We start from the raw sequence: 113956 nt of genomic DNA, 5'->3' as shown, positions 1-113956 counted from the left end.
CCGTTGCGGGGGCAGCGCCGGAATCGCGGCAGCACTGTGTACAAGTGCGCTCACTCACCGGCTTCCCTGTTTCACTCCGTCGACCCATGGGTCACAGAGCACCTGGAACAAGCGGCGAAGGTTAGTGGGTTGGGGGTGGAGCGTCAATTAAAGCTGGCCTTGCACTTGAACCATCACACTGCCGCCCTCCTCTACCCTTACAGGTATCAAGGAGAACACCATGCATAAAACCAGACTCGCCCTACTCATCATGGTCGCCGGCACCCTCGCCGCCTGTGGTGAAAGCTCCACCCTCCAGGTCTCCGACGGCACCGGCCCCTCGCCCAAGCTGCCGGAACCGAACAAGACGCTGATCCCCACCGTGAATATCGCGCCGGCCATCGGCTGGCCCGAAGGCGCGAAGCCCACCGCCGCCGCTGGTACCCAGGTCGCGGCCTTTGCCGACGGCCTGGACCACCCCCGCTGGCTGTATGTGCTGCCCAATGGTGACGTGCTGGTGGCGGAAACCAACGCGCCGCCCAAGCCGGATGACGCCAAAGGCATTCGTGGCTGGGTCATGGAAAAAGTCATGGGCCGCGCCGGTGCCGGTGTGCCAAGCCCGAATCGCATCACGCTGCTGCGTGACGCCGACCACGATGGCGTCGCGGAAACCCGCACGGTGTTCCTCGAAAATCTCAATTCACCGTTTGGCATGGCACTGGTCGGCAACGACCTGTACGTGGCCGACTCGGACAAGTTGCTGCGCTTTCCCTATCAACCGGGTGAAACCGCGATCAAGCAAGCCGGTACCAAGGTCGTCGACCTGCCGGGCGGCAGCATCAACCACCACTGGACCAAGAACGTGGTGGCCAGCAAGGACGGCAGCAAGCTGTACGTCAGCGTCGGCTCCAACAGCAATGTGGGGGAAAACGGCCTCGAAGCGGAACAGGGTCGGGCAGCGATCTGGGAAGTAGACCGCGCCAGCGGCGAGCACCGCATCTTCGCCTCCGGCCTGCGCAACCCCAACGGCATGGCCTGGGAACCCCAGAGCGGCAAGCTGTGGACGGCGGTGAATGAGCGTGACGAGATCGGCAGCGACCTGGTGCCGGACTACATCACCTCGGTCAAGGATGGCGCCTTCTATGGTTGGCCATTCAGCTACTACGGCCAGCATGTCGATGTGCGCGTTTCACCGCAGAATCTGGACCTGGTGGCCAAGGCAATTGCACCCGACTACGCAGTAGGCCCGCACACGGCGTCCTTGGGGCTGACGTTTGCCGAGGGCAGCAAACTCCCGGCGCAGTTCAGCAACGGCGCATTTATCGGCCAGCATGGTTCGTGGAATCGCAAGCCGCACAGTGGCTACAAGGTGATCTTTGTGCCGTTCGAGGGCGGGCAACCCAAAGGACAGCCGGTCGACGTGCTGACGGGGTTCCTCGACAAGGATGAGAAAGCCATGGGCCGGCCGGTGGGCGTGGTGATTGATCAGCAGGGGGATTTGCTGGTGGCCGATGATGTGGGGAACAAGGTGTGGCGCGTGTCGGCCGCTAAATAAACGGTAGGAGCCGGCTTGCCGGCGATGGCGGCATACAGGGCCTCATCGCCGGCAAGCCGGCTCCTACACGGCGATATGTCAGGGGTTGCGCGCCAGGTTTCCTGGCAGCACGCGCTTGGCGCTCAGGTAGGCATTCTGCCAATACGCCTTGGACAGGGTATCCAGCTTGACCGTACCGCCGGTTTGCGGCGCGTGCACGAAGCGGCCCTCGCCCACGTAGATCCCGGCGTGGCTGACCTGGGAACCACCACCTGTGGCGAAGAACAGCAGGTCGCCGGTCTGCAGGTTTTGCTCGCTGACATCCTGCGCGCGCATCACGATCAGTTCGCGGGTGGTACGCGGCAGGGAGATCCCCGCCGCATCGCGGAAGACAAAACCGATCAGGCCGCTGCAATCAAAGCCGGAGTCCGGCGTGTTGCCGCCCCAACGGTAAGGCGTGCCGACCAGGCCCAGCGCGCGGAAGAGCACATCTTCGGCCGCAGGCGAAAAATTCTGGGTGGAATAATTGAACACCGGCTTGGGTTTCACCGCTACAGGAGCGGGAGGCGGTGGACGACTTGCGCAGGCGCTGAGCAGCGCGGCGCAAACAATGAGAACAAGGCGGGCCGAGGTCGACATGTGCAGAACAATCCTGGTCTGGATGCGGCTTTCGCTGCCGAACGCTGAAAACCAGAACGCGCAAGCAAAGCTCGCGCGAACGGATTACAACAATATCCAGGGATTCTAGCGCTTACACGTCAAACTTCAAGTATCACTTTAAGTTTACTTGCTAGCGGTAACCGTAGTCGGGGCCATGGCGAGTGCGCGCTTGGCTTCGATGAAGGTTTTGCTCCAGTAGCTGTCGCCCAGGTTGTCGACTCGAACACCGCCACTGCGACGGCTGCTGGAGTGGATAAACTGGTTATCGCCCAGGTAGATACCGGCATGGCTGACGCGACCACGGCCTGCAGTACTGAAGAAAAGCAGATCACCCGGCTTGAGGTTGTTGCGCGCGACCAACGGTGCATTCACGTTGATCATTTCGCGAGTGGAGCGTGGCAGGTTCATGCCAGCTTCTTCACGAAACAGATAGCCGATGAAGCCGCTGCAGTCGAAACCGGCTTCAGAGGTACCGCCGAAACGGTAACGGGTACCGATCAGGGACATGCCGCGTTCGAGGATGCTGTCGGCCAGAACTGGAAGCTGGTAAGGCTTGCTGCCAGAGAAGTTGGCCAGCTCTTTTTCAGTTGCCACTTCTTCTTCGTAAACAGAAGCAGACTGTGCAGCAACGAATTTTGCCTGATTTTGAACCTGTGTTTTTTGCTGTTCTGCCACCTGCTGAGGGTGGGAGGCGCAACCAAACAACAGGGTAACGAGTGCGAGAGGCACGAGGGGTGCGAAGCGATTTAGCATGGGCACGACCGTGGCTGATATGTAAAGAAGTCGAGACTATGCCCACTATCACATCGATTTGCAAATTCAATCGTGATCTATGTGACTTCTTGTTTGGACTATGACATCTAAGCCCTTAACACCCTGTACCTGCCTTTTGCGTGGCCAAACCGGCTAAAACGCAGGTTTTCTGGCGCCTGGAATTTGCCGAAAGCCGCGAAAACAGTGGGCTGGCTACCAGCCGAGGGTTTCTTTCAGGAAGGGGATGGTCAGCTTGCGCTGGGCCTGCAAAGACGCCTGGTCGAGTTGTTCGAGCAAATCGAACAACGCGCTCATGCTGCGCGTGCCACGGGTGAGAATAAAATGCCCGACTTCGTCGGTGAGGTGCAGGCCGCGACGTGAGGCGCGCAGTTGCAAAGCGCGCAATTTGTCTTCGTCGGACAGCGGGCGCATCTGGAAGATCAGCGCCAGCGTTAGCCGCGACTTGAGGTCGGCCAGCTTGATCGGCAGCTCACGTGGCGAAGTCGACGCGGCAATCAGCAGGCGCCGGCCGCTGTCACGCAAGCGGTTGAACAGGTGAAACAATGCTTCTTCCCAGTCCGCCTTGCCGGCAATTGCCTGCAGGTCGTCAAGGCACACCAACTCGTATTGCTCGAGGTGGTCAAAGATGCCGATACCGCGATCCATCAATTCCGCCAACGGCAGGTATACCGCCGGTTCGCCCATCTGCTCGAAACGCAGGCACGCGGCCTGCAACAGGTGGGTACGCCCTACGCCGTGCTTGCCCCATAGATAGATCAGGCTTTCGGTCCACCCGGCGTCGGCTTCGCAAAGCCGCTCGACATAGCCGAGTGCAGCGGCATTGGCGCCTGGGTAGTAGTTGATAAAGGTGGCGTCATCACGCAGACGCACACCCAAGGGCAGCTGAATCGGTTTCATGCTGACTGAACGGCTCCAATCGAACCGTTAGTGGCCTCTGTGTAAAGTTTGCAAAGTTTATACCCGTGACGCCGGGCGCACAATGCAACAGACCCCAAGCAAAATCAAAGGTTTGCGTTAACTTGTTGGATTTGTGCAGATTGTTTGACGGCCCACCTGCACAAATGACAAACCCGGCCTGGGCCGGGTTTGTGAAGAAACGGTTACAGGTCGGGGTCTTCAACCCCCGTATACGCATCCGAATCCTTGTACAGATCATGCACGTGGCGCACCAGCACCATGATCACCGCCGCTACCGGCAGCGCCAGCAGGATACCGGTGAAGCCAAACAGCTCACCGCCCGCCAGGATCGCAAAGATCACCGCCACCGGGTGCAGGCCGATCCGATCGCCTACCAGCAACGGCGTCAGCACCATGCCTTCCAGGGCCTGGCCGACCATGAACACCGCCACAATCCCCAGCATCGGGTACAGGTCGCCGCCAAACTGGAACAGCCCCGCCACCAGCGCCGCGCCGATACCAATCACAAACCCCATGTACGGCACGATCGCTGCGAGACCGGCGATCAGGCCGATCAACAGGCCCAATTCCAGGCCGATAGCCATCAGGCCAGCAGCGTAGATGATCCCCAGAGCCAGCATCACCAGCAACTGCCCGCGCACGAATGCCCCGAGCACCTCATGGCATTCTTCAGCCAGCGAGACGATGCGCTCCTCACGGTTGCGCGGCAGCAGGCTGCGGATCTTGGCCATCATGATGTCCCAGTCGCGCAGCAGGTAGAACGCCACTACCGGGATCAGCACCAGGTTGGTCAACCAGCCGATCAGCGCCAGGCTCGACGCTGTTGCCTGGCTGAGGATCACCCCGACGATATCGGTGGTCTGGCCCATGTGTTCGCTGATGGCGGCCTTGACCTTATCGAACTTCCAGAAGCCATCTGCCAGACCCAGTTTGGCCTGGGCCCATGGCATCGCCGTGTGTTGCAACCAATCGAGCATCTGCGGCGCCAGCTCATAAAGGCGGAACAGCTGCTTGGCCAGCATCGGCACCAGCACCAACACCAAGGCCGTGATGATCAGGGTAAACAGCGCGAAGACCGCCACCACGCCCCAAGTTCGCGAAAGCCCGGCTTTCTCCAGGCGATCCACCACGGGATCGAACAGGTAGGCCAGCAGCAATGCGACCAGGAACGGCGTCAGGATCGAATGCAGCAAGAACACAAAAACGCACAGCAGGGCAATCCCGCCAAGCCACACCCAACGACGCGTATCCGCCATAAACCACTCCATTTGTCATGTGCTTCTATATAGAAAGAAACTGTTTACCAACGAAAACGCAGCTGCGCCTGAGGCTCGGGTGCCGCAGCCGGCTGGGCACCCTCTGCTACCGGTTGCTGGACCGGCGCCTCGCCCGCAGGGATTTCCTGCAGCTTGGCCAGGCTCAACTGGGTGCGCAATTGATCGGCACTGCCGTTGACGCGATACACAATCCGATTGCCATCCACTAATTGAGGCTGACCACCAAAAGGCTCCAGCAGATGACCCAGCGCGGCATAGCGCTCCAGGGTCATGCCTTGCACTTCGAGCAGTTGCTCAGTGCTCACGCCAGGCTTGACGGCAAACCGCGGGGCCAATTTCTGACTGACCGCCAGCATCACCGCATCGGCCACGGCGCCGGTATCAGCCCCTTGGGCGGTGCCCTGCTCGCTCTTGTCACCCAGCCACAGGCGCCATTTGGCTTGCCATTGGCTGCCTTCCTGGCGCGCATGCACGGCCAGCAAGGCATCGGCGCCGTAGCGCTCGGAGGCGGCGCGCAGTGGCGTGGCGTCGGCGCTTTCCAGATTCGGCGCGGTGGCCACCACCTGCTCATCCAGGTCCCCCAGCGGCAGACGCAACGGCAAGCCACGGTGTTGCGCCGCTCGACGCAGCGCCTGGGCGACGGTTTGGCCATCCCCCACCAGGCTGCTGCCTTCCGTGGAGTCGTTCAGCCACCAGCCGAGGATCGATGGGCGGTTGCTGCCCCAGATTGACAGGCCCGCTTCACGCAGCGCGCGGTCAGTACTCACCGGGTCGAAATCCACTTGCAGGCTTTCCGGCGGGCCGGCGTCGTAGCCGTATTGGCTGATGATTTGTTGCGGGTCTTTGCGCACTGCTGCCAGCCCCGGGCCGTCGGCGGCCTTGGCGTCGCCGGTCAGGCGGATCACCAGGGTCTGCACGGCTCGCTGGGTGGCCTGGTCGCGCTCTTGCGGCGATTGGCTGCTGACAGGTTCAAGTACTTGATAAAGGCCATTGAGGGTTTCGGCATGACTCGCCAGGCTGACCAACGACAAGCAGCCTACAAAGAAGAATTTACACAGACGCATGGAAGATTCCCGAACGACAAATTTAGCGGCTGGAACAGACCGCGTGAACTCGGTTTGGCAAGGCTGTGACCACAGGCACCGGCAAAACATTCACAGGGTCTTGGCAGTTTTTGTACTGTCATAACGATAGCGGGTTAAAGGCTATACCTTAATACGCGCCAAAGCCGAGTCGATTAGCATTTTTTTAACCGGCTTTTTTTGCCTATATGGCCCTGCCCGTCGGCCCGAGGATGGCCGCTGCCCCTCAAGCCTGATAAAATCGCGCGCCTTCGCAGACCGTCAACGGCTGGGGCTTTTACCAAAAGCGCCTGCCCGCTCGGTCGTTACCCCTGAATCCCCCCTAAAGGCCTGGATCATGAGCAAGCAACCCTCCCTGAGCTACAAGGACGCCGGTGTAGACATCGACGCCGGTGAAGCATTGGTCGAACGCATCAAGAGCGTCGCCAAGCGCACTGCGCGCCCCGAAGTCATGGGCGGCCTGGGCGGTTTTGGCGCCCTCTGCGAAATCCCGGCCGGCTACAAGCAGCCTGTCCTGGTGTCCGGCACCGACGGTGTAGGCACCAAGCTGCGCCTGGCACTGAACCTGAACAAGCACGACACCATCGGCATCGACCTGGTCGCCATGTGCGTCAACGACCTGGTGGTATGCGGCGCCGAGCCGTTGTTCTTCCTCGACTACTACGCTACCGGCAAGCTGAACGTGGACACCGCTGCACAAGTGGTCACCGGCATCGGCGCTGGCTGCGAACTGTCGGGTTGCTCCCTGGTCGGCGGCGAAACCGCTGAAATGCCAGGCATGTACGAGGGCGAAGACTACGACCTGGCGGGCTTCTGCGTGGGTGTGGTGGAAAAAGCCGAGATCATCGACGGTTCCAAAGTCGCTGCCGGTGACGCCCTGCTGGCCCTGCCCTCTTCCGGCCCGCACTCCAACGGTTACTCGCTGATCCGCAAGATCATCGAAGTATCCGGCGCCGAGATCGAGAACACCCAACTCGACGGCAAGCCGCTGACCGACCTGCTGATGGCCCCGACCCGCATCTACGTCAAGCCACTGCTCAAGCTGATCAAGGACACTGGCGCCGTCAAGGCCATGGCCCACATCACCGGTGGCGGCCTGCTGGACAACATCCCGCGCGTGCTGCCAAAAGGCGCCCAGGCCATCGTTGACGTGGCCAGCTGGCAGCGTCCGGCAGTATTCGACTGGCTGCAAGAGAAAGGCAACGTCGACGAAACCGAAATGCACCGCGTGCTGAACTGCGGCGTCGGCATGGTCATCTGCGTGGCTCAGGAGCATGTTGAAACCGCGCTGAACGTCCTGCGTGAAGCCGGCGAGCAGCCTTGGGTCATTGGCCAGATCGCAACCGCTCCGGAAGGCGCGGCCCAGGTTGAACTGAAGAACCTCAAGGCTCATTGATGTCTCAGACCTGTGATGTCGTGGTGCTGCTTTCCGGCACCGGCAGCAACTTGCAGGCCTTGATCGACAGCACGCGCCCCGGCGACAGCCCGGTGCGCATCGCTGCGGTGATCTCCAACCGCAGCGACGCCTACGGCCTGCAACGCGCCAGGGACGCAGGTATCGACACCCGCTCCCTGGACCACAAGGCATTCGACGGCCGCGAAGCCTTCGACAGCGCCCTGATCGAACTGATCGACGCCTTCAACCCCAAACTCGTGGTACTCGCCGGCTTCATGCGCATCCTCAGCGCTGATTTCGTGCGGCATTACGAAGGGCGCCTGCTCAACATCCACCCTTCCCTGCTGCCCAAGTACAAAGGCATGCACACGCACCAGCGTGCGCTCGACGCCGGCGACAGCGAGCATGGCTGCAGCGTGCACTTTGTCACCGAGGAACTCGATGGCGGGCCTCTGGTCGTACAGGCAGTGGTTCCGGTAGAGTCTGACGACTCGGCGCAGAGCCTTGCGCAACGGGTTCACACCCAGGAACACAGGATTTACCCGCTGGCGGTTCGCTGGTTTGCCGAGGGGCGGTTGATTCTCGGTGACCAGGGTGCATTATTGGACGGTCAGTTACTTGCGGCCAGCGGCCACTTGATTCGAACCTAGGAGATTTTATGCGTCGCGCCCTGCTCTTCGCTTTTGCGCTGTTCGCCTTGCCTGCCGTGCAAGCAGCAGACCTTCACCCTTTCTCCGTAAGCTACACCGCCGACTGGAAACAGTTGCCCATGAGTGGCTCGGCTGAACGCAGCCTGGCCAAGAATAGCGATGGCTCCTGGACCTTGAACTTCAAGGCTTCCATGATGATCGCCAGCCTGACCGAAACCAGCGTGATCCAGTTTGACAAGGACACCCTGCAACCGAAGAGCTACACCTTCGAACGCGGTGGCCTGGGCAAGGCGAAGAAGATCAACCTGGACTTCGACCAGACCGCGAAGAAAGTCACTGGCTTTGAAAACAAAGACGCCGTCAACGTGGCCCTGCAAAGCGGCATGCTCGACAAGTCGACCTACCAGTTGGCCCTGCAGCGCGACGTGGCTGCCGGTAAAAAGAGCATGAGCTACAACGTGGTCGAAGGCACCGATGTCGACACCTACGACTTCCGTGTGATCGGCCCGGAAAAAGTCCAGACCAAGGTCGGTTCCATTGATGCGATCAAGGTCGAGCGCGTGCGTGATCCGACACAAAGCAAGCGTATTACCCAGATGTGGTTTGCCAAGGACCAAGGCGGCATCCTGGTTGCCCTGCGCCAGGTGGAAACCGACGGCAAGGAATACAACATCATGTTGCAGGACGGTACGGTTGACGGTAAGGCTGTCAAAGGTAGCTGATCGGTAGATGGAATAAAGAGCCTCGCAGATGCGGGGCTTTTTTTCGTCTGGAGGTTTTGTGTTGACGCGTCTACCGCTATCGCAGGCAAGCCCATTTGGAATGCATTTCAAAATGTGGGAGCTGGCTTGCCTGCGATAGCGACGGCCCAGTCAATACGAGGCTGACGCCTTACGCCAACATGAAACTTTTGTCATAAATCTCAACCTCCTGTGCCGCAACATCACGGTTTACGCGGCCTGTAGCACTGTTGCATTTACCGCAATGAATTGTTGTGCAAAAAGTCAGTTTACTTAGCAAGCTAACAAAACATATAACAAAGGCCTGCGACGACTTGCCGCAGATCCACCAGAGATTGGAGCAAGCAGATGACTGTAAAAGTAACTGAACGCGACGACGAACATATGTCCCACGAAGCGCTGGGCCATGGGATTCACATCTGGGATGTACACCAACAAGACCTGTTGGTCGGCATGTTTCACAACGAGAGCGACGCTCATAATTATAAAAACGAGCTCGAAGCCCTTGAGATGAGACGCCAGGCGCAAGGCTCCTGAGACTCTGAAATTCGGCAGGCATCCAGCCCCACACAGCAGCTGGATTGCCTGCACACAAAAACCCCGCCTTTTGAGCGGGGTTTGTTGTTTCTACAGCCTTACCACATCAGATCATCCGGAATCTGGTAGGCCGCGTATGGATCATCCTCGTCCGGCACCTGGCTCTCCGTCAGGATATTGAGCTGCACGATACGCTCCGGTGCACGCTCCTGGATCTTCAGCGCCGCTTCACGCGGGATCACCTCGTAACCGCCACCGTGGTGCACGATCGCCAGGGAGCCGTTGCTCAGCTTGTTGCGCATCAACGTGTTGACCGACAGGCGCTTGACCTTCTTGTCATCCACGAAGTTGTAGTAGTCCTCGGTGGTCAGCTTGGGCAGGCGCGAGGTCTCGATCAATTGCTTGACCTGAGCTGTGCGGGCCTTGGCCTCGGCTTTTTCCTGCTGCTGACGGTTCAGTTCCTGGTCGCGCTTGACCTTCTCGGCCTGGGCCTCGGCCGCCAGACGGGCCTGGGTGTCATCCGCCTCGATCTGGCCTTTGTGGACCAGGCGCTGCTGCTTCTGTTTCTCTTTGCCGACCTGCTTGGCCTGCTTTTGGTTGACCAGACCTGCTTTGAGCAACTGGTCGCGAAGGGAAAGGCTCATGGTGCTTACTCACTTAGGCAACTGCTCAACCGCAGCTGGACACATTCTTTTCCTGACGCTTGGCTTCGCCCCACAGGGCGTCCAACGTTTCGAGGGTGCAATCTTCTATGGATTGGTGCGTATCGCGCAATGCCTGTTCGATAAATCGGAAACGTCGTTCGAACTTGGCATTGGCGCCACGCAACGCGGTTTCCGGGTCGACTTTGAGGTGGCGGGCCAGGTTGACCGCTGCGAACAACAGGTCGCCGATCTCGTCTGCGATGGCCGCCGAGTCGTTGTCCGCCATGGCTTCGAGCACTTCATCCAGTTCTTCGCGCACGTTGTCCACCACCGGCAAGGCAGAAGGCCAGTCGAAACCGACCTGGCTGGCGCGCTTTTGCAATTTGGCGGCTCGGGACAAGGACGGCAGCGCCGTGGGCACATCGTCCAGTAGGGAGAGCTGCTCGGGTGCGTCGGACTTTTCCGCGCGCTCCTCGGCCTTGATCTGCTCCCAACGCTCCTTGACCTGCTCTTCGCTCAACTGCGGGACATCCAGCGGTGCGTACAGCTCGCCAGTGGGGAACACATGGGGATGGCGGCGGATCAGCTTGCGCGTGATGCTGTCGACTACCCCGGCGAATTCGAAGCGCCCCTCTTCCCGCGCCATCTGGCTGTAATACACCACTTGGAACAGCAGGTCGCCCAACTCACCTTGCAGGTGATCGAAGTCGCCGCGCTCGATGGCGTCGGCGACTTCATAGGCTTCTTCCAGGGTGTGCGGGACGATGGTCGCGTAGGTTTGCTTGATGTCCCACGGGCACCCGTATTGCGGGTCCCGCAGGCGATTCATCAGGTGCAGCAGGTCTTCTAGTGAATACATCGGTCTCTTTCCGCTGAAGTGGGAACGCCAGAGATCAAATGTGGGAGCGGGCTTGCTCGCGAAAGCGGTAGGTCAGCCACTGCATCCGGCACTGACAAACCGCATTCGCGAGCAAGCCCGCTCCCACATTTTATTCCGCGTTTATCCAGCTATTCATGGGGTGCGGTTACGGCGTGTCTCGATGATATTCGGCAACTGGGAAATCCGCCCCAGCAACCGTCCCAATGCGTCCAACCCCGGAATCTCGATGGTCAGGGACATCAGCGCGGTGTTGTCCTCTTTATTCGAGCGGGTGTTGACCGCCAGCACGTTGATCCGCTCATTGAGCAGCACTTGCGACACGTCACGCAGCAAACCGGATCGATCGTACGCGCGGATGATGATGTCCACCGGGTAGGTGAGCACCGGCACCGGGCCCCAGCTGACCTGGATGATGCGCTCCGGCTCGCGCCCGCCCAGTTGCAGCACCGAGGCGCAATCCTGGCGGTGAATGCTCACGCCACGGCCCTGGGTGATGTAGCCGACAATCGCATCCCCCGGCAGTGGCTGGCAGCAGCCGGCGATTTGCGTGAGCAGGTTGCCCACGCCCTGGATCTGGATATCGCCACGCTTGCCCGGCTTGTAGCCGGTGGCCTTGCGTGGGATCAGCTCCAGTTGTTCGTTGCCGCGCTCTGGCTCCACCAGCTGTTGGGCCAGGTTGACCAGTTGCGCCAGGCGTAAATCGCCGGCACCCAGGGCGGCGAACATGTCCTCGGCGATCTTCATGTTGGCCTTTTCGGCCAGCTTGTCGAAGTCCACCTGGGGCAGGCCCAGGCGTGCCAGTTCGCGTTCGAGCAAGGTTTTGCCGGCGGCGACGTTCTGGTCGCGCGCCTGCAATTTGAACCAGTGGACGATCTTCGCCCGCGCCCGCGAGGTGGTGATGTAGCCCAGGTTCGGGTTCAGCCAGTCGCGGCTCGGCGTACCGTGCTTGCTGGTGATGATCTCGACCTGCTCACCGGTCTGCAGGCTGTAGTTGAGCGGCACGATGCGCCCGTTGATCTTGGCGCCCCGGCAGTTATGGCCGATCTCGGTGTGCACGCGGTAGGCAAAGTCCAGCGGCGTAGCGCCCTTGGGCAAGTCGATGGCGTGACCGTCAGGGGTGAAGATATAGACCCGGTCCGGCTCGATATCCACCCGCAACTGTTCGGCCAGGCCACCGATGTCGCCGAGTTCTTCGTGCCATTCCAGCACTTGGCGCAGCCAGGAGATTTTCTCTTCATACTGGTTGGACCCGGCCTTGACGTCGGTGCCCTTGTAGCGCCAGTGCGCGCAGACGCCGAGCTCGGCCTCTTCGTGCATGGCGTGGGTGCGGATCTGCACTTCCAGCACCTTGCCCTCGGGGCCGATCACCGCCGTGTGCAGCGAGCGATAGCCGTTCTCCTTGGGGTTGGCGATGTAGTCATCAAACTCCTTGGGAATGTGCCGCCACAGGGTGTGGACGATACCGAGCGCGGTGTAGCAGTCGCGCATTTCCGGCACCAGCACGCGCACGGCACGCACGTCGTAGATCTGGCTGAAGGCCAGGCCCTTGCGCTGCATTTTGCGCCAGATGGAATAAATGTGTTTGGCACGGCCGCTGATGTCGGCTTCGACACCAGTGGCCTGCAACTCGGAGCGCAGTTGGTTCATCACGTCGGCGATGAAGCGCTCACGGTCGAGCCGGCGCTCGTGCAGCAGCGTGGCAATCTGTTTGTACTGATCGGGTTCGAGGTAGCGGAAGGACAAGTCCTCCAGCTCCCACTTGATATGGCCGATGCCCAGCCGGTGTGCCAGCGGCGCGTAGATGTCAAAGACTTCTCGGGCGACGCGGTTGCGCTTCTCGTCGTCGGCGGTTTTTACCGCACGGATCGCGCAGGTGCGTTCTGCCAGCTTGATCAGGGCGACGCGTACGTCGTCGACCATCGCCACCAGCATCTTGCGCAGGTTCTCGACCTGGCCCTGGGTGCCCAGCACCATGGACTGGCGCGGGCTGAGGCTGGCGCTGATCGCAGCCATGCGCAGCACGCCATCGATCAGCTTGGCCACCACCGAGCCAAAACGCTGGCCAACGGTGGCCAACGGAATATGCCCTTCACGCACGCCGCGATAGAGCACGGCGGCGATCAGCGAATCCTGGTCCAGCTTGAGATCGGCGAGGATCTCGGCGATTTCCAACCCGGTACGAAAGCTTGAAGTGCCTTCGGCCCACAGGTTCTTGGCCGCATTGTCTTGCTGTTCAGACTCACGAGCGAACTCGCAGGCTGCTTTCAAGGCTTCACGGTCCAGTGCCGGGTCGACACTGATGGCATGATCCAGCCATGCCTCGAGATTGATACTGCCGTCGGTGTTGATCGGCTGGTGTGCTCTCACCTGTACCATCTTGCTTACCTTCCCTACGACGCACCTTGGATGCGTCAAAAATCATCGCTGACCTGCTTTACCTTAATAAAGCTTACACACGCTCCCTGGCAGGTCACGGCCTTGGAGAATGCAGGCCAGTCGGATTAAACGGGCATCCTAGCCCGCTTCAAATAACGCCATGGCCTCGACATGCGCGGTTTGCGGAAACATGTCGAGGATCCCGGCACGTTTTAGCCGGTAGCCTTGCTTGACCAACTCAACCGTGTCCCGCGCCAGCGTGGCCGGGTTGCAGGACACATACACCAGACGCTTGGCCTTGAGGGTCGCGAGCTTGCGCACAACCTCCAGGGCACCGTCACGGGGTGGGTCCAAGAGTACCGCAGAAAAGCCCTGTTTGGCCCATTCCGCGTCGGTCAAAGGCTGGGACAAATCGGCCTGAAAAAACTGCGCATTATGCAAATTGTTGCTGACGGCATTCACGGCCGCCCGGTCCACCATGGTCTGCACGCCTTCCACCGCCACCACTTCGCGCACCTGGCGAGCGAGTGGCAAGGCAAAATTGCCCAGGCCGCAAAACAGGTCCAACACCCGCTCATCGGGTTGTGGCGCCAGCCATTCCAGAGCCTGGGCGACCATCGCCGCGTTGACCCCGGCATTGACTTGCACGAAGTCCCCAGGCCGGTAAGCCAGCTCCAGACCCCACTGTTCCAATCGAAAACCCAAGACCGAATCAGCCTCGACCGGTTCCGGTTGGCCCTCGCCATGCAGCCACAATTGCGCGTCATGGAAAGCGCAGAATTCTTTCAACACGTGCAGGTCCGCCTCCGACAGCGGCGCCATATGGCGCAGCAATACGGCGATAGACGTCCCACTGAACAGCTCCACGTGCCCCAGGGCCTGAGGTTTGCTCAGGCGCCGCAGCATGTTCGGCAGGCGCTGCATGATCGGTTGCAAGGCCTGTACCAGCACCGGGCATTCGTCGATGGCGACGATGTCCTGGCTGGCCACGGCGCGGAAACCGACTTCCAGATGTTTCGCCTTGGCATCCCAGCGTACGGCCACGCGGGCGCGGCGACGGTAGCCGAACTCTGGCCCACTCAACGGTGCGGCCCACTCTTGCGGTTCGACACCGGCCACACGGGACAGTTGCTCGGCGAGCATGCGCTGTTTCAGGGCAAGTTGTTCGGCGTGGGGCAAGTGCTGCACGCTGCAGCCGCCGCAGCGACCAAAGTGCGCGCACGGCGCCGGACGGCGCAGTTCGCTGGCCTTGAACACGCGCTCGGTGCGCGCCTCGACGATCTTGCCGTGGGTGCCCAACACCCGCGCTTCGACCTCTTCGCCGGCCAGCGCGCCATTCACAAACCAGGTGCGGCCCTCAAAGAACACAATGCCACGGCCATCATTGGCCAGACGCTCGATGATCAAGCGTTGCTTCTTGCCTACAGGTATCTGCGGGGCCCGACTGCCGCCCGTCGGTTGGAAGCGCAGGCCTCTCTCGTGCTTGGCCATCAGTTGGGCGCGTCGAAGATGCCGGTCGACAAGTAACGGTCGCCTCGGTCACAGATGATCGCGACGATCACCGCGTTTTCCACTTCCTTGGACAGGCGCAACATGCCCGCCACGGCGCCACCGGAGGACACGCCGCAGAAGATGCCTTCTTCACGGGCCAGGCGGCGGGTGGTGTCTTCGGCTTCACGCTGGGCCATGTCGATGATGCGGTCCACGCGCGCGGCGTTGTAGATCTTCGGCAGATACTCTTCGGGCCAGCGCCGGATGCCCGGGATGGCCGCGCCTTCCATTGGTTGCAGGCCGACAATCTGGATCGCCGGGTTCTGCTCCTTGAGGTAGCGCGAGTTACCCATGATGGTACCGGTGGTGCCCATGGAACTGACGAAATGGGTGATGGTGCCCTGGGTCTGGCGCCAGATTTCCGGACCGGTGGTGGTGTAGTGCGCCTCGGGGTTGTCACCATTGGCGAACTGGTCCAGCACCTGGCCACGGCCTTCGGCGGCCATGCGCTCGGCGAGGTCGCGGGCACCTTCCATTCCTTCTTCCTGGGTCACCAGCACCAGCTCCGCGCCGTAGGCAGTCATCGCCGCCTTGCGCTCGGCGCTGCCGTTGTCGGGCATGATCAGCACCATCTTGTAGCCCTTGATCGCCGCGGCCATGGCCAGCGCGATCCCGGTGTTACCGGATGTGGCTTCGATCAGGGTGTCGCCGGGCTTGATCTGCCCGCGCAACTCGGCGCGGGTGATCATCGACAGCGCCGGGCGGTCCTTGACGGAGCCGGCCGGGTTGTTCCCTTCAAGCTTGAGCAACAAGGTATTGCTGGTTTCACCCGCCATGCGTTGCAAGCGGACCAGGGGTGTATTGCCGACGCAATCGGCGATTGTAGGGTACTGCAAGGTCATGGCGTATTCGCAATCCAGACTGCGGGGGCGAACATCATACCGGGAAAGCCTGGCGGGCCATATCACGCAAAGTGCGGTGCTTATGGCTTATAGGAATAAGCAGCAAATCTGTTGCCTGGGAGGACGCTATCGCGGGCAAGCCCGCTCCCACACTAGAAATGCGTGTAGGAGCTGGCTTGCCTGCGATGCCCGCGCCTCGGTCAGCCTGCTAGCCAAGCCGCCCGTCGCCATGATTTTTCTGGAAAACCTCTGCCCCCATCGCCGCAATCTGCCCTTCGATCAATGCTTCAAAGGGCTTGAGCAACGGCTCGAATGACCTAGGTGCTTCCAGCACGTGCAAGGCCTGCACGATGGCTTCAACTGTCGACAACGCCCCCGGCCCTGGCGCCTTGCGCAATCGATAGCGGGAAACAGCGCCCTCCGCCAGCGCTACCCGTGGCAACGCTGCCAGCAACGGATTGAGGTGCAGCAACTTGCGCGCCTTGCGCCAAGTGCCGTCCGGCACCACCAGCAACAACGGTTGGTCGGATGGCGCGTAGGCCCGTAACGGTTGCGCGTCGTCCGCCGGAAACAACAGCCGCGCCTGATAACCGGGCAGGTTCAACAACGTCGGCAGATCCTCGAACACTTCCCCCACCACCAGCTGCGCGTTATTCAAACCCAACGCCGCCAGCCTTGCCGTATTAAGCGCGTGGTTGACCTCGCTCGGGTGCTGCAACAGCAACACACGGGTGCGGCTCTCGAGGCTGGGGATCAGCGCGCACAGGCAATGGGTGGCAGGCCGAAGGCAGCGGGGGCATTGGGGTCTGGACATGGTGATTTCAGGCCTGGTTGAGCTGGGCTTTGAGTAGGTCGCGGAAAGTCTGGATCAGTGGTTCACGGCTGCGACCACGGCGCATGATCATCGAGAATGGCGCCTGGTAGCCGAAGGTGGCCGGCAGCAATACGCGCAGATCCCCTTTGTCAGCCCAGGCCTGGGCGTAGTGTTCGGGCAGGTAGCCGATATAGGCGCCAGAAAGCACCAGGATCAACTGCGCTTCCATACTTTCTACCGTCGCCGCGCTGTGTTTGAAACCGTGGCGCGCCAGTTCAGCCTGGCTCCAGTAGCCGCGACCGACCATGCGTTGCTGGGTGATGACTTGTTCAGGGATACGCCGCTCGTTGAACAGCGGGTGCCGGGTGCTGCAATACAGCCAGTGCTGCTCGCGGTACAGCGGCATGTAGATCAGCCCGCTCATGCGGTTGGAGAAGGCGCCGATGGCCAGGTCGAGGCGGTTGTCCTGCACACCCAGTTGCAGTTCGTAAGGGCTCATCACCGACAAATGCAGGTGCACCGCCGGGTGCTCCAGGCTGTAGGCGCCGATGACTTCGGCGAACGGCAAGGCCTTGTCGCTGACGGTGGAGTCGAGCACGCCGAGCTTGAGGGTGCCGCGCAACTCGCCTTTCAAGGCGGCAGCGTATTGCTCGAAGCCTTCCAGCTCACCCAATAGCCGCAAGGTTTCATGATGGAACAGCTCGCCCTTGCTGGTCAGGCTGAAACCGCCCCGGCCGCGATGGCACAGCACGAGGCCCAAGGCTGATTCCAGTTGGCTCATATACGTGCTGATGGCCGACGTCGACAGGTTGAGTTCGTGCTGGGCATTGGCGAACCCCTGGTGCCGCACGACGCTGACGAAGATGCGCAGGAGTTTCAGGTCGGGCAAGGCATTGGCCATGGGTTCTCCAGAGGCACATACAAAACCTGTGGGAGCTGGCTTGCCTGCGATGCGGACATCTCGGAGCAGCAGGCACACCGAGTTGAGGCCATCGCAGGCAAGCCAGCGCCTACAGATGAACCAGGTTCTAGGTAAGGAGTTTACCTCAGGCAATAGTTTAGAAAAATCTGAACTAAGTATTTGCCCCTGCCGATTCTTTCGTTTCTACGTATTTCGCAGAATCGGCCCCTAATAAACAAAACAACGATGAGGCAATCCCGTGGACAAGATTTTCCACCAACCACTGGGCGGCAACGAAATGCCGCGCTTCGCCGGCATCGCCACCATGATGCGTCTTCCCCACCTGCAAACGGCCAAGGGCCTGGATGCCGCCTTTATCGGCGTGCCTCTGGACATCGGCACCTCGCTGCGCGCCGGCACCCGTTTCGGGCCGCGTGAAATCCGCGCCGAATCCGTGATGATCCGCCCCTACAACATGGCCACCGGTGCCGCACCGTTCGACTCGCTGTCGGTCGCGGACATTGGCGACGTAGCGATCAACACCTTCAACCTGCTCGACGCCGTGCGCATCATCGAAGAAGCCTACGACGAGATTCTCGAGCACGACGTGATCCCCCTGACACTGGGCGGCGACCACACCATCACCCTGCCGATCCTGCGGGCGATCCACAAGAAACACGGCAAGGTCGGGCTGGTGCACATCGATGCCCACGCCGATGTGAACGACCACATGTTCGGCGAGAAAATCGCCCATGGCACCACCTTCCGCCGCGCAGTGGAAGAAGGCTTGCTGGACTGCGACCGGGTGGTGCAGATCGGCCTGCGCGCCCAGGGCTACACCGCCGAAGACTTCAACTGGAGCCGCAAACAGGGCTTCCGTGTGGTCCAGGCCGAAGAATGCTGGCACCACTCCCTCGCGCCGCTGATGGCCGAGGTGCGTGAAAAAGTCGGCGGCGGCCCGGTGTACCTGAGCTTTGACATCGACGGCATCGACCCCGCCTGGGCGCCGGGCACCGGCACCCCGGAAATCGGCGGGCTGACCACCATCCAGGCGATCGAGATCATCCGTGGCTGCCAGGGCCTCGACCTGATTGGTTGCGATCTGGTAGAAGTCTCGCCGCCCTACGACACCACCGGCAACACCTCGCTGCTGGGCGCCAACCTGCTGTACGAAATGCTCTGCGTACTGCCTGGCGTGGCGCACCGCTGATGAGCACCCGCGAGGTGCTGCAAGCCGCTGCCGAGCTGGTGGCGGCCTTCGCCCGCAATGACCGCGCCGCCTACTTCGGCGCGTTCACGGCCGACGCCAGCTTTGTGTTCTACACCCTCCCCCAGCCGCTGCTGAGTCGCGATGCCTACCAGGCGTTGTGGGACAGCTGGCGCCGGGACGAGGGTTTCGAGGTGCTCTCGTGCGTCTCGAGCAACGCCGTCGTCAGCCTGCAGGGTGACGTGGCGATTTTTATTCATGACGTGGCCACCGAGCTGCGCATGAACGGGGAGCAATTCAATAGCCAGGAACGCGAGACCATTGTCTTCAAACGGCAAGGGCTTGGCGCAGAACAACAAGAAGGCCTGTGGCTGGCCTGTCACGAACATTTGTCCGCTATGCCGGAAGGGCTGCCGCCCCCTTAGCCAATGTGATCGGAGCTGATCATGAATAATAAAAACAACGATAAAAGTATTCGAAAGATAGAAACCAACGGGGTCGAACAGATCCCGGACCACGAACGTACCGCCGGCCCCAAGGATCTGTTCCGACTGATCTTCGGCGGTGCCAATACCTTTGCCACCGCCGTGCTGGGCTCCTTTCCGGTGTTGTTCGGCTTGTCGTTCCAGGCCGGCGCCTGGGCGATTGTGCTGGGTGTGCTGGTGGGCGCGCTGATCCTGGCACCCATGGGCCTGTTCGGGCCGATCAATGGCACCAACAACGCGGTGTCATCCGGCGCGCACTTCGGTGTGCACGGGCGAATTGTCGGCTCGTTTCTCTCACTGCTGACCGCCATTGCCTTCTTCTCACTCTCGGTGTGGAGTTCGGGTGATGCGCTGGTGGGCGGTGCGAAACGTCTGGTCGGCCTGCCGGAAACTGATCTGACCCTGGGCCTGGCCTATGGCCTGTTCGCCCTGCTCGTCCTCACCGTATGCATTTACGGCTTTCGCTTCATGCTGTGGGTCAACCGCATTGCGGTATGGGCCGCGAGCCTGCTGTTTTTGCTGGGCATCTTCGCCTTCGCGCCGGCGTTCGACAGCCACTTCGCGGGCACTGTAGCCATGGGCCAGGCCGGCTTTTGGGCGGCCTTCATCGGCGCCGCGCTTGTGGCCATGAGCAACCCGATTTCCTTCGGTGCGTTCCTGGGTGACTGGTCGCGCTACATCCCGCGTGAGACGCCGAAAATGCGCATCATGCTGGCGGTGGTGCTGGCGCAAATCGCGACGTTGATCCCGTTTCTTTTCGGCCTGGCCACCGCGACCATCGTGGCGATCAAGGCACCGGACTACATTGCGACCAACAACTATGTGGGCGGTTTGCTGGCAGTGGCGCCGACTTGGTTCTTCCTGCCGGTGTGCCTGATCGCGGTGATCGGCGGCATGTCCACCGGCACCACCTCGCTGTATGGCACCGGGCTGGACATGTCCAGCGTGTTCCCGCGCCTGTTGTCGCGGGTCAAGGCCACGCTGCTGATCGGGGTGATGTCGATTGCCTTCATCTTCATCGGACGTTTCGCCGCCAACCTGGTGCAGAGCGTGTCGACCTTTGCCGTGCTGATCATCACCTGCACCACACCGTGGATGGTGATGATGATCATCGGCTTGATCGTGCGTCGCGGCTTCTACTGCCCGGATGACCTGCAAGTATTCACCCGGGGTGAAACCGGCGGGCGCTACTGGTTCAGCCATGGCTGGAACTGGCGCGGGCTGGGCGCGTGGATCCCGAGTGCGTTGGTGGGCCTGTGCTTCGTCAACCTGCCGGGGCAGTTTGTCGGGCCGCTGGGCAACCTGGCCGATGGGATTGATATCAGCCTGCCGGTGACGCTAGGGCTGGCGTCGGTGGTGTACCTGACGTTGCTGCGGGTCTTCCCGGAACCTGCGGCTGTCTACGGGCCGACGGATCCCCGCAGTACGCGCATGGATGCGCGCGTTAAACCGGCACTGCAACCCGCCGCCTGATCCTCATAAAAAAGATAATTGGAGACTCGCCGTCATGGCTTTGGATTTATTCGTCGTACTCATCTACGCCGCCGGCATGCTCGTGCTCGGTTATTACGGCATGCGCCGCGCCAAGACCCACGAAGACTACCTGGTAGCCGGGCGCAACCTCGGCCCGTCACTGTACATGGGCACCATGGCCGCCACGGTGTTGGGCGGCGCGTCCACCGTCGGCACCGTGCGACTGGGGTATGTGCACGGTATCTCGGGCTTCTGGCTGTGTGCCGCGCTGGGCATGGGCATCATTGCGCTCAACCTGTTCCTGGCCAAGCCGCTGCTGAAGCTGAAGATCTTCACCGTGACCCAGGTACTGGAAAAACGCTATAACCCCATGGCCCGCCAGGCCAGCGCCGTGATCATGCTGGCCTACGCACTGATGATCGGCGTGACCTCGATCCTGGCCATCGGCACCGTGCTGCAAGTGCTGTTCGGCCTGCCGTTCTGGATCTCGGTGTTGCTGGGCGGTGGCGTGGTGGTGGTGTACTCGACCATCGGCGGCATGTGGTCGCTGACCCTCACCGACATCGTACAATTCGTGATCAAGACCGTTGGCCTGATGTTCATCCTGCTGCCGATCTGCCTGTACCGCGTCGGCGGCTGGGACGAACTGGTGGCCAAGCTGCCGGCATCGAGCTTCAGCTTCACCGCGATCGGCTGGGACACGATCATCACCTACTTCATGATCTACTTCTTCGGCATCCTGATCGGCCAGGACATCTGGCAGCGCGTGTTCACCGCCCGTGACGAAAAAGTCGCCAAGTACGCAGGCACGTTCGCCGGTTTCTACTGCATCCTCTACGGCCTGGCCTGTGCACTGATCGGCATGGCGGCGCATGTCCTGATCCCGGACCTGGATAACGTCAACAATGCGTTTGCCGCTATCGTGAAAGCCTCGCTGCCCGACGGCATTCGTGGCCTGGTGATTGCCGCCGCCCTCGCAGCGATGATGTCCACCGCCAGCGCCGGCCTACTCGCCGCCTCCACCGTACTGACCGAAGACCTGCTGCCGCGCCTGCGTGGCGGCAAACAGTCGAGCCTGGCCATCAACCGCCTGTTCACGATGCTGACCGGCGTTGCCGTGCTGGGAATCGCACTGGTAGTGAGCGATGTGATCAGCGCCCTGACCCTGGCCTACAACCTGTTGGTGGGCGGCATGCTGATCCCGCTGATCGGCGCGATCTTCTGGAAACGCGCGACCACCTCGGGTGCGATTACGTCCATGACCCTAGGCTTTGTGACGGCACTGGTGTTCATGATCAAGGATGGCTTGGACGCGAACACACCGATCTACTACAGCCTGGCGGTAGGGCTGGTGAGTTTTGTGGTGGTGAGTTTGTTGTCGCGCCGGCCAGCGGGTGTGGCGGCCAACGCGGTTTGAGATACAACTGGATTTAGAGCGGTTTCTTCAGCGGGCGCGACGTCGGATGTCGTGCCCGTTTTTTTATCAGTACATTGCCGAACTTGCAGAAGCTTTTGCCTGGATGATTTCTTGGACTAAGCAGGCCCATAACAACCCTTGCGTAGTGCCCCCGGCATAGGTTGCCCCGGCCACAATTTGGTTGTAGGCAGACCAACAAACTATTGAAAGTCCATCTGAGGTGCCGGGCCGGGCACATTCGATAATGTGCAAGTCACCACTCTCGACCGCCCCGCGATAGGACTTTGGAAAGTGCCGGGAAACAGCGGCCAGACACGCCGCCAATATCTGCGCCTTGTACTCCAACGTCGAATCAGGTGGAACCTGCCCACCGGAGACAAGGATGTAATCCCCATCCAAGCGGCAATTCATGACGCCGATTGGTAAGTCGTACTGAAGCTTGAGCCCACGCATTTCGGCACCCTCATTACCGATAGCACGTAACTTGAAAAACCAGCCGATGATCGCGATTGCCTCTGGACCCTCTACGCCCATGGCAGTGACGACGAAGTGCTCTCTGCTCAACTCGGCAATTTGAACCGCACTCAGGTGGCCGGGGAGGAACTGAACCCCGGAACGCAGCAAAAGCGCCCCAACCTCCTCCATAAGATGGCTGAATTCCAGATCGTAGCCCGACACCTCAATAGCCCGCCCAATCCCAGGGACCCCATAACGTTCTTGGAATTGCAGTGGACTGATCTCAGCAAGTCCACCTCCCGGCTTGCCACTGGGCCATTGCCTGTTTTCGATATCGCGTTGCTCTTGGATCGCGAGCTCCACGCCATTGGCATCACTCCTATAGGCTCGTACGATCCGCGACTGCACAAATCGGCCCAGCGACGGGTTGTCGGCCAGAAGCTTTTCAAACAGTTCAATGCCCGCACGATTGCATTCAACGGCCAAATACTGATTACCAGGAGTCAGGTGGTCGTTTTGCAGCGGCTTTGCAGTCGTCTCCGTTGCTGACAGATGCCGCATATTTACAGGCTTATGACTAGCTCCATCGCTCGCCTGATTTCCTCCGTATACGGTGACCCGATAATTTGCCAGGCGGAACATCAAGGCTTGCAGCAGGCCGTTGATACCTCTGCCGATGATGGACACACGCGGTGCATCGGCATAAGCCTGTTGAGAGGGGATAATCAATGACTGGGCAAGTTTGCGCCTGACAATGCCGCGCAAGGCAGTCAAGCTGAGCTGAACCGAGACCGCATAGTCAAGGTCGCAATGACAGGCTTCGGTGGTTGCTGCCTGCGTAGTCAGCGTCGCGGGTTTGCGCCATGTGGCGACACCGCATCCGAGCGCTTGTGCGCGCATTCGAAACGCATCCAGTGTCCCAGGCCCATAGTCCAATACCAACTGGATATTTTCAGACGTTGCCAGCGCCCGCACAGCACCATCAGTGAAGATATCCGGCTTGGCGACACACACCAAGCGAGCGTGTGGGTGCAGGCTTTGAATCAGGGCTTGATCAATGCGATGGGCGGTTTCATCATTCATGGATACACATAGGGCAACAGCATAAGCCCCCTCCAACGCCTCGAACCAGTCCGTCACAAATGACACGCGGCTGTCAATATTGGCCGGTGAGCGGCCTTGTCGAGCCAACACCTTGACCCGAACATCCGGATCTCGATCCAGCAACAATTTGACAAGCTCTTTACCCACATTGCCGTATCCCAGTACACAGATATCAAGCGGTAAGGAGCCATCGGCCTGTTTCAGCCAATGCGCGATATAGGCAGCAACATGCGGTGCGTTGACCCCCGGTGTATTGAACACTCGAATATCGTTGGAGTCGCACAAGTCCAGCCGCACCTTATCCAGACTCGTGCCCCTGCGAACCAAAGAGAGGTCTCCAAAGGGATGGGAGGTACGCCACTGCTCAATGACGTCTGCATCAATGACTTGGTCCCCCACAATGAGCGTTGATGGACGCAGTAGTCCGATCTGCATGAGCAGAGTTTGCTTGGTCAATGTTTGAGGAAGAAACACTACGTTGCTGGGTGCGTCAGCCTTCCAGCCTCTTGATGCAGGTGCGATATGTAAAATGCTTTCGGTGGTGGCGATGAGTGACACGGCAACAGGCGGAACTGAAGAGAGCGACATAGCTGTGTCTCCAACATTTCTGAATGAGTGCCCCCTCGAAAAGAGGAACTCAATAAAGTTGGGGCGCTACGAAGAGGCGCTTGAGTTTCAAGCTATGCGTATTTCCAGAATTAGATAAGTCAGCCGATTCCGACTGACAGGCAGTCCCTTTCCGACGATGTTCAGGGTCAAGGATGAGTTAGACGGAAATACAGCCCTATGCGGAAGCAGGGAGCGGCGACAGCTGTCGCACAGCTCTTTTGCCTGATGCAAAAGAACTGTGGGAGCAGGCCTGCCAGCGAACGCGGCGTATCAGTCAACTTTTTCATCGGCTGACACACCGTTTTCGCGAGCAAGCCCGCTCCCACTTGGATTCTGAGGCGTTATAAAGACTGCAGTTTATCGCCGACGTGGACGACGTTGCTCGTCATCTGTACGAATCGGCACAGGCTGCAGTGGAGGCTCGATCAAGCCCAATGCAACACCCAGATCATGGAGCCAGTTTTGAATTTTCTCTTTCATGGTTGCCCCCTTTGAGGGTAATGCTGGTAGGCGCAAGATCTGTCGCCCTTTCCTACACTGATAGTAGCCCTAAGTCCTACGCATTGCTTGAACGAAACCACAACGAACTATTACTGAATTGATCCAAATCCTGACGGATCGTTCAAGCAATCGCACGTGTGTCTTGCAGGAACTCGGCCTTGCCCTCTTGCTGCAGGTCGATCCATGCGTTGAGGTTAGCGCCGAGCATACCCTTTCGCCACATCAGCCAGGTCGTCGCAGTGGCAAAAGGCCCTGTCAGCGGATGAACGGACACGCTGTCCTTGCCTGGCAGGCTGGCGAGCATGGATTCGGACATCAACGCCACCCCGGATCCGGCGATCACACACGCGAGCATGCCTTGGTAGGATTCGATCTCAATTGCCCGCCCCATGGCCACCCGCTCGTGGGAAAACCAGGTTTCCAGGCGCGTGCGGTAGGCGCAACTGCGGCGAAAGGTAAACACTGAGCGGCCCGCCACATCCTGCGGCCCGCGCACCGGCGGGTGATCGGCTTCGCAGATCAGCACCAGGCGTTCCTCGCACAGGGCCACCCCGTCCAGGGAGGCGATGGTGATGGGGCCGTCCACAAAGGCAGCATCCAGGCGACCGGTAATCAAACCTTCGAGCAACTCGCCGCTGGGCGCCGATTGCACCTGAAGGTTCACCATCGGGTAAGCCTTGTGATAACGCGCCAGCAGCTTCGGCAAATGCACCGCTGCCGTGCTGTACATGCTGCCCAGAACAAAATCACCCGCCGGCTGCCCGCCTTGCACGGCACCGTGGGCTTCGTCGTGCAGCGCCAGCAGACGGGTGCTGTAGTCCAACAACACTTTGCCCGCAGGAGAAAGCTGCAAACGCTGGCGCTCGCGCACGAACAACTCGACGCCGAGTTGTTCCTCCATTTGCTTGAGGCGCGTTGACAGGTTGGACGGCACCCGGTGCAAACGGTCAGCCGCTCGCGTGATGGAGCCCTCTTCCGCCACGGCTTGGAAGATGCGCAATTGACTGAACTCCATACCTTTCTCCAAAACAGAACAAGTTACTCACTATTATTCAATTTTACAGAAAGTCAATCGGCTTTAGCCTGAAGGTATTCGTTTACCCGCAGGAAACCAGACCATGTCCCCGTTGATTCGCTTACTTGCCAGCTTTGTCGCCTTGATGATGGCGATGGGCATTGGCCGCTTCGCCCTTACCCCACAAATGCCCCATCTGCTCAGTGAAGGGCAGATCGATCTCACGGGCGCCGGCCTGATTGCCGCCGCCAATTACCTGGGCTACTTCGTCGGGGCGGTGGATTCGATCTTTGCGCGCAGTCATCACCATGTGCGTGGACGCTTGTATGGCGGGTTGTGGCTGTGTGTGCTGCTGACCCTGGCGTCGTACTGGGCCCATGGGTTCTGGCCGCATCTGTTGTTGCGCTTCGGCACCGGGGTCGCGAGTGCCTGGGCACTGGTGATGATTACCAGCCTGAGCCAACCATTGGCGATTGCCGCCGGGCGTCCGCGTCTGGGCGCACTGGTATTCGCCGGGCCCGGACTGGGGATTCTGCTGACCGGATTACTGGCGCTCGGCGCCAACCTGCTGGGGCAAAACTCGGCCACCCTGTGGTTGGTGTACGGCGTGGTGGCGCTGGTGATGTTGCTGGCGATTCTGCCGTTCCTGCCCAAGCCGTCTGCCGCCGCGAGCCCCGTAGCCGGCCACTCCGACGCGGGCAGCAATGGCAACATTGCGCATTTGTGCTGGATCTACGTGTTGTACGGCCTTGGCTATATCATCCCGGCGACGTTCCTGTCGCAGATGGCCAGCGCGCAATTCAAGGGCGCCTGGCAGGCCGACCTGTTCTGGCCGTGTTTTGGCCTGGCAGCGGCGATAGGTGTGGTGGTGGCAACCCTGCGTCGCAAGGATCCAGACACCACTCGCCGGTGGCTGATGACCACCCTGTGGCTGCAAGCAGCCGGGGTGTTTGCCTGCCTGCTGGGCAATGGTTGGGGCCTGGCACTCGGGGTATTGCTGTGTGGCGGGCCGTTCCTGGCGTGCATGCAGTTGGTGATGGCACGCCTGCGGGACGTCGCCCCCCATGGCTACCAACGCAGCACCGGGCTACTGACCGCCAGCTTCGCCATCGGCCAGTTAAGTGGCCCGTTGCTGGCGTCGGTCAGCAGCCACCTGAGCGGCGGCCTGCAACCCGCGCTGGTCGTCGCCGGCGCGGGCTTATTGGTGGCAGGCTCGGTGTTGGTCAGCCGGCAACCATCGGCGCAGGCACACGCACCTGTTCACGCCGTGCCAGCACCAGGAAAAACAGCCCACCCAGGAAGCACCCGGTAAACCAGGCGAAGTTGGCCATGCCCTGCAGCGCCGGGGTGAAGGTGATCGCGACGCCCACCAGCGTCGCGGGTACCAGGGCCTTGACCGCCGTCCAGTTCACGCCGCCGTCGAAGTAGTAACGCCCGCTGGGGCTGTCGTCAAACAGTGCATCCACATCAATCTTCTGTTTTTTGATCAAGTAGAAATCCACCAGTAGGATCCCGAACAGCGGCCCGATGAAAGCTGCGAGGATATCCAGGGTGTAGTGGATCATCAGCGGGTTGTTGAACAGGTTCCACGGGGTGATGAAGACCGACGCCACGGCAGCGATCATCCCGCCCGCGCGCCAGCTGATTTTGCTCGGGGCAACGTTGGCGAAGTCAAACGCCGGCGAAACGAAGTTGGCGACAATATTGATGCCGATGGTTGCCGTGACAAAGGCAAACGCGCCCAGCAATACGGCCATGCTGTTATCGATGCGCGAAACCGTCGCGATCGGGTCATGCAGCATTTCACCGAACACCGGCAAGGTGCCCGAGACAATCACCACCGTCACCAGGGAAAACGCCAGGAAATTCACCGGCAGCCCCCAGAAATTACCGCGTCGCACATCCTGCATGCTGCGGCAGTAGCGGCTGAAGTCGCCGAAATTCAGGGTCGGTCCGGAGAAATACGACACCACCAACGCCGTGGCCACAATTACCTGGCCAAATGCTTGCCAGCCCGACAGCGACTTCTCCGCTAGGGTGAAGCTGATGTTTGACCAACCGGCCTTCCACACGATCCAGCCCGCCAGGGCGAACATCACCGCATACACCACCGGTCCCGCCCAATCGATAAAACGGCGGATGGACTCCATGCCCGCCCAGAACACTGCCGCTTGCAGCACCCACAGGCTGAGGAAACCCAACCAGCCAAGGTAGGACAGGCCTGCAAAATGTGGCTCTGCATACACCGCCATCTGTGGGAAGAAACGCAGCACCACGATGATCAACGCACTCGAGGCCAAGTACGTTTGAATCCCGTACCAGGCCACCGCGATCAAACCGCGAATCACCGCCGGAATATTCGCACCGAACACCCCAAACGCCAGCCGGCAAATCACAGGATAAGGCACCGCTGCCTGCTGGCTGGGCTTGGCCACCAGGTTGGCGATCAACTGCACGATGCAGATACCCACGAGCAAGGCGATCAACACCTGCCAGCTGGCCAGCCCGAGGGCAAACAGGCTGGCGGCAAACACATAGCCGCCAACGCTGTGAACATCACTCATCCAGAAAGCAAAGATGTTGTACCAGTTCCACTTTTGCGGCAGTGGACCCAGGTCCTGGTTATACAGGCGCGGGCTGTAGCCTTTGGGCAATTGTTCTGACATCGCTGGGCTCCTCGATATACCGGCCTGCGCTACCGTCGCAGGGTGCATACGGGAGGCGGCATGGTTTGTATACGAGATAGTCAGCAGAATGCGTGCCAATTGAGCGCAATCCCTCTGGCACGTCGCTCCAAAGGGTTGGATACAGGGTTATAGGGTGGGGCTACGCTCAGCAACGGTGCATGTACATCCTGTACACAATCAGCGGTGCACTCGTTGTGCACACAGGTAGCCCACCGTGCAGCACGCAGCGGTCAGGAACGTGCCCCAGGCCATGTCCATGACCGCAAGCTGGGCCGACCAGCCTTGCAGCGTGGCCCAGTTGCTCAGGTCGTACGTGCCGTAGGCGACCAGGCCGAGCAACGCACCCATTCGGGCCGCACGCTGCCAGCTGGCGCTGGGCAATACCACGAACACCACACAACCGATGACATAGAGGAGATAGAACAACACCGCCGGCAACAGCCGTGGTTGATCGAGCATCAACGGGCCGAGCAGCGATTTATAGGTGGGGCCCATCAAGACGCCGAGCCAGAGGCCGTCGAGGAGCAGAAACGCGAGCAAGGTACCGAGGAAGGCGAACAAGGATTTTTTCGACATGGGTGCAGCCCTTTTATAGGAGCGAGGGGGACGCCTAGCTCCTACAGAAGAGCAAATCGCACTCAGCTTAGTTCAATGCGATCCGCATGAATCACGATCTGGCCTTGCTTATACAGCGCACCGATGGCTTTCTTGAAGTTGCCCTTGCTCACGCCGAACAAGTTACTGATCACCGCCGGATCGCTTTTATCGCTGACCGGCAAGGTGCCGTTGTTTTCGCGCAACTTGGCGAGGATCTTCGAGTTCAGGCTGGAGGCTGCTTCCTGCCCAACCGGTTGCAGGCTCAGGCTGATGTTGCCGTCGGCACGGATCTCTTTGATAAAGCCTTTTTCTTCCTTGCCCGGGCGCAGGAACTTGAACACTTCGTTCTTGTGGATCAGGCCCCAGTGCTTGTTGTTGATGATCGCCTTGAAGCCCATGTCAGTGGCTTCGGCCACCAACAGGTCGACTTCCTGGCCCACCTGGTAGTTGGCGGGGGTCTTGTCCAGGTAGCGATCCAGGCGTGCGGTGGCGGTGATGCGCTTGGTGTGCTTGTCGAGGTAGACGTGCACCACACAGTATTCACCGGCGCTCAACTGGCGTTTTTCTTCCGAATACGGCAGCAGCAAGTCCTTGGGCAAACCCCAGTCGAGAAACACGCCAATACTGTTGACTTCGACCACTTTCAAACTGGCGAATTCACCCACTTGAACTTTGGGCTTCTCAGTGGTGGCGATAAGTTTGTCATCGCTGTCCAGATAAATGAAAACGTTAAGCCAGTCTTCATCTTCACTGGGAATATCTTTGGGGATATACCGATTAGGCAAGAGGATTTCACCGTCTTGCGCACCGTCTAGGTACAAACCAAAGTTAGTGTGTTTAACCACTTGCAAGCTGTTGTAGCGCCCGACTAAAGCCATGTTCAATACCCTCATTACGTGGGCGGCATTCTACCCGAGTTGCGCCTGCCACGCGCGCGCGCCTGAAAAATCGCGGCCTGGCGTGGCTTTCCAATGGCACTGCCCCGCTCGTCCGATCACTGGGCTGAATTTTCCGGCGCTGCCAACCGCCCTCCCTGCCTGTCGTTTCGAGTTAAAACAGCAAGTTAGAGGCTTATTTCAAAAATAAACTTTGGCTATTTTCGACCCCGCAACTTATTACCGGGGGATATTTACCAAGCAATTGTCAAGTATTTCCTGTACGATGCCTGGCCAAGTTAATTTTCTACAGGTTAGTGGCCGCCATGCGCGTAAAAGCATCCAACAGCAAAGCAAAGCCAGCTCCCGCCGTTGAAACCAGCGAGTCGATCAACAGCCAGATTGCGGCATTCCTCAAGTCCGGCGGCGAAATCCAGCAAATTGCCAAGGGCGTCAGTGGCCAGACATTCGGCCCGTCCAAGCAGATCAGCCTGGGTAAAAAGTAATACTGCGCAACACCCCTGGTCCCTAAGCGTCTTGCCTTCAAGGCGCTAGGACTAGAGCCCGAAATACCCTCGCCAGCCATCCCACAACCACGCTAATCGACGAACGGGCCTCATCTCCTGGCATTCGCCGGTATGCTTGCACACGTCTAGCACGGGCATCTGCCCGATTTTCCCCGTCACTGCTCCTCGCTTTTCATGGAGTGAAGCATGTTCAAATCCTGCATGTTCCTGATCGGTGCCCTGGTGGCCAGCCCACTCGCCGAAGCGCAGATTTTCCAGCGCGAATTGGGCGACTTCGACCTGAAATTGGGCACGACCCCCAGTCGCAGCATGGCCCAGGGTCTGGTCAAGCCAACCTCTCCGGGCAGCGACTCGTTCCACGGGGGTCTGGACTTGAGCCACGACAGCGGCCTGTACTTCGGCCAATTCTCACCGAACATGGGCTTGTCCTCGTCCAGCAATCTCGAAGTCGACTCCTACATGGGCTTCAAACACCCCTTCGACCAGACCCTGGGCTACGAAGTGGGCCTGATCCACTACAGCTACCCCAAGCTCAGCCCTCTGGACAGCCAGGAGTTCTACGGCGGCCTGAACCTGTTGGGCAATCGCTTCGGCGCGTCCTTCAGCAATGATCCGGATCGCCAGGACAGCACCCTGTTTGCCGACCTGGGCGGCACTCAGCCTTTTGGCATCGGTGTCAGCATGAAATACACCACTCATCAGCTGGGCACCCCGGTCTCGGTGGAAGGCGGCTCCATTCGCACCTTCAGCGACTGGTCGGTGCAATTCTCCCGAGAGTGGAAGGGCGTTGATCTGGATCTTATCTACAGCGACTCGAGCCTCAGCGGCGGGGATTGCTCAGCCTATTCCGGACACAATTCGCAATGCGATGGCCTGTTGACGCTGAAGGCGGTGCGGTCGTTTTATTAATGGGCTGAACTGTCGCACCCGGCACAGGTTCACATGCAATAACCCACATTGTGAAGGACCCGCCCATGCTGCGTCGGCTCAAACTACTGGTGGTATTACTGACCCTGAGCCTGGTGCTCGCTGGCTGTAATCGCGTAGGCCTGGCCTATCGCAACCTGGACGTGATCATTCCCTGGACCCTCAATGACTACCTGGACATGAACGCCGGGCAGAAGAGCTGGTTCAACGACAAACTCAAGGAGCACTTGGCCTGGCACTGCACCACGCAATTGCCGGGCTACCTGGATTGGCTGGACCGACTGCAACAGATGGTCGACGACAATCAGGTCACCGACGCCGCCTTGCAGACCCGCACCGCCGAAGCCAAAACGGCCATCGCCGAAGTCGCCCGCGAAATTACGCCGTCGGCCATCGAATTGTTGCAGGGGCTGGACGATCAGCAGGTCAAGGAAATGAATGAAGCCCTGGCCAAGGACCTGCGCAAACGCCAGGACGACTACCTCAAGCCACCACTGGCCAAACAGATCCAGGAACGCGCCGAGCGCATGAATAAGCGCCTGGATGCATGGATGGGTCCCCTGAGCGACAGCCAGAAAAACCGCGTGACGGCCTGGTCCATCAGCCTGGGTGAGCAAAACCAGCAATGGATCGGCAACCGCGCCCATTGGCAGGCGCAATTTATCGACGCCGTAAAACAACGCAAGAGCGCCGACTTCCCGCAGAAAATGCAGCAATTGCTGGTAGACCGGGAAAGTCTATGGACGCCTGAGTACCGCCTCGCCTATGCACAGACCGAAGCCGCAGCGCGCAGCCTGATCGTGGACCTTATGGCGGAAAGTACTGTGCAACAGCGCCTGAAACTGACGCAGAAAATCGACGGTGTACGCAGCGACTTCAAGGCACTTAAATGCCTCAAGGCCGCCGCACTGTAACGCATTGGATCAGGCAATCTGAGCCTTGGAAGACACCTCGGCAAAGGTCGCCGGATCCAGCGCATCCGCCTGCTCATCGAGCACCTGGCGCGGGTGATCATTGCCCGGAATCGAGCTGTCGATCAGCGCCAGCAACTGCGCACCCAGCGGCGTCAGGATGAAATTCTCGCCATTACCGCCCTCTTCCTCGGGGCGCGATTCAATAAAACCACGCTTGAACAACAGCGCTTCATAATCTGCCGCCGTCTTCTTGAGTGCGTCCAGGTTGCCGGTGGACTCGCCCGCCGTGGCCTTCTCGGCCGCTTCCTGCTCGGCGTATTTGCGCGGGGCGAAGCTGCCCTCGCCGTTCTGCACTTCATGCAGCAGACGTTCGATCAGATCCCAGTTGTAAGTCGTCATCCTGATTCCTCCTGCAGGCTGGTGGAAAGTAGCCCGTCAAGGTTGTGACAGGCCGCGTCAGTAGCCGTTCAGCCTAATAGACAGACGTCATTTCTCTGAACTTTCCAGACGTTCGCGGCCTCAACAGCACATAACCGCCAAGGAGGTCTACCATGAAAACCCTGATGAACCTGGCCATCGCCGCCGCGTTGTTGAGCGCGCTGCCCGCTTGGGCCTGCACGCCCGACGAGGCCACAACCAAGCGCGAGCAATTGGCCCAGGAAGTGGCCAAGCTGACTGAACAGAACCCGAACAAGGCCAAGGAGATGAACAAAGAGCTCCAGAAGATGGACCTGGATACGGAAAGCGCTGAGTTCCCCGACAAATGTCAGCTCATCGACGCCCGCCTCAAGGAACTCAAGGAAGCCGCGGCCAAAACTCAAAACTGATGGCAAAAAAAACCGGACAATCGTCCGGTTTTTTTACATCACCCGAGCCTTATTCCGCAGCAGGTGCTTCTGGCTTGCGGCGCTTGAGTGGTGCCATGCCATCCTTGCTGACGAGCGACAGGTTGTCAGTCTTCGGGCGGTTGGCGATCTTGCGCTTGGTCGGCGACTTGGCACCGGTCTTCTTCTTGTCGCCCTTGGCGTCAGTCTTTTTCTTCTTCACGCCAACGGCTTTGCCCGACGCCTTGACCTTCTTTGGCCCGGTGTAGGTGCCTTTGACTTCCTTGATGGTGCGACGCTCGAACGACTGCTTGAGGTAGCGCTCGATGCTCGACATCAGGTTCCAGTCACCGTGGCAGATCAGCGAGATGGCCAGGCCATCGTTGCCGGCACGCCCGGTACGACCGATACGGTGCACGTATTCGTCACCGCTGCGGGGCATGTCGAAGTTGATCACCAGGTCCAGGCCGTCCACGTCCAGGCCGCGCGCGGCAACGTCGGTGGCAACGAGGATCTTCACACCGCCCGCCTTGAGGCGGTCGATGGCCAGCTTGCGGTCCTTCTGGTCTTTCTCGCCGTGCAGCACGAACGCCTTGTATTCCTGGGCTACCAGACGGCCGTAGATGCGATCAGCGGCGGCGCGGGTGTTGGTGAACACGATGGCCTTCTGATAGGTCTCGTTGGCCAGCAGCCAGTTGAGGATCTGCTCTTTGTGCACATTGTGGTCAGCGGTGACGATCTGCTGGCGCGTGGTCGCGTTCAGGTCGCTGACGTTGTTGACCTGCAGGTGCTCAGGGTTGTTCAGTACCTTGGCGACCATGTCGCGCAGGGTCGAACCACCGGTGGTGGCGGAGAACAGCATGGTCTGCTGGCGGTTGACGCACTCGCCGACCAGGCGCTGCACGTCGTCGGCAAAGCCCATGTCGAGCATGCGGTCGGCTTCGTCCAGCACCAGCACTTCGACTTCCTTGAGGTCGAGGTTGCCAGCGTTGAGTTGCTCGATCATGCGACCCGGCGTGCCGATCAGGATGTCCGGGACCTTGCGCAGCATGGCGGCCTGGACCTTGAAGTCTTCACCGCCGGTGATGATGCCGGACTTGATGAAGGTGAACTGCGAGAAGCGCTCGACTTCCTTCAGGGTCTGCTGGGCCAGCTCGCGGGTCGGCAGCAGGATCAGGGTCTTGATGCTGACGCGAACCTTGGCCGGGCCGATCAGGCGGTTCAGCACAGGCAGGACGAAAGCAGCGGTCTTGCCGCTACCGGTTTGAGCCGTCACCCGCAGGTCACGCCCTTCGAGCGCGAGCGGGATGGCCGCTGCTTGCACAGGCGTAGGCTCGACAAATTTAAGCTCGGCCACGGCTTTGAGCAGGCGTTCGTGCAGGGCGAATTGGGAAAACACGGGTGCTACCTCGAAGAAATACAAAAAATCAGCTGCATAGGGTACCGGTTTCGGGCGTCCAAACCGAGTTTCTTTACGCGAACGGTGCTATTGAACCGCTTTTTTGTCAGGACATTTGTCCATGACGTCAACTTTGATGCACTTAAATGCTCTAATCGCCCCGTCTTGTCCCACAGAAGAATCGGTTTCACCCATGGATATCAAACAGCTCTGGCTCAACGCCCAGGACCTCTGGGGCGCCCTCGATGAACACCCGCTGCTGCATGCCAGCCTCGGCTTGCTGGTGTTGCTGGTGGTTGCCCTGTTGCTCGGGCGCGTGGCGCGCTACCTCATCCTCCACGCCGTCAAACTGCTCGGCCGGCAACCGGCGCTGCACTGGCTCAATGACCTGCGGCACAACAAAGTCTTCCATCGCCTGGCGCAGATGACGCCATCCCTGGTGATCCAGTTCGGCTTGTACCTGGTGCCGGACCTGAGCAAGACCGCCATCCTGTTCATCGGCAACGTGGCCCTTGCGCTGACCATTCTGTTCCTGGTGCTGGCCATGAGCGCCCTGCTCAGCGCCCTGCTCGACATCTACGCCCGTACCGAACATGCCCGCACCCGCTCGATCAAGGGCTACGTGCAGTTGGCGAAGATGGTGCTGTTCGTGTTTGGCGCGATCATCATCGTCGCCACCCTGATCGATCGCTCGCCCCTGTTGCTGCTGTCAGGCCTGGGTGCGATGTCGGCGGTGATCCTGTTGGTGTACAAGGACACCCTGCTGTCGTTCGTCGCCAGCGTGCAGTTGACCAGCAACGACATGTTGCGGGTCGGCGACTGGATCGAAATGCCCCAGGTCGGCGCCGACGGTGACGTGGTGGACATCACGCTGCACACGGTCAAGGTGCAGAACTTCGACAAGACCATTGTCTCCATCCCCACCTGGCGGCTGATGTCCGAGTCGTTCAAGAACTGGCGCGGCATGCAGGCCTCCGGCGGGCGCCGCATCAAGCGCAGCCTCTACATCGACGCCAGCGGTGTGCGCTTCCTGCGCGACGACGAAGAACTGCGCATGACCCAGGTGCACCTGCTCACCGACTACATCGGGCGCAAGCAGGCCGAGCTTAAAGCCTGGAATGAAGCCCAGGGCCACAGCGCACAGTTGTCGGCCAACCGCCGCCGCATGACCAACCTTGGCACCTTCCGCGCCTATGCCCTGGCTTATCTGAAAAGCCACCCGGACATCCAGCCAAACATGACCTGCATGGTGCGCCAGATGCAGACCACCGCCCAGGGCGTGCCGCTGGAGATCTACTGCTTTACCCGTACCACGGCGTGGGCGGATTACGAGCGGATCCAGGGGGATATTTTTGATTATCTGCTGGCGGTATTGCCGGAGTTTGGCTTGAGCTTGTATCAGCAGCCAAGTGGCAATGATTTAAGGGCTGGGATGCTACCGGCCTTGCTCGGCGCCAGTCATTTGCCGACGCAGGAAAACAAATCTGCCTGACACCAGTCCCCCTGTGGGAGTGGGCTTGTGTGGGAGCGGGCTTGCTCGCGAAAGCGGTGTTTCAGCTAGTCAATCTGGTACTGATACACCGCATTCGCGAGCAAGACCGCTCCCACAGATGGTTCAGCGCAGGATCGGCTGTTTGCGCACACCCAATCGACTGATCCACACCGCCCCCACAATCACCAACCCACCCAAGGCCAAACGGCCCAGCGGTTCATGCTGGTTCCAGATCAGCAAGTTGAGCAGCAAGCCCACCGGCACATGCAGGTTGTTCATCACCGCCAGGGTGCCGCCCTGGACCAGGCAGGCGCCCTTGTTCCACCAGTACATGCCCAGCGCCGTACTGACGAGCCCGAGGAACACCAGCACGCCCCATTGCAGCGGCGCGTCGGGCAAGTAGTTGGCTTTGCCGAACAGCAGGAACGCCGGCAACACCACCAACAACGCGCCCACATAGAAGTAACCAAAGCGCCGGTAGTGCGGCAGGTCACTGGGGTAGCGCGCCACCAGGTGCTTGTACATCACCTGCCCGGCGGCATAGGTGAAGTTGGCCAGTTGCAGCAGCAGGAAGCCCCCAAGGAAGTGCGGGGTGATCTGGTCAAAGCGGATCACCGCCGCGCCCGCCACCGCCACCAGCGCGGCGATCAGCGCCCAGGGGTTGAAGCGACGGTTGAGGGCATCTTCGATCAAGGTCACGTGCAGTGGCGTGAGGATGGTGAACAGCAGCACCTCCGGCACCGTGAGCACACGAAAGCTCAGGTACAGGCACACGTAGGTCACGCCAAACTGCAACGCGCCGATCACCAGCATGCCGCGCATGAAGGCCGGCTCCACCGAGCGCCAGCGGGTCAACGGAATGAAGACCAGCCCGGCGAGCAACACGCGCACCAGCACGGCGAAGTAGCTGTCGACGTGACCGGCGAGGTATTCGCCGATCAAGCTGAAGGAAAATGCCTGAATCAGGGTGACAACCAGTAAGTAGCCCATGCGCGCCTCGTTTTGAATGGGCGGGACATTAAAGGTTTTCGGCGGTTGAAGAAACTCGGGGCAAAAAAAACCCGACCTCGCTAAAGCGTCAGTCGGGCAGGAGCACTCAGGAGCAAAAGTGCAAAGGGAGGTCTGTTACGCGTACTTGAAGGGTTTGCGTGGGGCTAGATAAACATCGCGGGATTATCTGGCGATTAAAGGATCAGGCAACCTGTGCCAGCAACGCCTTGGCGTGGTTGATGCCCTTTTCCTGGAAGTCTGCGCTCAGGTTCACCCCTTCGGCGTGAATGAAAGTGACGTCATGAATGCCGATAAAGGCCATGACCTGACGCAGGTACGGTTCCTGGTGATCGGAGCTCGCTCCGGTATGGATACCGCCGCGCGCAGTGAGCACGATAGCGCGCTTACCGGTGAGCAAACCTTGTGGCCCGGTGGCGGTGTACTTGAAGGTCACACCGGCCCGCAACACGTGGTCCAGCCAGGCTTTGAGGGTGCTTGGGATGGCGAAGTTGTACATCGGCGCGGCCATTACCAGTACGTCGGCGGCCAGCAGTTCGTGGGTCAATTCGTCGGAGCGATCCAGGGAGACTTGCTCCTGTTCATTGCGCTGATCCGCAGGCTTCATCCAACCGCCCAGCAAGTTGGCGTCCAGGTGCGGGACCGGGTTGAGGGCGACGTCACGCACGGTGATCTGATCGGCTGGATGGGTGGCCTGCCATTGACTGATGAACTGCTGGGTCAGTTCGCGGGAAATCGAATCCTGCTGGCGGGCACTGCTTTCGATGATCAGAACATTGGACATGGCTATGTAGGCTCCATCTGTAATTGCTGTAAGTCGATGGAGTGAAGAGTAGACAGAGCCAATTCGATAAAAAAGCGCAAAAAACTGCTATAACCGATCTATAAATTTGTTTATAAGCGGAGCATGCTCCGCTGTCGGTTACTTCGGCGTGCAGGCCAGGGCGATCCGCATCTTGATAATCGCGCGGTTGAACTTGACCGTGGTGTTCGTGCTTTTGCCTGCAGGCACCGTGACCGTTCTGCGACGCGGCGATTCCGGACCGTTGGTGAAGGTTACCGAGCAGACGGCATCCTGGGTGCCGTAGTTATTCAGTTGGATCGAACTGATATCGCCGTCCACGTCGGAGGCGGTGTAATCGATGCTGACACCGTCGATCTTTTTGGTCACGTCGATGGGGTAGGCAAACGCGCTCATCGGCAGCAGCGCCAGCAACACACAACAGAATTTTCTCATTCGACAGTCTCCAATAAGGACTGTCAGCTTAGGACAAGAGGAACCCATCTTGAAAGCGCCCCGCGTTACCCTCGATCAATGGCGCACGCTGCAAGCCGTGGTCGACCATGGCGGCTTCGCCCAGGCGGCTGAAGCGCTGCACCGTTCACAGTCCTCGGTGAGCTACACCGTGGCCCGCATGCAAGACCAGCTCGGCGTGCCGCTGTTACGCATCGATGGGCGCAAGGCAGTGCTCACCGACGCCGGTGAAGTGCTGTTGCGCCGCTCCCGGCAACTGGTGAAAAACGCCAGCCAGCTGGAAGACCTCGCCCACCATATGGAACAGGGCTGGGAAGCCGAGGTGCGCCTGGTGGTGGACGCGGCCTACCCGAATGCGCGCCTGGTGCGGGCGCTTACCGCGTTCATGCCGCAAAGTCGCGGTTGCCGCGTACGCCTGCGTGAAGAGGTGTTGTCCGGCGTCGAGGAACTGTTGCTCGATGGCATGGCTGACCTGGCCATCAGCGGCTTTATCATCCCCGGCTACCTGGGTACGGAAATGAGCGATGTGGAATTCGTCGCCGTGGCCCATCCCGACCACGCGCTGCATCGTCTTAACCGCGAACTGAGCTTCCAGGACCTGGAAAGCCAGATGCAGGTGGTGATTCGCGATTCCGGCCGCCAGCAACCGCGGGATGTGGGCTGGCTCGGCGCCGAGCAGCGCTGGACTGTCGGCAGTCTCGCCACCGCCGCCACGTTCGTCAGCAGCGGCCTGGGCTTTGCCTGGTTGCCCCGCCACCTGATCGAACGCGAACTCAGGGAGGGCCTGCTCAAACAGCTCCCGCTGGAAAAAGGCGGAAGCCGTAACCCTACGTTTTACCTGTACTCGAACAAAGACAAGCCGCTGGGCCCGGCGACGCAGATCCTCGTGGAACTGCTGCGCACCTTTGACACCGCCCCGTTGGACGCGCCTTTCGCCGCCCCCCAGCAAGCCTGAAACGGAGTTCATGCATGGCCTGGTTCGACCATGAAGGATGCAGCCTGCACTACGAGGAATACGGCCACGGCACGCCGCTGGTCCTGATCCACGGCCTGGGCTCCAGTTGCCAGGACTGGGAGCTGCAGGTGCCCGTGCTGGCAAGGCATTACCGCCTGATCGTAGTGGACGTGCGTGGCCATGGCCGCTCGGACAAACCGCGCGAACGCTACAGCATCCAGGGCTTCACCTTTGATCTGCTCGCGCTGTTCGACCACCTGGCCCTGCCACCCGCCCACGTGGTGGGTTTGTCCATGGGCGGCATGATCGCCTTCCAGCTGGCGGTGGATGAACCCGCGCTCGTCAAGAGCCTGTGCATCGTCAACAGCGCCCCGCAGGTGAAAGTGCGCAGTGCCGATGATTACTGGCAATGGGCCAAACGCTGGAGCCTCGCACGCGCGCTCAGCTTGAACACCATCGGTAAGGCCTTGGGCGACCGCTTGTTCCCCAAGCCACACCAGGCCGACCTGCGCCGCAAGATGGCCGAACGCTGGGCAAAGAACGACAAACGTGCTTATCTCGCCAGCTTCGATGCGATTGTGGGCTGGGGCGTGCAGGAACGACTTTCCAGGATCACCTGTCCAACCCTGGTCATCAGCGCCGACCACGACTACACCCCCGTGGCGCAAAAAGAAAACTATGTAAAACTGCTCCCCGATGCGCGACTGGTGGTGATCGAAGATTCCCGCCATGCCACGCCCTTGGACCAACCCGAAGTCTTTAACGCAACCCTGCTCGAATTTCTAAAGACAGTCGAAACCACTACCCAGGATCACTGACCCATGCTGAAAAAAATCGCCTTCTTTGCCGGTTCTGTTTTGTTCGCTGCCAACCTGATGGCGGCTGAACCCGCCAAGGCGCCTCACGTCCTGATCACGACTACCAACGGCGACATCGAGATCGAACTGGACCCGGTCAAGGCGCCGATCAGCACCAAGAACTTCCTGGCCTATGTCGACAGCGGCTTCTACACCAATACGATTTTCCACCGCGTCATCCCAGGCTTCATGATCCAGGGCGGCGGCTTCACCCAGGCGATGACCCAAAAGCCGACCAAGGACCCGATCAAGAACGAAGCCAGCAACGGTCTGCATAACGTACGTGGCACCTTGTCCATGGCGCGTACCAACGACCCGAATTCGGCCACCAGCCAATTCTTCATCAACGTCGCCGACAATGCCTTCCTCGACCCGGGCCGCGATGCCGGTTACGCCGTGTTCGCCAAGGTGGTCAAGGGCATGGACGTGGTGGATGTGATCGTCAATTCGCAGACCACTACCAAGCAGGGCATGCAGAACGTGCCAATCGATCCTGTGTACATCAAGTCGGCCAAGCGCATCGATTGAGGTAGCAGGTAGTTCCGCGCGCAGCCCACAAGGCCGCGCGCGCATTTGAAAGGAGAGCCCGCCCCGCGGGTGTCATACCTAATGCTCTATCGTCGTTTTGAACAACTGATCGATATTTTCCGCGACGCCCCCAGCGCCGCCCCGCCCGATAAAGTCCTGCCCTTCTACCTCTACTACCTGCGCCAGGTGTGGCCGCATTTTGCTGCCTTGCTGGTGGTCGGCCTGATCGGTGCACTCATTGAAGTGGCGCTGTTCAGCTACCTGAGCCGCATCATCGACCTGGCCCAGGGCACGCCGCCCGCGAATTTCTTCCAGTTGCACAGCACCGAGCTGATCTGGATGGCCGTGGTCGCCCTGCTGTTGCGCCCGATCTTCGGCGCCCTGCATGACCTGCTGGTGCATCAGACCATCAGCCCCGGCATGACCAGCCTGATCCGTTGGCAGAACCACAGCTACGTGCTCAAGCAGAGCCTGAATTTCTTCCAGAATGACTTCGCCGGGCGTATCGCCCAGCGCATCATGCAAACCGGCAACTCTCTGCGCGACTCGGCGGTGGCCGCAGTGGATGCAATCTGGCACGTGGCGATCTACGCCATCAGTTCCCTGGTGCTGTTTGCCGAGGCCGACTGGCGCCTGATGATCCCGCTGGTGACCTGGATCATCAGCTACAGCCTGGCACTGCGCTATTTCGTGCCACGGGTGAAGGAGCGCTCGGTGATCTCTTCCGAGGCACGCTCCAAGCTGATGGGCCGTATCGTCGACGGCTACACCAACATCACCACCTTGAAGCTGTTCGCCCATACCCAGTACGAGCAGGAATACGCCAAGGAAGCGATTATCGAGCAGACCGAAAAAACCCAGCTGGCCAGCCGTGTGGTCACCAGCATGGACATCGTGATCACCACCATGAACGGCCTGCTGATCGTCACCACCACCGGCCTGGCCCTGTGGCTATGGACGCAGTCGCTGATCTCGGTGGGTGCGATTGCCCTGGCCACCGGCCTGGTGATCCGTATCGTCAACATGTCCGGCTGGATCATGTGGGTGGTCAACGGTATTTTCGAAAACATCGGCCAGGTGCAGGACGGCCTGAAAACCATCGCCCAGCCGCTGGCGGTGATCGACCGCGACAATGCCCCGCGCCTGAGCGTGCCCCACGGTGAAGTACGCTTCGAGCAGGTGGATTTCCACTATGGCAAGAAGAGCGGGATCATTGGCGGCCTGAACCTTGAGATCAAGGCCGGTGAGAAGATCGGCCTGATCGGTCCGTCCGGTGCGGGCAAGTCGACCCTGGTCAACCTGCTGCTGCGACTCTATGACCTGCAAGGCGGGCGCATCCTGATCGACGGCCAGAACATCGCCGAGGTCGTCCAGGAAACCCTGCGCGAACAGATCGGCATGATCACCCAGGACACGTCCCTGCTGCACCGCTCGATCCGCGACAACCTGCTGTACGGCAAGCCCGACGCCACTGACGCAGAGCTTTGGGCCGCGGTGCACAAGGCGCGTGCCGATGAGTTCATCCCATTGCTGTCGGACGCTGAAGGCCGCACCGGGCTGGACGCACACGTGGGTGAGCGCGGGGTGAAACTCTCAGGCGGGCAGCGTCAACGTATCGCCATCGCCCGCGTGCTGCTCAAGGACGCGCCGATCCTGATCATGGACGAAGCCACCTCCGCGCTGGACTCGGAAGTGGAAGCGGCGATCCAGGAAAGCCTGGAAACCCTGATGCAGGGCAAGACGGTGATCGCGATTGCGCACCGGTTGTCGACCATTGCGCGGATGGACCGCTTGGTGGTGCTGGAGAAAGGTCAGATTGCCGAGAGCGGCAGCCACGCCGAGTTGCTGGCCCATGGCGGGCTGTACGCGCGGTTGTGGCAGCATCAGACCGGAGGCTTTGTCGGCATCGATTGAAACAATACCGCTGCTACAGGTTAAAACGGCGCCAGCCCTCTATTTCAAAGGGCTGGCGCTTTTTTTTGCGCCTGGATTTGTGCCACAACCCTGCTGTAATCAGTGCAGTGCCCAGACGGGCGCTGAAGTAAATCTGCAGGGAGCATCACTGATTTACTGATTGGGTAGAGCGATCTATCAAGGACGGGTTGCATGTCTTTGTTCAAGCGTTCAATCACAGAGGGTTTAGGTACGTTTTGGCTGGTGTTGGGCGGGTGCGGGAGTGCGGTGTTGGCCGCAGCGTTTCCCGCAGTCGGGATCGGGTTGCTGGGCGTGGCCCTGGCGTTCGGGCTCACGGTGCTGACCATGGCGTTCGCCATCGGGCATATCAGCGGATGTCACCTCAACCCGGCGGTATCGGTGGGGCTGGTGGTGGGCGGAAGGTTTCCGGCCCGGGAGTTACCGGCGTACATCGTGGCGCAGGTGATCGGTGGCACCGTGGCCGCTGCGCTGTTGTATTTCATTGCCAGCGGCAAACCGGGGTTCGAACTGGCGTCGGGCCTTGCGTCCAACGGCTATGGCGAGCATTCCCCCGGCGGTTATTCAATGGCGGCGGGGTTTGTGAGTGAGTTGGTAATGACCGCCATGTTCGTGGTGATCATCCTCGGCGCCACCGACCGCCGTGCCCCAGCGGGCCTTGCGCCCATCGCCATCGGCCTGGCGCTGACACTTATCCACCTGATCTCCATCCCCGTCACCAACACGTCGGTCAACCCGGCCCGCAGCACGGGCCCGGCCTTGATCGTCGGCGGGTGGGCGATCCAGCAATTGTGGCTCTTCTGGCTCGCGCCAATCCTCGGCGCGGTAATCGGCGGTGTGACCTACCGCTGGCTGGGCAAGGAGGAGCCGGGCTGACGCAACAGGGGTTCAGCCCTGCCGATAAGGCAGGGCTGCCCATTTCGGGCGGCCTTTCACCCTTGATGGGCCTGCATGTACTGGCGCAATAGCTGGTTGATTCGCGTCTGGTAACCAGATCCTTGACCTTTGAACCACTCCAGTACATCAGCATCCAGTCGAATAGTGACCGCCTGCTTTACTGGAACACGTAACTCAGCACGCCGGAAAAAATCGGCATCCAGCTCAGGAATATCGCTGGTATCGATCTCTCTATCATTCATTTTGGCCAAGCGCTCCCAATCAGTTTTCGATGTTTGCGTCATAATATTTGGCCTCCTTCTTGGTTGCTTTTCGGGCGGAGATGATACGGATCACATCACCACATCGCTCGGTGTATACGACCACACCCACTAACAATTTGATCCAGCCAATACTAATCCAACGCTCCTCGCCATAATCCGCTCGATCATCGCGTAAGGCCAGCATTGGGTGCCTAAAGATATCTGGGACGTCATTAAAATCTATGCCGTGCTTAACAATATTGGCTTTATTTTTGGATTCATCCCACTCAAATAACATGGCATATCCTGTATTTACTTTTGTACATACAGGATAGCGATATCACTCATTCTAGAAAACGCTACCAGACCAGCGGTCTCAGCCCTGCCGATAAGGCAGGGCTGCCCTCGCCTCCTCGGCATACGCCACGATCCCCACCCGCTCGCGCTCGAGGAAATCTTCCACGGCGTTCTTCAATCCCGGATGGCGCAAGTAGTGCCAGGACCGCGTGATCACCGGTTCAAACCCGCGAATCAATTTGTGCTCGCCCTGTGCCCCCGCGTCGAAGCGTTGCAGGCCGTGGGCGATGGCGTAGTCCATGCCCTGGTAGAAGCAGGTTTCGAAGTGCAGGCGATCGAACTCTGCCAGGCAGCCCCAGTAGCGGCCGTAGAAGCTGTCGCCGCCGATCAGGCTGAAGGCCATGGCCACCGGGCGTGGGCCTTGTTTGGCCAGCACCACGCGGATCGCTTCGGGCATGCGCTCGGCCAGCAGGCTGAAAAACGCGCGGGTCAGGTAGGGCGACTGGCGGCGCACGGCGTAGGTGTTGGCGTAGCAGGCGTAGACAAAATCCCACTGGGCTTCGCTCAATTCATGGCCTTGCAGCCACTCGAAATCGATGCCCTGCCCCGCCACTTGTTCACGCTCTTTGCGCATCTGCTTGCGCTTGCGTGAACTCAATGCATCGAGGAAGTCCTGGAAGTCGCGGTAGCCACGGTTCTGCCAGTGAAACTGACAACCCAGGCGCTGCAACCAGCCCGGTTGCTGGGCCAATGCAGCATCGGCCAGGTCATCGGTGAAGTTGATATGCGCGCTGGAAAGCCCTTCGATTTCCAGGTAACCCGGCAGGCTCTTGAGCAGCTCCAAGCCCTCATCGGCACTGGCGGCCAACAGGCGCGGCCCACTGACAGGGCTGAAGGGCACCGCCGTCAGCAGCTTGGGGTAATAGTCGATACCGGCCCGCTCACAGGCATCGGCCCAGCCGTGATCGAACACGTACTCGCCGTAGGAATGCCACTTGCGATAACTGGGTAAGGCCGCTACCAGCCGATCACCCTTCCAGTGCAATAAATGCTCCGGTTGCCAGCCCGATTGCGCGCCCAGGCTGGCGCTGTCTTCCAATGCGCTCAGGAACGCATGGCGCACAAACGGCTGGGCCTGTGGCACCAGTGAATCCCAGGCTTGCGGGGCGATCTCGGACAGGCTGTCCAGGCGTTGCAGCGGCATCGGCATCCTCACTACTTCAGGGCGTGAAAGCCTGTCGAGTATCGCTGATCGCCAGGCTTCGCACACCCCCGAATCGCGCGACAAGGCTCTAAACCAATAGTTCCGAACATAAATAATTTGTCATCTAGATGACATCACTTAGCCACTGCGCCGTCATAAACGATCGTGATACTGACGCCTGTTTTTAGAGCGCCTGGTTCTAGCAGGTGGTTATTTTTCCGTCCGTCATCGGTCGGTTGTGTCCTGGATGGTTTGCCATCCCTCCTCACTTTCGGAGATTGATATGCGTCTTGCTTCCACTAAAACTGCGGCGGTCCTGTGCGGCGGCCTGTTACTGGCCCTGAGCGTTCCGGCCAGCGCTGCAGTCGACGCTAAATTGCTCGACATGCTCAAGGCCAACGGCCAGATCACCGCGGCGCAGTACACCGAACTGCAAAGCGAATTGGCCAAGGACCAGAAAGAACAGCAGATCGCACGGCAAGCTCAACAAGAGACCAACGAACAGATCGCGGCCACCGCGAAGAAAACCAATGAGCTGAGCAGCTTCGACCAGAAGCTGGCCTGGGCCGCCAAGACTCAACTCAAGGGCGATGTGCGCTTCCGCCACGAAACCATCAAGATCGATGGCACCCCGAACAACGGCGGCAAGGACAAGGACCGTGAGCGTATCCGTGCTCGCCTGGGCGCCTACACCGAAATCAACTCGCAGGTCGACACCGGCATTCGTGTCGCCACCGGCAGCAGCGACGACGCGCGCTCCACCAACCAGGACCTGGATGGCTACTTCAACAAGAAGTCGATCTGGCTGGACCTGGGCTACATCGACTACCACCCGACCCAAATCAAGAACCTGCACGTGATCGGCGGCAAGATGCTGCAACCGTGGGTCAGCATGGGCGACGTGATCTGGGACAGCGATATCAACCCGGAAGGCCTGGCACTGACCTACAAGTACCCACTGGGCAGCAGCGCCGAGCTGTTCGGCAGCTTGGGTAACTACAACCTCAAGGACAACGTCAACGGCGACGGCGTGCAATTTCGCAATGACCTGCGCATGACCGCCGGCCAGTTGGGGTCTCGTTTCTCGCTGACCGACAATCTGAAACTGACCCTGGGCGGCAGCGTCTACGCGTTCCAGAACGATGAAGACAGCCGTTGCCCGACAGCAACCGGCACCACCCCCGGCTGCCTGACCCCAGGCGAAACCGTGGCCAACACCACGGCCGGCAACGCCAGCGAGTACCGCCTGTATGAAGGCTTCAGCCAGGTCGACATCGGCGGGCTGGCAGTACCGTTGTCGTTCTACGGCCAGTACGTGCAAAACACCAAAGCCACCGATAAGGACAAGGACACTGCCTGGCTGCTCGGTGCCAAGTCCAAGGTCTTCGGCCTGAACCTGGACTACAACTACCGCGACGTGCAACGTTACGCGGTGGTGGGTGCCTTCACCGACTCGGACTTCGCCGGCGGCTTTACCGGCGCTCGGGGTCACAAGTTCAAAGTCGGTTACGACATCGACAAGAACTTTGCCATTGGCGCCACGTACTTCCTGACCAAAGCCGACTATGCCAGCGCCACCGGTTATCGCGATGCCAACGCCAATACCCTGCAGCTGGACGCAGAAGCCAAGTTCTAATAGTCAGTGTTGAAAGCCTCGGGCCAGGACGGCCCGGGGCGGCTTTAACAGTCTTGCGTGGGTGGAGCGGTCCCCATCATCCGTCCGGTCCACTCACGCGAGCCTGCTTAGTCCCCGCCTTTCTGATCCTTGAGCCGCTCGGCAGCCAGCCGCTGTGCCAAGGCATCCACGCCCTCAACCGGCTCCTCCGGCATGATCTTCAGGGTCGCCTGCATCAGGCGCATCTGGCGGATAAACCGGCGACAGTTCGGGCAGAACATCAAGTGATGACGCACCAACAGACGCTCGCGAAAGGTCAATTGCCCATCGAGATAGTCACTGGAACGTGCCACTTGTTCTTTACAGGTCAACATTCGCCCGTTTCCTCAAAATGCTCCACCGTGGCGAAGACTTTAAGCCGTGCCCGATGCAACAGCACACGGACATTGGAGAGCGACAGCGTCAGAAGATTACAGATCTCCTCCAACTCCAGGCCCTGGCGTTCACGCAGCACCAGCACGCTGCTTTGCAACTCCGACAGACTCAGCAGCGTGTGCTCCAGGCATTTGCGCAGTTCATCCTCGGTCAGCAGGGCTTCCGGGGTGTCCTGGTGCCAGGCATAAGGGGCGACGGCCCAGTGGCCATCGTCAGGGCTGAAACGGTCATCGCCAATCGTGCCGTGGGGCGAAGGCAAATCATCAAGCAATACTTCACGACGATTCTGCTTGTAGCGCCCCTTGGCGGCGTTGGCGGTAATGGTGAGCAGCCAGGTCTTGAGGCTGGAACGGCCTTCGAACCTGGCCAGGTTGCGCACCACCGACAGCCAGGCGTCCTGCACGACTTCGTCGGCATGGCGCTGGCCGACAATGGCATAGGCCACCGCCCGCATGGCGCTTTGGTAGGTGGTGACCAATTCCTTGTAGGCCCGCTGCTCACCCTTGAGCAGGCGTTCTAGCAGGTGCGCGTCGTCCGCTGCTGCCATGTCTACCTCAATCCCACTTTGGGAATGCAATCGATGTGGGAGCCGGCTTGCCTGCGAGGGCATCACCTTGGCCTGACTGAAAGACCGAGGTGCCTGCATCGCGGGCAAGCCCGGCTCCCACACTTGACGGTGTTAACCCGTTAGATCAGCGTTTGCGCAGGATCACGCTGCCGATCGAGTAGCCCGCACCAAACGAACTGAGTACCGCCACGGAGCCTTTGGGCAAGTCATCCTGGTAGGTGTGGAATGCAATCACCGAACCCGCCGAGCTGGTATTGGCGTAGGTGTCGAGGATCACCGGCGCTTCTTCCACCGACGCTTCGCGGCCCAGCAGTTTCTTCACGATCAGGTGGTTCATGCTCAGGTTGGCCTGGTGCAGCCAGAAGCGCTTCACATCGGCCACGTTCAACTGGTTCTCTTCCAGGTGCACGCCGATCAGCTCGGCCACCATCGGGCATACGTCGCGGAACACTTTGCGGCCTTCCTGTACGAACAGTTTGTCCGGCGCGCCGATGCCCTCTTCCGCGGTGCGGTTGAGAAAGCCAAAGTTGTTGCGGATGTTATTGGAGAACTTGGTCAGCAGCTTGGTGCTCACCACGTCGAATTGATGCTCGGACGTCGCCAGGTCGGCGCGCTCGAGGACCACGGCAGTGGCCGCATCACCAAAGATGAAGTGGCTGTCGCGGTCGCGGAAGTTCAGGTGACCGGTGCAGACCTCCGGGTTGACCATCAAAATCGCACGCGCCTGGCCCAGCTGGATGCTGTTGGCGGCGTTCTGGATGCCGAAGGTGGCCGACGAGCACGCCACGTTCATGTCAAAACCGAACCCTTCGATGCCCAGGGCTTCCTGGACCTCAATGGCGATGGCCGGGTAGGCGCGCTGCAAGTTGGAGCAGGCGACGATCACACCGTCGATGTCGGCGGCGGTCTTGCCTGCGCGTTGCAAGGCTTGTTCGGCGGCGCCGACGGCCATCTGACAGAGCACCGACCACTCGTCGTTGCTGCGCTCGGGCAGGCGCGGGGCCATGCGCTGCGGGTCGAGAATGCCGTCTTTGTCCATCACGAAGCGGCTCTTGATGCCCGAGGCTTTTTCGATGAAGGCTGCGCTGGATTCGGTCAGTGCCTGCACGTCACCGCGCTCGATGGCGGCGGCGTTATCGGTGTTGAACTGATGCACGTAAGCATTGAAAGACTGCACCAGCTCTTCGTTGGAGATGCTGTTGGCCGGGGTGTACAGGCCAGTGCCGCTGATGACGACGTTATGCACGGTCGTTCCTCTAAATCTGTCAGGCAGAAGATATTGGTACCGTCGTACCAAACTATAAGTAGTCCGATTCCGCACCGCGGACACCAAACTGGCATCGCTTTATTCCATCGCGTCGCAGCCCTTCACGACGATCCCGGCATTTATAACCGCGAAGTTTGCCACAAACCCCAAGATTTGGCGCCATATGCCAGCTAAACACCCATGTCGCAGGTGTACGCCCCACTCTGTGGTGAGCGAGCTTGCTCGCACTGGGGCGCAAAGCGCGCCTCTCTCACCAGCAAGCGAGAGTCTACTCAAACACCTCAGCGTCTGGATTAGGGCCGCTGCGCAGCCCAGCGCGAGCAAGCTCGCTCACCACATAGGAGCTACGGGGAGGTCAGGCTTCGACCAGGGTCCATTGCTTGCTCAAGCGTTTGTCGGAAATCGGCACTTTAGTGCCCAGTTGCTGGGCAAACAACGACACCCGATATTCCTCCAACCACCAACGGTAAAGTTCTAGCTGGGGGTCGCGCTTGCCTTCCTGGGCATGTTTTTTCAGGCGATTCTCGTACTGCGTCCACAAGCCTGCCAGCTCGCCGCTCCACACCCGATCTTTTTGCACTTGGCTGGGCAGTTTCTCCAGGCGCAACTCGATGGCCTTGAGGTAACGCGGCAACTCCTTGAACCATTGCGACGGGGTTTCGCGCACAAACCCTGGGTACACCAGGTTGCCCACCTGCTGCTTGATGTCGTTCAAGGCCACAGCCTGTGCCAGGTCGATCTTGCCTTTGAAGCGCTTTTGCAGACCGTGCCAGAGTTTCAGTACCTCCAGGGTCAAGCGCGCCAGGCGCTCGGCATGTTCGGTCCAACTGCCGCGCTTGCGCTCGGCCAAGGCGGCCAACCCCGCGCCGTCACGCGGCAGGTTGGCTTCACCTTCGAGCACACAGGTGTCGAGGCTGGCCAGCAGGATGTCTTCCACCAGCGCATCGATGCGCCCCAGTTCGCGGTACATCAGGCCCAATTCGGTCAGGCCCGGCAACTTGCCGCGCAGGAATTTCGCCGGTTCCGCCAGTTGCTGCATCAGCAGGCGCTGCAACGCGCGGCGATGCTGGAATTCCGCCTCGGCGGCGGTGGAGAAGCGCCCTTCCTTGACCGTGCCGTTGTCTTCCACCAGCGCCGGATACACCGTCATCGACAGCCCGGCAATCTTCTGCTGAGTCTTTTCCGCCACCGCCGCAAACACCTTGGCTTCCACCGGCTGCTGGCTTTTTGCCGTCTGCGGCACCGCCAACGCGGCCTGGCTGGCCTCGGCAAACCGCGCGGTCAGTTCGGCCAGGTCGCGGCCTTCGCCAAGGAACTTGCCCTGGCCGTCGACGACTTCCAGGTTCATCTTCAGGTGGCTTTCGACCTGCTGCGCGGCTTCGGCCCAGGCTTCATCGCTGACCCGTGCCCCGGTCATGCGCAGCAATTCGCGGCCCAGCGCCTGGGGCAACGAGCCCTGGCCGAATTCGATGCGTTGCAGCGCGGCTTTGACGAAGTCCGGCACCGGCACAAAATTCTTGCGCAGCGCCTTGGGCAGGTTGCGCACCAGGGCGATGCACTTGGCTTCGATCACCCCCGGCACCAGCCACTCCAGGCGCTCCGGCGGCAAGGCCGGCAGCAAGGGAGCCGGCACGCGCAGGGTCACGCCGTCACGCGGGTGGTTGGGTTCGAAGTGGTAACTCAAGGCCAGTTCCAGGTCGCCCAGGTGCAGGGTGTCCGGGTAATGCGCGGCGGTGACTTCACTGGCTTCGCGGGCCAGCACGTCTTCCTCGCGCATGATCAGCAGTTGCGGGTCTTTCTGGCTGTTGACCTTGTACCAGCTGTCGAAGGTCGCAGTCTGGTGGATCTCCGCCGGCAAGCGCGCATCGTAGAAGGCGAACAGGGTTTCTTCATCGGCCAGGATGTCGCGACGGCGCGCCTTGGCTTCCAGTTCGTCGAGCTGCTCCAGCAGCTGCTGGTTGGCCGTGAGGCACTTGGCCCGCGACTGGATCTCGCCACGCACCAGGCCTTCGCGGATAAACAGCTCGCGCGACACCGCCGGGTCAATCGGCCCGTAATGCACTGGCCGGCGTCCGACCACAATCAGCCCGAACAGGGTGATCTGTTCAAAGGCCACGACCTGGCCGCGCTTCTTCTCCCAGTGCGGTTCGAAGTGGTTTTTCTTGATCAGGTGCCCGGCCAGCGGTTCGATCCAATCGGCATCGATCTTGGCGACCATGCGCGCGTAGAGCTTGGTGGTTTCCACCAGTTCGGCGGTCATCAGCCATTGCGGACGCTTCTTGCCGATGCCCGAGGACGGGTGGATCCAGAACCGCCGCTGGCGTGCGCCGAGGTAATCGCCGTCTTCGGTCTTCTGGCCGATCTGGCTGAGCAGGCCGGACAACACCGCCTTGTGCAGTTTCGGAAAGTCCGCCGGCTCTTTGTTGACCGTCAACTGCATGTCGCGGCAGATCAGGCTCAACTGGCGATGGGAATCACGCCACTCGCGCAGGCGCAGGTAGTTGAGGAAGTTCTTGCGACACCAGTTGCGCAACGGGCTGGCCGTCAGTTCCTGGCGCTGCTCTTCGAAACCGCGCCACAGATTGACCAGGCCGGCGAAATCCGAATCCGGGTCTTTCCACTGTGCGTGGGCTTGGTCAGCAGCCTGCTGACGTTCCGGCGGACGCTCGCGCGGGTCCTGGATCGACATGGCGCTGGCAACGATCAGCACTTCCTGCAGGCTGCCGAGCTTGGCGGCTTCGAGCAACATGCGGCCCATGCGCGGGTCCACCGGCAGGCGCGCCAACTGGCGGCCCAACGGCGTGAGCTGGCTGTTGCGGTCGACCGCCGAAAGCTCTTGCAGCAGGTTGAAACCGTCGCTGATGGCCTTGCCATCCGGCGGCTCGATAAACGGGAAATCGGTGATCTCGCCAAGGCGCAGGTGCAGCATCTGCAGGATCACGGCGGCGAGGTTGGTGCGCAGGATCTCCGGGTCGGTAAATTCCGGACGGCCGATAAAATCTTCTTCGCTGTACAAGCGGATGCAGATGCCCGGCTCGACCCGGCCACAACGGCCTTTACGCTGATTGGCGCTGGCCTGGGAAATCGCCTCGATCGGCAGGCGCTGCACTTTGGCGCGGTAGCTGTAGCGGCTGATGCGCGCGGTGCCGCTGTCGATCACATAACGAATGCCCGGCACGGTCAGCGAGGTTTCCGCGACGTTGGTCGCCAGCACCACGCGCCGGCCCGGGTGGGACTGGAAAATGCGCTGCTGTTCGGCCGGCGACAGGCGCGCGTACAGCGGTAGGATTTCGGTGTGCTTGAGCTGAGCCTTGCGCAGCATGTCGGCGGCGTCGCGAATCTCGCGCTCGCCCGGCAAGAACACCAGCACATCGCCGGGGCTGCGGCGCTCGCTGCGCTCGTAGGCGCCGATTTCATCGAGAGCGGCAAGGATCGCCTGGTCGACCGTCAAGTCGTCCTCGACGCGGTTGCCCTCTTCGTCCTGCTCCAGGGTCAGCGGGCGGTACCAGGTGTCCACCGGGAAGGTGCGGCCCGAGACCTCGACAATCGGCGCATCGTCGAAGTGCTTGGAAAAGCGCTCCAGGTCGATGGTTGCCGAAGTGATGATGACTTTCAGGTCCGGGCGACGCGGCAGCAGGGTTTTCAGGTAGCCCAGCAGGAAGTCGATGTTCAGGCTGCGCTCGTGGGCTTCGTCGACGATGATCGTGTCGTAGCGTTCCAGGTAGCGATCGTTCTGGGTTTCTGCCAGCAGGATGCCGTCGGTCATCAGCTTGATCAGCGTATTGGAATCGCTTTGGTCTTCAAACCGCACCTGATAGCCGACCAGCGCGCCCAACGGCGTCGCCAGCTCTTCGGCAACCCGGCTCGCCACGCTGCGCGCGGCAATCCGACGCGGCTGGGTATGGCCGATCAGGCCGAACTGGCCACGACCGATTTCCAGGCAGATCTTCGGCAACTGGGTGGTTTTACCCGAGCCGGTCTCACCGGCGATGATCAGCACCTGGTGCTTGTTCAGTGCCTCTTTGATTTCATCGCGCTTGGCCGCAATCGGCAGGCTGTCGTCGTAGCGGATCACCGGCAGGCTGGCACGCCGCGCCGTGACCTGGGCACAGGATGCCTGCATGCGCGCCACCCACTGCGCCAGCTTTTCCTCGTCGGGCTTCTTGCGCAACTCAAGCAGCTGCCGCCGCAAGCGGTGGCGGTCGGCGAGCATGGCGTGATCGAGGGTTTTGAGCAGTTGGTCGATAGTGGGCGCTTGGTCAGTCATCAGGTACGCAAGGGTCGTCTATGTATGCAGGGGGCGGATTGTCGCAGAAAACCGCCCATAAGCGTGCCCCCTCATTCGTTATCGCGGTCCTTGCGCCGGTACGGGAACACATCAATGACCTTGCCGGCGCGAATCGCGTCTTGCAGCCCCTTCCAGTAATCGGCGTTGTATAACTCGCCATGCAGTTCGTCGAACAGCTTGCGCTGGCCGGCGTCGGCGAACAGGAACGGCGGGAACTCCTCGGGGAATACATCCAGCGGGCCGATGGAGTACCAGGGCTCGGAGGCCATTTCGTCCTCGGGGGTACGCGGTGCCGGGATATGGCGGAAGTTGGCCTCGGTGAGAAAGCAGATTTCGTCATAGTCGTAGAACACCACGCGGCCATGACGGGTGACGCCGAAGTTCTTCAGCAACATGTCGCCAGGGAAGATATTGGCCGCCGCCAGTTGCTTGATTGCCAGGCCGTAGTCTTCCAGGGCCTCGCGTACCTGGGCGGGGTTGGCGTTGTCGAGGTAGAGGTTGAGCGGGGTCATGCGCCGTTCGGTCCAGCAGTGGCGGATCAGCACTGTGTCGCCTTCTACCTCGACGGTGCCGGCGGCCACTTCCAGCAGCTCGGCCAGGCACTCCGGTTCGAACTTGCTCAGGGGAAAACGGAAGTCGGCGAACTCCTGGGTGTCGGCCATGCGCCCGACCCGGTCGACGCTTTTGACCAGGCGGTACTTCTCGATCACCGTGGCGCGGTTGACGTTTTTCGACGGTGAAAACCGGTCCTTAATGATCTTGAACACCGTATTGAAGCCCGGCAGGGTGAACACGCTCATCACCATGCCGCGCACGCCAGGGGCCATGATGAACTGATCGTCGGTGGTCGCCAGGTGGTTGATCAGGGCGCGGTAGAACTCCGACTTGCCGTGCTTGTAGAAACCGATGGAGGTGTACAACTCGGCGATGTGCTTGCCCGGCAGGATGCGCTTGAGAAAGCCAATGAACTCCGCCGGCACCGGTACATCGACCATGAAGTAGGAACGGGTGAACGAGAAGATGATCGACACATCGGCTTCGTCGGTGATCAGCGCATCGATCTGGATGCCCTGCCCTTCGCGGTGCAGCAGCGGGATGACCAGCGGCCATTGTTCGTCGCGGGTGTAGATGCGTCCTACGAGGTACGCGCCTTTATTACGGTAGAGCACCGAAGAAAACAGCTCGACCTTGAGGTCCGGGTCCTTGCACACCCAGTCCGGCAGGTTTTCGCGCAGTTGAGTTTCGAGGCGGCGCAGGTCGGCGGCCAGGTCGGCGTAGGGTTCGCTGAAACGGTAGTCGGCAAAGACCTGCACGAGCATGTCGGGGATTTTCCCGGCGGGTATGTAGGTGCGCGTCTGCGCGGCCCGTGCGCGGCGCAGGCTGGGCCGGGTGGTGTGGATAAACATGCAGCCGTCGCTGATCAGGTCGTGGCTGAACAGCCCGCAGAAGATCGAGTTGTACCAGGTCTCGGAGAGTTCATCGTCGAAGCGCAGGTCGATCAGGCCGATGTAGGCGCTTTTCACCACGGGCCACAGGTCGATATCAAGCAGTGTGGCGCCTTCGAAATGCTCACGCAGGCGCGCGGTCACTTCACTGACCTTTTCTTCATAGAGGTTGATGCGTGCCGCCGACGCCGCCTGCCCCTGCTGCCACTGGGCCTTCTCGAAACGCTCGCGGGCGCCATCGGTGATCTGGCGAAAATGCTCACGGTAATCGTCGAAGCCATCAAGGATCATCTGGGCGATAGCGAGGGCGGACTGCGACATGCGGGAAACCTCTACGGGTATCTGGAAGCCCTGAGCTTAGCCAGTGTACGCAGGCAGGAGAAGGCTCATTTTTTGCGCCGCCTTGTACAACTTCGTTCATTTCGTACATTTACTTTCAATTTATTTAATTCGACCATACGGTCAATAAAAGCACCGTTAGTTCCTACGCTGTTTTATCTGCACCCCTGTAAGGGCGGGGCCTGGCCGCATTAACAAGCGAATCCGGGCGTCACGCTGGTGCTGACGACACACGCCGGGCTTTGGATCCAACTAAGGGAAACCCTGATTACCACCTTAATGGCACTTTGATATATAGCGCGCCCTCTCCCAGCCTAACAAGGTCAAAAGACCGATCCGGGAACAGGTTCTAATCGCCCAAGGAGCATTGAGATGTCATTGAGGAATATGAGGATCGGTCTGCGTGCCAGTCTGAGTTTTGGGGTTTTGGCCAGCTTGCTGGTGATTGTGGGACTGTTTGGCCTGGGCCAGATGGCCAAGCTGCGACAAAGCGCGCTGGTCATCGAAGAATCGTGGATGCCAAGCATCGAGAACATCCACGACAGCGCCGCCTATGTGGCCAGTATCCGCCTGGAAGCGTTGCGCCTGGCCACCACGGACGAATCGCGGATTCGCGACAACAGCAAAGCCCTGATCACCCACCAGCGCGCCGAGCTGCAAACCCTGCTGGACCATCACAAAACCCTGCTCAGCGGCGATGCGGAGCGCGATCTGCTCAAGCAGCTCGAAGGTAATGTGAACACTTACCTGACCCTCGTCGGGCAGATCGTGGCCTTGGTCGACAAGGATCAACAACAAGACGCCGTCGACCTGCTCAACAGTCGCGTCGCGCCGCAGGGTGTGATCCTCAACAAGAGCCTGGAGGACATGATTGTCTTCAACCAGAACGGCGTGGAAACCGCCGTGGACTCCGCCGCGCAGACTTACGCCAGTGCCCAGTGGATCGTGGGCCTGATTATCGTGTTTGCACTGATCGCCACCTTGCTGCTGGCCTGGCTGCTGACCCGCAGCATCACCGCCCCGCTCGGCCAGGCACTGACGGTGGCGCGCACCATTGCCGGTGGCGACTTGAGCCAGCCGATCACCGTCGGCGGCAAGGACGAACCGGCGCAATTGCTCACCGCCCTGGCCACTATGCAGACGCAGTTGCAGGGCACCATCCGTGGCATCAGCGAATCAGCGCAACAGCTGGCGTCGGCCGCCGAAGAGATGAGCGCGGTAATGGAACAAAGCACCCGCGGCTTGCAGGCGCAGAACGATGAGATCGAACAGGCCGCCACTGCCGTGACCGAAATGAGCGCGGCCGTGGACGAAGTGGCAGGCAATGCGGTGTCCAGCGCCGAGGCGTCCCAGGCTTCCGACGAGGACAGCAAGCACGGCCACTACCAGATCAGCGAAACCATCAGCTCGATCCAGAACCTGGTGGACGAAGTGCTCGGCGCCTCTAACAAGGCTGAAGGCCTGGCGGTGCAGGCCCAGGACATCAGCAAGGTGCTGGAAGTGATCCGTGGCATCGCTGGGCAGACCAACCTGCTGGCGCTCAACGCCGCCATCGAAGCGGCGCGCGCGGGTGAGGCCGGGCGTGGTTTCGCGGTGGTGGCCGATGAAGTGCGCTCCCTGGCGCAACGCACCCAGGACTCCACCGAAGAAATCGAGCAGATGATCACCGGTATCCAGCGCGGTACCCAAGACACCGTCGAAGCCCTGAACAGCAGCGCCGAGCACGCCGGCCAGACCTTGCAACGGGCCAACAGCGCCGGCAGCGCGCTGGAGAAAATCACCGCCGCGATCTCGCAGATCAGTCAGCGCAACCTGGTGATCGCCAGCGCCGCCGAGCAACAGGCGCTGGTGGCACGGGATGTGGACCGCAGCCTGGTGAACATCCGCGATCTGTCCACCCAGACCGCCGCTGGCGCTACCCAGACCTCGGCCGCCAGCCAGGAACTGTCACGCCTGGCGGTGGACCTGAATGGGCTGGTGACGCGGTTTGTCCTGTAATCAGTGAAAGCGCCGTGCAACACTCGCCGCCTGATTGCTATGGGAGTGTTCCGTGAGACCTGTCGACACCTTGTACTTACTGGGGCTCGCTGCCATTTGGGGCGCGAGTTTCCTGTTCATGCGCATCATCGCGCCGGAGATCGGCACGGTCCCGACGGCGTTTTTCCGCGTATCGATTGCCGCCGCCGGGTTGCTGGTGATGTTGGCGATGATGCGGGTGAGCTGGGATTTCCAGGGCAAGTTCAAGACGGTGTTGCTGCTGGGGGTGATCAACTCCGGAATTCCGGCGACCATGTATTCGGTGGCCGCCCAAGTGCTGCCGGCGGGTTACTCGGCGATCTTCAACGCCACCACGCCGTTGATGGGCGTGTTGATTGGCGGGCTGTTTTTCAGTGAGCGCCTGACGCCGTCGAAAGTCGCCGGGGTATGCCTGGGCCTGCTGGGGGTGGGCGTGCTCACCCGCGCGGGCCCGGTGGTGTTTGACCTGGCGTTGTTGATGGGCGCGCTGGCCTGCTTGCTGGCGACCACCTGTTATGGCTTTGCCGGGTTCCTGGCGCGGCGCTGGCTGGATCAGCGCGGCGGTCTGGACAGCCGCCTGTCGGCCCTGGGCAGCATGCTCGGCGCCACCCTGTTCCTGTTGCCGTTCTTTGCCTACAGCGCGATCAGCCAGCCGCCCGCCAGTTGGGTTGGGTGGCAGGTGTGGTTGTCGCTGCTGGGGTTGGGACTGGTGTGCACGGCGTTTGCCTACATCCTGTACTTCCGGTTGCTGACGTCCATTGGGCCGGTGAAGTCGATGACCGTGACCTTCATGATTCCGCCGTTTGGCGTGCTGTGGGGCGCTTTGCTGCTGGATGAACCATTGTCGATGGCGCATGTGTATGGCGGGGTGTTGATCGCAGGGGCGTTGTGGTTGGTGTTGCGGCCGAAAAAAATCCTGTAGGAGCCCGGCTTGCCGGCGATGGTGCTCTTACCGGCGCTATCGCCGGCAAGCCGGGCTCCTACAGGGGTGGTGGTATTAGATTTTGCGGAAGACGAACACCAAGCCAATGATGATCAACCCCATCCCCAGCAGGCTCAGCATCGCGAGCGTGTTGCCAAAGATCAGGTAATCCATCACCGCCGTCACCGCCGGCACCAGGTAAAACAGACTGGTGACATTCACCAGGTTGCCCCGGGCGATCAGGCGGTACAGCAACAGCGTGGCCAACAATGACACCACCAGCCCCATCCACAGCACCGGCAGGTAAAAGCTGCTGCTGTGTTCAAAGTGGAACGGCTGGAAGGGCACAAAGACCGCACACAGCAGCAGGCCCGCGAGGTACTGCACCGGGAGCGTGCCCAAAGGATTGTCGGTGATGCGCTTCTGCATGATCGAGCCAAAGGTCATGCTCGCCAGGGCCAGCAGGCCGAACAGCATGCCCGCCTGGGACAGACCGGACACACCGATACCCTGGTAGACCACCATGATCAGCCCCGCCAACCCAAGGCCCAGGCCGAACAGGCGACTGAACGAGCGCTGACGCTCCATCAGCACCACGGTGAGGATCGGCTGTACGCCCATGATGGTTGCCATTACGCCAGGGGTGACTTTGAGGTCCAGGGCCAGCAAGTAAAAAATCTGATAGGCCCCCAACAACACCAAACCCGTGGCTGCTGCGTACAGCATCGGCTTGCCGGTACGCGGCAGTTTCAGCTTGAGGAGCGGTACCAGCACCACCAGGCCCACCAGCGCGATGGCAAAGCGCAACAACAGAAAGGCGAAGGGTGACGCGTGGGCCAGGCCCCATTTGGAGAAGATCGCCCCGCTGCTCCACAGCAGGACAAACAGGCTCGTCGAGGCCGCCGCGGCCACGGATTGTTTCGAAAGAACAGACATGGTTACCACCTGTAATCAGGCAAAAAAAGCCGACTCAGCGTTTGCTGAAATTCAGTAGGTTTTTTGGGGCAGGCAGAGGGGAACCAGCAATTCGCTGATCAGCCCCAAATGCCAACACCCGGCGGTGATACGACTGCATGCACCGGCGTGCTACTGACAGGTGGGGGGTAGTGACTGATCTGCGCAGGCTGCTTGTCCGCGCACGGCACGACCACAGCGTTGACCGCTGAATCGACTACCGCTATGCGCTGGAGAGCTGGCATGGGCTGATCTTGTGTGAAGGGATGAAGAGGCTCGGACTATAACCATCCGCTGACACGTTTTGCAATCACCCTGGGTGGAGGAGTTTTCATGCAGGCCCTGCAGGACGGGTCGCTATAATGCCGCCGAGTTTTTTCCAAGGATTTCCCATGATCGCATTGCCCTGGCTGTACCTGGTGCTTCTCTCCATTGGCTACCTGCTGGCCCTGATCTACGGGCAACTGGGAGCGCTGGCAGGGGTGTCCGTCGCCCTGCTGTTGCTGGCCGGGTACGCCGTGCGCCAGCAACGCACGCCTTGGGCGCGTTACGTCGGGCACGGTTTGTTCGTTGTACTGGCCCTGAGCCTGGCGATGCATTGGCTGCCGGGTTTCTACAATGGGCGCGGCATTGCCCCGCAGCGTTTCACCGAAGATGCCGTGCCTTTCTCGATGTACCTGAACCAGGATAAGCCGCTGATTGGCTTCTGGCTGTTGCTGGCCTGCCCGTGGATCGTGGCGCGGCGCAGCCTGCGCCTGGCGATCTGCGTGGCCGCCCTGGCCCTGACCCTCACCGCCATCGCCGCCCTGGGCGGTGCAGCCTTGCTGGGCATGATCACCTGGGCGCCGAAATGGCCAGAACAGGCCTGGCTGTGGGTACTCAATAACCTGCTGTTGGTGACGCTGGTCGAAGAAGCCCTGTTCCGTGGCTACGTCCAGGGCGGCTTGAGCCAGCGCTTCAAACACCTGCCTTACGGCGACAACCTTGCGTTGCTGCTGGCCTCGCTGCTGTTCGGCCTGGTGCATATCAGCGCGGGCTGGCACTGGGTGCTGCTGGCGAGCATCGCCGGGGTGGGGTATGGCTTGGCGTATCGCTTTGGTGGCTTGGGGGCGGCAGTGGCCACGCACTTTGGTTTGAATCTGCTTCACTTCGGGTTGTTTACCTACCCGATGCTGGCCGGTTGATTGTTGCAAAAATAAGTTAAATAAACCGCCGTTCGTGCCGATACCCCTTGAAAGCCTTGCGGATTGAACAATCATGCGTAATAACCAACCCGTTACCCAGCGCGAACGTACCTTCCCCGCTCAGCAACGGTTGATCTCCACCACAGATGCCAAAGGCGTGATCACCTACTGCAACGACGCCTTCGTCGAGATCAGTGGGTTCTCCCGCGACGAACTGGTGCGTGCGCCGCACAACCTGGTGCGTCACCCGGATGTTCCGGCGGCGGTGTTCGCGCACATGTGGTCAACGCTCAAACAAGGCTTGCCATGGATGGGCATTGTCAAGAACCGCTGCAAGACCGGCGACCACTACTGGGTTAACGCCTACGTGACGCCGGTTTTTGAAGGCAACCAGGTGGTCGGCTACGAATCGGTGCGCATCAAGCCCACCGCCGAGCAGATTCGCCGGGCCGAAGCACTCTATCAGCGCATCAACCAGGGCAAGTCGGCGATCCCGCAGCGGGACAAGTGGCTGCCGGTGTTGCAGGACTGGCTGCCATTTATCCTGGTGAGCCAGTTGAGCTTCATGATCGGCGCATCGCTCAATTCCCACTGGGGCTTCGCCTTGGCGGCAGGGCTGTCGGTGCCGTTGGGACTGCTGGGCCTGAGCTGGCAGCAGCGCGGCCTCAAGCGCCTGCTGCGCCTGGCGGAGCAGACCACGTCCGACCCGCTGATCGCACAGATGTACACCGACAGCCGTGGCGCCCAGGCGCGTTTGGAGATGTCGATCCTCAGCCAGGAAGCACGCCTGAAGACGTGCCTTACGCGCTTGCAGGACACTGCCGAACACCTCAACGACCAGGCGGCGCAGTCCAACACCCTGGCGCATAACAGCTCCAGCGGCCTGGAACGCCAGCGCGTGGAAACCGAACAGGTGGCCACGGCGGTCAACCAGATGGCAGCTACCACCCAGGAAGTCGCCAGCCACGTGCAACGCACCGCCGATGCCACTCAGGAAGCCAACCGCCTGACCGGTCGCGGCCGCGATATCGCCGGGGAAACCCGCGAAGCGATCCAGCGCCTGTCAATGGCCGTCGGCGAGACCGGCGTGACCGTCACCCAACTGGCCAAGGACAGCGATGAAATCGGCGGTGTGGTCGATGTGATCAAAGGCATTGCCGACCAGACCAACCTGTTGGCGCTCAACGCGGCCATCGAAGCGGCGCGTGCCGGTGAGATGGGCCGTGGTTTTGCGGTCGTCGCTGACGAAGTCCGTCAACTGGCGCAGCGCACTGCCGAATCGACCGGGCAGATCCATGCCCTGATCGCCAAGCTGCAACAGACTGCCGCCGCCGCCGTGCAAACCATGGACGCCGGGCACCGCCAGGCCGAAGAAGGCGTGGCGCGGGTGATGGAGGCGGACCAGGCGTTGGTGGGCATCAGTGAAGCGGTGGCACATATCACCGACATGACCACGCAGATCGCCGCTGCCACTGAAGAGCAAAGCTCGGTGGCCGAAGAGATCAGCCGCAACATCAGCACCATTGCGCTGCTGGCGGACCAGACGTCAGAGCAGGCATTGAATTCGGCGCAACTGAGTGAAGAGCTGACGCACACGGCGAATACCCAGTACTCACTGGTTGAGCGCTTTAACCGGTAAACCGCTACCGCAGGCTCGCCAGCTCCCACACTGGACTGTGTTCACACATTTTGATGGGTGAATACATTCAAATGTGGGAGCTGGCTTGCCTGCGATAAGGCCCTAACAGCCGCAGAGAAACCTGGCGACCTTCATTGCGCTGCTGGCGGACCAGACGTCAGAGCAGGCGTTGAATTCGGCGCAACTGAGTGAAGATCTGACGCATACGGCGAATACCCAGTACTCACTGGTTGAGCGCTTTAACCGGTAAACCGCTATCGCAGGCAAGCCAGCTCCCACACTGGACTGTATTCACACATTTTGATGTGTGAATACAGTCCAGTGTGGGAGCTGGCTTGCCTGCGATAAGGCCCTAACAGCCGCAGAGAAACCTGGCGACCTTCACCGCCGCAGCCTCCAGATACTGCTCATGACTAAACCCCGACGCCTTCAACGGCTTCAAGTCATGATCCCCCGCCACCAGCCACATCACCTCGATGCTCGGCGACAAGTCATACCCCTCCACCGCCGCCCGATTGCCCAGCGCATCCCGCTCGCCCTGCACAATCAACGTCGGCGTCTTCAACCCCGCCAGATGCTCGACCCGTGGCTTTTCCGGTTTGCCCACCGCATAGAACGGATACCCCAGGCACACCAGCCCATCGGCACCCAACTCATCCGCCAGCAAACTGGCCATGCGCCCGCCCATGGACTTGCCGCCAATCGCCAGTTTCCCAGCGACATGACGTCGCACCTCGGCGTACACCTCACGCCAGGCTTCCAGCAGTTTGGGCGCCGGGTTCGGCGGGCGTTTACCGCCGTCCAGCCGGCGCTGGGCCATGTACGGAAACTCGAAGCGCAACACGTTCACGCCATGCCCGGCAAGGCGTGCAGCCATGTCGTTCATAAAGGATGAGTCCATCGGTGCGCCGGCGCCGTGGGCCAGGATCAGCGTCACCGGCGCGTCCTTCGCAACCGTCGACGCGGCATCCCACAACCAGCCCCGCTCCCGCACACACTGCGCCCATTGATCCCCGTCAATACTGGCCTTGTGCTCTTTGCCCATGCTTGCCTCGCTTTTTAGTCTGCCTATAACTCCAGCCCAAGTGCCGCATCTGCTTGGGTTGAACCGTGGATGGGGAACCATGAACACTACTTTAAGTACCGCCTATAACTACAAGGTGGTCCGCCAATTCGCCATTATGACGGTGGTGTGGGGCATCGTCGGCATGGGGCTCGGGGTTTTTCTCGCGGCCCAATTGGTCTGGCCTGCACTCAACTTCGATTTGCCGTGGACCAGCTTCGGCCGCCTGCGCCCGTTGCACACCAACGCGGTGATCTTCGCCTTCGGTGGCTGCGCCTTGTTCGCCAGCTCCTTCTACTCGGTACAACGCACCTGCCAAACCCAGCTGTTCGCGCCGAAGATCGCCGCGTTCTGCTTCTGGGGCTGGCAGTTGGTCATTCTCTTGGCCGCCATCTCCTTGCCGCTGGGCTACACCAGCTCCAAGGAATATGCCGAGCTGGAATGGCCGATCGACATCCTGATCACCATCGTCTGGGTGGCCTATGCCATCGTGTTCTTTGGCACGGTGATGAAGCGCAACACCAAGCACATCTACGTCGGCAACTGGTTCTTCGGTGCGTTCATCATCACCGTGGCCATCCTGCATATCGTCAACAACCTGGAAATCCCGGTCAGCCTGACCAAGTCCTACTCCCTCTACGGCGGTGCGACGGATGCCATGGTGCAGTGGTGGTATGGCCACAACGCGGTAGGCTTTTTCCTCACCGCCGGCTTCCTGGGGATGATGTACTACTTCGTGCCCAAGCAGGCCGAGCGTCCGGTGTATTCGTATCGCTTGTCCATCGTGCACTTCTGGGCACTGATCACCCTGTACATCTGGGCCGGCCCGCACCACTTGCACTACACCGCGCTGCCGGACTGGGCACAATCGCTGGGCATGGTGATGTCGCTGGTGCTACTGGCACCGAGCTGGGGCGGCATGATCAACGGCATGATGACCCTGTCGGGCGCCTGGCATAAGTTGCGCAGCGACCCGATCCTGCGCTTCCTGGTGGTGTCGCTGGCGTTCTACGGCATGTCGACGTTCGAAGGCCCGATGATGGCGATCAAGACCGTCAACGCCCTCTCCCACTACACCGACTGGACCATCGGCCACGTACATGCCGGCGCCCTCGGTTGGGTAGCGATGATCTCCATCGGCGCGCTGTACCACATGATCCCGAAAATTTTTGGTCGCGAGCAGATGTACAGCCTCGGCCTGATCAACGCGCACTTCTGGCTGGCCACCATCGGCACCGTGCTCTACATCGCCTCGATGTGGGTCAACGGCATCGCCCAAGGCCTGATGTGGCGTGCGGTCAACGAAGACGGCACCTTGACCTACTCCTTCGTCGAAACCCTGGTGGCCAGCCACCCAGGCTTCATCGTGCGGCTGGTGGGCGGCGCCATCTTCCTCAGCGGCATGTTCCTGATGGCTTACAACACTTGGCGCACCGTGCGTTCGGCGCAACCTGCCGAAGTCACCGCTGCCGCGCAGATGGCCTGAGGAGTCGATGATGAAACACGAAACGATTGAAAAGAACGTCGGCCTGCTGATGCTGCTCATGGTGCTCGCCGTGAGCATCGGCGGCCTGACCCAGATCGTCCCGCTGTTCTTCCAGGACGTGACCAACAAGCCAGTGGAAGGCATGAAGCCCTACACCGCACTGCAACTGGAAGGCCGTGACATCTACATCCGCGAAGGCTGCGTACAGTGCCACTCGCAGATGATCCGCCCGTTCCGCGCCGAGACCGAGCGCTACGGCCACTACTCGGTCGCCGGCGAAAGCGTGTGGGACCACCCGTTCCTGTGGGGCTCCAAGCGTACCGGCCCGGACCTGGCCCGCGTTGGCGCGCGCTACTCGGACGACTGGCACCGCGCGCACCTGTACAACCCGCGCAACGTGGTGCCCGAGTCGAAAATGCCGGCCTACCCATGGCTGGTCACCGCCGCCGTCGACAGCAGCCACACCGAGACCAAGTTGAAAGTGATGCGCACCCTCGGCGTGCCGTACACCGACGACGATATCAATGGCGCTGTCGCCAGCCTCAAGGGCAAGACCGAGATGGACGCACTGGTGTCGTACCTGCAAGTGCTCGGCACTGCCATCAAGAGCAAGAGGTGAGCCATGGGATTTGAATTCGATGCGGGCACCATCCGCGGCCTCGGCACGCTGGTGGTCGCCATCGCCTTTATCGGCCTGTCGCTGTGGGTGTTCAACAACCGGCGCAATGCGGAATTCGAGCAGGCCCGCCTGCTGCCCTTCGCCGATGAACCTTCTCCATCCGACGCTCAAGAAGAGCCTGCAATAAGGAGCACTCGGCCATGACCCTATTCTGGAGTACATGGATCTGCGTACTGACCCTCGGCAGCCTGATCGGCCTGACCTGGCTGCTGATCGGGACCCGCAAGGGCGAGACCAAGGGCAGTGTCGACCAGACCATGGGCCACGCCTTTGACGGTATCGAGGAATATGACAACCCGCTGCCCCAGTGGTGGTTCATGCTGTTCGCCGGCACCCTGGTGTTTGCGGTCGGCTACCTGATCCTCTACCCGGGCCTGGGCAACTGGAAAGGCGTGTTGCCGGGCTATGAAGACGGCTGGACCCAGACCAAGGAATGGGACAAGGAAATGGCCAAGGCCGACGCCAAGTTCGGGCCGATCTTCGCCAAATTCTCGGCCATGCCCGTGGAAGAAGTCGCCAAAGACCCGCAAGCGCTGAAAATGGGCGGTCGCCTGTTTGCCTCCAACTGCGCGGTGTGCCACGGCTCGGACGCCAAGGGCGCGTTTGGCTTCCCGAACCTGGCGGATAACATCTGGCGCTGGGGCGGTTCGGCCGAGGCGATCAAGACCACCATCCTCAACGGCCGCCACGCGGCGATGCCGGCCTGGGGTGACATGCTCGGCGATGACGGGGTGAAAAACGTCGCGGCCTATGTTCGTCACGACGTGGCCAAGCTGCCCTTGCCGGCCAACAGCACCGCAGACTTGGCAGCAGGCCAGGCGGCGTTCAGCACTACCTGCGTCGCTTGCCACGGTCCGGAAGGCCACGGCATGGAAGCCATGGGCGCGCCCGACCTGACCAAACCGGCCGGCTATATCTACGGCACCAGCCTTGCGCAATTGCAGCAGACTATCCGCCATGGCCGCCAAGGCCAGATGCCCGCGCAGGAAGTGCTGCAGGGCAATGACAAGGTGCACTTGTTGGCGGCCTATGTTTACAGCTTGTCCCACACCGCTGATGGTGCAACGCCAGAAAGCCAGCCTGAGTAACCTCTGAGCTGCTGCCCCACTCTGGGGCGGCAGCTCAACCTAGCTGCGCGACCAAGTGTCGCACCCTTCCAAAGCACACCTTTCCCCCCCTCACTTTCGGGTCTACGCTTGTTCCCACAGCGGACCAATCCTGGCGTACGCAACGACATTCGTTGCGACCCCAAAATTTTCCTGTCCACTCGATCAGCTTTCGATTTCTGATTTTGTCCCTACGCAAAACATGGAAAGGGCGCAGAATCTGGCGTGGAACGCATTGATACAGGTCAGCCATTGCGTTGCAATGGCCCCTCGCTTTCTACATACTTGCGGCCGATTTTACCTATAAAAAAACCTAAACCGTGGAACCTTAGAATGAGCACAGCAATCAGTCCGACTGCTTATAACTATAAGGTAGTCCGCCAGTTCGCCATCATGACGGTGGTCTGGGGGATCCTTGGCATGGGGCTCGGGGTGTTCATCGCCTCGCAACTGGTTTGGCCGGAGTTGAATTTCGGTTTGCCATGGACGACCTTTGGTCGCCTGCGCCCGCTGCACACCAACCTGGTGATCTTCGCCTTCGGTGGATGTGCACTGTTTGCCACCTCCTACTATGTCGTGCAGCGAACCTGCCAGACGCGACTGATCTCCGACAGCCTCGCGGCCTTCACCTTCTGGGGTTGGCAAGCGGTCATCGTGAGCGCCATCGTCACCTTGCCGCTGGGCTACACCACCACCAAGGAATACGCCGAGCTGGAATGGCCGATCGCCATTTTGCTCGCCATCGTGTGGGTGACCTATGCCGTGGTGTTCTTCGGCACCATCGTCAAGCGCAAGACCAAGCACATCTACGTGGGCAACTGGTTCTACGGCGCGTTCATCCTGGTGACGGCGATGCTGCACATCGTCAACCATGCCTCGCTGCCAGTGAACCTGTTCAAGTCCTACTCGGCCTACGCCGGGGCAACGGACGCGATGATCCAGTGGTGGTATGGCCACAATGCCGTAGGTTTCTTCCTGACCACCGGTTTCCTGGGGATGATGTACTACTTCGTGCCGAAACAGGCCGAACGTCCTATTTACTCGTATCGCCTGTCCATCGTGCACTTCTGGGCGCTGATCACCCTGTACATCTGGGCCGGCCCGCACCACTTGCACTACACCGCATTGCCGGACTGGGCGCAGTCCCTGGGCATGGCGATGTCGATCATCCTGCTGGCCCCGAGCTGGGGCGGCATGATCAACGGCATGATGACCCTGTCGGGCGCCTGGCATAAATTGCGCACCGACCCGATCCTGCGCTTTTTGGTGGTATCGCTGGCGTTCTACGGCATGTCGACCTTCGAAGGGCCGATGATGGCGATCAAGACCGTCAACTCGCTGTCCCACTACACCGACTGGACCATCGGCCACGTACACGCCGGCGCCCTCGGCTGGGTAGCGATGATCTCCATCGGCGCGATCTATCACATGATCCCCCGACTGTTTGGCCGCGTGCAGATGCACAGTGTCGCGCTGATCAACACGCACTTCTGGTTGGCCACTATCGGTACCGTGCTCTACATCGCCTCGATGTGGGTCAACGGCATCACCCAGGGCCTGATGTGGCGTGCGATCAACGATGACGGCACCCTCACCTACTCCTTCGTCGAAGCGCTGCAAGCCAGCCACCCGGGCTACATCGTCCGCGCCCTGGGCGGTGCGTTCTTTGCCGCCGGCATGCTGTTCATGGCCTACAACGTCTGGCGCACCGTGCGTGCCTCCGACCCTGCAGAAGCCGAAGCCGCCGCCAAGATCGCCGTTGTGGGAGCCCACTGATGAAGCATGAAGTAGTCGAGAAGAATATCGGCCTGCTGGCCTTCTTCATGGTCATCGCCGTGAGTATCGGCGGCCTGACCCAGATCGTTCCGCTGTTTTTCCAGGACGTCACCAACAAGCCGGTCGAAGGCATGAAGCCGCGCACCGCGCTTGAACTGGAAGGCCACGACGTCTACATCGCCAACGGTTGTGTCGGCTGCCACTCGCAGATGATCCGCCCGTTCCGTGCCGAAACCGAGCGCTACGGCCACTATTCGGTCGCGGGTGAAAGCGTGTGGGATCACCCGTTCCTGTGGGGCTCCAAACGCACCGGCCCAGACCTGGCCCGTGTCGGCGGACGTTACTCCGATGACTGGCAGCGTGCGCACTTGTACAACCCGCGCAACGTGGTGCCTGAGTCGAAAATGCCAGCGTATCCGTTCCTCGTGGAAAACAAGCTCGACGGCAAGGACACCGCGAAGAAGATGGAAGTCTTGCGCACCCTGGGCGTGCCCTACACCGACGAAGACATCGCCGGTGCAGCCGCAGCCGTGAAGGGCAAGACCGAAATGGACGCACTGGTGGCCTACCTGCAAGGCCTGGGCACCCTCATCAAAAGCAAACGGTGACCTTCATGGATATCGGGATGATTCGAGGCCTGGGCACCGTTGTGGTGATGGTGGCCTTTATCGGCCTGGCGTTGTGGGTGTTCAGCCCCAAGCGCAAGTCGGAGTTTGACGACGCAACCATGCTGCCCTTCGCGGATGATCCCGAAGCCATCAAGCACGTCGAGCAAGCTTCTAGGAGTAACAAAGAATGACTACGTTCTGGAGTCTGTACGTCACAGTCCTCAGTCTGGGTACCATCTTCGCCCTGACCTGGCTGCTGCTGTCGACCCGCAAGGGCCAGCGCACCGAGCAAACCGACGAGACCGTCGGCCACTCGTTCGACGGCATCGAGGAGTACGACAACCCACTGCCCAAGTGGTGGTTCATGCTGTTCGTCGGCACCATCATCTTCGCCCTCGGCTACCTGGCGCTGTACCCCGGCCTGGGCAATTGGAAGGGCCTGTTGCCGGGCTATGCCTACCTCGACAACGACAAGCAAACCCCCTTCGCCAACGGCCAGACCGGCTGGACCGGCGTGCACGAATGGGAGAAGGAAATGGCCAAGTCGGACGCCAAGTTCGGGCCGATCTTCGCCAAATTCGCGTCGATGCCGATTGAAGAAGTGGCCAAGGACCCGCAAGCCCTGAAGATGGGGGGCCGCCTGTTCGCCTCCAACTGCTCGGTGTGCCACGGTTCCGACGCCAAGGGCGCGTATGGCTTCCCTAACTTGACCGACGCCGACTGGCGTTGGGGTGGCGAGCCGGCCACCATCAAGGAAACCATCATGAAGGGCCGCCATGCGGTGATGCCGGCCTGGTTGGATATCCTCAAAGAACAAGGCGTCAGCGATGTGGCCGCGTTCGTGGTCACCAACCTCGACGGCCGCAAGCTGCCCGAAGGCGTGAAAGCCGATGTGGCCAACGGCGAGAAACTCTTCGCCGCCAACTGCGTGGCCTGCCACGGCCCGGCCGGCAAAGGCACCCCCGCCATGGGCGCGCCCGACCTGACCCACCCGGGTGCATTCATCTACGGCTCAAGCTTTGCCCAACTGCAACAGACCATCCGTTGGGGCCGCCAGGGTCAGATGCCTGCTCAGGAGCAGCTGCAGGGGAATGACAAGGTGCACTTGCTGGCAGCGTATGTTTACAGCTTGTCCCATGGGGATAAGAAGGCCGAAGAGCAGTAAAGTCTTGAAAAAAAACGAAGCCCCGTGCAGCGAAAGCTGGCGGGGCTTCGTTGTTTCTGGCTCTCGTAACTGTTCAAAACATGAACCCACGACCACTCGTAGCTTGAAGCTTGCCGCGCCCAATAACGAGGTAGTAACGTAACTACATCGAATCCAGCGAAAGGGGAGCCACCCCATGACAATCACCACTATTTCCAGCCGCGCATTCAACCAAGACACAAGTGGTGCCAAAAAAGCAGCCCGCCAGGGGCCGGTTTTTATCACCGATAGAGGCAAGCCAGCCCACGTACTGCTAAGCATTGAGGACTACCAGAAACTGACAGGGCTCAATGCCGACATCGTTGATCTGCTAGTGATGCCAGAAGCGGCCGATATCGACTTCGAAACCGAACGCGCCGTGATCACTCATCGACCTGTGGACCTCTCCTGATGTATCTACTCGACACCAACGTCATTTCCGAACTTCGCAAACCCCACGCCGATGCAAAGGTGGTCGCCTGGGCTAAAAGCGTCAGCGCTCCACGCCTGTATATGTCGGCGATCACACTCAAAGAACTGGAAACCGGCGTCCTGCGCATAGAGCGGCGAGACCCGGCGCAAGGGAAGGTATTACGCACCTGGCTCAAGCGTCATGTCATACCCGCCTTCAATGCCAGAATCCTGCCCATCGATGCAGCAGTAGCGTTGCGCTGTGCACACTTGCATGTGCCAGACCGAGCCAATGAAAGTGATTCATTGATTGCGGCAACCGCTCTGGTCCATGGCCTTACTGTTGTTACACGCAATGTCAGCGACTTTAAATCCAGTGGCGTTCCACTGATCAATCCATGGGACGAATGACCTGCTTACCCACCAAAACCGTCCATACTTCCCAAGTCAATTGATCCAGATCACGTACACCATCAATTGATTTTCCCCAACGCGACCAAAGGTCGCACCCCTTGCACCGCATCGGGGGCGTATCATTAGGCCACTGCAACACCCTTAATTTGACCCCGGTTGGCACGTACTGGCCGAGGCAAATCTCCACCGCCGTGGGATGCAATGATGAGCAACCAGATACCGGTACATGACGTTACCCCGCCTGCCAAAAACGCCAGCAGCACTGTCGACCTCTACGCCTCGCGAGAGAAGATCTACACCCGCGCCTTCACCGGCCTGTTCCGCAATTTGCGCATGCTCGGCGGTGCCGCTCTGTTCCTGCTCTACTTCGGCACCGTGTGGCTGAACTGGGGTGGCCACCAGGCCGTGTGGTGGAACCTGCCAGAGCGTAAGTTCTTTATTTTTGGCGCGACCTTCTGGCCCCAGGACTTCATCCTGCTCTCGGGCATTCTTATCGTCGCGGCATTTGGCCTGTTCTTTATCACCGTGTATGCCGGGCGTGTGTGGTGCGGTTATACCTGCCCGCAAAGCGTGTGGACGTGGATCTTCATGTGGTGCGAAAAGGTCACCGAAGGCGACCGCAACCAACGCATCAAGCTCGATAAAGCGCCCATGGGCGCCAACAAATTCCTGCGCAAATTCAGTAAGCACACCCTGTGGCTGCTGATCGGTTTTGTCACCGGCATGACCTTTGTCGGCTACTTCTCGCCGATCCGCGAACTGGTGTTTGACTTCTTCACCGGCCAAGCCGATGGCTGGTCGTATTTCTGGGTCGGTTTCTTCACCCTCGCCACCTACGGCAACGCCGGTTGGCTGCGCGAACAAGTGTGTATCTACATGTGCCCGTACGCGCGTTTCCAGAGCGTGATGTTCGACAAGGACACCCTGATCGTCTCCTACGATCCGCGCCGTGGCGAGTTGCGTGGCCCGCGCAAAAAAGGCGTCGATTACAAGGCCCAGGGCCTCGGCGATTGCATCGATTGCACGATGTGCGTGCAGGTGTGCCCCACCGGTATCGACATCCGCGACGGCCTGCAGATCGAGTGCATCGGCTGCGCCGCTTGTATCGACGCCTGCGACAACATCATGGACAAAATGGAGTACCCACGCGGCCTGATCAGCTACACCACCGAGCACAACCTGTCGGGGCAGAAAACCCACAAGCTGCGCCCGCGCCTGATCGGCTACGCCTTGGTGCTGCTGGCGATGATCGGCTTGCTGGTGGCGGCCTTCTTCATGCGCTCGCTGGTGGGTTTCGACGTCAGCAAGGACCGTGTGCTGTACCGCGAGAACGCCGAAGGCCGGATCGAAAACGTCTACAGCCTGAAGATCATGAACAAGGACCAGCGCGACCACACCTACGTGCTCGACGCTGCCGGCCTGCCCGACCTCAAGCTGCAAGGCCGCCGCGAAATCAAGGTGGCTGCCGGTGATATCGTCAGCATGCCGGTGGAGTTGTCGAGCGCGCCGGAACAACTGCCGTCGAGCACCAACGAGGTGAAATTCATCCTCACCGACGCCGATGACGCCAGCGTCCACATTGAAGCCAAGAGCCGATTCATCGGCCCGCAAGTTCGTTAATCAAGAGAACCGAACAATGTCCGTAGCAACTGCCGCAAGCCCTTGGTACAAGCACCTCTGGCCCTGGATCATCATCGGGATCCTGGCCTGCTCGGTGACCTTGACCCTGTCCATGGTGACTATCGCGGTGAACAACCCCGACAACCTGGTCAACGACAACTACTACGAGGCCGGCAAGGGCATCAACCGCTCCCTGGACCGCGAACTGCTGGCCCAGACCCTGCAACTGCGCGCCAAGGTGCACCTGGATGAGCTGACCGGTGAAGTCGAAGTGAACCTCACCGGCAACAGCAACCCAGCCACCCTGGAATTGAACCTGATCTCCCCGACCCAGCCAGAGAAGGATCGCAAGATCAACCTGGCCCGCAGTGACAGCGAAACTGGCCGTTACATCGGTCAGGTCACCGACAAGGTCGAGGGCCGGCGCTTTGTCGAATTGCTCGGCGTGGAAGGCGATCGCACCTGGCGCATGTTTGAAGAAGAACTGGTCAGCCACGACAAGGACTTGCTGCTGGGTGATGAACCGTTGCAGGGCGCTGAAGACCTGAAAAAATAAGCCTGCGCTTCGCGCATCGTCGGCAAGCCGGCTCCTACCGCTCGAACGCGATCCCTTGTAGGAGCCGGCTTGCCGGCGATGAGGCCCTCCCAGCCGATTAAGATCCCTAGCCATGACCAGCCCAACTCCGTGCTACCACTGCGCCCTGCCCGTCCCGCCCGGCAGCCGGTTTACCGCCGTGATCCTCGGTGAACACCGCGAACTCTGCTGCCCGGGCTGCCAGGCCGTGGCCGAGGCGATTGTGGCCGGCGGCCTGGAAAGCTATTACCAGCACCGCAGCGAAGCCTCGGCCAACCCTGAGACGCTGCCGGTGCAACTGGTCGACGAGTTGGCACTGTATGACCGCGCCGACGTGCAAAAACCTTTTGTGCGCCACGAGGGCGAACTGGCCGAAGCCACCCTGTTGATGGAAGGCATCAGTTGCGCTGCCTGTGGCTGGTTGATCGAAAAACACCTGCGCGGCCTGCCCGCCGTGGCCGAGGCGCGGTTGAACCTGTCCAACCATCGTTTGCAGGTGCGCTGGGCCGATGGGCAACTGCCGCTGAGCCAATTGCTCAGCGAGCTGCGCCATATCGGCTACGCCGCCCACCCCTATCAGGCCGACCGCGCTGCCGAGCAACTGGCCGGTGAGAATCGCCTGGCCTTGCGCCAATTGGGCGTGGCCGGGCTGCTGTGGTTCCAGGCCATGATGGCAACCATGGCCACCTGGCCGGAATTCAATATCGACCTGAGCCCGGAGCTGCACGTGATCCTGCGCTGGGTGGCGATGTTTCTCACCACACCCATTGTGTTCTACAGCTGCGCACCGTTTTTCAAGGGGGCGATGCGCGACTTGCGCACCCGCCACCTGACCATGGATGTCTCGGTGTCGTTGGCCATCGGCGGTGCGTACCTGGCGGGCATCTGGACCGCGATCACCGGCGTCGGCGAGCTCTACTTCGATGCAGTGGGCATGTTTGCGCTGTTCCTGTTGGCCGGTCGCTACCTTGAGCGCCGCGCCCGCGAGCGCACGGCCGCCGCCACCGCACAGCTGGTGAACCTGTTGCCCGCCTCGTGCCTGCGGCTCAAGGCCGATGGCCAGAGTGAACGCATCCTGCTCCCGGAACTGGCACTGGGCGACCGCGTCCTGGTGCATTCGGGCGCTGTGTTGCCGGCGGATGGCGTGATCCTCGATGGCCAATCGAGCATTGATGAATCGTTGCTCACCGGTGAATACCTACCGCAACCGCGCCAGACCGGCGACGCCGTCACAGCGGGCACGCTGAATGTCGAGGGTGCCTTGACCGTCGAAGTGCGCGCCTTGGGCCATGACACGCGCTTGTCCGCCATCGTGCGCCTGCTGGAACGGGCCCAGGCCGAGAAACCACGCCTGGCACAAATCGCCGACCGCGCCGCGCAGTGGTTCCTGTTGTGCTCGTTGATCGCCGCCGCCCTGATCGGCTTGCTGTGGTGGGAGCTGGACGCGTCGCGCGCGTTCTGGATTGTGCTGGCAATGCTGGTGGCGACGTGCCCCTGTGCGTTGTCCCTTGCAACACCTACAGCCCTCACCGCCGCCACCGGCACCTTGCACAAACTCGGGTTGCTGCTGACCCGTGGTCATGTGCTGGAAGGACTGAACCAGATCGACACGGTGATCTTCGACAAGACCGGCACCCTGACGGAAGGACGCCTGGCGTTGAGAGCCATCCGCCCCTTGGGCACCTTGAGCACCGACCTGTGCCTGAGCCTCGCCGCCGCCCTGGAAAACCGCTCCGAACACCCGATCGCGCGCGCCTTTGGTCGCGCCCCGCTGGCCGCCGATGAGGTGCTCAGTTCGCCTGGGCTTGGCCTTGAAGGCCGCGTGGGCGAACGCCTCCTGCGCATTGGTCAACCCGGTTTTGTCTGTGAACTCAGTGGCTGCCCGATTCCTGCCGCACCGGAAGTGTCGGGCCAATGGCTGCTGCTCGGCGACCGCGAAGGCGCCCTGGCCTGGTTCGTACTCGACGACCGCCTGCGCAGCGATGCCCCAGCGTTGCTGGCCGCGTGCAAGGCGCGTGGCTGGCGCACGCTGCTGCTGTCCGGGGACAGCTCGCCGATGGTCGCCAGTGTCGCCGCCGAGTTGGGGATCGATGAAGCCCACGGCGGCCTGCGCCCCGATGACAAGCTGCAAGTGCTGCAACGACTGCACAAGGAAGGTCGCAAGGTGCTGATGCTCGGCGACGGGGTCAACGATGTGCCCGTCCTCGCCGCCGCCGATATCAGCGTGGCCATGGGCACGGCCACCGACCTGGCCAAGACCAGCGCCGACGCGGTCTTGCTGTCCAACCGCCTGGACGCCCTAGTACAAGCCTTTACCCTGGCGCGACGCACCCGTCGGGTGATCATTGAAAACCTGCTATGGGCCGGGCTGTACAATGGCCTTATGCTGCCGTTTGCCGCCCTAGGCTGGATCACCCCTATCTGGGCCGCGATCGGCATGTCCCTCAGTTCGTTGACCGTGGTGCTCAACGCCCTGCGCCTGACTCGCCTGCCGAGCGCGCCAGCGGCCCGAGCCCCTTCAGTAACCCGCCCGCTGCCGGTGTGAGCCGCGCGGACATGGAGTGCAGATGCCAGCTTTATACGTGATGATTCCGGCGGCGCTGCTGTTAGTGGGCGTGGCCATCTACATCTTCTTCTGGGCCGTGGACAATGGCCAGTACGACGACCTCGACGGCCCGGCCCATAGCGTGCTGTTCGACGACCAGGACCCGAACCACCTGGCCGGCATCGAAGAGGCCAACCACCACGAGCAACCGCCGAAAGACCCGCCCCATGCTTGAATTGGCGCCACTGCTGGTCTCCGCGCTGATCCTCGGCCTGCTCGGCGGCGGCCATTGCCTGGGCATGTGCGGCGGGCTGATGGGTGCGCTGACCCTGGCCATCCCCAAGGAGCAGCGTGGTCGCCGGTTTAAACTGCTGCTGGCCTACAACCTGGGGCGCATCTTCAGCTATACCGCTGCCGGGGTGTTGATCGGCCTGGCCGGTTGGGCAGTGGCGAACAGCCCGGCGGCGATGTTCATGCGCGTACTGGCCGGGTTGTTGTTGATCAGCATGGGCCTGTACCTGGCCGGCTGGTGGAGCGGCCTCACCCGTATCGAAAGCCTCGGACGCGGCCTGTGGCGCTACATCCAGCCAGTCGCCAACCGTTTGCTGCCTGTGTCCAGCGTACCGCGCGCCTTGCTGCTGGGCGCGCTGTGGGGCTGGTTGCCGTGCGGATTGGTCTACAGCACGCTGCTATGGGCAGCGAGCCAGGGCAATGCACTGGACAGCGGGTTGCTGATGCTGGCGTTCGGGCTGGGCACCTGGCCGGTGCTGTTGGCTACAGGCCTGGCGGCTGAGCGGGTGACGGCGCTGTTGCGCAAACGCAGTGTGCGGATGGCCGGCGGCTTGCTGGTGATTCTGTTCGGTATCTGGACATTGCCCGGCCCGCACCAGCACTGGCTGATGGGCCACTAGCGCCCTGCCTCGTAAGTACGATCGTTTTTGACGAGTGGCTGTTGTCGTCAGGCAAGGCGCCGCGACGACTCATAGCTGGCTATGGGGAGGAGCGGCAACGCAGCATGACGGCAACAGACGCCGTCAAAAACGATCAGTACTTGCGAGGCAGGGCGCTCGGCGCCATGTGGCATAGCGCCGCTCCCCGTTGATGCAAATCAAGATGCCATCCCCGCCACGCCCCTAGACTCGGCCCACTAGCCTATCCGGGGGAACGCCCGCATGCTCGACGCCATTCGTTGGGACGCCAATCTGATTCACCGCTACGACATGGCGGGACCGCGCTACACGTCCTACCCCACTGCCGTGCAATTCGACAGCCAGGTCGGCACCTTCGACCTGCTCCACGCCCTGCGCGACAGCCGCAAGGCCGTGCGACCCTTGTCGCTGTATGTGCATGTACCGTTCTGCGCGAACATTTGCTACTACTGCGCCTGCAACAAAGTCATCACCAAGGACCGTGGCCGCGCCCAGGCCTACCTGCAGCGCCTGGAGCAGGAGATCCAGCTGATGGCCTGCCACCTCGACCCGAAACAGCGGGTTGAGCAACTGCACTTCGGCGGCGGCACCCCGACCTTTCTCAGCCACGATGAACTGCGCCAGGTCATGGGCTGCCTGCGCCAGCACTTCAATTTGCTGGATGACGATTCCGGCGACTACGGCATCGAGATCGACCCCCGTGAAGCGGACTGGGCGACCATGGGCCTGCTGCGTGAACTTGGCTTCAACCGCGTGAGCATCGGCCTGCAAGACCTTGACTCCGAGGTGCAACGGGCAGTGAATCGCCTGCAGAGCCTGGAGGAAACCCGTGCGGTCATCGATGCGGCGCGCACCCTGCAATTTCGCTCGATCAATATCGACCTGATCTACGGCTTGCCCAAGCAAACACCGATCAATTTTGCGCGTACCGTGGAAGAGGTAATCAGCCTGCAACCAGACCGCTTGTCAGTGTTCAATTACGCGCACCTGCCAGAGCGCTTCATGCCCCAGCGGCGTATCAACACCGATGAACTGCCCTCCCCGGCGTCTAAACTCTTGATGCTGCAAACCACCATCGAGCAACTGACCCAGGCCGGCTACCGCTACATAGGCATGGACCACTTCGCCCTGCCGGACGATGAGTTGGCTATCGCCCAGGAAGAAGGCACGCTGCAGCGCAACTTCCAGGGCTACACCACCCACGGTCACTGCGACTTGATCGGGCTCGGGGTGTCGGCGATCAGCCAGATCGGCGACCTGTACTGCCAGAACAGCAGCGACCTCAACGGCTACCAGAACACCCTGGCGGGCGCGCAACTGGCCACCAGCCGTGGCCTGGTCTGCACCACGGACGATCGGTTGCGGCGGGAGGTGATTCAGCAGCTGATCTGCACGTTCAGCCTGGCATTCGAGGCGATCGAGCAGGCCTTCAATGTGGATTTTCGCGGGTATTTCGCTGACATCTGGCCACAACTGGAGGCCATGGCCGAGGATGGCCTGATTGAACTCGACGCCCGGGGCATTCGTGTGTTGCCGGCCGGGCGCCTGCTGGTGAGGTCGGTGTGCATGGTGTTCGACGCCTATCTGGAGCACCAGAACAGGCAGCGTTTCTCGAAGGTTATCTAGTCGACTCGCCTTACTTGGCCATGAGGCTCATGGCTTCCATCTGAGCCTCTGGCGGCTGGTCTTTCATGGCTTTGGCCAGTTGGGTCTGGGTGGTTGCCAGCGCGGCCTGCAATGACGTCACATCGCTCTGCAAGCCCGCGACTCTGGCCTGGCGCGCCTCCGGCGTCATCGAGGTATCAGCCATGGCCGCTGCGAGTTCGGCCATCTTGTCTTCGAGTTGTTTCTTGAGCTCACGGATCATCTTCAACAACTGCTTGACGCTGTCGCTCAGGTTGCTGTCGTCGATGTCTTTATTCGCGTCGTTACGGGCAGCCTGCAGACCCGCACCGGAAATTGTCACCGCCACGCCTTCGACCGGCTTGGCGTCAGCCTGCGGTGCCGATGGGTTGCTGGCATCGTCCACCACGGCGTCCTTTTTGAGGTCCGGCATTGTGGGTATGCGAATACTTGAGGGGTTAATACCGCCAATAGAAGCCATGATCCAAACCCTGGATTATTGAGACATAAGCCTGTATCGGCCCTGATACAAAAACCTTTATACCGCTGGCGGTTTTTTGTACACGCTGGCCTCATCGCCCCCCAGTGCGTTACCCTTACGTCTTATGTGTGTTTTCCCACAAGGATTTAAGAAATGTCCGAGCCAGTTAAACTGCGCGCTCACAGCCAGGCTCATTGCAAGGATTGCAGCCTGGCTCCCCTGTGCTTGCCACTTTCGTTGAATTTGGAAGACATGGATGCGCTGGACGAGATCGTTAAACGCGGTCGCCCGCTGAAAAAAGGCGAATTTCTGTTTCGCCAGGGCGACAAGTTCGATTCCGTTTATGCAGTACGTTCGGGCGCATTGAAAACGTTCAGCCTCAGCGACGGCGGCGAAGAGCAGATCACCGGTTTCCACCTGCCCAGCGAACTGGTCGGCTTGTCGGGTATGGACACCGAGATTCATCCGGTGTCGGCCCAGGCGCTGGAGACCACTTCGGTGTGCGAAATTCCCTTCGAACGCCTGGACGAACTGGCCCTGCAATTGCCGCAACTGCGTCGCCAACTGATGCGTGTCATGAGTCGCGAAATTCGTGACGACCAGCAAATGATGCTGCTGTTGTCGAAGAAGACCGCCGACGAGCGCATCGCGACCTTCTTGGTCAACCTGTCGGCACGGTTCCGTGCCCGTGGGTTCTCCGCCAACCAGTTCCGCCTGAGCATGTCGCGCAACGAAATCGGCAACTACCTGGGCCTTGCAGTGGAAACCGTGTCCCGCGTGTTTACGCGCTTCCAGCAGAACGCACTGTTGGCCGCCGAAGGCAAGGAAGTGCATATCCTCGACCCTATCCAGCTGTGCGCGCTGGCGGGCGGCTCGCTCGAAGGTTAAGTGAAGGGTTGATCCAGACACCTGCGGCCGCGCCAATTGCCGAGGCCGCAGGTATACTTCGAGTCCGTTTCCAGCCCCAGGACTCTTCGACGATGACCTTCGATTCGTTCGACATCAAATCCCTGATCCGCCCCGTCATCGACTTCCCCAAGCCTGGGGTGATCTTCCGTGACATCACGCCCTTGTTCCAATCGCCCCGCGCCCTGCGCCTGGTGGCAGACAGCTTTGCCCAGCGTTATGTCGAAGCCGATTTCACCCATATCGGCGCAATGGATGCGCGGGGCTTCCTGATCGGTTCGATCATCGCCTACCAACTGAACAAGCCGCTGATCCTGTTCCGCAAGCAGGGCAAACTGCCCGCGGACGTGCTGGCCGAGGGTTACCAGACCGAGTACGGCGAGGCTTTCCTGGAAGTGCACGCCGACAGCCTGTGCGAGGGCGATTCGGTGTTGATGTTCGATGACCTGATCGCCACTGGCGGCACCCTGATCGCGGCGGCGAACCTGGTGCAACGCATGGGCGCGAAGATCTTCGAAGCGGCGGCGATTATTGATCTGCCGGAGCTGGGTGGGTCGCAACGCCTGGAGGACATGGGGATTCCGACGTTTTGTTTGACGCAGTTTGCGTTGACTGAACAGTAACGGTCGCCTGGGCCGGCCTCATCGCGGGCAAACCCGGCTCCCACAGATGATCGCCTTCACCGATATGAATGTGTGAGCCCAATCAAATGTGGGAGCCGGGCTTGCCCGCGATGAGGCCCGCAAGAGCAACGCAAATCACAACCCCATCTGCTTACTGATGATCTCGTTCATCACTTCACGCGTCCCCCCGCCAATCGACAGGATGCGGTTATCCCGATACAGCCGCTCCACCAGGTTGCCGCGCATATAGCCCTGCCCACCGAGAATCTGCACCGCGTCGTAGGTGACGCGGTCGGCGGTGTCGGTGGCGAGGTTCTTGGCCATGGAAATCTCCTTGATCACGCTGAGGCCGGCCGCCATTTTCGCCGCCTGGCGGTAGGTGAATTCGCGGGAGACTTCCACGGCGGTGGCCATCTCTGCCAGCCGATGCTTGATCACCTGGAACTTGCCGATGGGCTTACCGAAGGCTTCGCGCTGGGCGGCCCATGCAAGGCTTTCCTCCAGGGCCAACTGCGCGGTCATGTTGGCCATCAGGGCCAGCGCCAGGCGTTCGCTCTGGAAGTTACCCATGATGCAGGCAAACCCCATGTTCTCCGCGCCGATCAGGTTGCCGACGGGCACCCGGCAATCGTCAAAGAATAATTCAGCCGTGTCCGACGCCCACCAGCCCATTTTCTTCAGGGGCTGGCCGACAGTGAAACCCGGCGTGTCTTTTTCGATCAGCAGCAGGCTGATGCCGGCAAAGCCCGGCCCGCCGGTGCGCACGGCGACGGTGTAGAAGTCGGCGCGGATACCGCTGGTGATGAAGGTCTTGCTGCCGCTGACGCGGTAATGGTCGCCGTCGCGGATGGCGCGGGTTTGCAGGCTGGCGACATCAGAGCCGCCACCCGGCTCGGTGACCGCCAGGGCGATGATCTTTTCACCGGCCAGGACCTGCGGCGCCACGCGCTCGCGCACCTCGGGCCGGGCCCATTTGACGACCGGTGGCAGGCCGATATCCAGCGAACCAAGCCCGGCGACCACACCACCGGAGCCACAACGCATCAGCTCTTCACTGGCCACAACCTTTGCGAACAGGTCACCTTCATGACTACCGCCCAAGGCTTGCGGATAACCGATGCCGAGGATCCCCGCCGCGCCGGCCTTGAGGTACAGCTCGCGCGGAAAGCTCTGCGCCTCCTCCCACTGCTCGATGCCCGGCAGCAGCTCGCGCTCGACAAAGCGACGCACGCTGTCGCGGACCAATTGGTGGCTGGGGTCGAAGTAGTCCTGGTAGGCAGACATCGGCAAGCTCCATGGCGAGATGGAGCGAAATTACCAAGCGCTTGCTTGGTTATCAAGCCGTGTACACCTTTTGCCAACAACACGACACTAATGTGGGAGCGGGCTTGCCCGCGAAAGCACTGGAACAGTCAATACATCTGGTACTGAAAGACCGCTTTCGCGAGCGAGCCCGCTCCCACACTTTTTCCCGCGGTGAACCTTAAAGGGCGATAGGTTTGCGGCCGGCGAAGGAGTGCGCCAGCGTGCCGCCATCGACCAACTCCAACTCACCGCCCAGCGGCACACCGTGGGCAATACGCGAAGTGATCAAGCCTTTGTTGGTCAGCAGTTGAGCGATGTAATGCGCGGTCGCCTCACCTTCCACTGTCGGGTTGGTGGCCAGGATCACTTCGGTAAAGGTGCCCTGTTCTTCGATGCGCGTCACCAGCTGTGGAATGCCGATGGCCTCCGGGCCCAGGCCGTCCAGCGGCGACAGGTGGCCCTTGAGCACAAAGTAGCGCCCGCGATAGCCAGTCTGCTCCACCGCATACACATCCATCGGTCCTTCCACCACGCACAGCAGCGTGTCGTCACGGCGCGGGTCGGCGCATTGCGGGCAGAGTTCTTCTTCGGTCAGCGTGCGGCACTGGCGGCAGTGGCCTACCCCGGTCATGGCCTGGCTCAAGGCCTGGGCCAACCGGGTGCCACCGCTGCGATCACGCTCAAGCAGTTGCAGCGCCATGCGCTGGGCGGTTTTCTGGCCCACGCCCGGCAATGTGCGCAGGGCGTCGATCAGTTGGCGAATCAGGGGGCTGAAGCTCATGGGCAATGGTCCGACAAAACAACGAGACGCGGTTTATACCCGCGCCCCGGATTAGCGTCAAATCTTCAATCCTGCGCGACGCGCACCACCAACTTGCCGAAGTTGCGCCCTTCCAGCAAACCGATAAAGGCCTCGGGTGCCTGCTCCAGACCGTCGACCACGTCTTCGCGGAACTTGATCTTGCCGTCGCGCACCCACGGCGCCATGGCGCTGAGGAACTCGGGCTGGCGGTCACCGTAGTCGTCGAACACGATAAAGCCCTGGATGCGCACGCGCTTGGTCAGCAGCGTTCGTTGCAGCGCCGGCAACCGGTCGGGACCGCTGGGCGCTTCATGGGCGTTGTAGCCGGCGATCAGCCCGCACAGTGGAATGCGCGCCTTGGGATTGAGCAGCGGCACCACGGCGTCGAACACCTTACCGCCGACGTTTTCAAAATAGATATCGACGCCTTTGAAGCACGCCAGCGCCAGATCATTGGCAAAGGTCGCGCTCTTGTGGTCGACGCAGGCATCGAAGCCCAATTCGTCCACCACATAACGGCACTTGTCTGCGCCACCTGCTATCCCGACCACGCGCAAGCCCTTGAGCTTGGCCACCTGCCCCACCACCGAGCCCACTGCGCCGGACGCCGCGGCCACCACCAGGGTTTCCCCGGCCGTGGGCTGGCCAATGTCCATCAGGCCCATGTAGGCGGTCATGCCCGGCATGCCCAGCACACCCAAGGCCATGGACGGACTGGCCAGGCCATTGGGCACCGGCATCAGGTTACGACCGTCGGAGATGCTGTGGCTTTGCCAGCCGGTGGAGCCGACCACCAGGTCGCCCACTTCGAATTTCGGATTGCGCGACTGTTCGATGCGACTGACAGCGCCACCGGTCATTACTTCGTCGATTTCCACTGGCGCCGCGTAGGACGGTGCGTCGCTCATACGTCCGCGCATGTAGGGGTCGAGGGACAGGTACAGGGTTTTCAGCAGGACTTGGCCGTCTGCCAACTCCGGCAGATTCACACGCTCCAGGCGGAAATTTTCCGGGGTGGGTGCGCCCTGCGGGCGTGAGACCAGGACGATGCGCTGGTTCAGGGTCGGTTCTTGAGGCATGAAGGGGCTCCTTTATCCAAATCCATCGGTATAGGGTGCAGACCATGCGTGCGGTGCCAGGGTTCGATCCGATTGGCACAAACAAAAATGCCAGGCACGGGGCCTGGCATTGGAGTCTAGCTAACGCTCGTCGATCAGAACGGCAGCTTCATGCCCGGTGGCAGTTGCATGCCAGCGGTGACACCGCCCATTTTTTCCTGGCTGTTGGCTTCGATCTTGCGCACGGCGTCGTTGACGGCTGCGGCGAACAGCGCCTCGAGCATTTCCAGGTCATCTTCGCCAACGCCCGGCAGGACGCTTGGGTCGATGCTTACACGCTTGATGTCATGACGACCGGTCATCACCACGCTGACCATATCGCCACCGGCTTTACCGGTGACTTCGGCGTTGGCCAGTTCTTCCTGCATCTTGGCCATCTTTTCCTGCATCTGCTGCGCCTGCTTCATCAGGCCGGCCATGCCACCTTTCATCATGGGAATCACCTCAAAAGTACGTGGATCAATTAGTAGCCCGGTTTCATGACGCTTGGGGAACCGGGGCTTCGACAGGTTCAATAGTATCGTGACGGACGACCGCACCGAACTGTTGCATCATTTGCTGGATGAGCGGATCACCGTGGATCGAATCCTCGGCCTCGCGCTGACGGTTGATACGCCGGCGGGTCGCGGCCTGGGCCGGGGTTTCCTGCTCCGGCTTGATCAGCTCGATGGCGATGGTCAGCGGGCGCTCATGGTACTGGTTAAGCGCATCGTTCAGGCGGCGCTGCTGGGTGGCGTTGAACAGGGCGCTGTGGGCCGGGTCCAGGTGCAACAGCCAGTGGTCGCCTTCGATGGAGATCAGTGTGCAGTTGGCGGCGATGCTGCCGGTCATGCCGGAAATCGGCAGTTTCGGGAACAACTCCAGCCATTGCAGGGCCAGGCCGGTGGCCGGGGCCGCGGCAGGCTCAGCCTCGGGCTCGGGGGCTGGCTCGGCGGTGTGTTCGCTGGCCAGGTCGTCCAGGTAGCTGTAGGCCGAATCCATGTCCGGCTCGATGTAGTCTTCATCCAGCGGCGGTTCGTCGTCGAGGTCGATGCCCGGCGTAGCGGCTTCCACCTGAGCCACGGTGGGCTCGGGGACCGGCGCAGACACCCACTCCGGTGCATCCAGCACTACGCTGTCCGGGGTCGGCGTAGGCATCGGCGTCAGCTCGGGCTGCTCGCTGCTGGTTTCCAGCACGGGCTCCACGGCGGGCGCCAGCTCGACCTCGACGTCAGTCTCTACCGGATCATTCCAGGGCAGGTCGACGACCGGTTCAGGCTCGTTGACCGGTTCCGGCGCGACCACCGGCGCAGCCGACACAGTTTCAGGTTCAGGTTCTGGCTCAAGCGCCGGCGCAACTGGCGCAGGCGCAGCAACCACTGGCGCAACCACTGCTGCGCCAGCCACTGGTTTGGCGGAATCAACTGTGGCCTGGCTGATCCCCACTGGCTTTAGCGGCTGTCTCGGCGCATCGGCCGAATCGGCAGGCCGGAAGGCCAGCATCCGCAGCAGCACCATTTCGAAGCCGCCCCTCGGGTCGGGCGCCAGGGGCAGGTCGCGGCGACCAATCAGGCCCATCTGGTAGTAGAACTGCACGTCTTCGGCCGGCAACGCCTGGGCCAAGGCCAGCACGCGGTCGCGGTCGCCGTGGCCATTGTCGACCCCTTCTGGCAGGGCCTGGGCGATGGCGACGCGGTGCAGCACATTGAGGATTTCCGAGAGCACGCCATTCCAGTCCGGGCCTTGCTCCGACAGGTGGCGTACGGCCTCGAGCAACGCCTTGGCGTCGCCTTCGATCAGCGCATGCAGCACGTCGAACACCTGGCCGTGGTCCAGGGTACCGAGCATGGCGCGCACGTCGGCGGCCATGACCTTGCCTTCACCAAAGGCGATGGCCTGGTCGGTGAGGCTCATGGCGTCGCGCATCGAACCGTCGGCGGCGCGGCCGAGCAACCACAGTGCATCGTCTTCGAACGGGACGTTCTCGACGCCCAGCACGTGGGTCAAATGCTCGACCACGCGCTCGGGGGTCATGTTTTTCAGGGAGAACTGCAGGCACCGCGACAGAATCGTTGCAGGAAGTTTCTGAGGGTCGGTGGTGGCCAGGATGAATTTGACGTAGGGCGGCGGCTCTTCCAGGGTTTTCAACAAAGCGTTGAAGGAGTGGCTGGAGAGCATGTGCACTTCGTCGATCAGGTAGACCTTGAAGCGGCCACGGCTGGGCGCGTACTGCACGTTGTCGAGCAGCTCGCGGGTGTCTTCGACCTTGGTGCGGCTCGCGGCGTCGATCTCGATCAGGTCGACAAAACGCCCTTCGTCGATTTCCTTGCACACCGAACAGGTGCCGCACGGCGTTGAAGTAATACCGGTTTCACAGTTCAGGCATTTGGCGATGATGCGCGCAATGGTGGTCTTGCCCACCCCCCGGGTACCGGTGAACAGGTAGGCGTGGTGCAGCCGTTGGCTGTCCAAGGCATTGATCAGAGCCTTGAGCACATGGGTCTGGCCGACCATTTCGCGGAACGAGCGCGGACGCCATTTACGTGCAAGAACCTGATAACTCATCGAAAACCGTCGCAACTGGGAAGCGGGAGCCGGTAATGCTAGCGGAGCAAGGGGGAAATTGCATCCGGCACGCTCGCCTAATCTGACTAAGCTCTTCTGGTTGGCCCCGAAAAGGCCTGATCCCGGAGAGCATATGCGCGTAGTCCTGGGCGCTTTATGGATGATTACCACGGCTTGCAGTGCTGCGCCTGCACCGTTGCGCTTCTCGGTTTCCGACAGCTGGGCGATGCCCATGGTGCAACTGGAGGACGGCCGGCCCACCCAGGGCGTTTTGTATGACCTGATGTTGAGCCTGGCCACCCAGGTGGACCGACCGGCTGAGTTCCATGTACTGGCGCGGGCGCGCATCTCGAGTGCCATGCAACATGGCGACATCGATGTGCGCTGTTATGTCACCCAGGCCTGGGTCGACAACCTGTCCGGGGACTACACCTGGAGCATCCCCTTGATGGTGCAGCGTAACCTGTTGGTGAGCACCCACATTCCTCCTCAGCCGGTGCAGGTCGACAAACTCGCGCCACAGGCCATTGGCACCGTGCTCAACTACCGCTATGCCAGCCTCGACCCGCTGTTCGCCAACGGCCAGCTCAGCCGCGATGACGCCCGCAGCGAAGAACAGGTGCTGCACAAACTGGTGGCCGGGCGTTTCAAGTTTGCCGTGACCAACGAATGGATCCTCGACCGCTTCAACCAGCGGATGCCGGTGGGCAAGCGGTTGCACAAGGTCGCGGTGATTGATGAGCAGAACCTTGGCTGCACCGTGCGCAATGACCCAAACGTGCCGGTTCAGCTCATCCTGCGCACCTTGCTGCGGATGAAAATGTCGGGGGAGATCGACCAGATCATCCAGCTCTACACCGGTGAGACTCCTGACAGGAACTGACAGGACCGTCTTATAGACTCGGCTCCCTCACACACGCAGCCCCCAGGAGCCCGCATGAACACCGTCGCCCATTACTTTTTGCTCTACGTCGACAGCCCGGCCACCAGCGCCAACTTCTATAGCCGCCTGCTGGGCAAGCCGCCGGTGGAGCTCAACCCCACCTTCGCCCTGTTTATTCTCGACAATGGAGTAAAGCTGGGTTTGTGGTCGCGCCATACCGTGGAGCCAGCGGCCCAACTGACGGGCGGTGGCGGTGAAGTGGGCCTGTCGCTGGCCGATAAAGCCGCCGTGGATGCGTTGCACGACCAGTGGGTAGAGCGCGGTGCGACGATCATCCAATCACCGACCACCCTGGACTTCGGCTACACCTTCGTCGCCCAGGACCTCGATGGCCACCGGCTGCGTGCGTTTTGCCTGAGCGACTGACCGCCAGCGCCCTTCCAGGCTGATGGCGGCCACGCTGGTCAACACGATCACACCGCCCAGCACCACTTGCAGGGCGATGTGCTCACCCAGCAGCGTCGCCGCCATCGTCATCGCCACTGGCGGGATCAGGTACATGGCCACCGACGCGCGGCTGACCTCGACATGTTTCAGCACATACCCCCAGGCCAAGTATGCCAGGGCGCTGGGGAAAACCCCGAGCACCAGCACCGCGAGGTTCTCGGGCGCCGGCGCCTGCATCACGGCAGCGGGCAGCCCCGGCAGGTTCACGCCGAGCATCAAGGTGCCCGCCCACACCATGTAGCACGCCATCGTCAGCGGGCTGTAGCGATGGGCGTAGTGTTTCTGGATGGCGAAGTACAGGCTCCACGACACCGCCGCCAGCAGGATCAGCAAGCCGCGCGGGTCGATATCGCCCACGCCGTGATCGCCCCAGATCACCACCAGCACCCCGAGCAAGCCCAGCGACACACAGCTCCAGCGCCACAGGCTGACCCGTTCCTTCAAACAGAAAAACGCGATCAACACGCTGAACAGCGGTGCCGATTGTGCCAGCACGCTGGATGCCGCCGCAGTCACGAACTGCTGGCCGTAATTAAGGCTGGTGTGGTGCAGGAACACGCCAAAAAAACTCAGCACCAGCAGCCACGGCACATCCCGCAGGCGTGGCCGGCCGATGCCCAGCACCAGCGCCACAGCGGCCATGAACACCGAGGCGATCAGAAACCGCAACAACGCGAGCTGGCCGGGGCTGTAGCTGTGCAGGCCCATGTGCACGCCAATCGGCGAATAGGCCCAACAGAGGATGACGCTGGCGATGACTAGCGTAAGCTTCAGGGGTGACGGGGTATTCATCGACGGCATCCAAACACTGAGAAGGAATGCCGTCAGTCTTGGCCGGGGCAAGGCGCAGGACAATTAACCGTTTCTGACTTCTGAAATCACTGGAACTGAGCGATGGAACTGGCCCAACTGAAAATGGTGCGAGCGGTGGCACAAACCGGCAGCGTGGCCCAGGCCGCCGTGCAATTGCATTGCGTGCCGTCCAACATCACCACGCGTATCAAGCAGCTGGAAAGCGAGTTGGGCACACCGCTGTTTATTCGCGCCGGGCGTGGGCTGGCGATCAGTGCTGCCGGTGAGATCTTCCTGGAGTACTGCGAACGCATCCTGGCGCTGGTGGACGAATCCAAACGCGCCGTGGACGCCAACGCCATTCCCCGTGGCACCCTGCGTATCGGCGCGGTGGAGTCCAGCGCCAGCGGGCGCTTGCCGCCACTGTTGGCGGAGTATCACCGACGCTACCCGGACGTCAGCCTGGAACTGGTCACCGGCGCCTGGGGCGAACTGCTCGACGACCTGCAACACCACCGCCTGGACGTGGCCCTGGTGGCCGCCGGCAATAAGCGCGCAAAGCTCGAACACAGCGTGGTCTACAGCGAACGCCTGGTGCTGATCGCCAGCGCCACCAGCGACCCGATCCACGGCGCCGAAGACCTGGCCGGCCGCACCTTGCTGGTGTGGCCTCCCGGCTGCCCCTACCGGGCGGCGCTGGAAAACTGGGTCAAGCCGCACGCCTTCAAGCCGGCGATTGCCAGCTATGCCAGTTGGGGCACGATCATCGGTTGCGTCAGTGCCGGGATTGGCGTGGCGCTCGCGCCGGAAGGCATCCTGGCCCGCTATGAGCAGGCCAATCAGCTGGCATCGTATCGCTTTGAGGAATTGCAGGCAGTGGACAACCTGCTGTTCTGGCACAAGGACACCCAGCGGCATGTGGCACGGGATGCGTTTGCCGGGTTACTCCGCGAAATATTCGGTTGATGAAGATCCAAAATGTGGGAGCGGGCTTGCTCGCGAAAGCGGTGGCTCAGTCACTGCATCCAGCGACTGACACTCCGTATTCGCGAGCAAGCCCGCTCCCACATTTAGATTTTTGCCGTTTTCGAGATCAGCTTTTGGGGGCCGCCAACCGCGCGTATTGATCCTGGCTGATCCACCCCGTAAACGAGCGACCCTCTGCGTTGATGAACTCGACCTGGGCCCAGCCATCCTTGAATGCCAGCACACCGACCACGTCGTTCTTGACGATGTAGGGACGTTTAGCCGCCTTGGCACTTGGATTTTTCAGCAGGTAAGCCTTGTCGGTTGAGACCTGGACCAGGCCGATCCATTTTTTGCTGGCGGTCTGGGTCAGGTCCAGGCCGGTGGCAATTTCCGGCATCAGCACATTGAGGCAACCCGGATGCTGACGGCCTTCTGCCACGGTGAGGGTCACGCCATCGGACGAGGGTGCCACGCTGCCGGGGTAGGCAGTGTCGTTCCAGGTGGTCAGCGCTGAGGGCTTGCCTTGCAGGTAGAACGTGCAGCTGCGAGTAACGCCCTCGCCCATCTCTTCCGCGTAATAGCCTTCCACCTGATGCTCAGGCGTCACAGCCAGCATCAGCCCTTCGTATTTGCCTGAATGCAACGCCGGTGAACCGGCCAAGACAGGCGCTGCGGCGCACAACGACAACACACCCACTGCTAGAAAACGGATCATCTTATTTTTTTCCTTCAAGTTTCTCGTAGGCTTCTTTCATCAGGACGTCATAGTTGCCGTAGTCCTTGCCGTTATAGTTACGGGCCATCGAAGTGAAATCCTTGGCTTTCATGGCCGTCATCAACGCCGGGCTGTTAGCGCAAAACGCGAGAAACGCCTTCAGTTGGTTACCGACATTCACTTTTAATGCCGCGGCAAACTCAAACACCGTTTTGTAACCGCATGAGGCGTAGTTGAACCCCATGGTCTGAAACATGCCCCACGACGCCGACATCAACGCCGCTTCCTGGTCCAGGGCGAATGCAGTGGCCATGGTTTCCCAGGCCTTGACCTGATCCTTGTTATTGACCTGCCACTGCGGCCCGGCCTTTCTCACATAGATGTACGAAAGCAGCGGATGCGCCTGGTCGTAGATATGCTTGGTGTACTTGCGAAATTGGTGCCCTTCAAACGCAATGATCGGTAACTTGGCCGGCCCGAAACCCGAGCGACCACCGGACTCCACCGTGGCGAAGGCCCTGATGACATTCACCGAAATGCCGTTGCCCAACTGCTTGGCGGCATTCTGAAAATCCGTATCGGTGAGCGTCATGCCGCCATCGCACGTGGCCTGGAGCATCAATTGGCGATTGCGCCGCTCAGCCTCGATCATTGCCCGCATACGGTCCAGGTACACGTTGACGGTGGCTTGCACTGCGTCACCCTGGTTGTTACCGAATGCATTCAGAAAGCTTGGAATACGCATGCTCGGAAACGCCTTCACCGGTACCTTCACCGCCTCTTCGATCAGGCTGTTGAAGGTTTTACCGGTCGGGTCGATCACACCATCGGGGTGCGCGTATTTGAGATGACGGAACTGATACTGGCTGATGCACTGCACCAACTGACCGTCGCACTTGCCGTTTTCGGCCAGTGGGAAGCCCAGTTTGGGAATGATCAGATTGAATAAATATTGGATGCACTGCACATCGGAAGGCAAGTTACGGGCTTTACCGGGAGCGCCTACCGAAGCACTGATAAGACGGGGCAACCCTTGCAGGCTTTTCATCACAGACATCCTTGTTAGTTAAAGAAGTGATGGCACTTCAATATCAATCGCACACCCTTGTCATACTCTGAAACAAGTGGCTGGCGGAAACTAACAAGGTGGTTTTAGGTTGTCCAGAGCGACCGCTGAAAGTTGTGAAACAGCCGAATTAAATAAATCAGTAACCGTGGAATTCACGGGTTTTCTGGTAGGTGTGGAAATCAATCCACTCGACCACGTCGTAAGGCAGGTAAAGCTGCATCCGCGCCCGGGAAATGGCGATGTACACCGCGCACAGCCGCTGGTCGAACGCGTAGGCGTCCTTGAACTTCACGTTGGTCAGCAGTTCGGGCGTCAGCAGCACCCGGTCGAACTCCATGCCGCCCGCCTCCTCCGCCAGCATCAGCAGGCATCGCTTGCCAGGCACGCCACCCAGCCGGTTCAAGCGCGTGATATCGGCGACGTTGAAGCCTTTTTCCAGCTCACTTTCGACCCACAGGAACGCCTCATCGAATTGGCTGGCATCGCGCACCTGCTGCCAGTCGTCCATGTCGCTGAAATACGCGTGGGGGCCGTTGTCACTGTGCTCGTTGCTGTAGAACTGCGGCTTGAATAAGGCGATAACGCTGGTCATAAAGCGTTGCAGGTCCTGCTGCGCCGCGTTGTCGGGGAACCCGAACGGGCAGTTGGCTTGCTGCAACTGAATCGCCCACTTCATGGTGTCCCAATGGGAAGCGGTCAACACCACGCAGCCTTCGGGCGGCACGAAGCCCTGGGGGTAGTGCTCGATACCGACGTCGGCATCCCGCGCGCCTTCGAAGGGCGTCTTGCCCTTCTGCGAATGCACGCTGATCAACGGGTTGACCAGGCGCTCGACGTTGCGGCCCGAACGCACCGAGTAACTGATGTCGGTGTGCCGGACTTCGCGCTTGCGCCTGACCACCTCACCGCTGGCCAATTGGTACTCATCGCCAAGGGTAATCAACACCTGGCGGCCGCGTTCGATGATCTGCAACAACGAGGGTGGAATGTCCTGGCTTTCATCGATCAGCACATGGGTGTATCGGGGCGGCACCACGCATCCATCGAGGCTTGCACGCTTGATCAGCAACAGGGCTGCGAAGGCCGTCTGACCGGCCCACTGCGGGTTGGCGTCCAGATACGTCCACAACCGGCTGGAATACTCCAGCAACGCCTGGGCGTCCACGCTGGACAAGGCTTGCTTGAAATGCGGCAAATGCCTGGCCGACAGGCTGTGATGGTTGGAGTGGCAGTAGCTGTCGAGCACCTTCAGGCAGATATCAAGCGTTGCAGCGCCATCGTGACCACGCCAGCCGTGGATATTCAGGGTCTGCGACACTTCGTGTTTGCCGGGCAACCGAGTGGGTGTGGCCTGCGCGGCAGGTCGTTGCCCCTGCAACAGCGCCTTGGCGAAGGCAGCAAAGGTCGAACCGGTCTTGCTGTCCTTGGCCAGTCCCATGCGTTCACGCAGGGTCGCGAGTTTTGCTCCAGTACGCGCCAGTATCAAGGTTTGGGCCGGCCGCAGGCACTCCATCAAGGCGCCGAGCAGGTGGCTCTTGCCGATGCCCGCGTAGCCTTGCACATGCAGGTCTTCGTTCAGGTTGGCGCGGAAGGTGCGCACCAGTTTGTCCTGGGCCGGACTGAGCCAGCGCTCGCGCTGCCGGGGCGTGATCATCTGCTGGCTGAACGGGTCATTGCTGCGTAGGTGGCGGACCTTGTAGCCGATATCCCATTTACCCGACGGCAGCAGGTAATCGCGCGCCGCGACTTCTTCAGCCGACAGCAGCCGCAGGTTGACGGTTTTGAGCGCATTGAAGCCGAAGTACAGCTTGCGCGGATCGAACAGCCGCTGGGCTTCGGACAGCAAGGTCGCGGCGCCCCCTGCCGGCGCGTCGACCGCCCAGTCGATCAGCTTGGTCAGGATGCGCTCGGCGCCGGCACAGGTCAGGTCCTTTTCCGCGGCCTGGGCCAGGTTCTGGATGACCAGCACGGCGGCCAGCTCCGGGTCCGACAGGCTGGTCAGGGCCTTGGCACCGTCCGCGCCAAGCAGCGCCGTGCAAGTTTCCTGCGTGACAGGCAGGAAGACGGGGCTGGATAAATCAAAGTGTTCCGGTTGCATAGTTCCTCGCAACCAGGCAATCAGGCATTGCCCTGACTGCCCAGCTCAAACCGATATTCTCCAAGGGAGCCTGACATACCGCCGCCCTGGGGACGCGCGTCAGGCGTTGAAGCCATCGCGCTGATCTGCTGCTGAAGTTCGAACACTGCCATGTCCAGCAGCCTGCGCAAGTCTTCGGCACTCTGTGCGGCCACATTCAATTGCAGCGTGAAGGCCCCCGTGAGTGGCGGCGGCGTCGGCTCGGCGGGCGGCGCGGGCTCATCGGCCGCATCGGTCGCGCGGATCATTTCCGCCTGGCTGAGGATGTCCGCGTGCTCGTCATCCATCAGGTCCAGCACCTTCGATAACTCCAGGGTCTGTTCAGGGTGCGATTGAATACGGTCCTTGATCTCCAGGCGCCGCATCTGCCATTCCCGTAGTTTTTCGCGAGTGAGGTCGTCGACTTTTTCCACGTGTTCTGTCTCCGGATGCCAGGCACTGGAGTATGCCGCCATGGACTGCCCGATGGCAGATGGCGTGAAAGCATTTTTTGAATTGAGTTTGAGGAGGTATTGCAAGGAAGAGCGTTATGGAGGCAACCCCACCAGCCACACCCCGGCACACAATGTTCCCGCTGTGGCTGCTGCCTTCCGGCTCTGACCAGGTTCACGGGTAATCGTTGCGGGGGGACCGATGGGGTCACCATAACGACGCCTGCCTCTCGGCAAGCGGGGCCATTGTACCGATCTCATCGGAAGTTACAACCGTTGGGGCCGGATTAAAAATATCCGATGGTTCAAGCACTTGTGTCTATCGCGAGGACGCCATCGCCGGCGAGCCGACTCCTACAGGGTGACGGCTTCGTCTGCGCGGCCACCTTCCTCCTGGATCACCAGGTGGATGAAGTGCAGCTTAGCGATTACCGCCGGAGGCAGCACGAAAGGATAGAAATCCGGCTGGCCCATGCTACGTGACAGTTCGTTGAGCATGCCGGCCAGTTCAATCCAGGCGTTGACGAACGACAGGAACGCCGCGCCGCCGGGGTGCTCGGGGTCGTAGAGCGTGCTGAGGGGGAAGGGTTGGTAATCCAGGTCCATCTCGCGGGCGCTCATGCCAAAGCCGAGGGCGGTGTCGACGGCGTCCATCATGTGCAGGTAATGGGCCCAGGTTTCGGCCCAGTCTTCCCAGGGGTGCATGGTGGCGTAGGCGCTGACGCAGGTTTGCTGCCAGTCAGGGCGCGGGCCGTTTTGATAATGCTGATCGAGGGCTTCGGCGTAACTGGCGCGTTCGTCGCCGAACAGGGCGCGAAACGGTTCGAGCCAGTGGGTATTCGCGATCAGGCGATCCCAGTAATAGTGGCCTACCTCATGGCGAAAGTGACCGAGCAGCGTGCGGTAGGGTTCGCGCATTTGTACGCGCACCTTTTCACGGTGGGCGTCGTCGGCTTCCTTGATGTCGAGGGTGATCAAGCCATTCGCGTGGCCCGTCATCGGCGCGTTGCCCTCCAGGTCGATACCGACGAAGTCGAAGGCCAGACCGTTGTCTTCGTCGACACTCTTGGGCACCACTTGCAGGCCAAGGCTGATCAATTGCGCGACCAAGCGGCGCTTGGCGGTTTCGACTTTGCGCCAGCGCTCATGGTTTTCTACGATCGACAGGTCAGGGATGGTGCGATTGAGGCTGCAGGCCACGCACAGCGGCGCGGTGCTGTGAGCCGGGATCAGCCAATTGCAGGCGGCCGGCGTGTCGAGGTTGGCGCAGCGACGGAAAGCGCCGGCGTCAAGGTTGCCATCTTGCAGCCAGGTGCCTTCCACCGGGCCGGGCCGCAGGGAGTCCAACCGGGCTTGTTGGGGTTGGTAGCCCAGCAGCGCCTGGCAGGCCAGGCACTGGCTGTTGCGAAAGAACAGGGATTGGCCGCAACGGCACTGCCAGACCTTGCTGTCACGAGACGAGCCGGCCACGAACGGTGCGGCAATGCGCGAACTGAGTTGCTCGAAGTAGCGAAACATGGCGATCTCTCCCTGGGTGACTGAGACTAGATCACTTTCGCTTCAGAATCGTTCCACATTGTTGTAGTGAGCGGGCTTGCCCCGCGCTGGGCTGCGTAGCGGCCCCAAACCCGGCACTTCGGTCTATCCGAAACACTTCGGCGTCCTTGTTGGGGCGGCTTCGCCACCCAGCGCGGGGCAAGCCCGCTCACCACAGCAAGCCCGCTCACCACAACACGCTTGTTTACCCCACAGTCCACATCAGACAGTGATGTTGTGCTTGGCGAGGAAGGCGACGAAAGCCTCTTCGTCCAATACCTTCAGGCCCAACTCGTTGGCCTTGGCCAGTTTCGAACCGGCGCCCGGCCCCGCCACTACGCAGTGGGTCTTCGCCGAGACGGAACCCGCTACCTTGGCACCGAGGCTTTCGAGCTTGTCCTTGGCCACGTCACGGCTCATCAGCTCCAGGGAACCGGTGAGCACCCAGGTGTGCCCTGCTTCAGGCAAACCTTCCACGACTTTCTTCTCGCTCAGCCAGTGCATGCCGAAATCCTTGAGCTGCTGCTCGATGGCCAGGGCGTGGTTGGCGTTGTCTGCATTATCGAAGAACTCGCGCACGGCCTTGGCCTGCTTCTCGGGCAGGGCTTGGCGCATATCCAGCCAGTCGGCCTTGATCACACCTTCAAGGGTGACGAATTTGTCCGCCAGCTTCTGCGCCGCGCCGGGGCCGACGCTCGGAACGTGCAGCTTGTCGAGCAAGCCACCCAGGGTGGTGCTGGCGGCGAACTCGGCGCTCAGCTCGCCCTGATCCTGCAACTGCAAGGCGCATTCCTGCGGCGACAGCAGCGCGCCGATCACATCCTGGTTGTGGCTGTCCTCGAAGAAGCTGTGAATCTCGTGCGCCACTTCCAGGCCCACGTCCGGCAAGTACGTCAGCACTTCCGGCAAGGCCTTCTGCACACGCTCCAGGGAGGCCAGCGAGCGCGCCAGCACCTTGGCCGTCTCCTCGCCCACGTCGGGAATGCCCAGGGCGTAGATAAACCGTGCCAGGGTCGGGGTCTTGCTGTTTTCGATGGCGGTGATCAGCTTCTTGCTGGAGATATCGGCGAAGCCTTCCAGGTCGATGATCTGCTCGTACTTGAGCTTGTAGAGGTCTGCGGGCGAGCCGATGAGTTTTTCATCCACCAACTGCTCGATGGTCTTGTCGCCCAGGCCGTCGATGTCCATGGCGCGACGCGAGACGAAATGAATGATCGCCTGCTTGAGCTGTGCACCACAGGCCAGGCGGCCGACGCAGCGGTACACCGCGCCTTCGCTGACGGTTTCCTTGCCCTTGCTGCGCTTGACCAGTTGCGTGCGCTCCACGTGGGAGCCGCACACCGGGCAGCTCTCGGGGATCTGCACGGCGCGGGCGTTTTCCGGGCGGCGCTCGGCCACCACGGAGACCACCTGCGGGATCACATCGCCGGCGCGGCGGATGATCACGGTGTCGCCGATCATCAGGCCCAGGCGCGCGACTTCATCCATGTTATGCAAGGTAGCGTTGGACACGGTCACACCCGCGACCTTGACCGGCTTGAGCCGCGCCACCGGCGTGACAGCGCCGGTGCGGCCGACCTGGAATTCCACGTCGAGCAGTTCGGTCAGCTCTTCCATGGCCGGGAATTTATGCGCGATGGCCCAGCGCGGTTCGCGGGCGCGGAAGCCCAGTTCGCGCTGCGAAGCAATGCTGTTGACCTTGAACACCACGCCGTCGATTTCATACGGCAGGCTGTTACGCCGTTCGCCGATGTCACGGTAGTAGTCCAGACAATCCTGGATCCCCTTGGCGAGTTTCAGCTCATGGCTGATCGGCATGCCCCATTTCTTCAGTTGTTGCAGGTTGCCGATATGGGTGTCACTGATGTCGGTGGTGACACCGTAGCAGCAGAATTCCAACGGGCGACTGGCGGTGATCTTCGAGTCCAGTTGGCGCAAGCTGCCCGCCGCCGCGTTGCGCGGGTTGGCGAAAGTCTTGCCGCCGACCTCCAGTTGCGAGGCGTTGAGCCGTTCGAAACCGGCCTTGGACATGAACACTTCGCCACGCACTTCCAGGGTCGCTGGCCAACCGCTGCCGTGCAGTTTCAACGGAATATTGCGCACGGTGCGCACGTTGACGCTGATGTCTTCGCCGGTGGTGCCGTCGCCTCGGGTGGCGCCGCGTACCAGTTCGCCGTCCTGATACAACAGGCTGACCGCCAGACCATCCAGTTTCGGTTCGCAGCTGTACTCAACGGCCGCGCCGCCCCCGAACAGATCACCCACCGGCAGGTCGAGGCCTTCGGTGACCCGGCGATCAAACTCAAGCATGGTGGCTTCATCAAAGGCGTTACCGAGGCTGAGCATCGGAATCTCGTGCCTCACCTGGGTGAACGCCGACAACGCCGCACTGCCGACCCGCTGTGTCGGCGAATCGCGCGTGACCAGGTCCGGGTGCTCGGCTTCCAGGGCCTTGAGCTCGTGGAACAGCCGGTCGTACTCGGCGTCCGGGATGCTCGGCTCGTCGAGGACGTGGTAACGGTAGTTGTGCTGATCCAGTTCAGCGCGCAGTTCGAGGATGCGGATGTGGGCGGCGGTCATGGGTGTTCTCTCAGAAAGCAAAAGAGCAGCCGAAGCTGCTCAATATGTTAGTGCGCTTATTCTACTGACAACGCTGAAGACCAATCCTCAGCGTTTCTGTGTCAGGGCGCGACGCTCGAACTCGACGATGCGCTGACGGTAATGTTCGATGGTTTGCGCGGTGAGGACGCTGCGTTGATCGTCCTTGAGCTCGCCGTTCAGTTCCTGGGACAGCTTGCGGGCTGCGGCCACCATCACGTCGAACGCCTGTTTCGGGTGACGCGGGCCTGGCAAACCGAGGAAGAAACTCACCGCCGGGGTGCTGAACAGGTCGATATCGTCCAGGTCGAAGGTGCCCGGCTTGACCGCGTTGGCCATGGAGAACAGCACTTCACCGTTGCCGGCCATGCTTTCGTGACGGTGGAAAATATCCATCTCGCCAAACCGCAGGCCGCTTTCGAGGATGTTCTGCAACAGCGCCGGGCCCTTGAAGCCAGCGGCGTCGCGGCAGATCACGCTGATCACCAGCACTTCTTCGGCGGCCGGCTGGTCGTTCACGGACTGGCGCGGGGCATTCTTGCCAGCGTTTTCGTCTGGGAAATCATCGTCGCGGCTGCTGAAGCCAGGGCCGTCATCGACGTCCAGGTCCAGGTCAGCCTGGCGCGGCTCTGCCACCACAGGCGCGGCGCGCTTGCCACGCTTGGAGGACGGCTCGCGGGCTTCACGCACGGGGGCGCTCATCGACGGCAGGTCGTGCTCGTCCAGTTGCGGTTCTTTGTGCGTATCCAGCACACGGGGCGGCCCCAGCAGCTCGGCGCTGCCGTCGTCGTCAGGCAAGTTGGACAGGTTGCGGTCCAGACGGAATTTGAGCTTGCCCTTGCCACCGCGCATCCGGCGCCAGCCATCAAAAAGAATACCGGCAATGACAATAATGCCGATGACGATCAGCCACTCGCGCAGACCGATTTCCATGTAATCCCGTGCCTCTAATAAAAAATGCTGAAAAATAAGGGGTTTAGCAACGTGCAAACCGCTTTAAAACGTGGCGCCAACTCTATGTTCTGACTGACGTTTTGCCCACGCATACGAAAATTTGACATTAAACTAGCACGACCAAAGATAACTTTACACCGTCTGTCAAAATGCCTTGAACAAATATGTCCATTTGCCACTTTCGCCAGACCGGTAAAGCGTCTTACCGCGCGCTATCAAAATTCTTTGCTGGCATGGATCAAGACTCCACCATCGCCATCGCTTCTTCTACATCCACCGCCACCAGGCGCGAACAACCCGGTTCATGCATCGTGACCCCCATCAGTTGATCCGCCATTTCCATGGCGATCTTATTGTGGGTGATATAGATGAACTGCACGGTCTGGGACATCTCCTTCACCAACCGCGCGTACCGTCCAACGTTAGCGTCATCCAGCGGGGCGTCAACTTCGTCGAGCATGCAGAACGGCGCCGGGTTCAACTTGAAGATCGCAAATACCAGGGCCAATGCGGTCAGGGCTTTCTCGCCGCCGGACAACAAATGGATGGTGCTGTTCTTCTTGCCCGGAGGCCGCGCCATGATCGTCACCCCTGTATCGAGTAGATCTTCGCCCGTCAGTTCCAAGTAAGCGCTGCCACCGCCGAAAACTTTTGGGAATAAGGCCTGTAAACCGCCATTAATCTGATCAAAGGTATCTTTGAAGCGGTTGCGGGTTTCCTTGTCGATCTTGCGGATCACGTTTTCCAGGGTGTCCAGGGCTTCCACCAGATCGGCGTCCTGGGCGTCCAGATAACGTTTACGTTCGGATTGCTGCTGGTATTCGTCAATGGCCGCGAGGTTGATCGCGCCCAGGCGCTGGATACGCGCGGCAATGCGCTCAAGTTCTTCTTCGGCTTCTTTCTCGTTCGCCTGGGCGGTCAGGGTATTGAGCACGCCGTGCAGGTCGTAGCCGTCTTCAAGCAATTGGTCTTGCAGGGTCTTGCGGCGCACGGTCAGGGCTTGCCATTCCATGCGTTGTTGTTCGAGCTGGCCGCGGATCAGCTGGGATTGCTGCTCGGCCTGGGTCCGGCGTTTTTCGGCGTCACGCAGTTCGCGGTCGGCGTCTTCCAGGGCGATCTGCGCGGTCTTGAGTTCTTCGTCGACGGTCATGCGCTTGTCGAGCAACTCTTCGAGCTTGAGGCGCAGCTCTTCCAGCGGTGCTTCGCCCTCCTCCAGGTTGAGGCTCAGTTGCTCGCGCTTTTCGGTCAGGCGTTCAGACTGCATCTCCAGGCGCTCAAGGGCCTGGGCCGTGGACGCGTGCTGGGCCTTGAGCGAACCCAGGCGCACCGCCAACTGGTGGGCGTGATCCTTGTGCTGGCGAGCCTCCTGGCGCACGCGGTCGAGGCGCTCGCGCAGGCTGTCGCGCTGGGCCAGCAGCAGTTCACGCTGCTCGGTGTCCAGCGCCATGCTGTCGAGGGCTTCCTGCAGGTGCAAGCGTGCTTCGCCGATCTGTTCGTGTTCGAGGGCGCGTTGTTCGCCCATCTCGGCGACTTCTTCGTCGAGCCGGGTGCGGCGCAGGGTCAGTTGCTCGACCTTGGCTTTGCTCGCGGAGAGCTGGGCTTTCAATTCGCCTTGCTGGCGCGCTTCGTCCTGCAACAGGCGGCGCAAGTGTTCGCGGCCAGTCTCTTGCTGGCGCTGGGTGGCGCGCAGGGTTTGCAGTTCGGTTTCCAGGCTTTCCAGGGTCGCTTCGCGCTCTTCACGCTCGGCGATCAGGTTGACGATTTCCTGGCCACGGGCCAACACGCCGCTTTCCGCTTCACTGGCGCGGCGTACGCGCAGGAAGTGGCGGCCGACCCAGTAGCCGTCGCGACTGATCAGGCTTTCGCCGGCCGCCAGTTGGCCGCGTTGGGCCAGGGCCTGCTCCAGGGATTCGACCGGCTTGACCTGGCCCAGCCATGGTGACAGATCAATCGCCGCCTCAACCTTATCCAGCAAACTGCCCGGCACCCGCGTGCCATCGGCGGCCGGGCTGAGCAGACGCAAATCGCCCTGGGCGAAACCGGCCAGGTCGAAACCGCCAAAATCATCCACCAGCACGGCTTGAAGGTCGGCACCCAGGACCGTTTCAACCGCCAACTCCCAACCTGCCTCTACCTTCAAGCCTTCCGCCAAGCGCGGGCGCTCGGCCAGATGCTGGTCACGCAGCCACTCGGCGGTGCCGGTACCGGGGTCCAAGGCGGCTTGCTGCAAGGCTTCGAGAGACGCAAGCCGACCATTGAGCCGCTGCAAATCGCCCTGGGCCTGTTGCTGCGCCTGGGTCGCCTGTTGCAGTTGCTGACGCAATTGCTCCAGGCGCTCCACTTGTTGTTCTTCGCTGGCTTCCAGCTCTTCCAGCGTCATTTCGCTTTCGGCCAGTTGCTCGCTCAGCTCCATGATCGCCGCGTCTTCCGGGTCGGCGGCGAGCAACACGCGCTCTTCCTGCAGACGACGCTGGCGCTCGGCCAAACGCTCCATGCTGGTTTCCAACTGCTGGATGCGTGACTGCTGCACTTCGGCCTGCCGGCGTGGCTCGGCGGACTTCAGGTTGAAGGTGTCCCACTGCTCCTGCCAGCTGTGCATGGTGGTTTCGGATTCTTCCAGTGCGGCGGCGGCTTCTTCGGCGGCGGCGCTGGTGATTTCCTGCTCGGGGGTGAGCATGTCGAGTTCTTCGCCGAGGGTCAGCAGCAAGGTGCGGTCGTGGCCCAGGTGCGATTCGGTTTCCAGGCGCGCGCGCTCGGCTTCCTTCAAATCATCCTGCAACTGGCGCAGGCGCTGCTGGCCGTGCTGGATGCTCTGCTCCACGCGGGCAATGTCGCCCCCCACCGAGTAGAAGCGGCCCTGCACCAGATTGAAGCGCTCGGACAGGTCATGATGACCGTCACGCAGGCGTTCGATGCTGGCGTCGGCGTTGCGCTGCTCGGCCACCAGGGCTTCAAAGCTGATTTCCTGGGTGCCGATGATCGCTTCACGCTGGCCCACCTGGTCATTCAGCGCCTGCCAGCGCAGGGCCGACAGTTGCGCCTTGAGCTGGCGCTCCTCGCCTTTATATTCCTGATACTTCTCGGCAGCCTGGGCCTGGCGGTGCAGGCGCTCCAACTGGCGCTCCAGCTCTTCGCGCAGGTCGGTCAGGCGAGCGAGGTTCTCGTGGGTGCGGCGGATACGGTTTTCGGTCTCGCGGCGGCGCTCCTTGTACTTGGAGATGCCAGCCGCTTCCTCGATGAAGTTACGCAGGTCTTCGGGCTTGGCTTCGATCAGCTTGGAGATCATGCCCTGCTCGATGATCGAATAGCTGCGCGGGCCCAGGCCGGTGCCGAGGAAGATATCGGTGATGTCCCGACGGCGACACTTGGTGCCGTTGAGGAAGTAACTGTTCTGGCTGTCGCGCGTCACTTTGCGGCGAATGGAGATTTCCGCGTAGGCCGCGTACTCACCAATCAAGGTGCCGTCGGAGTTATCGAACACCAGTTCGATGCTCGCCTGGCTCACCGGCTTGCGGCTGGTGGAGCCGTTGAAGATGACGTCGGTCATCGACTCGCCACGCAGATTCTTGGCCGAGCTCTCGCCCATCACCCAACGGACGGCGTCGATAATGTTCGACTTGCCGCAACCATTGGGCCCGACCACCGCCGCCATGTTACTGGGGAAGTTCACCGTGGTCGGGTCGACGAAGGATTTGAACCCCGCCAGTTTGATGCACTTGAGCCGCACGCTTAGGCGTCCGCCAACGCTGCGATGACCAGCGAGCAGCTGCGCTGGCCGTAAGCCGACAGCACTTGGCGAATCTGCACCAAGTCACGCGCCAGCACGGCGGCGAGCAGCTGTTCGAATAATGCCAGGTACTCGCTCATGGAGGCCTTGCGTTGATCCAGCGCCAGGTAATAGGCGCGGTTCATCGCCGGCTGCAGGTTCTCGACGGTTTCCTGCAAATAAGGGTTATTGGCGAAGGGGTACGCGGCGCGCATCACGTTGAAGCTTTCTTCGACGAAAGCACGGATATCCTGGCGCTCGAAGCTGCTCACCAGGCGCTGCTGGATCTGCAGGAACGGCGCCATGTCGGCCTGCACCTGCCAACCCTGGGCGACCGCATTGCCGAGCAGGATGTACAACTCACCCATCAAGGTGCACAGGCTCTGCACCTTGTGCGCGGTGAGTTCGGTGACGTGGGCGCCCCGGCGCGGCAGGATCGCGATCAGGTGGCGGCGTTCGAGGATCAGCAAGGCTTCGCGCACGGAACCACGGCTGACATTGAGTGCCAGCGTGACCTTTTGCTCCTGGATCCGCTCCCCAGGCTTGAGATCGCCGCGAATGATGCGTTCGGCGAGGTGGTGAGCAATTTGCTCGGCGAGACTGTCCGGCGCCTTGAACGTCATGTTTTCCCTTCAAAATCTTCTATCGGTACAAGCGCGGCAGTGTAGCGCATTGGCCCGCTGATGGCGCTACGCCCACCGTGGCGAATTTGGCATGAAATAAGCAACACGCAAAGCCCATAAGCCGCCAAAAACAACGGTTCCAGAAGACTGGACCATAATTGAATGTGTTGCGATCGCAATTTCTTGACCTTCTGGTCAGAAAATCATTGACCGAAAAGTCAGACATGACTAGATTCGGCGCAAAGCGGTTAACAACAATAATGAGTCTGCGAGGCCTTCCGTGATCCAGTTTTTACTTAACCAGGAACTCCGTAGCGAGCACGCCCTGGACCCCAACCTGACCGTGCTCAACTATTTGCGCGAGCACGTGGGCAAATCCGGCACCAAGGAAGGCTGCGCCAGCGGCGACTGCGGAGCCTGTACGGTGGTGGTCGGCGAGCTGCATACCGATGCTCAAGGCGCCGAGCAGATCCGTTATCGCAGCCTCAACTCGTGCCTGACCTTTGTGTCGTCGTTGCACGGCAAACAACTGATCAGCGTCGAAGACCTCAAGCACCAGGGCCAACTGCACAGCGTGCAACAGGCCATGGTGGAGTGCCACGGGTCGCAATGCGGCTTTTGCACCCCAGGCTTTGTGATGTCGCTGTTCGCCCTGCAAAAGAACAGCGACGCTCCCGACAGCCAGAAAGCCCATGAAGCCCTGGCCGGCAACCTGTGCCGCTGCACCGGTTATCGCCCGATTCTTGCCGCCGCCGAACAGGCCTGCTGCAACAAGCCCCAGGACCAGTTCGACAGCCGCCAGGCCGAGACCATCGCCCGTCTCAAAGCCATCGCGCCGACCCAAACCGGTGAACTCAACAGTGGCGACAAACGCTGCCTGGTGCCGCTGACCGTCGCCGACCTGGCCGACCTCTATGACGCCTACCCACAAGCCCGCCTGCTGGCGGGCGGCACCGACCTGGCGCTGGAAGTCACCCAGTTCCACCGTACGCTGCCGGTGATGATCTACGTCGGCAACATTGAAGAAATGAAGCGCATCGAAGACTTCGATGACCGCCTGGAAATCGGCGCCGCCGCCGCCCTCTCCGACTGCTACACCGCCTTGCACCACGCCTACCCGGATTTCGGCGAGCTGCTGCACCGCTTCGCTTCCCTGCAGATCCGCAACCAGGGCACCTTGGGCGGCAACATTGGCAACGCCTCGCCGATTGGGGACTCACCGCCGCTGCTGATCGCCCTCGGCGCGCAGATTGTGCTGTGCAAGGGCGAGACACGCCGCACCTTGGCGCTAGAAGACTATTTCATCGATTACCGCGTCACTGCCCGCCAGGACAGCGAGTTCATCGAGAAGATCATCGTACCGAAAGGCCACACGTTGTTCCGCGCCTACAAAGTCTCCAAGCGTCTGGACGATGATATTTCCGCCGTCTGCGCCGCGTTCAATCTGAAGATCGACAACGGTGTGATCAGCGAGGCCCGCGTGGCGTTCGGCGGCATGGCCGCCACCCCCAAGCGCGCCAAAAGCTGCGAAGCCGCGTTGCTCGGCGCCACCTGGAACAGCGCCACCGTGGAGAAAGCCTGCGCCGCCCTGGCCGAGGATTTCACTCCGCTGTCGGACTTCCGCGCCAGCAAGGAATACCGCCTGCTCAGCGCGCAGAACCTGCTGCGCAAATACTTCATCGAACTGCAAACGCCGCACATCGAGACTCGGGTGACCGCTTATGTCTAACCATCACGCCGTCGTTAAAACCCAGGCCGAACTCGCCGAGCTGTTCGCCCAGGACCTCACCTCCGGGGTCGGTCGCAGCGTCAAGCATGACAGCGCCGCCAAGCACGTGTCCGGCGAAGCGCAGTACATCGATGATCGCCTGGAATTCCCTAACCAGCTGCATCTGTATGCGCGCATGTCCGACCGTGCCCACGCCCGCATCATCAGCATCGACACCACGCCCTGCTATGCCTTTGAAGGCGTGCGCATTGTCATCACCCACGAAGACGTGCCGGGGCTGAAAGACATCGGCCCATTGATGCCGGGCGATCCATTGCTGGCGATCGACACCGTGCAGTTTGTCGGCCAGGTCGTACTGGCGGTCGCCGCCCGCGACCTGGAAACCGCACGCAAGGCCGCCATGGCAGCCGTGATCGAATACGAAGACCTGGAACCGGTGCTGGACGTGGTCGAGGCCTTCCGGAAAAAACATTTCGTACTCGACAGCCACACCCACCAGCGCGGCGATTCGGCCGGCGCCTTGGCCACCGCAAAAAACCGCATCCAGGGCACGCTACATATCGGCGGCCAGGAACACTTTTACCTGGAAACCCAGATTTCCTCGGTAATGCCCACCGAAGACGGCGGCATGATTGTCTACTGCTCCACGCAGAACCCCACCGAAGTGCAGAAGCTGGTGGCCGAAGTGCTGGACGTATCGATGAACAAGATCGTGGTCGACATGCGCCGCATGGGCGGTGGTTTCGGCGGCAAGGAAACCCAGGCCGCCAGCCCCGCATGCCTGTGTGCGGTGGTGGCGCGCCTGACTGGCCAGCCGACCAAGATGCGCCTGCCGCGCGTCGAAGACATGTTGATGACCGGCAAGCGCCACCCCTTCTATATCGAATACGACGTGGGCTTCGACGACACAGGGCGCCTGCACGGGATCAACCTGGAGCTGGCGGGCAACTGCGGCTGTTCGCCGGACCTGTCCAACTCGATTGTCGACCGTGCGATGTTCCACGCTGACAATTCGTATTACCTGGGCGATGCCACGGTCAACGGCCATCGCTGCAAGACCAACACCGCGTCCAACACCGCCTACCGTGGTTTCGGCGGCCCGCAAGGCATGGTTGCCATCGAGGAAGTGATGGACGCCATCGCTCGCCATCTGGCGCTGGACCCACTGGCGGTGCGCAAGGCCAACTATTACGGCAAGACCGAGCGCAACGTCACCCACTACTACCAGACAGTCGAGCACAACATGCTCGAAGAGATGACCGCCGAGCTTGAGGCCAGCAGCCAATACGCCGAACGCCGCGAAGCGATTCGCCTGTACAACGCCCACAGCCCGATCCTGAAGAAAGGCCTGGCATTGACCCCGGTGAAGTTCGGTATTTCGTTTACCGCCAGCTTCCTCAACCAGGCCGGTGCGTTGATCCATATCTACACCGACGGCAGCATCCACTTGAACCACGGTGGCACCGAAATGGGCCAGGGCCTGAACACCAAGGTCGCGCAAGTGGTGGCCGAGGTGTTCCAGGTGGACATCGACCGTGTACAGATCACCGCCACCAACACTGACAAGGTGCCCAACACCTCACCAACGGCGGCCTCCAGCGGTGCCGACCTGAACGGCAAGGCTGCGCAGAACGCCGCCGAAACCATCAAGCAACGCCTGGTGGAATTCGCCGCACGCAAATACGACGTGAGCGAAGCGGATGTGGAGTTCCACAACAGTCACGTGCGCGTGCGTGACCAGATCCTCACCTTCGAAGCGTTGATCCAACAGGCGTATTTTGCCCAGGTCTCGCTGTCGAGCACCGGCTTCTACAAGACCCCGAAAATCTTCTATGACCGCAGCCAGTCCCGTGGTCGGCCGTTCTACTACTTCGCGTTCGGTGCGGCGTGCTGCGAAGTGATCGTCGACACCATGACCGGCGAATACAAGATGCTACGCACCGACATCCTCCACGACGTCGGCGCCTCGCTGAACCCGGCCATCGACATTGGCCAGGTAGAAGGCGGGTTTATCCAGGGTATGGGCTGGCTGACCATGGAAGAGCTGGTGTGGAACAACAAGGGCAAGCTGATGACCAATGGCCCGGCTAGCTACAAGATCCCGGCCGTGGCCGACATGCCGCTGGACCTGCGGGTGAAGCTGGTGGAAAACCGCAAGAACCCGGAAGACACGGTGTTCCATTCCAAGGCCGTGGGCGAACCGCCGTTCATGCTGGGGATTGCTTCGTGGTGCGCGATCAAGGACGCGGTGGCGAGCCTGGGTGACTATCGCCATCAACCCAAGATCGATGCGCCAGCGACGCCGGAGCGGGTGTTGTGGGGGTGTGAGCAAATGCGGCAGTTGCAAACCACCCCACCCCCTGTAGGCGCTGGCTTGCCAGCGATGACGGCCTGACAGACACCACAAGAGGTGACTATGAACAACTGGATCAGCGCCCTCGCCGACCTGCAAAACCGGGGTGAACCCTGCGTGCTGGTGACCATCATCGAAGAGCTCGGCTCCACGCCGCGCAATGCCGGTTCGAAGATGGTGATCAGCGCCGCCCAGACCTTCGACACCATCGGCGGCGGGCACCTGGAATACAAGGCGATGCAGATCGCCCGCGACATGCTTGTGCGTGGCCAGCAAAACACCCATCTGGAGCGCTTCAGCCTCGGCGCAAGCCTGGGCCAGTGCTGTGGCGGCGTGACGGTGTTGCTGTTCGAGCCCATGGGCCAGGTGCAGGCACAGATCGCGGTGTTTGGCGCCGGGCATGTCGGCCGTGCGCTGGTGCCGTTGCTGGCGAGCCTGCCGTGCCGGGTGCGCTGGATCGATTCCCGTGACCAGGAGTTTCCGGAACATATCCCCCAGGGCGTGCGTAAAATCGTCAGCGAAGAGCCGGTCGACGAAATTGCCGACTTGCCGGTGGGCAGTTACTGCATCGTCATGACCCACAATCACGCGCTGGACCTGGAACTGACTGCCGCCCTGCTCAAACGCAATGACTTCGTCTACTTCGGCCTGATCGGCTCGAAGACCAAACGCGTCAAGTTCGAACACCGCCTGCGTGATCGCGGTTTCGATGCCGCGCAGTTGCAACGCATGCGCTGCCCCATGGGCCTCACCGAAGTGAAGGGCAAGTTGCCGGTGGAGATCGCCATCTCCATCGCCGGGGAAATCATCGCCACCTATAACGCCAATTTCGGCCAGCACACCGCCAGCGCCGAACCTATTGCCAAACTGCTGCCGGCTTCACGTCGCAGCCAAGCCATTTGAATTGAGATCACCATGCCTTTGACTCGCAAAGCCTACCGTGCCGCCCTTCTGCACAGCATCGCCGACCCTGCTGAAGTAGGGATAGAAGCCTCCTACGAATATTTCGAAGACGGCCTGCTGGTGATCGAAAACAGTCAGATCAGTGCCCTTGGCCATGCCAGCGATTTGCTGCCAACCCTGCCCGCCGACATCGAAATCACCCACTACCAGGACGCGCTGATCACGCCCGGCCTGATCGACACCCACATCCACCTGCCGCAAACCGGCATGGTCGGCGCCTATGGCGAGCAGTTGCTCGACTGGCTCAACACCTACACCTTCCCGTGCGAGAGCCAGTTCGCCGACAAGGCCCACGCCGAAGAAGTCGCGGATATTTTCATCAAGGAACTGCTGCGCAATGGCACCACCACCGCGCTGGTGTTTGGCAGCGTGCACCCGCAGTCGGTGAATGCGTTCTTTGAAGCCGCCGAGAAACTCGACCTGCGCATGATCGCCGGCAAGGTGATGATGGACTGCAATGCGCCGGACTACCTGACCGACACCGCCGAATCCGGCTACCAGGAAAGCAAGGCGCTGATCGAACGCTGGCACGGCAAGGGTCGCCTGCACTACGCGGTCACGCCACGTTTTGCACCGACCAGCACACCCGAGCAACTGGCGCTGGCCGGGCAACTGCTGGGCGAATACCCCGACCTGTACATGCAAACGCACATCAGCGAGAACAAGCAGGAAGTCGAGTGGGTGAAGGAGCTGTTTCCGGAGCGCAAGGGCTACCTGGATGTGTACGACCACTACAAATTGCTGGGCGAGCGCTCGGTGTTTGCCCATGGCGTGCACCTGTGTGATGACGAGTGCGCACGGTTGGCAGAGACGGGTTCGGCGGTCGCGTTCTGCCCGACCTCGAACTTCTTCCTCGGCAGCGGCTTGTTCAACCTGCCGATGGCCGAGAAGCACAAGCTGAACGTCGGCCTGGGCACCGACGTAGGCGGCGGCACCAGTTTCTCACTGCTGCAAACCCTGAACGAAGCGTACAAGGTCATGCAATTGCAGGGCGCGCGGTTGAGCCCGTTCAAATCGCTGTACCTGGCCACCCTGGGCGGTGCGCGGGCGCTGCGCCTTGAAGACAAGATCGGCACCCTGCAACCGGGTACGGACGCGGACTTCCTGGTGCTGGACTACAACGCCACGCCGCTGCTGAGCTATCGCTTGAAGCAGGCGAAGAACATTGCCGAGACGTTGTTTGTGCTGATGACGCTGGGGGATGACCGGACGGTGTTGCAGACCTATGCGGCCGGCCAACTGGTGCACCAGCGCTAATTTCAGCCACACAACAAAACCAAATGTGGGAGCGGGCTTGCTCGCGAATGCGCAGTGTCAGTCAACAGATGTATTGACTGATCCACCGCATTCGCGAGCAAGCCCGCTCCCACATTTTTGTCCCCGGTGAATCAGGGAAACTACAGCTTTATTGAGGAACGCCCCGGCTTCTTGGTCTGCAACAAATGCGAGAACACCGCATGCAAATCATCCGACGCGCTCTCTTCATCGAGGTTGAGCTTGCTGTCGATATGGTCCATGTGATGCATCATCAGGTTCACCGCCAGCGCCGCGTCCCGTGCTTCGATCGCGTCGATCAACTGGGTGTGCTCATCGTAGGAACAGTGCGAGCGGTTGCCGCTTTCGTACTGGGCGATGATCAATGAAGTCTGGGATACCAGGCTGCGCTGGAAGCTGATGAGCGGGGCGTTCTTCGCCGCTTCGGCCAGCTTGAGGTGGAACTCGCCAGAGAGGCGGATGCCCGCACCGCGATCGCCACGGGAGAAGCTGTCGCGCTCATCATTGACCATCTGGCGCAGCTCGGCCAACTGTTCGGCCGTGGCGTGCTGCACCGCCAATTCAGTGATCGCCCGCTCCACCAGACGCCGCGCGAGGAACACCTGGCGTGCTTCCTCGACACTCGGGCTGGCCACCACCGCACCGCGATTGGGCCGCAGCAGCACCACGCCTTCATGGGCCAGGCGCGACAGGGCACGGCGAATGATGGTGCGGCTCACGCCAAAGATTTCGCCCAGTGCCTCTTCACTCAACTTGGTACCGGGTGCCAGGCGTTGTTCGAGGATCGCCTCGAAGATATGCGCATAGACGATATCGTCCTGGGTTCCGCTGCGACCAGCCTTGCCGGCACGCGGTTGTTTCTTGAGAGGTTGCAACTGTTCGTTCATGGGCACTCGGGTATGGAGAACGGCGGCGAATTAACGGTAATACGGCAACAGCGTGTCGCTGGCAAGTATCACCTAAAATCAGGGCACATTGTACACAACCCAATGCGCCAACACACTGTACGGCTGTTTGCGCCGTCGGCTGTATTGCAATGAGTCGTTACGTTTAAGTTTAGGCTTGAATCCGTGCCGACAACGGCAAACACCCAGGTAAAAGGAACACCTTCCATGAACGACGCCACCCAAGCGCCAATGCGCCCACTGGCCGACACGTCTGCGTCGGCCGTTGTCGCCGGCTTCATCGCCATGATGACCGGCTACACCAGCTCCCTGGTCCTGATGTTTCAGGCCGGGCAAGCCGCCGGTTTGACCACGGCGCAGATTTCTTCATGGATCTGGGCGATTTCCATCGGCATGGCGGTGTGCAGTATTGGCCTGTCGCTGCGCTATCGCACCCCCATCACCATTGCCTGGTCGACGCCAGGCGCCGCGCTGCTGATCACCAGCCTGGGCGGTGTGAGTTATGGCGAGGCCATCGGTGCCTACATCACCTGCGCCGTCCTTGTGACAATTTGCGGGTTGACCGGCAGCTTTGAAAAACTGGTCAAGCGCATCCCGGCCTCGCTGGCGGCCGCTTTGCTGGCAGGGATTCTGTTCAAGATCGGCAGCGAGATCTTCGTCGCCGCGCAGCATCGCACCGGGCTGGTACTGGGGATGTTCTTCACGTATCTGGTGATCAAGCGCCTGTCGCCGCGTTATGCAGTGCTGGCGGCATTGGTGATCGGCACCGTGTTGTCCGGATTGATGGGGCTGCTGGACTTCAGCGGTTTTCACCTGGAAGTGGCGACGCCGGTGTGGACCACGCCGCACTTCTCGCTGGCTGCCACCATCAGCATCGGCATCCCGCTGTTCGTCGTGGCGATGACATCCCAGAACATGCCCGGCGTCGCCGTGCTCAGGGCCGACGGTTACAACGTACCCGCCTCGCCGCTGATCACCGCCACCGGCCTGGCCTCATTGGTGCTGTCACCCTTCGGCTCCCACGGCATCAACCTGGCGGCGATCAGCGCGGCCATCTGCACCGGGCCCCATGCTCATGAAGACCGGAACAAACGCTACACCGCCGCCGTGTGGTGCGGAGTGTTCTACGGGATTGCCGGGGTGTTCGGTGCGACCTTGGCGGCGTTGTTCGCAGCCTTGCCCAAGGAACTGGTGCTGTCGATTGCGGCATTGGCACTGTTTGGCTCGATCATCAATGGCCTGAGCATCGCCATGACTGAGCCGAAGGAACGTGAAGCGGCGCTGATCACCTTTATGGTCACGGCGTCTGGCTTGACGCTGTTTTCCATCGGCTCGGCGTTCTGGGGAATTGTGGCGGGGGTGTTGACGCTGCTGATTCTGAATTGGCGCAAGGCATAAAAAAACGGCGACCTTCAGGTCGCCGTTTTTTTCAGTATCACTTAGCCGCGTTGATCGGCTTTTCCGGATACCACACGTCCAGCAGCGGGCTGACTTCAGCCTTGGTCAGCTCGGAACGGGTTTTCAGCCAGGCTTCAACAGCAGCACGCTGCTCTTCGGAGACCGAGCCGCGCTTCTGCAGGCAAACCAGACCGTAGTCATCGCCGCCGACATAGCCCAGACCGTTGGCTTCCATGGCTTCTTTGATGAATGCTTCGAGGAAAGCGTCGATAGCTTCTTCACTCAGGCCTTCTTTGAAGTCCAGGTTCAGTTCGAAACCCAGCTCTTGAAATTCATCAACGCACAGTTTTTTGCGCAGACGCTGGGAACGGTTAGTCGCCATTGGAACAATCCTCATAAGTAATAACGGGCGGCACTTTAGCAGTTTAAGGCGGCAATTGCCCGACTCTCTGGGACAGGCGGCACAATGGCGCTAAAAAAAACGCGCAATACCAGCTATCGTTCAGCTACAAGTGGATCAACCTTGGGGCATAATGCCGACACTTTCATGACTATTGAGGGATTTTTCTTATTTACCCCTCGCCTTTTTCACCCTCCTCAGCAGTAGGGTTTTACTTCTTATGATCAAATCTTTGCGTTCCGTCTTGCTCGCCGGTCTTCTCCTTCCGCTGGCCTTTTCCACCTCCGCTGCCCCCGTCAACAATACCCTGCCACCGAACGTTCAGCAGGCACTCGCCAAAGCCAAGCTGCAAAACACCGCGCTGTCCCTGGTGATGATTCCCCTGAACGGCCCCGGTACACCGACCGTTTTCAACGCCGATGTCTCAGTGAACCCGGCCTCGACCATGAAGCTGGTCACCACCTATGCGGCCCTGGAAATGCTCGGCCCCAACCACCAGTGGAAAACCGAGTTCTACACCGACGGCACCCTCAGCGCAGGCGTGTTGCACGGCAACCTGTACCTCAAGGGCGGCGGCGACCCCAAGCTGAACATGGAAAAACTCTGGCTGCTGATGCGCGACCTGCGCGCCAACGGTGTACAGCAAGTCACCGGCGACCTGGTGCTGGACCGCAGTTTCTTCAACCAACCGGTGTTGCCGGAATTCAACGACGATGGCAACGACGAGAACAAGCCCTTCCTGGTCAAGCCGGACGCGCTGCTGGTCAACCTCAAGGCGCTGCGTTTCGTCACCCGCAATGACTCCGGCCGGGTGCTGGTGTCGGTCGAGCCGCCGATTGCGAGCATCCGCATCGACAATCAGGTCAAGGTGTCCAACGCCAAGCAGTGCACTGGCGATGTGCGCTATAACCCGGTGACCGCCGCCGATGGCAGCGTGACAGTGACGGTCAGCGGTCAGTTGGCCGATGGCTGCAGCTCGCAGACTTATCTGTCCTTGCTCGATCACGCCACCTACACCGCCGGCGCCGTGCGGGCGATCTGGCAGGAACTGGGCGGTACCATCCAGGGCCGTGACATCCAGGCACCCGTGCCCAAGGATGCCAAGGTGCTGGCCCGGGCGTTCTCACCGGACCTGGCGGAAATCATCCGCGACATCAACAAATACAGTAACAACACCATGGCCCAGCAACTGTTCCTGAGCCTGGGCGCGCAGTTCCGCAACGATGCCGACGGCGATGATGCCAAGGCGGCGCAACGTGTGGTGCGCCAGTGGCTGGCGAAAAAAGGCATTACCGCGCCGCACCTGGTGATGGAAAACGGCTCCGGCCTGTCGCGTGCCGAACGCGTCAGCGCCCGTGAAATGGCGGCCATGCTGCAAGCCGCATGGAAAAGCCCTTACGCCGCCGAATACATCAGCTCGATGCCGATCGCCGGCACCGACGGCACCATGCGCAAACGCCTGAAGACCACTGCCATGCGCGGCGAAGCCCACGTCAAGACAGGCACCTTGAACACCGTACGCGCCATCGCCGGGTTCAGCCGCGACAACAACGGCAATACCTGGGCCGTGGTGGCAATCCTCAACGATCCGAAGCCATGGGGTGCTTCGTCGGTGCTGGATCAGGTGCTGCTGGACTTGTATCGTCAGCCGAAGGCAGTGGCGGCCGCTCCCGTCCTCTGAATCTGTACCCTGTAGGAGCCGGCTTGCCGGCGATGACGTCCGAAAGAGCACCACTGAACATTCGGTCCTCATCACCGGCAAGCCAGCTCCTACGGGGTTGATCAGGCACGCAGTCTTTCGGCCTCCACCCGGTCCCTGCCCGCCTGCTTGGCCACGTACACCGCCGAGTCAGCGCGCAGCAACAGCCCGTCGACGTCTTCATCCACGCGCCAACTGGCCACGCCAAAGCTGGCGGTGACTACGCCGACCGGCTCCATCGGCGCACTGCGCAGCGACTCCCACAATTCCATCGCCAGGCGGTAGGCCTGATCGCCATCGGTGTGGGGGCACAGCACCATGAATTCCTCACCGCCCAGGCGGCAGAACACATCGGTACGGCGCAGGCGCTGGCTGATGCGCTTGCAGAGCTCCTGCAACACCCCATCGCCCACCGCATGCCCATGCTGGTCGTTGATGCGCTTGAAGTGATCGATATCAAGCATGATCACCGACAAAGCCCCCGAGGTGCGGTTGAGCCGCACCATCTCGGCCTTGAGACGATCCTGGAAGTAGCGGCGGTTGTGGA

The 113956-nt window shown here is 60.9% G+C and carries 104 protein-coding genes, 1 other RNA gene, 1 pseudogene and 1 riboswitch (2 of these 107 running past the window's edge); of the genes and pseudogenes, 53 read left to right on the top strand and 53 right to left on the bottom strand.

What is annotated here, in order from left to right; translation table 11 throughout:
• A riboswitch (cobalamin riboswitch) is annotated at positions 1–121 on the bottom strand (it extends 133 nt beyond the left edge of the window).
• Positions 122–220: 99 nt separating this feature from the next.
• The gene (locus CWC48_RS18935) at positions 221–1534 is read left to right on the top strand and encodes a sorbosone dehydrogenase family protein (protein WP_100492378.1); all 1314 of its coding nucleotides are present in this window, start codon (positions 221–223) and stop codon (positions 1532–1534) included.
• 78 nt (positions 1535–1612) lie between these two features.
• Here CWC48_RS18935 and CWC48_RS18930 read toward each other — a convergent pair whose 3' ends face one another.
• From CWC48_RS18930 to CWC48_RS18910, 5 genes are all read right to left on the bottom strand, one after another.
• Positions 1613–2152 (bottom strand): C40 family peptidase, encoded by a 540-nt coding sequence (locus tag CWC48_RS18930; RefSeq protein WP_099493554.1) that lies wholly within the window; start codon positions 2150–2152, stop codon positions 1613–1615.
• Positions 2153–2296: 144 nt separating this feature from the next.
• The gene (locus CWC48_RS18925) at positions 2297–2926 is read right to left on the bottom strand and encodes a C40 family peptidase (protein WP_078049660.1); all 630 of its coding nucleotides are present in this window, start codon (positions 2924–2926) and stop codon (positions 2297–2299) included.
• Positions 2927–3139: 213 nt separating this feature from the next.
• Positions 3140–3844 carry a DnaA regulatory inactivator Hda gene (gene hda, locus CWC48_RS18920; RefSeq protein WP_025855817.1) on the bottom strand — a complete coding sequence of 235 codons (705 nt, stop codon included), beginning with the start codon at positions 3842–3844 and terminating at the stop codon, positions 3140–3142.
• A gap of 203 nt (positions 3845–4047) precedes the next feature.
• Entirely contained in the window at positions 4048–5121 is a 1074-nt protein-coding gene (locus CWC48_RS18915) for an AI-2E family transporter (protein ID WP_078049661.1), read from the bottom strand.
• 44 nt (positions 5122–5165) lie between these two features.
• Positions 5166–6206: a DUF2066 domain-containing protein gene (locus CWC48_RS18910; RefSeq protein WP_078049662.1), complete on the bottom strand. Its 1041-nt coding sequence runs from the start codon at positions 6204–6206 to the stop codon at positions 5166–5168.
• A 355-nt stretch (positions 6207–6561) separates the two neighbouring features.
• Here CWC48_RS18910 and purM point away from each other — a divergent pair, with 355 nt between their 5' ends.
• The 4 genes from purM (at position 6562) to CWC48_RS18890 (ending at position 9547) form a co-directional block, all read left to right on the top strand.
• Positions 6562–7620: a phosphoribosylformylglycinamidine cyclo-ligase gene (purM, locus tag CWC48_RS18905; RefSeq protein WP_010208661.1), complete on the top strand. Its 1059-nt coding sequence runs from the start codon at positions 6562–6564 to the stop codon at positions 7618–7620.
• The gene (purN, locus tag CWC48_RS18900) at positions 7620–8270 is read left to right on the top strand and encodes a phosphoribosylglycinamide formyltransferase (protein WP_100492377.1); all 651 of its coding nucleotides are present in this window, start codon (positions 7620–7622) and stop codon (positions 8268–8270) included. The genes purM and purN overlap by 1 nt, the downstream gene beginning before the upstream one ends.
• 8 nt (positions 8271–8278) lie before the next feature.
• A complete protein-coding gene (locus tag CWC48_RS18895) occupies positions 8279–8992 on the top strand; it encodes a DUF3108 domain-containing protein (RefSeq protein WP_078049664.1) in 714 nt (237 codons plus the stop codon).
• A 366-nt stretch (positions 8993–9358) separates the two neighbouring features.
• Positions 9359–9547: a hypothetical protein gene (locus CWC48_RS18890; protein ID WP_010208657.1), complete on the top strand. Its 189-nt coding sequence runs from the start codon at positions 9359–9361 to the stop codon at positions 9545–9547.
• Between the two features lie 98 nt (positions 9548–9645).
• On the opposite strand, the gene CWC48_RS18885 is transcribed toward CWC48_RS18890, so the two are convergent.
• From CWC48_RS18885 to CWC48_RS18855, 7 genes are all read right to left on the bottom strand, one after another.
• Entirely contained in the window at positions 9646–10191 is a 546-nt protein-coding gene (locus CWC48_RS18885; protein ID WP_010208656.1) for a DUF2058 domain-containing protein, read from the bottom strand.
• Between the two features lie 25 nt (positions 10192–10216).
• The gene (gene mazG / locus CWC48_RS18880) at positions 10217–11050 is read right to left on the bottom strand and encodes a nucleoside triphosphate pyrophosphohydrolase (RefSeq protein WP_100492376.1); all 834 of its coding nucleotides are present in this window, start codon (positions 11048–11050) and stop codon (positions 10217–10219) included.
• Positions 11051–11203: 153 nt separating this feature from the next.
• Positions 11204–13447: a GTP diphosphokinase gene (relA, locus tag CWC48_RS18875; RefSeq protein ID WP_078049666.1), complete on the bottom strand. Its 2244-nt coding sequence runs from the start codon at positions 13445–13447 to the stop codon at positions 11204–11206.
• Between the two features lie 138 nt (positions 13448–13585).
• Positions 13586–14938 carry a 23S rRNA (uracil(1939)-C(5))-methyltransferase RlmD gene (gene rlmD / locus CWC48_RS18870; RefSeq protein WP_099493558.1) on the bottom strand — a complete coding sequence of 451 codons (1353 nt, stop codon included), beginning with the start codon at positions 14936–14938 and terminating at the stop codon, positions 13586–13588.
• The gene (gene cysM, locus CWC48_RS18865; RefSeq protein ID WP_078049668.1) at positions 14938–15840 is read right to left on the bottom strand and encodes a cysteine synthase CysM; all 903 of its coding nucleotides are present in this window, start codon (positions 15838–15840) and stop codon (positions 14938–14940) included. The genes rlmD and cysM overlap by 1 nt, the downstream gene beginning before the upstream one ends.
• A gap of 208 nt (positions 15841–16048) precedes the next feature.
• The gene (locus CWC48_RS18860; RefSeq protein WP_078049669.1) at positions 16049–16654 is read right to left on the bottom strand and encodes a tRNA-uridine aminocarboxypropyltransferase; all 606 of its coding nucleotides are present in this window, start codon (positions 16652–16654) and stop codon (positions 16049–16051) included.
• Positions 16655–16661: 7 nt separating this feature from the next.
• Complete coding sequence (locus tag CWC48_RS18855; protein ID WP_078049670.1) at positions 16662–17555, bottom strand: LysR family transcriptional regulator; 894 nt, start codon at positions 17553–17555, stop codon at positions 16662–16664.
• Positions 17556–17814: 259 nt separating this feature from the next.
• Between CWC48_RS18855 and speB the strand changes: the two genes are divergently transcribed.
• The 4 genes from speB to CWC48_RS18835 are packed head-to-tail and all read left to right on the top strand — an operon-like array spanning position 17815 to position 22137.
• On the top strand, positions 17815–18765 hold the full coding sequence (speB, locus tag CWC48_RS18850; protein ID WP_021490873.1) for an agmatinase: 951 nt from the start codon (positions 17815–17817) through the stop codon (positions 18763–18765).
• Positions 18765–19187, top strand: coding sequence for a nuclear transport factor 2 family protein (locus tag CWC48_RS18845; RefSeq protein WP_100492375.1), 423 nt, complete (start codon positions 18765–18767; stop codon positions 19185–19187). The genes speB and CWC48_RS18845 overlap by 1 nt, the downstream gene beginning before the upstream one ends.
• 21 nt (positions 19188–19208) lie before the next feature.
• Positions 19209–20720, top strand: coding sequence for a cytosine permease (locus CWC48_RS18840; RefSeq protein ID WP_100492374.1), 1512 nt, complete (start codon positions 19209–19211; stop codon positions 20718–20720).
• 34 nt (positions 20721–20754) lie between these two features.
• Positions 20755–22137, top strand: coding sequence for a sodium:solute symporter (locus tag CWC48_RS18835; protein ID WP_078049673.1), 1383 nt, complete (start codon positions 20755–20757; stop codon positions 22135–22137).
• 66 nt (positions 22138–22203) lie between these two features.
• Here the strand turns inward: CWC48_RS18835 and CWC48_RS18830 are convergent, their stop codons facing one another.
• The 3 genes from CWC48_RS18830 to CWC48_RS18825 form a co-directional block, all read right to left on the bottom strand.
• Entirely contained in the window at positions 22204–24285 is a 2082-nt protein-coding gene (locus tag CWC48_RS18830; RefSeq protein ID WP_100492373.1) for an FAD-dependent oxidoreductase, read from the bottom strand.
• 378 nt (positions 24286–24663) lie between these two features.
• Positions 24664–24786 carry a PA1414 family protein gene (locus CWC48_RS30695; RefSeq protein WP_003193089.1) on the bottom strand — a complete coding sequence of 41 codons (123 nt, stop codon included), beginning with the start codon at positions 24784–24786 and terminating at the stop codon, positions 24664–24666.
• Between the two features lie 142 nt (positions 24787–24928).
• Complete coding sequence (locus CWC48_RS18825) at positions 24929–25822, bottom strand: LysR family transcriptional regulator (protein ID WP_100492372.1); 894 nt, start codon at positions 25820–25822, stop codon at positions 24929–24931.
• Positions 25823–25925: 103 nt separating this feature from the next.
• Here CWC48_RS18825 and CWC48_RS18820 point away from each other — a divergent pair, with 103 nt between their 5' ends.
• Positions 25926–27134 (top strand): MFS transporter, encoded by a 1209-nt coding sequence (locus CWC48_RS18820; protein ID WP_100492371.1) that lies wholly within the window; start codon positions 25926–25928, stop codon positions 27132–27134.
• Here CWC48_RS18820 and CWC48_RS18815 read toward each other — a convergent pair.
• The 3 genes from CWC48_RS18815 to CWC48_RS18805 all read right to left on the bottom strand — a co-directional run bounded on the left by CWC48_RS18815 (position 27046) and on the right by CWC48_RS18805 (position 29984).
• Positions 27046–28488, bottom strand: coding sequence for an NCS1 family nucleobase:cation symporter-1 (locus CWC48_RS18815; RefSeq protein ID WP_100492370.1), 1443 nt, complete (start codon positions 28486–28488; stop codon positions 27046–27048). The genes CWC48_RS18820 and CWC48_RS18815 overlap by 89 nt on opposite strands.
• 198 nt (positions 28489–28686) lie before the next feature.
• On the bottom strand, positions 28687–29085 hold the full coding sequence (locus CWC48_RS18810) for a DUF2177 family protein (RefSeq protein ID WP_078049679.1): 399 nt from the start codon (positions 29083–29085) through the stop codon (positions 28687–28689).
• 62 nt (positions 29086–29147) lie between these two features.
• On the bottom strand, positions 29148–29984 hold the full coding sequence (locus tag CWC48_RS18805; protein WP_034099624.1) for a S1 RNA-binding domain-containing protein: 837 nt from the start codon (positions 29982–29984) through the stop codon (positions 29148–29150).
• Positions 29985–30307: 323 nt separating this feature from the next.
• Here CWC48_RS18805 and CWC48_RS18800 point away from each other — a divergent pair, with 323 nt between their 5' ends.
• The 3 genes from CWC48_RS18800 to CWC48_RS18790 all read left to right on the top strand — a co-directional run bounded on the left by CWC48_RS18800 (position 30308) and on the right by CWC48_RS18790 (position 32349).
• Positions 30308–30487 carry a hypothetical protein gene (locus CWC48_RS18800; protein WP_003193095.1) on the top strand — a complete coding sequence of 60 codons (180 nt, stop codon included), beginning with the start codon at positions 30308–30310 and terminating at the stop codon, positions 30485–30487.
• A gap of 207 nt (positions 30488–30694) precedes the next feature.
• On the top strand, positions 30695–31417 hold the full coding sequence (locus tag CWC48_RS18795) for a TorF family putative porin (protein ID WP_100492369.1): 723 nt from the start codon (positions 30695–30697) through the stop codon (positions 31415–31417).
• 65 nt (positions 31418–31482) lie between these two features.
• The gene (locus CWC48_RS18790) at positions 31483–32349 is read left to right on the top strand and encodes a DUF6279 family lipoprotein (protein WP_078049681.1); all 867 of its coding nucleotides are present in this window, start codon (positions 31483–31485) and stop codon (positions 32347–32349) included.
• Positions 32350–32358: 9 nt separating this feature from the next.
• On the opposite strand, the gene CWC48_RS18785 is transcribed toward CWC48_RS18790, so the two are convergent.
• A complete protein-coding gene (locus tag CWC48_RS18785; RefSeq protein ID WP_078049682.1) occupies positions 32359–32748 on the bottom strand; it encodes a transcriptional regulator in 390 nt (129 codons plus the stop codon).
• A gap of 152 nt (positions 32749–32900) precedes the next feature.
• On the opposite strand from CWC48_RS18785, the gene CWC48_RS18780 reads away from it, so the two are divergent.
• Positions 32901–33176, top strand: a complete 276-nt coding sequence (locus CWC48_RS18780) for a hypothetical protein (protein ID WP_078049683.1) — start codon at positions 32901–32903, stop codon at positions 33174–33176.
• Positions 33177–33225: 49 nt separating this feature from the next.
• Here the strand turns inward: CWC48_RS18780 and CWC48_RS18775 are convergent, their stop codons facing one another.
• Positions 33226–34572, bottom strand: coding sequence for a DEAD/DEAH box helicase (locus tag CWC48_RS18775; RefSeq protein WP_016979359.1), 1347 nt, complete (start codon positions 34570–34572; stop codon positions 33226–33228).
• A 193-nt stretch (positions 34573–34765) separates the two neighbouring features.
• Here CWC48_RS18775 and CWC48_RS18770 point away from each other — a divergent pair, with 193 nt between their 5' ends.
• On the top strand, positions 34766–36064 hold the full coding sequence (locus CWC48_RS18770) for a mechanosensitive ion channel family protein (protein WP_100492368.1): 1299 nt from the start codon (positions 34766–34768) through the stop codon (positions 36062–36064).
• Between the two features lie 123 nt (positions 36065–36187).
• Here the strand turns inward: CWC48_RS18770 and CWC48_RS18765 are convergent, their stop codons facing one another.
• The 3 genes from CWC48_RS18765 to CWC48_RS18755 form a co-directional block, all read right to left on the bottom strand.
• On the bottom strand, positions 36188–37054 hold the full coding sequence (locus CWC48_RS18765) for a carboxylate/amino acid/amine transporter (protein ID WP_078049685.1): 867 nt from the start codon (positions 37052–37054) through the stop codon (positions 36188–36190).
• 202 nt (positions 37055–37256) lie between these two features.
• Positions 37257–37856, bottom strand: a complete 600-nt coding sequence (locus CWC48_RS18760; RefSeq protein ID WP_078049686.1) for an FMN-dependent NADH-azoreductase — start codon at positions 37854–37856, stop codon at positions 37257–37259.
• 138 nt (positions 37857–37994) lie between these two features.
• Complete coding sequence (locus CWC48_RS18755) at positions 37995–38309, bottom strand: 3-phosphoglycerate kinase (RefSeq protein WP_078049687.1); 315 nt, start codon at positions 38307–38309, stop codon at positions 37995–37997.
• A gap of 49 nt (positions 38310–38358) precedes the next feature.
• On the opposite strand from CWC48_RS18755, the gene CWC48_RS18750 reads away from it, so the two are divergent.
• From CWC48_RS18750 to aqpZ, 5 genes are all read left to right on the top strand, one after another.
• A complete protein-coding gene (locus CWC48_RS18750) occupies positions 38359–39282 on the top strand; it encodes a LysR family transcriptional regulator (protein ID WP_078049688.1) in 924 nt (307 codons plus the stop codon).
• Between the two features lie 14 nt (positions 39283–39296).
• The gene (locus tag CWC48_RS18745) at positions 39297–40100 is read left to right on the top strand and encodes an alpha/beta fold hydrolase (RefSeq protein ID WP_100492367.1); all 804 of its coding nucleotides are present in this window, start codon (positions 39297–39299) and stop codon (positions 40098–40100) included.
• 3 nt (positions 40101–40103) lie between these two features.
• A complete protein-coding gene (locus CWC48_RS18740; protein WP_078049690.1) occupies positions 40104–40667 on the top strand; it encodes a peptidylprolyl isomerase in 564 nt (187 codons plus the stop codon).
• 81 nt (positions 40668–40748) lie between these two features.
• Positions 40749–42581 (top strand): ABC transporter ATP-binding protein, encoded by a 1833-nt coding sequence (locus CWC48_RS18735; RefSeq protein ID WP_100492366.1) that lies wholly within the window; start codon positions 40749–40751, stop codon positions 42579–42581.
• Positions 42582–42773: 192 nt separating this feature from the next.
• Entirely contained in the window at positions 42774–43475 is a 702-nt protein-coding gene (gene aqpZ / locus CWC48_RS18730) for an aquaporin Z (protein ID WP_099493573.1), read from the top strand.
• Between the two features lie 56 nt (positions 43476–43531).
• Here aqpZ and CWC48_RS18725 read toward each other — a convergent pair whose 3' ends face one another.
• The 3 genes from CWC48_RS18725 to CWC48_RS18715 form a co-directional block, all read right to left on the bottom strand.
• A complete protein-coding gene (locus CWC48_RS18725; RefSeq protein WP_078049693.1) occupies positions 43532–43780 on the bottom strand; it encodes a BrnA antitoxin family protein in 249 nt (82 codons plus the stop codon).
• Positions 43758–44036, bottom strand: a complete 279-nt coding sequence (locus CWC48_RS18720) for a BrnT family toxin (protein WP_100492365.1) — start codon at positions 44034–44036, stop codon at positions 43758–43760. The genes CWC48_RS18725 and CWC48_RS18720 overlap by 23 nt, the downstream gene beginning before the upstream one ends.
• Positions 44037–44114: 78 nt before the next feature.
• Positions 44115–45239: a GNAT family N-acetyltransferase gene (locus CWC48_RS18715; RefSeq protein WP_100492364.1), complete on the bottom strand. Its 1125-nt coding sequence runs from the start codon at positions 45237–45239 to the stop codon at positions 44115–44117.
• Positions 45240–45522: 283 nt separating this feature from the next.
• On the opposite strand from CWC48_RS18715, the gene CWC48_RS18710 reads away from it, so the two are divergent.
• Positions 45523–46875, top strand: a complete 1353-nt coding sequence (locus tag CWC48_RS18710; RefSeq protein ID WP_078049695.1) for a putative porin — start codon at positions 45523–45525, stop codon at positions 46873–46875.
• A gap of 107 nt (positions 46876–46982) precedes the next feature.
• Here CWC48_RS18710 and CWC48_RS18705 read toward each other — a convergent pair whose 3' ends face one another.
• From CWC48_RS18705 to aceK, 5 genes are all read right to left on the bottom strand, one after another.
• Entirely contained in the window at positions 46983–47228 is a 246-nt protein-coding gene (locus CWC48_RS18705; protein ID WP_078049696.1) for an anti-sigma factor, read from the bottom strand.
• Entirely contained in the window at positions 47222–47836 is a 615-nt protein-coding gene (locus CWC48_RS18700) for an RNA polymerase sigma factor (protein ID WP_078049697.1), read from the bottom strand. The genes CWC48_RS18705 and CWC48_RS18700 overlap by 7 nt, the downstream gene beginning before the upstream one ends.
• A 145-nt stretch (positions 47837–47981) precedes the next feature.
• The gene (locus CWC48_RS18695) at positions 47982–49103 is read right to left on the bottom strand and encodes a beta-ketoacyl-ACP synthase III (RefSeq protein ID WP_078049698.1); all 1122 of its coding nucleotides are present in this window, start codon (positions 49101–49103) and stop codon (positions 47982–47984) included.
• 376 nt (positions 49104–49479) lie between these two features.
• A complete protein-coding gene (gene hrpA, locus CWC48_RS18690; protein WP_100492363.1) occupies positions 49480–53391 on the bottom strand; it encodes an ATP-dependent RNA helicase HrpA in 3912 nt (1303 codons plus the stop codon).
• Positions 53392–53462: 71 nt separating this feature from the next.
• Positions 53463–55178: a bifunctional isocitrate dehydrogenase kinase/phosphatase gene (gene aceK, locus CWC48_RS18685; protein ID WP_100492362.1), complete on the bottom strand. Its 1716-nt coding sequence runs from the start codon at positions 55176–55178 to the stop codon at positions 53463–53465.
• A 390-nt stretch (positions 55179–55568) separates the two neighbouring features.
• Between aceK and CWC48_RS18680 the strand changes: the two genes are divergently transcribed.
• Positions 55569–57194, top strand: a complete 1626-nt coding sequence (locus tag CWC48_RS18680; protein WP_100492361.1) for a methyl-accepting chemotaxis protein — start codon at positions 55569–55571, stop codon at positions 57192–57194.
• Between the two features lie 52 nt (positions 57195–57246).
• On the top strand, positions 57247–58134 hold the full coding sequence (locus tag CWC48_RS18675; RefSeq protein WP_100492360.1) for a DMT family transporter: 888 nt from the start codon (positions 57247–57249) through the stop codon (positions 58132–58134).
• Positions 58135–58209: 75 nt separating this feature from the next.
• Here the strand turns inward: CWC48_RS18675 and CWC48_RS18670 are convergent, their stop codons facing one another.
• A complete protein-coding gene (locus CWC48_RS18670) occupies positions 58210–59070 on the bottom strand; it encodes a DMT family transporter (RefSeq protein ID WP_100492359.1) in 861 nt (286 codons plus the stop codon).
• 410 nt (positions 59071–59480) lie between these two features.
• Here CWC48_RS18670 and CWC48_RS18665 point away from each other — a divergent pair, with 410 nt between their 5' ends.
• From CWC48_RS18665 to CWC48_RS30910, 3 genes and pseudogenes are all read left to right on the top strand, one after another.
• Positions 59481–60272 carry a CPBP family intramembrane glutamic endopeptidase gene (locus CWC48_RS18665; RefSeq protein ID WP_100492358.1) on the top strand — a complete coding sequence of 264 codons (792 nt, stop codon included), beginning with the start codon at positions 59481–59483 and terminating at the stop codon, positions 60270–60272.
• A gap of 73 nt (positions 60273–60345) precedes the next feature.
• Complete coding sequence (locus CWC48_RS18660) at positions 60346–61911, top strand: PAS domain-containing methyl-accepting chemotaxis protein (protein WP_078049705.1); 1566 nt, start codon at positions 60346–60348, stop codon at positions 61909–61911.
• Positions 61912–62026: 115 nt separating this feature from the next.
• Positions 62027–62161: pseudogene (locus CWC48_RS30910) on the top strand (chemotaxis protein); the annotation flags it as partial.
• Positions 62162–62263: 102 nt separating this feature from the next.
• Here the strand turns inward: CWC48_RS30910 and CWC48_RS18650 are convergent.
• Positions 62264–62956, bottom strand: a complete 693-nt coding sequence (locus CWC48_RS18650; protein ID WP_100492357.1) for an alpha/beta family hydrolase — start codon at positions 62954–62956, stop codon at positions 62264–62266.
• 79 nt (positions 62957–63035) lie between these two features.
• Here CWC48_RS18650 and ccoN (CWC48_RS18645) point away from each other — a divergent pair, with 79 nt between their 5' ends.
• From ccoN (CWC48_RS18645) to hemN, 16 genes are all read left to right on the top strand, one after another.
• Positions 63036–64460, top strand: a complete 1425-nt coding sequence (gene ccoN, locus CWC48_RS18645; RefSeq protein WP_099493583.1) for a cytochrome-c oxidase, cbb3-type subunit I — start codon at positions 63036–63038, stop codon at positions 64458–64460.
• Between the two features lie 10 nt (positions 64461–64470).
• Complete coding sequence (gene ccoO, locus CWC48_RS18640) at positions 64471–65079, top strand: cytochrome-c oxidase, cbb3-type subunit II (protein ID WP_003193159.1); 609 nt, start codon at positions 64471–64473, stop codon at positions 65077–65079.
• 3 nt (positions 65080–65082) lie between these two features.
• A complete protein-coding gene (locus CWC48_RS18635; RefSeq protein ID WP_010208563.1) occupies positions 65083–65283 on the top strand; it encodes a cbb3-type cytochrome c oxidase subunit 3 in 201 nt (66 codons plus the stop codon).
• Positions 65280–66227: a cytochrome-c oxidase, cbb3-type subunit III gene (ccoP, locus tag CWC48_RS18630; protein WP_099493584.1), complete on the top strand. Its 948-nt coding sequence runs from the start codon at positions 65280–65282 to the stop codon at positions 66225–66227. The genes CWC48_RS18635 and ccoP (CWC48_RS18630) overlap by 4 nt, the downstream gene beginning before the upstream one ends.
• A 351-nt stretch (positions 66228–66578) precedes the next feature.
• A complete protein-coding gene (gene ccoN / locus CWC48_RS18625) occupies positions 66579–68021 on the top strand; it encodes a cytochrome-c oxidase, cbb3-type subunit I (RefSeq protein WP_028617468.1) in 1443 nt (480 codons plus the stop codon).
• Positions 68021–68629, top strand: a complete 609-nt coding sequence (ccoO, locus tag CWC48_RS18620; RefSeq protein ID WP_100492356.1) for a cytochrome-c oxidase, cbb3-type subunit II — start codon at positions 68021–68023, stop codon at positions 68627–68629. The genes ccoN (CWC48_RS18625) and ccoO (CWC48_RS18620) overlap by 1 nt, the downstream gene beginning before the upstream one ends.
• Before the next feature lie 5 nt (positions 68630–68634).
• Complete coding sequence (locus CWC48_RS18615; protein WP_016775513.1) at positions 68635–68820, top strand: CcoQ/FixQ family Cbb3-type cytochrome c oxidase assembly chaperone; 186 nt, start codon at positions 68635–68637, stop codon at positions 68818–68820.
• Positions 68817–69794 carry a cytochrome-c oxidase, cbb3-type subunit III gene (ccoP, locus tag CWC48_RS18610; protein WP_078049709.1) on the top strand — a complete coding sequence of 326 codons (978 nt, stop codon included), beginning with the start codon at positions 68817–68819 and terminating at the stop codon, positions 69792–69794. Before CWC48_RS18615 ends, ccoP (CWC48_RS18610) begins: the two co-directional genes overlap by 4 nt.
• Before the next feature lie 175 nt (positions 69795–69969).
• Complete coding sequence (locus tag CWC48_RS18605) at positions 69970–70224, top strand: type II toxin-antitoxin system Phd/YefM family antitoxin (protein ID WP_099493585.1); 255 nt, start codon at positions 69970–69972, stop codon at positions 70222–70224.
• Positions 70224–70634, top strand: coding sequence for a type II toxin-antitoxin system VapC family toxin (locus CWC48_RS18600; protein WP_078049711.1), 411 nt, complete (start codon positions 70224–70226; stop codon positions 70632–70634). The genes CWC48_RS18605 and CWC48_RS18600 overlap by 1 nt, the downstream gene beginning before the upstream one ends.
• 207 nt (positions 70635–70841) lie before the next feature.
• Positions 70842–72257 (top strand): cytochrome c oxidase accessory protein CcoG, encoded by a 1416-nt coding sequence (gene ccoG, locus CWC48_RS18595; protein WP_100492355.1) that lies wholly within the window; start codon positions 70842–70844, stop codon positions 72255–72257.
• Positions 72258–72273: 16 nt separating this feature from the next.
• Positions 72274–72813 (top strand): FixH family protein, encoded by a 540-nt coding sequence (locus CWC48_RS18590; protein ID WP_078049713.1) that lies wholly within the window; start codon positions 72274–72276, stop codon positions 72811–72813.
• A 112-nt stretch (positions 72814–72925) separates the two neighbouring features.
• Entirely contained in the window at positions 72926–75376 is a 2451-nt protein-coding gene (locus CWC48_RS18585; protein WP_100492354.1) for a heavy metal translocating P-type ATPase, read from the top strand.
• Between the two features lie 22 nt (positions 75377–75398).
• A complete protein-coding gene (ccoS, locus tag CWC48_RS18580) occupies positions 75399–75611 on the top strand; it encodes a cbb3-type cytochrome oxidase assembly protein CcoS (RefSeq protein ID WP_100492353.1) in 213 nt (70 codons plus the stop codon).
• A complete protein-coding gene (locus CWC48_RS18575; RefSeq protein WP_078049716.1) occupies positions 75604–76287 on the top strand; it encodes a sulfite exporter TauE/SafE family protein in 684 nt (227 codons plus the stop codon). The genes ccoS and CWC48_RS18575 overlap by 8 nt, the downstream gene beginning before the upstream one ends.
• Positions 76288–76548: 261 nt before the next feature.
• Complete coding sequence (gene hemN / locus CWC48_RS18570; protein ID WP_100492352.1) at positions 76549–77931, top strand: oxygen-independent coproporphyrinogen III oxidase; 1383 nt, start codon at positions 76549–76551, stop codon at positions 77929–77931.
• A 10-nt stretch (positions 77932–77941) separates the two neighbouring features.
• Here the strand turns inward: hemN and CWC48_RS18565 are convergent, their stop codons facing one another.
• Positions 77942–78409: a hypothetical protein gene (locus tag CWC48_RS18565; protein ID WP_078049718.1), complete on the bottom strand. Its 468-nt coding sequence runs from the start codon at positions 78407–78409 to the stop codon at positions 77942–77944.
• Between the two features lie 153 nt (positions 78410–78562).
• On the opposite strand from CWC48_RS18565, the gene fnr reads away from it, so the two are divergent.
• Positions 78563–79297, top strand: coding sequence for a fumarate/nitrate reduction transcriptional regulator Fnr (gene fnr, locus CWC48_RS18560; protein WP_015885309.1), 735 nt, complete (start codon positions 78563–78565; stop codon positions 79295–79297).
• Between the two features lie 92 nt (positions 79298–79389).
• Positions 79390–79938 carry an adenine phosphoribosyltransferase gene (locus CWC48_RS18555; protein ID WP_100492351.1) on the top strand — a complete coding sequence of 183 codons (549 nt, stop codon included), beginning with the start codon at positions 79390–79392 and terminating at the stop codon, positions 79936–79938.
• Positions 79939–80073: 135 nt separating this feature from the next.
• On the opposite strand, the gene CWC48_RS18550 is transcribed toward CWC48_RS18555, so the two are convergent.
• From CWC48_RS18550 to dnaX, 5 genes are all read right to left on the bottom strand, one after another.
• Positions 80074–81222, bottom strand: coding sequence for an acyl-CoA dehydrogenase family protein (locus CWC48_RS18550; protein WP_100492350.1), 1149 nt, complete (start codon positions 81220–81222; stop codon positions 80074–80076).
• A 199-nt stretch (positions 81223–81421) separates the two neighbouring features.
• Positions 81422–82024 carry a recombination mediator RecR gene (gene recR, locus CWC48_RS18545; RefSeq protein ID WP_078049720.1) on the bottom strand — a complete coding sequence of 201 codons (603 nt, stop codon included), beginning with the start codon at positions 82022–82024 and terminating at the stop codon, positions 81422–81424.
• A 65-nt stretch (positions 82025–82089) separates the two neighbouring features.
• Complete coding sequence (locus CWC48_RS18540) at positions 82090–83124, bottom strand: NADP-dependent oxidoreductase (protein ID WP_078049721.1); 1035 nt, start codon at positions 83122–83124, stop codon at positions 82090–82092.
• A 134-nt stretch (positions 83125–83258) separates the two neighbouring features.
• Positions 83259–83597, bottom strand: a complete 339-nt coding sequence (locus CWC48_RS18535; protein ID WP_003175481.1) for a YbaB/EbfC family nucleoid-associated protein — start codon at positions 83595–83597, stop codon at positions 83259–83261.
• Between the two features lie 43 nt (positions 83598–83640).
• The gene (gene dnaX / locus CWC48_RS18530) at positions 83641–85707 is read right to left on the bottom strand and encodes a DNA polymerase III subunit gamma/tau (protein ID WP_100492349.1); all 2067 of its coding nucleotides are present in this window, start codon (positions 85705–85707) and stop codon (positions 83641–83643) included.
• Between the two features lie 133 nt (positions 85708–85840).
• Between dnaX and CWC48_RS18525 the strand changes: the two genes are divergently transcribed.
• Together CWC48_RS18525 and CWC48_RS18520 are read left to right on the top strand one after the other, a co-directional pair.
• The gene (locus CWC48_RS18525) at positions 85841–86590 is read left to right on the top strand and encodes an ABC transporter substrate-binding protein (RefSeq protein WP_100492348.1); all 750 of its coding nucleotides are present in this window, start codon (positions 85841–85843) and stop codon (positions 86588–86590) included.
• 54 nt (positions 86591–86644) lie between these two features.
• Positions 86645–87016, top strand: a complete 372-nt coding sequence (locus tag CWC48_RS18520) for a VOC family protein (RefSeq protein ID WP_078049723.1) — start codon at positions 86645–86647, stop codon at positions 87014–87016.
• Here the strand turns inward: CWC48_RS18520 and CWC48_RS18515 are convergent.
• The gene (locus tag CWC48_RS18515) at positions 86930–87889 is read right to left on the bottom strand and encodes a DMT family transporter (RefSeq protein WP_100492347.1); all 960 of its coding nucleotides are present in this window, start codon (positions 87887–87889) and stop codon (positions 86930–86932) included. The two genes, CWC48_RS18520 and CWC48_RS18515, sit on opposite strands and share 87 nt — an antisense overlap.
• A gap of 102 nt (positions 87890–87991) precedes the next feature.
• On the opposite strand from CWC48_RS18515, the gene CWC48_RS18510 reads away from it, so the two are divergent.
• The gene (locus CWC48_RS18510; RefSeq protein ID WP_078049725.1) at positions 87992–88855 is read left to right on the top strand and encodes a LysR family transcriptional regulator; all 864 of its coding nucleotides are present in this window, start codon (positions 87992–87994) and stop codon (positions 88853–88855) included.
• A 127-nt stretch (positions 88856–88982) separates the two neighbouring features.
• Here the strand turns inward: CWC48_RS18510 and CWC48_RS18505 are convergent, their stop codons facing one another.
• The 10 genes from CWC48_RS18505 to CWC48_RS18460 all read right to left on the bottom strand — a co-directional run bounded on the left by CWC48_RS18505 (position 88983) and on the right by CWC48_RS18460 (position 102687).
• Positions 88983–89573, bottom strand: a complete 591-nt coding sequence (locus CWC48_RS18505) for a hypothetical protein (RefSeq protein WP_078049726.1) — start codon at positions 89571–89573, stop codon at positions 88983–88985.
• Position 89574: 1 nt separating this feature from the next.
• Positions 89575–90621, bottom strand: a complete 1047-nt coding sequence (locus CWC48_RS18500) for an N-acetylmuramidase family protein (RefSeq protein ID WP_028617487.1) — start codon at positions 90619–90621, stop codon at positions 89575–89577.
• A 157-nt stretch (positions 90622–90778) separates the two neighbouring features.
• Entirely contained in the window at positions 90779–92740 is a 1962-nt protein-coding gene (locus CWC48_RS18495; protein ID WP_100492346.1) for an AAA family ATPase, read from the bottom strand.
• Positions 92741–92760: 20 nt separating this feature from the next.
• Complete coding sequence (locus tag CWC48_RS18490; RefSeq protein WP_078049728.1) at positions 92761–93192, bottom strand: hypothetical protein; 432 nt, start codon at positions 93190–93192, stop codon at positions 92761–92763.
• A gap of 126 nt (positions 93193–93318) precedes the next feature.
• An RNA gene (ffs, locus tag CWC48_RS18485) (signal recognition particle sRNA small type) lies at positions 93319–93415 on the bottom strand.
• 149 nt (positions 93416–93564) lie between these two features.
• On the bottom strand, positions 93565–94728 hold the full coding sequence (locus CWC48_RS18480; RefSeq protein WP_100492345.1) for a putative zinc-binding metallopeptidase: 1164 nt from the start codon (positions 94726–94728) through the stop codon (positions 93565–93567).
• Between the two features lie 240 nt (positions 94729–94968).
• Positions 94969–97326, bottom strand: a complete 2358-nt coding sequence (gene ligA, locus CWC48_RS18475; protein ID WP_100492344.1) for an NAD-dependent DNA ligase LigA — start codon at positions 97324–97326, stop codon at positions 94969–94971.
• Positions 97327–97413: 87 nt separating this feature from the next.
• Positions 97414–98277 (bottom strand): cell division protein ZipA, encoded by an 864-nt coding sequence (gene zipA / locus CWC48_RS18470; protein WP_078049731.1) that lies wholly within the window; start codon positions 98275–98277, stop codon positions 97414–97416.
• 259 nt (positions 98278–98536) lie between these two features.
• Entirely contained in the window at positions 98537–102025 is a 3489-nt protein-coding gene (smc, locus tag CWC48_RS18465; protein ID WP_078049732.1) for a chromosome segregation protein SMC, read from the bottom strand.
• 2 nt (positions 102026–102027) lie between these two features.
• Positions 102028–102687 carry a GntR family transcriptional regulator gene (locus CWC48_RS18460; RefSeq protein ID WP_099493597.1) on the bottom strand — a complete coding sequence of 220 codons (660 nt, stop codon included), beginning with the start codon at positions 102685–102687 and terminating at the stop codon, positions 102028–102030.
• A 280-nt stretch (positions 102688–102967) separates the two neighbouring features.
• Here CWC48_RS18460 and xdhA point away from each other — a divergent pair, with 280 nt between their 5' ends.
• From xdhA to guaD, 4 genes are read left to right on the top strand one after another with little or no spacing between them, the layout of a single operon-like run.
• Positions 102968–104416 carry a xanthine dehydrogenase small subunit gene (gene xdhA, locus CWC48_RS18455; RefSeq protein ID WP_100492343.1) on the top strand — a complete coding sequence of 483 codons (1449 nt, stop codon included), beginning with the start codon at positions 102968–102970 and terminating at the stop codon, positions 104414–104416.
• On the top strand, positions 104409–106811 hold the full coding sequence (gene xdhB, locus CWC48_RS18450) for a xanthine dehydrogenase molybdopterin binding subunit (protein WP_100492342.1): 2403 nt from the start codon (positions 104409–104411) through the stop codon (positions 106809–106811). The genes xdhA and xdhB overlap by 8 nt, the downstream gene beginning before the upstream one ends.
• A gap of 21 nt (positions 106812–106832) precedes the next feature.
• Positions 106833–107672, top strand: coding sequence for a xanthine dehydrogenase accessory protein XdhC (gene xdhC / locus CWC48_RS18445; RefSeq protein WP_100492341.1), 840 nt, complete (start codon positions 106833–106835; stop codon positions 107670–107672).
• Positions 107673–107684: 12 nt separating this feature from the next.
• Entirely contained in the window at positions 107685–108989 is a 1305-nt protein-coding gene (guaD, locus tag CWC48_RS18440; protein WP_100492340.1) for a guanine deaminase, read from the top strand.
• 140 nt (positions 108990–109129) lie between these two features.
• Here guaD and CWC48_RS18435 read toward each other — a convergent pair whose 3' ends face one another.
• Positions 109130–109894, bottom strand: a complete 765-nt coding sequence (locus CWC48_RS18435; protein WP_015885332.1) for a GntR family transcriptional regulator — start codon at positions 109892–109894, stop codon at positions 109130–109132.
• Between the two features lie 225 nt (positions 109895–110119).
• Here CWC48_RS18435 and CWC48_RS18430 point away from each other — a divergent pair, with 225 nt between their 5' ends.
• A complete protein-coding gene (locus CWC48_RS18430) occupies positions 110120–111310 on the top strand; it encodes a benzoate/H(+) symporter BenE family transporter (protein WP_100492339.1) in 1191 nt (396 codons plus the stop codon).
• A 37-nt stretch (positions 111311–111347) separates the two neighbouring features.
• On the opposite strand, the gene CWC48_RS18425 is transcribed toward CWC48_RS18430, so the two are convergent.
• Positions 111348–111692 carry a YggL family protein gene (locus CWC48_RS18425; protein ID WP_010208515.1) on the bottom strand — a complete coding sequence of 115 codons (345 nt, stop codon included), beginning with the start codon at positions 111690–111692 and terminating at the stop codon, positions 111348–111350.
• Positions 111693–111930: 238 nt separating this feature from the next.
• Between CWC48_RS18425 and dacB the strand changes: the two genes are divergently transcribed.
• Positions 111931–113391: a D-alanyl-D-alanine carboxypeptidase/D-alanyl-D-alanine-endopeptidase gene (gene dacB / locus CWC48_RS18420; protein WP_099493602.1), complete on the top strand. Its 1461-nt coding sequence runs from the start codon at positions 111931–111933 to the stop codon at positions 113389–113391.
• A 101-nt stretch (positions 113392–113492) separates the two neighbouring features.
• Here dacB and CWC48_RS18415 read toward each other — a convergent pair whose 3' ends face one another.
• A protein-coding gene (locus tag CWC48_RS18415) for a GGDEF domain-containing protein (protein ID WP_100492338.1) crosses the window boundary here: on the bottom strand, positions 113493–113956 show its end. 1936 nt of this gene lie beyond the right edge of the window; only the last 464 of its 2400 coding nucleotides appear in the window; its start codon lies off the right edge, out of view — the gene reads right to left on this strand; its stop codon occupies positions 113493–113495.

The organism is Pseudomonas sp. S10E 269 (assembly GCF_002798465.1).
Lineage (GTDB): Bacteria > Pseudomonadota > Gammaproteobacteria > Pseudomonadales > Pseudomonadaceae > Aquipseudomonas > Aquipseudomonas pergaminensis.
Note: the sequence above shows the minus strand (reverse complement) of the source record. Positions and strands in the feature narration are given on the sequence as shown.

Coding starts and splice junctions, on each gene's coding strand:
- CWC48_RS18725 (WP_078049693.1), bottom strand. CDS start 43,780: ATGACGCAAACATCGAAAACTGATTGGGAGCGCTTGGCCAAAATGAAT.
- dacB (WP_099493602.1), top strand. CDS start 111,931: ATGATCAAATCTTTGCGTTCCGTCTTGCTCGCCGGTCTTCTCCTTCCG.
- ligA (WP_100492344.1), bottom strand. CDS start 97,326: ATGACCGCCGCCCACATCCGCATCCTCGAACTGCGCGCTGAACTGGAT.
- CWC48_RS18840 (WP_100492374.1), top strand. CDS start 19,209: ATGAATAATAAAAACAACGATAAAAGTATTCGAAAGATAGAAACCAAC.
- ccoO (WP_003193159.1), top strand. CDS start 64,471: ATGAAACACGAAACGATTGAAAAGAACGTCGGCCTGCTGATGCTGCTC.
- ccoP (WP_099493584.1), top strand. CDS start 65,280: ATGACCCTATTCTGGAGTACATGGATCTGCGTACTGACCCTCGGCAGC.
- guaD (WP_100492340.1), top strand. CDS start 107,685: ATGCCTTTGACTCGCAAAGCCTACCGTGCCGCCCTTCTGCACAGCATC.
- CWC48_RS18815 (WP_100492370.1), bottom strand. CDS start 28,488: ATGTCAGAACAATTGCCCAAAGGCTACAGCCCGCGCCTGTATAACCAG.
- CWC48_RS18810 (WP_078049679.1), bottom strand. CDS start 29,085: ATGTCGAAAAAATCCTTGTTCGCCTTCCTCGGTACCTTGCTCGCGTTT.
- CWC48_RS18770 (WP_100492368.1), top strand. CDS start 34,766: ATGGATATCAAACAGCTCTGGCTCAACGCCCAGGACCTCTGGGGCGCC.
- ccoN (WP_099493583.1), top strand. CDS start 63,036: ATGAACACTACTTTAAGTACCGCCTATAACTACAAGGTGGTCCGCCAA.
- ccoO (WP_100492356.1), top strand. CDS start 68,021: ATGAAGCATGAAGTAGTCGAGAAGAATATCGGCCTGCTGGCCTTCTTC.
- CWC48_RS18510 (WP_078049725.1), top strand. CDS start 87,992: ATGGAACTGGCCCAACTGAAAATGGTGCGAGCGGTGGCACAAACCGGC.
- CWC48_RS18660 (WP_078049705.1), top strand. CDS start 60,346: ATGCGTAATAACCAACCCGTTACCCAGCGCGAACGTACCTTCCCCGCT.
- ccoN (WP_028617468.1), top strand. CDS start 66,579: ATGAGCACAGCAATCAGTCCGACTGCTTATAACTATAAGGTAGTCCGC.
- CWC48_RS18740 (WP_078049690.1), top strand. CDS start 40,104: ATGCTGAAAAAAATCGCCTTCTTTGCCGGTTCTGTTTTGTTCGCTGCC.
- ccoP (WP_078049709.1), top strand. CDS start 68,817: ATGACTACGTTCTGGAGTCTGTACGTCACAGTCCTCAGTCTGGGTACC.
- CWC48_RS18935 (WP_100492378.1), top strand. CDS start 221: ATGCATAAAACCAGACTCGCCCTACTCATCATGGTCGCCGGCACCCTC.
- CWC48_RS18670 (WP_100492359.1), bottom strand. CDS start 59,070: ATGTCTGTTCTTTCGAAACAATCCGTGGCCGCGGCGGCCTCGACGAGC.
- CWC48_RS18590 (WP_078049713.1), top strand. CDS start 72,274: ATGTCCGTAGCAACTGCCGCAAGCCCTTGGTACAAGCACCTCTGGCCC.
- CWC48_RS18720 (WP_100492365.1), bottom strand. CDS start 44,036: ATGTTATTTGAGTGGGATGAATCCAAAAATAAAGCCAATATTGTTAAG.
- mazG (WP_100492376.1), bottom strand. CDS start 11,050: ATGTATTCACTAGAAGACCTGCTGCACCTGATGAATCGCCTGCGGGAC.
- fnr (WP_015885309.1), top strand. CDS start 78,563: ATGTCCGAGCCAGTTAAACTGCGCGCTCACAGCCAGGCTCATTGCAAG.
- CWC48_RS18855 (WP_078049670.1), bottom strand. CDS start 17,555: ATGGCCAATGCCTTGCCCGACCTGAAACTCCTGCGCATCTTCGTCAGC.
- CWC48_RS18890 (WP_010208657.1), top strand. CDS start 9,359: ATGACTGTAAAAGTAACTGAACGCGACGACGAACATATGTCCCACGAA.
- zipA (WP_078049731.1), bottom strand. CDS start 98,277: ATGGAAATCGGTCTGCGCGAGTGGCTGATCGTCATCGGCATTATTGTC.
- xdhB (WP_100492342.1), top strand. CDS start 104,409: ATGTCTAACCATCACGCCGTCGTTAAAACCCAGGCCGAACTCGCCGAG.
- CWC48_RS18575 (WP_078049716.1), top strand. CDS start 75,604: ATGCTTGAATTGGCGCCACTGCTGGTCTCCGCGCTGATCCTCGGCCTG.
- CWC48_RS18910 (WP_078049662.1), bottom strand. CDS start 6,206: ATGCGTCTGTGTAAATTCTTCTTTGTAGGCTGCTTGTCGTTGGTCAGC.
- CWC48_RS18795 (WP_100492369.1), top strand. CDS start 30,695: ATGTTCAAATCCTGCATGTTCCTGATCGGTGCCCTGGTGGCCAGCCCA.
- CWC48_RS18790 (WP_078049681.1), top strand. CDS start 31,483: ATGCTGCGTCGGCTCAAACTACTGGTGGTATTACTGACCCTGAGCCTG.
- CWC48_RS18665 (WP_100492358.1), top strand. CDS start 59,481: ATGATCGCATTGCCCTGGCTGTACCTGGTGCTTCTCTCCATTGGCTAC.
- CWC48_RS18800 (WP_003193095.1), top strand. CDS start 30,308: ATGCGCGTAAAAGCATCCAACAGCAAAGCAAAGCCAGCTCCCGCCGTT.
- CWC48_RS18520 (WP_078049723.1), top strand. CDS start 86,645: ATGAACACCGTCGCCCATTACTTTTTGCTCTACGTCGACAGCCCGGCC.
- CWC48_RS18700 (WP_078049697.1), bottom strand. CDS start 47,836: ATGGCAGCAGCGGACGACGCGCACCTGCTAGAACGCCTGCTCAAGGGT.
- CWC48_RS18425 (WP_010208515.1), bottom strand. CDS start 111,692: ATGGCGACTAACCGTTCCCAGCGTCTGCGCAAAAAACTGTGCGTTGAT.
- hrpA (WP_100492363.1), bottom strand. CDS start 53,391: ATGACTGACCAAGCGCCCACTATCGACCAACTGCTCAAAACCCTCGAT.
- CWC48_RS18635 (WP_010208563.1), top strand. CDS start 65,083: ATGGGATTTGAATTCGATGCGGGCACCATCCGCGGCCTCGGCACGCTG.
- CWC48_RS18765 (WP_078049685.1), bottom strand. CDS start 37,054: ATGGGCTACTTACTGGTTGTCACCCTGATTCAGGCATTTTCCTTCAGC.
- hda (WP_025855817.1), bottom strand. CDS start 3,844: ATGAAACCGATTCAGCTGCCCTTGGGTGTGCGTCTGCGTGATGACGCC.
- hemN (WP_100492352.1), top strand. CDS start 76,549: ATGCTCGACGCCATTCGTTGGGACGCCAATCTGATTCACCGCTACGAC.
- ccoS (WP_100492353.1), top strand. CDS start 75,399: ATGCCAGCTTTATACGTGATGATTCCGGCGGCGCTGCTGTTAGTGGGC.
- CWC48_RS18885 (WP_010208656.1), bottom strand. CDS start 10,191: ATGAGCCTTTCCCTTCGCGACCAGTTGCTCAAAGCAGGTCTGGTCAAC.
- CWC48_RS18805 (WP_034099624.1), bottom strand. CDS start 29,984: ATGGCTTTAGTCGGGCGCTACAACAGCTTGCAAGTGGTTAAACACACT.
- CWC48_RS18565 (WP_078049718.1), bottom strand. CDS start 78,409: ATGGCTTCTATTGGCGGTATTAACCCCTCAAGTATTCGCATACCCACA.
- CWC48_RS18825 (WP_100492372.1), bottom strand. CDS start 25,822: ATGGAGTTCAGTCAATTGCGCATCTTCCAAGCCGTGGCGGAAGAGGGC.
- CWC48_RS18755 (WP_078049687.1), bottom strand. CDS start 38,309: ATGAGAAAATTCTGTTGTGTGTTGCTGGCGCTGCTGCCGATGAGCGCG.
- CWC48_RS18615 (WP_016775513.1), top strand. CDS start 68,635: ATGGATATCGGGATGATTCGAGGCCTGGGCACCGTTGTGGTGATGGTG.
- CWC48_RS18760 (WP_078049686.1), bottom strand. CDS start 37,856: ATGTCCAATGTTCTGATCATCGAAAGCAGTGCCCGCCAGCAGGATTCG.
- CWC48_RS18835 (WP_078049673.1), top strand. CDS start 20,755: ATGGCTTTGGATTTATTCGTCGTACTCATCTACGCCGCCGGCATGCTC.
- CWC48_RS18745 (WP_100492367.1), top strand. CDS start 39,297: ATGGCCTGGTTCGACCATGAAGGATGCAGCCTGCACTACGAGGAATAC.
- CWC48_RS18650 (WP_100492357.1), bottom strand. CDS start 62,956: ATGGGCAAAGAGCACAAGGCCAGTATTGACGGGGATCAATGGGCGCAG.
- recR (WP_078049720.1), bottom strand. CDS start 82,024: ATGAGCTTCAGCCCCCTGATTCGCCAACTGATCGACGCCCTGCGCACA.
- CWC48_RS18925 (WP_078049660.1), bottom strand. CDS start 2,926: ATGCTAAATCGCTTCGCACCCCTCGTGCCTCTCGCACTCGTTACCCTG.
- CWC48_RS18705 (WP_078049696.1), bottom strand. CDS start 47,228: ATGTTGACCTGTAAAGAACAAGTGGCACGTTCCAGTGACTATCTCGAT.
- cysM (WP_078049668.1), bottom strand. CDS start 15,840: ATGACCTTGCAGTACCCTACAATCGCCGATTGCGTCGGCAATACACCC.
- CWC48_RS18860 (WP_078049669.1), bottom strand. CDS start 16,654: ATGTCCAGACCCCAATGCCCCCGCTGCCTTCGGCCTGCCACCCATTGC.
- CWC48_RS30695 (WP_003193089.1), bottom strand. CDS start 24,786: ATGAAAGAGAAAATTCAAAACTGGCTCCATGATCTGGGTGTTGCATTG.
- CWC48_RS18715 (WP_100492364.1), bottom strand. CDS start 45,239: ATGCCGCTGCAACGCCTGGACAGCCTGTCCGAGATCGCCCCGCAAGCC.
- CWC48_RS18915 (WP_078049661.1), bottom strand. CDS start 5,121: ATGGCGGATACGCGTCGTTGGGTGTGGCTTGGCGGGATTGCCCTGCTG.
- xdhC (WP_100492341.1), top strand. CDS start 106,833: ATGAACAACTGGATCAGCGCCCTCGCCGACCTGCAAAACCGGGGTGAA.
- purN (WP_100492377.1), top strand. CDS start 7,620: ATGTCTCAGACCTGTGATGTCGTGGTGCTGCTTTCCGGCACCGGCAGC.
- CWC48_RS18930 (WP_099493554.1), bottom strand. CDS start 2,152: ATGTCGACCTCGGCCCGCCTTGTTCTCATTGTTTGCGCCGCGCTGCTC.
- CWC48_RS18535 (WP_003175481.1), bottom strand. CDS start 83,597: ATGATGAAAGGTGGCATGGCCGGCCTGATGAAGCAGGCGCAGCAGATG.
- CWC48_RS18435 (WP_015885332.1), bottom strand. CDS start 109,894: ATGAACGAACAGTTGCAACCTCTCAAGAAACAACCGCGTGCCGGCAAG.
- CWC48_RS18550 (WP_100492350.1), bottom strand. CDS start 81,222: ATGTCTGCCTACCAGGACTACTTCGACCCCAGCCACCAATTGGTCCGC.
- aqpZ (WP_099493573.1), top strand. CDS start 42,774: ATGTCTTTGTTCAAGCGTTCAATCACAGAGGGTTTAGGTACGTTTTGG.
- rlmD (WP_099493558.1), bottom strand. CDS start 14,938: ATGGCCAAGCACGAGAGAGGCCTGCGCTTCCAACCGACGGGCGGCAGT.
- CWC48_RS18845 (WP_100492375.1), top strand. CDS start 18,765: ATGAGCACCCGCGAGGTGCTGCAAGCCGCTGCCGAGCTGGTGGCGGCC.
- CWC48_RS18680 (WP_100492361.1), top strand. CDS start 55,569: ATGTCATTGAGGAATATGAGGATCGGTCTGCGTGCCAGTCTGAGTTTT.
- purM (WP_010208661.1), top strand. CDS start 6,562: ATGAGCAAGCAACCCTCCCTGAGCTACAAGGACGCCGGTGTAGACATC.
- dnaX (WP_100492349.1), bottom strand. CDS start 85,707: ATGAGTTATCAGGTTCTTGCACGTAAATGGCGTCCGCGCTCGTTCCGC.
- CWC48_RS18895 (WP_078049664.1), top strand. CDS start 8,279: ATGCGTCGCGCCCTGCTCTTCGCTTTTGCGCTGTTCGCCTTGCCTGCC.
- CWC48_RS18500 (WP_028617487.1), bottom strand. CDS start 90,621: ATGAAAAGCCTGCAAGGGTTGCCCCGTCTTATCAGTGCTTCGGTAGGC.
- CWC48_RS18785 (WP_078049682.1), bottom strand. CDS start 32,748: ATGACGACTTACAACTGGGATCTGATCGAACGTCTGCTGCATGAAGTG.
- CWC48_RS18600 (WP_078049711.1), top strand. CDS start 70,224: ATGTATCTACTCGACACCAACGTCATTTCCGAACTTCGCAAACCCCAC.
- aceK (WP_100492362.1), bottom strand. CDS start 55,178: ATGTCGCAGTCCGCCCTCGCTATCGCCCAGATGATCCTTGATGGCTTC.
- CWC48_RS18525 (WP_100492348.1), top strand. CDS start 85,841: ATGCGCGTAGTCCTGGGCGCTTTATGGATGATTACCACGGCTTGCAGT.
- ccoG (WP_100492355.1), top strand. CDS start 70,842: ATGAGCAACCAGATACCGGTACATGACGTTACCCCGCCTGCCAAAAAC.
- CWC48_RS18830 (WP_100492373.1), bottom strand. CDS start 24,285: ATGTCGCTCTCTTCAGTTCCGCCTGTTGCCGTGTCACTCATCGCCACC.
- CWC48_RS18495 (WP_100492346.1), bottom strand. CDS start 92,740: ATGCAACCGGAACACTTTGATTTATCCAGCCCCGTCTTCCTGCCTGTC.
- CWC48_RS18555 (WP_100492351.1), top strand. CDS start 79,390: ATGACCTTCGATTCGTTCGACATCAAATCCCTGATCCGCCCCGTCATC.
- CWC48_RS18820 (WP_100492371.1), top strand. CDS start 25,926: ATGTCCCCGTTGATTCGCTTACTTGCCAGCTTTGTCGCCTTGATGATG.
- relA (WP_078049666.1), bottom strand. CDS start 13,447: ATGGTACAGGTGAGAGCACACCAGCCGATCAACACCGACGGCAGTATC.
- CWC48_RS18480 (WP_100492345.1), bottom strand. CDS start 94,728: ATGTTTCGCTACTTCGAGCAACTCAGTTCGCGCATTGCCGCACCGTTC.
- CWC48_RS18505 (WP_078049726.1), bottom strand. CDS start 89,573: ATGATCCGTTTTCTAGCAGTGGGTGTGTTGTCGTTGTGCGCCGCAGCG.
- CWC48_RS18515 (WP_100492347.1), bottom strand. CDS start 87,889: ATGAATACCCCGTCACCCCTGAAGCTTACGCTAGTCATCGCCAGCGTC.
- CWC48_RS18710 (WP_078049695.1), top strand. CDS start 45,523: ATGCGTCTTGCTTCCACTAAAACTGCGGCGGTCCTGTGCGGCGGCCTG.
- CWC48_RS18780 (WP_078049683.1), top strand. CDS start 32,901: ATGAAAACCCTGATGAACCTGGCCATCGCCGCCGCGTTGTTGAGCGCG.
- CWC48_RS18540 (WP_078049721.1), bottom strand. CDS start 83,124: ATGCCTCAAGAACCGACCCTGAACCAGCGCATCGTCCTGGTCTCACGC.
- CWC48_RS18460 (WP_099493597.1), bottom strand. CDS start 102,687: ATGACGTTCAAGGCGCCGGACAGTCTCGCCGAGCAAATTGCTCACCAC.
- CWC48_RS18605 (WP_099493585.1), top strand. CDS start 69,970: ATGACAATCACCACTATTTCCAGCCGCGCATTCAACCAAGACACAAGT.
- CWC48_RS18430 (WP_100492339.1), top strand. CDS start 110,120: ATGAACGACGCCACCCAAGCGCCAATGCGCCCACTGGCCGACACGTCT.
- CWC48_RS18585 (WP_100492354.1), top strand. CDS start 72,926: ATGACCAGCCCAACTCCGTGCTACCACTGCGCCCTGCCCGTCCCGCCC.
- CWC48_RS18735 (WP_100492366.1), top strand. CDS start 40,749: ATGCTCTATCGTCGTTTTGAACAACTGATCGATATTTTCCGCGACGCC.